We start from the raw sequence: 115,343 nt of genomic DNA, 5'->3' as shown, positions 1-115,343 counted from the left end.
GCTTTTTATCCAACAGCCTGAAACCTCTGAATATTTCCGTATTTTTGAATCGTTAAATGTGATTTGATGAATATTGAAGAGCTAAGAAATTACTGCATCTCCAAAAAAGGAGTGTCCGAAGGGTTTCCGTTTAATGAAACGACACTGGTTTTTAAAGTGATGGGGAAGATGTTTGCGTTAACCAACCTGGAAGGAGATTTGCGTATCAACCTAAAGTGTGATCCGGAAAAAGCGATTGAGCTTCGCGAACGCTATTCATGCGTGCTACCGGGTTACCACATGAATAAACAACAATGGAACACGATACTGATCGACGGATCTGTTTCCAATCAGCTTATTCTGGATTGGATTGATAATTCATACAAGTTGATTGTTGAAAAACTACCCAAAAAACAACAAGCTGAATTGAAAAAACTCTAACTCAAAATTTATGACCGAATTTGAATTGAAAACAGAATACATCGAACTAATCAAACTTCTAAAATTACTGCGGTTGGTTGAATCGGGCGGAATGGCAAAAATTGTGGTTGACGATGGCCTGGTTCTGCTAAACGGAGAAACAGAATATCGAAAACGAGCCAAACTTCGAAAAGGTGATGTTATCGAATTTGAAGGTGAAACAGTAAAAATAAAATAGAAAAAAGCCGGTGAAGGACTCACCGGCTTTTGATTGCTTGTGCGCTTAAGAGTGAATGAAAGAAAAAAAAAGCTTAACCTTGCTTAATCTCTATTTGCTCTTTCAAAAGTACTTCATATGCTACCAATAAATCAAGCTTTTTCTACTCCATTAGATGAACTGATCGTTTTGATGCAAAAACGATCCATTTTATCACATAAACGAATATTTATTGTTAATAAGGATAGCTAAATTTACAGGGAACTTAAACATATGTTAGAACTTAAAGCTTAGTCCAACGCCAAACAACTCTTTAAATTGTACGCGTGGACTTCTATCATCAGCATCATCAATCACTCCATTGTTATTCGAATCAACAGCGATGTCTACATCGTCATCGTAAATTAGATTTGTAATCAGGTTTGCCGAAAGATAGTCGTTGATTTTCATATTAATCAACACATCCCAGTGAACATCTATATTCTCAGGCTTATCCAGGTAATTCGAAAAAAGATCGAGTTTTGTTTCTAAACTCACGTTTTCAACCACGGTTGTTTTAAACTGAGTTTTTAGAAAAGCTCCTAATTCGGTACGGCTCTTTTTCCCCGGATCAACTCCAAATGCTCCTTGATCCGAAAGATCATCATCCGAGACCACAGTCATTTTACCTGTTAAAGGAGAAACAAAAAGTGAAAACTTATCGTTCGGCTTATAGTCAGCACCCAAGGCCAATGTCAAATATCCCGGAGCCATAAGCGTTGAAATGGCGTTATCCCGATCCGGATACTTGTATCCATCAGTCATTTGAGTACGAAAGTTAAACAGAAGCGTGTAATATATCTTACTCTTTCCTTTAAGTCCATACTTGGAGCTAAAGTCTATTTTGTCGTCAGTTTTCACCGATTGACTGTCTTCTTCCTTCATCAGACCATACCCCAAATTCAACGAATTTTCCCAACTGACTTTATCTTTCGAATAATTGGCAAAGGCATTAAAAAGGAATGTTCCTGAAGCTGAACTTTTACCTCCCGCAGACCAATTTGAAAGTGAAACTTGAGAAAAGTTGATTGATGCATCTCCTCCCAATGTCCATACTTTTGTTGTATCGTTGTTTGACTGAGAAAAACCGACAAGCGGCAAAAATAATAAGAGAATAAAAAAACGTTTCATAGATTAATTTTGATTCTAAAATTCTGATTACTTCTGAACGTGAACATCCAATTGTGGAAACGGAATATTCAGGTTTTCTTTTGGGAACTCCTTATAAACCCTTTCGGTCATATCAAACTTGAATCCCCAATAATCCGAAGCTTTTGTCCATACACGGACAGTGATATTAACCGAACTGTCAGCCAACTCGCCAAGAACAATAAAAGGAGCAGGATCTTTCAATGATCGAGAATCAGCCTCAATCAATTTTGTAATCACCGCTTTTGCCTTATCGTAATCGTCGCCATAGGCAATACCAAAAACAAAATCGACACGGCGTTGCTCCTCGGCTGAGTAATTTTTAATTGAACCTGTTGACAATCCCCCATTAGGGATCACAATTGTTACATTATCCGGCGTTTTCAAAACAGTATTGAAAATCTGAATTTCACGAACAGAACCGGCATACCCCTGAGCTTCAATATAATCGCCCACCTTAAAGGGTTTAATAATTAAAATAATAACACCTCCTGCGAAGTTTTGCAAGGTCCCGGACAAAGCCAAACCAACAGCCAAACCAGCAGCACCCAAAATGGCGATAAAGGAAGTCATCTCAATGCCCATCATCCCAATAACAGAAACAACCAGCAGAATTTTTAAAGTAATCCCAAGAACGCTTTTCAAAAATCCACGCAATGAAGGATCAACATTCTTTTTATCCATCATTTTCGAGATGGCATTGGTGATTAATTTAATAATCCAAAGACCAACGACTAATGTAATTAAGGCCGCAACCAATTTTATCCCATAGACAACAATCATTTCAGATATCCATTCTGAAGCTCCGTCTAAATATTCCATAATTATGATTTTAAGTTAATAAAGCATTTTAACATCCAATTTACTAATCTTGTTCGAAATATGACGAACTAAAAAAAGACGCTCTATGTAAGAACGTCTTCATTTCATAATTTAAAATTAACAGATCCGTTATGCCATGTGCTCCACCAAACTTAAGGTATCTTTTACCACATGCATTCTTGATATTTCTTCATCTTTCACGTCAATCTTAAAAAAGTCTTCCAGGTAAAAAAGGAATAAAGCCCAATCTACCTGATCAAAATTCAGATCGTCATTAAATGCAGCGTCCAACTCAATCTCTTTTCGAGGAACGCCTGTTTTCCTCAGAACTCTGTACAAAGTTCTTCTAATTGTCTTGTTTTCCATGCTTGTCTAGTTTGTTTCCTGTCCATATTGTTTTCTGGCTTTTTGGACACTAATTTGTTTTGACATATAAAAAAATCGAACAAATCATTAAACGATTCAAAGATTAAAAAAAATAAGGTTAAAAAAAAACATGATAAAAAATAGCTCAACACATTTGAATATCAATCCGATACCAAGAAATCACATTCTGCTTTTAATAGACTGTAAACTTCTAAATCGATGAATTTCCGTCGATGCTTCTCTCCTTCACGTTCAATTCCCTCAAACGTGAATCCCAATCGCTTAGGAATAGCAGCACTTTTTTGGTTTCCCACACCACATCTGATAACGATCCTATTCATTCCTGAACTTGAAAATACATACTCTATCAATCGCTTTGTTGACAAGGTCACAACGCCTTTTCCTTTCATTTGCTGTATAATCCAATAACCGATCTCGGTCTTCATATTAACCCGGTCCGTGTCCTTTAGCCCAATCAAACCGGCAAAGCGATTCTCAAACCAAATTACATAAACCTCATCCCGATCGCCCGAATTTGGAGAGGTAACAGATTGAATAAAGTTTTCGGTGTCTTCCTGTGTTTCGGTATCCTGCACAAATGGCAACCAGGGCTCCAAAAATTCGCGGTTGCGATCAATGGCGTGAAAAACCTGAAAAGCATGAGAAAATTTCAAAGGTTCCAGTTCTATTTTGGAGTTTACGATCAGCCTTTCCATAGTAACGTTTAAATACTTAATTTTTCAAATTTAAGTCTATTCGTTCAAAACATAACAATTTCGTGCCAGTGCCATTATTAATTATATTTGTGCAGAAGCAAAAAAAATAACAGAAAGCAATAAACAAACAACAATGAAACAGCTATTATTTGCCTTTTTAATTGCCACCGTTTTCATTCAAACCTCATGTGGTAATGCGACTAAAAAAACATCGAAGGAAACAAAGGTTAAAATTGAAACGGAATACGGAGATCTGATCGTAAAACTATATAATCAAACTCCTCAGCATCGTGATAACTTCATTAAACTAGCCAACGAAGGTTTTTACGATGACTTACTATTTCATCGGGTTATCAATGGTTTTATGATCCAGGGTGGTGATCCGGACTCAAAAAACGCAGAAGCAGGCAAACGCTTGGGTGGTGGAGATCCGGGCTACACACTTCCGGCGGAGATTGATTCGTCACTATTCCACAAAAAAGGCGTGTTGGCAGCAGCACGTCGGGGTGGCCCGAGCAATCCGGAAAAGCGATCATCCGGTTCGCAGTTTTACATTGTGCAAGGAACTGTTTTTACCGAAGGTGCCTTAGATACCATGGAAATGAAGATGAACATGCAGCGTCAGCGATCGGTCATGCAAAAGTATTTCCAGGGAGCCCAGCAAGAGTTAAACCAACTGAAGCAAGCGGGAGATCAGGATCAGCTAAATATTCGGGTTGCCGAAATACGCGAACAGGCCAATCAGGAAATCAGCAAACTACCACCACTGAAAATTTTACCCGGAAGACGTGAAATCTACACAACCATTGGGGGATATCCTTCGCTCGATAATGATTATACCGTTTTTGGAGAGGTTATTGAGGGCCTTGATGTATTGGACAAAATTGCGTCAGTGGAAACTGATCAGTTCGACCGCCCCAAAGAAGACATAAAAATGAAAGTGAAAGTTATAGATTGATGAAGCAATTAGCACTCCTGTTACTTCTATATTTAAGTCTGAATGCAGCCGGATTGGCTCAAAACAGAATTGTAGAAATAAAAACGAACCTGGGCACCATGAAGTTCAAGCTTTATGACGACACCCCAAAACATCGGAATGCCTTTATCAAATTAGCCAATGAGGGCTACTATGATGGCACCTTATTTTACCGGGTTATCCAGGATTTCCTGATTCAGGGAGGCTCCAAATCGTCGAGAAATGCACCTCCGGGGAAGCGCATTGGATACGGAGATCCGGACCATACGGTGGATGACGAAATCATCGATCATTATTTTCATAAGAAAGGAGCCCTGTGCGCTCCCCGCCAACCCGACGAAGTAAATCCTTATAAACAATCGGATATTTCACAATTTTACATTGTGAAAGGTCAAGTCTTCACCGAAGGTCAGTTAGACACCCTGGAAATGGCCGTGAATCGACCCATCCGAAAAAAAATTACGAAGCAAATTTATACGCCTGAAGTCCGGGAAAAGCTGAAGAAATTGAAGGAAGAAAATAAAGTCGATGAATTCAGGGAAATTGCCAGTCGGGTAAAAAAAGACATCGCCTCCCGCTTTGAGCTGAACTCAAATACCCTGGAGTTTTCAGAAGCACAGCGAAAAGCCTATACAACAGTTGGCGGTTATCCTGATTTAGATGGGAAGTATACGGTTTTTGGCGAATGCATTTCCGGCTTCGATGTGATTGATAAAATCGCGGCCTTAAAAGTGGATGAAAATAATCGTCCTGTAAAAGATGTTGTTATTGAAGTGAATGTAATCGAATGAAGCACCCAACCCAAATTTTATCAATTTTATTGATGGCGCTAGTGCTTGCCAGTTGCTCTTCGTCTGACAAAAAAGGCACAAAATCAAAAGGAGAGCAGGTAACCAAAGCCGAATCTCCATCCCCGAATGATGACCAGTCATTTGCTCAATTTGTCCCCTCCCTGGTAAAAATTGAAAGCTTTGACAAGGAACGCTTACTGGAAAGCGAAACTGCCTTTTTTGTTGATTCACAAACCATTGTATGCCGACTTTCGATACTGGAGAATGCCACTGCGGCAAAAATTACCCCTTTCGACGAAGAAAGGGCCTACCCGGTTATCGGCTACCTGGCGGTTGACCGTATCAATAACCTGGTTTTATTAAAGGTCGGAAACATACAACGTACGCCTATTTCCTTGTATCCCGGAATAGCGCCCGAAACAGCCAAAAGTATTTACTTAACCAAACCACAAAACAACACACTCCCACTCCACCGGGGAAAAGTTCTCGAATTTACAACCATTTCAGGAACGAAATTATACCGGGTTGACAATCAGTTCAGATCAAAATCGTATGGCACGCCTGTTTTTGTATCCAACTACCAGGCGATTGGATTAGGCTATTCCGAAGTGGTTACGTATGAAAATCAGAGCCTGGTTATTCCCTCAATTTACATTGCCAATTTATTGAAGAAAAAAACGCAAACACCAAAAAATCTGGTGAATCTTCAAACTAAAACCAGCCAGGTCATCAGCGAAGCAAATAGCAAAATCAGGGGGCTGCTGATTGAGACTGATTATGGCAATATTCAAATCCGTCTGTTCAATGAAACACCGGAATATCGCGATAATTTCATCCGGCTGGTGCGTGAAAATTATTACGATAGTTTATTGGTTCATCGGGTAATCAAAAGCTTCGGCATTCAAAGCGGAGCAGCTGATACCCGCTATGCCGGACCGGATGATATCGTTGGCTGGAAAGGCCCGGGATACTCTCTGCCTGCGCATATTGTTCCAAAATTGTTTCATAAGCGCGGCATGATTGGCTCACCACGAAAACCTGACCGAGGGAATAGTAAACGCCGTTCAGATGGTTCGCAATACTACATCGTCACCGGGCGGGTATATTCCGACTCGGAACTGGATGACATTGAAAAGGAAACCGGACATCATTTTACTGCCGGACAACGCCGGGCATACAAAATTGAAGGCGGTGCTCCTCATCTCGATGGAATGTACACAATTTTCGGACAAGTAATCAGTGGAATGGAAGTCGCCGACCAAATTGTGAAAGTAAAAACTGACGAAGATTTTCGCCCACTAAAAGATATACGCGTTAAAAAGATTACCATTCTTGAATAAGCACATGCATTTATTCGGATCAGGTTTACGATTTCATATCGTTTGATTATCTTTGTCGATCCATTTCAACAGCATAAGAAGATGTTAGACAAAATTAAGCAGTTACAGGAAGAGATTGAAGCACTGGAAGCTTCAGCGAAAGAAGAAGTAGAAGAACTTCGTATCAAATACATCAGTAAAAAAGGATTGGTGAGCCAATTGTTTGCTGACTTTAAAAACGTACCTGCAGATCAAAAGAAAGCTGTTGGACAAGCCATTAACGAACTAAAGAACAATGCTCTAAATAAAATCAATGAGCTGAAGGATAGCTTTGAAAATGCTGATCAGGGAGCTGGCGGTGCCGATTTAAGCATGCCGGGGGAACCCATGCGCTTGGGAACACGCCACCCACTGGCGATTGTTCGCAATGAGATCGTGGAGATCTTTGCTCGCCTTGGTTTTACAGTTGCCGAAGGGCCTGAGATTGAAGACGACTGGCACGTGTTTTCAGCTCTGAACTTCCCACCCGAGCATCCTGCACGTGATATGCAAGACACCTTTTTTATCCAGAAAGATCCGGATGTGCTGTTACGCACCCATACGTCAAGTGTGCAGGCTCGTGTGATGGAGAAGACACAACCACCAATCCGGGCGATTTTCCCGGGACGTGTGTTCCGTAACGAAGCCATTTCGGCTCGTGCTCACTGCATTTTCCATCAGGTTGAAGGTTTGTATGTTGATGAAAACGTTTCATTTGCCGACTTGAAACAAACGTTGCTTTATTTCTCGCGTGAACTGTTTGGCGAGCAAACCCAAATTCGCCTGCGCCCTTCTTACTTCCCATTCACCGAGCCATCAGCCGAAATGGACGTGAGCTGCTCAATTTGTGGAGGTAAAGGTTGCAATGTATGTAAGTACACCGGGTGGTTAGAGATTTTGGGCTGCGGAATGGTTGATCCAAACGTTTTGGATCTTTGTGGTATCGACTCAAAAAAATATACCGGCTTTGCTTTCGGAATGGGAATCGAACGCATGACCATGCTGAAATATGGTATCAAGGATATTCGCCATTTCTTTGAAAATGATGTGCGGTTCTTGCGCCAGTTTGACTCCGCGTATTAGTCGCAACACGCTGCTGAAAAGTCATCCCGAACTTGTTTCGGGATCGCCCTGCGATCTCTCACAGCCCCTAAAACAAATTGGGTTTATACTAACATCATTGTTATTCCAAAGATATTCCTGAACTATTTGTAAATTCCCGGATGACCTTTCCCATTTCAAAAAGCATTTCCCCTTTAACGTTTGCACTGAGCTGCCTCGTATGAATTACGAGTTTACTTCTATCACGATTGTGATGAATGTAGAACCAATTACCTTTTGAATACCAATACTTTCCTCTTTCATCCCCAGCGTAAGTTACCTCAAAAATTTCGTCAATTTCACGTATTTCATTGCCATTGTGGATATAGTCCCCACAAGCCAATACTACAACAGGAAACTGTTTAATAAATTCTGATTTGAAAAATGTTTCTTTTCTTTCTTGAAGTTTAATTTTGAATTCATCAAGTTTTTTGGCTTTACTAGTTGTTGGGAAAGGATTATCACTCATTTCAGTAATGAAAAATCGTTCTTGAAAGTCGTATGCTTTCTCGTTGTCTGAATCTATTTTAAATATTTGATCATGGAGTTTCTGGTATTTTCTCCAGGTTTGGCCGGCTTTGTGATCAGCGATTTTCACACCTTTGAATGCAAATAGTGGGTTATTCCTTGCACTTTCATCTTGCAAATAACGATCTATTTCCCAGTTTTCACTCACTTCAACGATATTCTTTTTAATATTGCTTTTCCAATCAATTGCGTTATTTAGATAATTTTTACGATTCTGAATCTCCAAGTCATTTGCATTACCAATCGCCACTTCTTTTCCAACAATTAAAATTCTAGAATCCGGTCTACCAGTTCCGAGATAGAAGTTTTCTTTCACTCCTTTTTCTACTAAGTCATTAAATTCCTTTGAATACATTTTGTTTAGTTATAGTTATATATCCTTATCTCCCTATCATCAAACTGAATTACCTCTTCTTGATGATTTTCATTTTTAAGGTTGTAGATTTCAATAAGATCCTTCAAAGGCTCACCAACTTCATCGTCAGTAAACCCCAACACCGATGGACGATAGAGCGCAATTATTTGTGCGCAATCATTAATGATTTTTCTCGACCAGTTGAAATCCCTGATCCTTGGAGTATGATTTTGATGAGATGAATGGATATCAATATTAAAGACAAGTCGAATTTTTAGTTGCGTGACTAGATAAAGTAAAGCATCAACAGCTGCATCTCTCCCATGGTCATCAAATTCATAAAATTGATCTCTGTTAAAACTAAATAGGTCATCTATTATCACCGTTCTAAAATCACCCGCTTCAACGTATTTGATAATTTCTAGAAAGCTACCAACTCCATAGTAGTCCATTGAAGTATTGACTTCCAGATTGTCGCTGATAAAACCATCCATTTCACGAATATCTGTGATCAGCTTTTCGCTGTAATCCTGATAACTTAAGAACAATACCTTTTCTGCTCGTGCAAGATGATTTCCCAGCTTAAGAGCGAAACGTGTTTTGCCAATGCCCTTTTCCCCTCCGAAAGCAATTAGTCCTGAAGATAACTTTAGTCGATCCATTTTACATAGTTTCTGATAAAAATAGGGATTCACTTTTACCTCTGAAAACTGAAAATGGACTTTTTTCAATTTATTTTATAGTAAACTGAAAATAACCATAATTACAACATTCAAAATAGAAAGTCATCCCAAACTCTTCTCGGGATCTTCATCTGCCAAGGAAAGGTACGTTCTACACTGAACCTGCAACAAGATCAGGGCGAGCAATTGCATTTCACACCAACAACTCAAACAATTCCTCTACCTCCTCAACAAAGAAAGTGGGGTTCAGCTCCTTCAGTTCTGCGCTGTTTCCAAAGCCATAGCCCACGGCAATCGTGCTGATTTCATTGGCCTGGCCACCAATAAGGTCGTATTTAGTATCTCCAATCATCACGACTTTTTCGGATGGCATGATTTGATTACGATCCATCAGCCTGGTGATTAATTCAGCTTTGGAGTGTTTGTCGCCATTGCCCGCCCCCTGCGCATCCACCAGGTAACGATCCAATTCAAAGCTCCGCAAAACTTCATGGGCAAACTCATCTCTTTTTGAAGTCGCCACATAAAGCTGCTTCCCTTGTTGGAACAATTCTTCCAGTAATTCCAGCACACCGGGATACAGCTCTCCTTCGTACAACCCTTGCTGACTGTAATACTCGCGAAAAAGTTTCACACCCAAATTAACTTGCCTGTCATCAAACCCGAGCACATTTTTTAAGCCATCCTGGATGGGGGGACCAATCAACTGATCAACGATGGCGGCTCCATCCACATCAACATTCATTTGCTCAAGCATATAGTCCAGTGAGTTGAGCAAGCCAATTTTTGAATTGATTAAAGTACCGTCGAGATCGAAAATAAGATGAGTGAAATTGGTCATGATATATGGATATGTTGATCACAAAATAACAACATTTTTCGTCAGCACTCGATTAAAAATAGTTACGAATAAATTAAGTTCGATGACCAATCCTTATATCAGTTTAGCAGAAGCTCACGTTTAACTATCTTCGCGACTCAATTGAAGTAATAAATTTACATGAACGATCAGTTCCTGAAAACAATAAAAACAGCTACCGGCTCGCGTGATTTTTTTGAATTAGAGCAAATACAAAGCTTGTGGAGTGGCTACGGCAGCATTGTTCGTTATGGCTTAACCGGATCGAACGATAAAACGGTTGTGGTTAAGCATGTCAGGCTTCCTGAAAACACGAAACACCCCAGAGGCTGGAACACCGACTTGTCTCATCAGCGAAAACTGCATTCCTATCAGGTTGAAACAGCATGGTATCAAAACTGGAATCAGTATTGTGATGAAGCATGTCGTGTTCCCAAATATTTGGCTATCGAGACGTTAGGTGATGAAGTGCTGATGGTCTTGGAAGATTTGGATGAAGCCGGTTTCCCGGAAAGAAAAACAGCTGTAAGCTGGGAGGAGATTGAAGCCTGCTTGCAATGGCTGGCAAATTTTCATGCCACCTTTATGGGAGAAAAACCAACCGGGTTGTGGCCTGTTGGCACTTACTGGCATTTAGATACGCGACCAGATGAGCTGGAAGTATTGACCGACTTACCGCTCAAACACGCAGCCAGAAAGATCGATCAGAAGCTACAGGAAAGTCCTTTTCAGACCTTTGTGCATGGCGATGCGAAGTTGGCTAATTTCTGTTTTTCACCAAAAGGAAATCAGGTTGCAGCCGTCGATTTTCAGTACGTTGGCGGTGGATGCGGCATGAAAGATGTTGCCTATTTTATTGGCAGTTGTTTGTATGAAGACGACTGCGAAAAAATGGAAGACCAATTGCTGAACGTATACTTCGAAGCACTCAAGCGGGCCTTGAACAAACACCAAAAAGAAATTGATTTCAATGCGTTGGAAGCCAATTGGCGGGAAATGTTTCCCATTGCCTGGACCGACTTCCACCGCTTTTTGAAAGGCTGGAGCCCTGGCCACTGGAAAATTAATAGTTACAGCGAACGTCTGGCTCGCAAAGTTGTTAATCAGTTACAGAACTAAAAGAAAACGCATGCAATTAACCGATCAGGATTTAGCAGCATTAGGTGAAGCAGCAACTTCGGCAGCCTTAAAAGCCGGAGAATTAATTTCGTCACACAGCTCGAAAAAGTTGAACGTTGAAAACAAAGGCGGTGCCGACAGTCTGGCATCGCAAGTGGTTACCGAAGTTGACCTCATGGCGCAGGAGCTTATTCTTGAAATGCTGGACAAATACTCAAAATTATTTGACTTGGGCACGCTGGGAGAAGAAAGCCCCGACAACCATGAACGGTTCGAAAAGGACTACTTTTGGTGTATCGACCCCATTGACGGAACACTGGCTTTTATCAATCAACAACATGGTTACGCGGTTTCCATTGGCTTGGTATCAAAAAGCGGAGAACCGGTAATTGGTGTTATTTTCGATCCGCTAAAAAAGATCCTTTACAAGGCCGTAAAAGGTCAGGGCGCTTTCCGCAATGGACGCAAATGGACTGTACAGTCAGCAAAGGATGCTCCGCTTTACCTGGTTAGTGATTCAAGCTTTCAGGATCACCCATTGTTTAATGAATCAATTTCGGAGCTTAAAGCAATTAGCGAAGATTTGGGCTATAACGGATTCGAAACACAATTTAAAGGAGGCGCAGCACTTAACGCATGTTGGGTGATCGAAAAAGCTCCCGCCTGCTACTTCAAATACCCCAAAAAGAAACAAGGTGGCGGCAGCCTGTGGGATTATGCAGCCAGTGCATGTATCTATTCTGAAGCCGGAGCTTGGGTCAGCAACATGCACGGCGAACCATTGGATTTAAATCGCAAGAATTCAACCTTTATGAACCATGAGGGGATTTTGTACGCTTCGACAAAGGAGATTGCGAATAAAATTACCCAAATAAATACCAAACTAAAGCGATAGTCATTCCGACCATTACCACCGCGCTCGCTACGTTCAAATAGGCCGTAAACCAAAAATCGCGGGTAGTAATTGTTTTCTGATGATGGCCGATGTAAGGTTTCTCCACCAGCTTGCCATGATACACATTTGGTCCGCCAAACCGGCATTTCAGGATACCGGCCAGCGCTGCTTCGGGATAGCCGGCATTGGGGCTGGCATGTTGATTCCCGTAGCGAAAGATGTGTTGTACTCCGCTCCAACTTAAGCTAACCATCACCATCAATAAAGCAGTTATGCGGGCAGGAATTAAGTTCAGCACATCATCGAGGCGGGCAGCAAACCAACCAAAGTACTTATAGCGGGCATCTTTGTAGGCAATCATCGAGTCGAGGGTGCTGGCCATTTTAAAGGCGAAAAGTGCCGGAATACCACCAACAGCATAGTAGAACAGCGGAGCAATCACGCCGTCGCTGAGGTTTTCGGCCATCGTTTCCAACACGGCGGTACGAATTTGCTGCCCATTCAGTTGCGAGGTATCACGACCAACAATAAAAGAGAGCTGTTTGCGTCCAGCTTCAACTCCCTCTTTTTCCAGTACCCGAATAACCAACCACGACTCGTAAATCAAGCTACGGTTGGCCAACCCAAAAAACACGCCGACACTTGCCCAAATGATATAGAAATAGGGATGATGTTCCAGTTGCTCAAACAACAAGTAGAAAAGAAACCAGGTAAAACCAACCAACGCCCCAGCAACCAGCACACCTTTTAACTTGCGACGTTTGCCCCGGTTAAAAGCATGATCAAGCTGGGCAATCATCAAACCAAATAAGCGGATTGGATGTGGCAGCCAACGGGGATCTCCCAAAACACAATCGAGTGCAAACCCAATTAAAAGTGGTAATATGATGAGGTTGAAATTATCCATAATACTGAGCGATCTTATCACCTCGAGTTTGTTTCAGAATCTGATTTAAATAGCTAACAGATTCCGAAACAAGTTCGGAATGACTTTCATCTTTCTTATTTATTTTTCTTTCAACACCGAATACACATAGTCCATATCAACATGGACCCGAACATGAGCAGCCAGTTTGTTATACTGTTCCTCCTTGAAAGCCTCGTAGTCAAAGGCTGCAACTTCGGCCTGCAGTTGATTCGCTTTCAGCATTTCCTCCACCACCGCTTTGTTGTCGAAAATGCCATGCAGGTATGTTCCCCACAGTTTGGGCGAAACCATGCAGCCATCCGCCGATCCGTCTTCCAATTGGCAGAGCGCTTTGTTATTCATTCGTTGGGTCTTTCCCATATGAATCTCATAGCCCGAGCAAGTCTCATTTCGACCTGCAAATTGAAATTTGGTTTGCACCGTACGTTTTTCTTTACTTAAAGTAGTTACAACAGGCAATAAGCCCAAACCCGGCATAACATCAATATCACCTTCAACACCGTCGGGATCTCGAATTTCTTCCCCCATAATTTGGTAGCCGCCACAAATGCCATACACGCCTTTCCCGGCCTCCGAAGCATGGATAACTGCCTTGGCCAGCCCCCGATCCCGCAGGTGAACCAGGTCGGAAATCGTGTTTTTTGAGCCAGGCACCAACACCACATCAGCTTTGGCAATCTCGGCCGGGTTGGCCGAATAATAGAGGTTGACGTCGGGCATACGCTCCAGCATATTGAAATCGGTAAAGTTGCTCATGTGCCGCAGCAAAACCACAGCGATGTTTATTTTCCCGGCTTCGGTGCTACCCCGTTTGTAGTCAATCACCACGCTGTCTTCCTGTTCGATATGAATATCGGTAAAATAAGGAACTACACCAATCACAGGGATTCCGGTTAACTCTTCCAGCGTTTTTCGTCCATCTTCAAACAAACTGATATCGCCCCGGAACTTATTAATCAGAATGCCTTTAATCAGCTTACGCTCCGCTTCGGGCAGTAATTTGATGGTGCCATACACGCTGCCAAACACCCCGCCCCGATCAATGTCGGCAATCAGAATGGTGGGCGAGCCGGTTTCCAGCGCCACCCGCATGTTGGTAATGTCTTTATCCCAGAGGTTCACTTCGGAAATACTTCCGGCTCCTTCCATCACGATGGGATTGTACCGGGCATCCAGTGACCGCCAGGCTTTCATCGCCTCGGCAAACAAAAAGTCGCGATCGGTTTTCAGGAAATACTCGCGGGCCGACTGGTCGCCCATGGGCTTGCCATTGAGCACAATTTGCGCACTTTTATGGCTTGTGGGCTTCAGCAAAATGGGATTCATAACGCTAAGGCACGGAATGCCACAAGCTTCGGCCTGCACAGCCTGCGCACGCCCTAATTCCAAACCCTCTTCGCTGGCAAACGAGTTCAACGACATGTTTTGTGCCTTAAAAGGTGCCGGGTGGTAGCCATCCTGCTTGAAGATGCGGCAAAAGGCAGCGTTGATGACCGATTTCCCGACATCGGAACCGGTGCCAACAAACAGAATGGGCTTAAGTTTCGTGTTATTTTCCATATCCTAAGTAATCGTTTGATGAAAAATGAAGTTAATTTTTATACTTTTGGTATATTTCCTAAAATCAACAGCTGTAGATTTTAATATCTTGATTACTTTCCTAAAATGCACACCGCTATTTTCAATAAATTCGCACAAATTCATAAAATCCAAAGGTACATTTTTTATGTCTTTGTATGATTTTCTTAAATGTAAGCACAAAGATTTTAGAAACTGGTTGATTTTCATTAAAAATTGCCCTAACTTGTCCTTAAAACAACCCAACGCAAGCCTATGATTCCTGTTGAATACCCTCCCATTACGCCACAGGTGGTTTACAGCGGCCTGGCAGACATCACTGCTCCGGAAGGCAACCGAGTATTGACCGTAACGCTCGAAAACAAGCCGAGCGGCAACAGTTACATGGACCTTTTTGCCAACCTGGTTCGCCAGCATGGTAAACACCCGGTATCGTTCTATGCCAGGACATTGGGCGTCAACACGCGCCATTTTGATGGGGCTATCCGCTGCATGTCGGGCATGAGTGCGCACGACTGGATTAATGAGTATTTGCGCCAGGTAGTCTGCGACTTGCTGGGAGATACCACCCTTTCGTTTAAAGAGATCGGGCGTATTCTCGGACTTTCGCAAAGCAGCTTTACGCAGTTTTTCCAGGCTCATCAAAAGATGCAGCCCTACCAGTTCCGCAGCATCAAGCAACATAACCGGAACCGGGGTTATCACTTTGCCTGAATAAAAGCTTACTTGATCAAATGGATCGCTGGAAGTCGGTATCATCAATCGGTGTATTAAAGGTTGAAATGAACCAGTTCCCCGTAATCGACCCGTTTTTGAAAGGCGTTTAGCGGCGCTGTTCCGCCCAGCAGGCAATCCAGCGCGCGGAGGATGCCCCCGTGAGTCACCAGTACCACATGCTCCAAAGCCTCTTGCCTCAACTCATCCAGGAAAGCGTTCGCGCGTTCAATCTGGTCGACAAAAGCCTCCCCCCGTGGACATTTCACCTGCACAAAATCGTTGAACCAGGCTTTCGCCTCAGCGGTTTGGCTGATAGCGTCCCAGCGTTGCAATTCCCAATCGCCAAAATGAAGCTCCTTCAACCGGTCATCATACCTGATTTCATCCCCGGGAAATAAATCCTGCGCCAGCGTCCGGCACCGTTGCAAAGGACTTGAAAAAATGGCATCGAAAGACTGCTTATCGACCAGACGTTTCACCAGAGCCAGCTCTTCCGGGTAACTCGAAGCCAGCCCCACATCGCTCTGCCCGTAACAAATTCCTTGCGGGACATCCACTTTGGTATGTCGAATGCCGTGGATATTCATACCAGGGCCAGTAAAGTCAGGTAAAACACCACTTCCACAATCTGCTGCAATGCGCCGAGGCAATCGCCGGTGTAGCCACCTATTTTCCGTTCGATGTATTTTTTGAACAGAAAGGTGATGAACAGCGAAAGCGGCAAAACGACGGCCATCAGCTGCCAGGGCAGGAAAGCTGCGGGCAACAGGCCAACGATCAGCGCGAGCAACAGGTCTGACCATTTGCCTTTTTTCCCGATGGGCTTGGTCTTGCTCAATTCATCTTCGCGGGAGTACCAGCTGGTAAAGATAACCACCACCGGCATGATCCGACTGAACGCGTGTGCAGCCACCAACACCAACGGAATCATCAACGGCGGCAGGGCCTGCAGGGCCAGGAACTTCGTCCCCAACATGCCGATTAATCCGACGGTTCCGTAGGTTCCAATCCGGCTGTCCTTCATGATGGTGAAGATCTTTTCGCGCGTGTAACCGCCGCCAAAGCCATCGCAGAAGTCGGCAAACCCATCTTCATGAAAAGCTCCGGTAACGAAAATAGTCGCCAACATGCTGATAAAAACCGCCACTTCAGCAGGTAGCAAAAGATTCAACCCATAAAAAACAGTTGCACCAATACCTCCCACAATCCACCCAATCAATGGGAAATAGCGGGTAGACCGGTTCAGCCGCTCATTGGAAAAACCCAACGCCCGGGGAACCGGAATGCGGGTGTAAAACATCACCGCGGTCAGGAATAAGTTGAGTTGCTGTTTCATTGAAGTTCCAAGTTTAACATTCCAAATTTCAAGTTGTTCTATGACTCGCGGACCTATGAGCTTTGTACGCTTGTGTCCTCTTCTTTATTGGAGACGCCCGCATCTTCAAAGCTAGCCATTTCATTGATAAACGTCGCAGCGGCCTGAATCACAGGATAGGCCACGGCTGCCCCTGACCCTTCTCCCAGGCGCATACCCAGGCTCAACACGGGTTTCGCATTTAGAAAATCCAGCATGAGTTGGTGCCCTTTTTCCTCCGAAGCGTGGCAAAATATGCAATTATCACGAACCGACTCATCAAACTGAATAGCGGTTAGGGTTGCTGCTGTCGCGATAAAGCCATCAATCAGGATGACCATATGCTGGCGCCTGGCTTCTAAGATCGCGCCAACCATCATGGCAATTTCCAGTCCCCCAAAGGTGGCGAGATTCTCCAGTGCGGTTTGCGGATTGTACTTCTCCGAAACGGCTTTCAGAACGGCAGTTTTATGATCCAGCGCTTCGCCTTCCACTCCGGCTCCTTTCCCGGTGCAAGCCTCAACAGGCAGCTCCATAAAGCGGTGCATCAACAAGGACGATGGCGAGGTGTTGCCAATGCCCATCTCACCAAATCCGATGGTATTGCATCCGGCTTCGGCCTCCTGCTTGACAAATTCAGCGCCACGCTGCATCGCCAGTTGACATTCGTCTACGGTCATCGCCGGCTCCATCATCATATTTTTGGAACCCCGGGCAATTTTCGCGTCAATGATTGGTCCATCGGCCGGAAAATCGTAATCCACGCCGGCATCAATCACCTTCAGCGTAATGCCGTTTTGCTTACAAAAAACGCTAATGGCCGCTCCCCCGGCACAGAAGTTCATGGCCATTTGCCAGGTGACGTCTTTCGGATAAGGGCTCACGCCTTCATCAGCTATTCCGTGGTCGGCCGCAAATACCAACAGGCTTGGCTTTTCCAGTTTTGGCGATAGCGTGTTTTGGATCATTCCCAATTGCAGGGCAATTTCTTCAAGCCGTCCGAGTGACCCGGTTGGCTTGGTTTTAAAATCAATTTTGTGTTGAAGTTGGTCTTTTAGTGTTGTCATTTGATTGGTTTTTATCGTAATTTATTGTTGTTCTTCTCCATTTGAAACATGGAATTTAAAACTTGGAATTAGAATCCGCTATCCTTTAATTTTTACCTCAATTCCCGATACCATCAGGTAAACCGTTTTGGCTTGCCGGGCAATGTGTTGATTCATCCAGCCTTGCAGGTCGGCAAACTTGCGAGCCATTTCATTTTCGGGGTGAACGCCCATCCCCAGCTCGTTGCTGACAACGATCAGGTTCATATCCTGCTCAATGAACTTCTGCCACTCTGCTTGGGCAGCTTCCAGGGCTACTTCGATTTGGTAATCGCTGTCGTGAAAAAAGTTGGTCAGCCACAAGGTCACACAATCCATCAGCACGGTTTGTCGGTGAAAATCATGTTTCGAGAGTTCCTTCTCCTCTTCAACCGTTTGCCAGCGATCATCGCGGTCATCCTGATGCCGTTTAACGCGCCGGGCAAAATCCTCGTCCCAAATACGGGCGGTAGCCAGGTAAACGGGCTGCTTCGATTGCTGCTCAGCCAATCGCTGTGCAAAGCTGCTCTTCCCTGACCGGGCTCCTCCGGTGATAAATGTGATGGTGGCCATAGTTTAAGAAATTCCAAGTTTCAAATTCCAAATTCTCCCGAACAATCGGGACTCCCTTCGATCGCAGTTTCGGGTTTTTACACGTCTTTTAAAACAAAGCAAGAGGCCAACTGACGTTTCAGTTGCCTCCTGCTGACTTGATTATCTGATTTGCTTAACAAGTTCCATAGAAAATTAGTCGAGGAAGAGGGTCATCGCGGGAGAAGCCCCCACTTCTTTAGTATCTTGTAATTCATGGTCGGCCGAGTAAATCTTCATTTCACCATTTACATTAGAACCATTATCGATTAAAACATAAATATCACCGTTCTCCGGATTAACAGAAATCCCTTTAATACCGGTAACATCACTAATTAAAGCCTCCTCTTCAAATTCTTTTGTTTGCGTATTGAAAACACGAACACCGCCTACCACAGGATAACCAGATGCACCAATCGCATACAACTTCGCCTTATCATTACTTAATGCCATAATAGTTGCATAAGAAGAACTCATTGTTAGCGGATAGATGGTTATCTCATCCGTAGCAGTATTAATGTAACCAAGACCAGCTCCCTCACTTGGATTACTGTAAGTTCCGACAAGAGAAACATATAGATTGCCGGAATTATCTTTCAGCAAGTAGGAACAAACTGCTGTCGTTTCAATGTATGAAACAGCTTCTGAGCTCAAATCTATTACTGCCACTGCATTCTCGTAGTTTAATGCCGCATATAATTTCCCGTTTGCAACTTCAAGACCTTCAGGCCCACCAGGCAGGGCAATCGTGCTTTCTACCGTTTTAGTGACGGTGTTATATTTTGCGATATAGGATATTGAATTATCATTCCACACTTCACCACCCCAACATGCAATATATAAGTAATCGCCATCAGCAATGCAATTACGAGGTTTCACAATATCTGTCGTAATCGTATCCTGTCCCACAAAAAGTGGATCATAGATAATAACCCGATCCGGTTCATTCCCCATTACATAAATATGGGCGTCATGCTCGTAAATCCATTGAGGAGCCGAAACCATAATTGCTCCATTATTTTGTTGTTGATCGTAGAAGGAGGTCAATTGATCTGCATCGTAATCATACTTAGTAACTGATGCTGCATCGTTCGAATAACCACCGTAGTTCAAGATATAGGCACCTTTCACCAACTCATCCGGATTCTGATCAATAATATCATCATCATCAGAACAAGAAGCGACCAAAGCCACCAACGCTAAGAAAAAGGGCAATAATTTTACAAGTTTTTTCATAATCGATATATTTAATTGTTTTTATAAAATTTCAAATCGGTTGACAAGCTTAATTGGAAACTACGCCCGGGCATAGCATAGTTCAACTGGTTTTGGTAATCGTTATCTAAAACATTACGAACATTAAAGCGCAGAGAAATAGGCTGCTCAAGAACAATGAGTTTCCTTGATATTCCACAATTCAACATGGCATATGCATCTAAAAGGTTACCCTCTGGATTGGCAATGCTTCCGCTATAATCAACCTGACGGTCTCCTGTAAATGATCCATCAACAGACAAGCTCCAATTGTTGTATTTGAATTGAATAAAGGTATTCGCAATGTGTTCAGGGGTGTAAATAAGTCGTTTACCGACTAAACGATTCAGCCCATCCTCTTTGATTTCGGTTGGGTTATAACTGTAGTTCAAGCTAATACTGATGTCATAGCCATCGAAGAACAAATCACTGTTTGATGTGAATTCTATTCCTTTACTAATCACCCGCGAACGGTTTTCCGGCACCCAATCGCCGTTTGTTCCCGTTGGCCGCCATTCAATCCAATCATCAACGTCCATGTAAAAACCATTAAGCTTTAAGTCAGTTTGAAAAACTTCGGAACAATACTGGTATTGAATTCCCATTTCGTAGTTCATCCCTTTTTCCGGGTTTAGGTCTGGATTGCCTTGCACTCCCCAGAACCGATCGTTAAAGGTTGGAACTCGGTAGCTCCGGGAAACATTACCATTTAGTTTGACTATCGATAATGCATTTGTGTAAAGTCGGTATTCAGCACCAACTGAAGGAGTAAACGGAACTTCAAAATCAGTGACAAATTGTTGTCGTAAGTTCAATGTCAGTTTCAATTTTCGCCAAGCGGTGTAAAATGCCGAAGCATAAAGATCTGCTCGCTGCTCATAGTCAATCACAGCCGCAGAATAGGAATATACATCTGGCTCAACATACATATACTTTAAACCAGCTTTATAACCAAAGTTTGTAGTGATATCCTGTTTACCTTCAAGTTCAGCAACCAAGCGATCAGTGCTTATTTTCTGTTCGTTATTCTCTCCGTCGATTTGTACATCACGGACATAACCTACACCTGCTTTATAATTGATCGCATGATTGCGGTTTTCATATTCAGACCAAAGGCGAATGTGTTCGTTATCCAGTCCGGAAATTACCAGATTATCACCAACGGACGAGGCCATCTCTGGCTGCTTTTCATGCCAATCGTCCTCCAGCCAAATAGATGTTTTCAGCCATTGCTGGCTATCGAACCGATAGTTTAACTCCTGAAGCAGACCCATATTCTCAATCCGGGCTCCTCGTTGAGTATACTCTTTTCCATCCTGAGGATAGCGAAATGTAAAATCATTTTCCCGTGTGAAATAGTAAAGTCGGGTTACTGATTCAAACTTCCCATTACCAACATATACTTTGGTTCCGTAGAGTTGTTCTCCAAATGAGGCAAATGATCCAGTCGCCTGCACGCGGAAACCATCCGTCCAATTATTCTTCAGTCCCAGATAGACTGCTCCTCCGATAGAGCCGGAGCCATTGACAGCTGATGAAGATCCGTATTGTAAATCTACATCATCAAATAAATACATAGGGACACTCGAAAAGTTGGACGACCCAAGTGTGAGCGAATTGATATTAATGCCTCCAAAATTAATTGAAGTATGGTCGGCCGAAGTACCACGAAAACGGATAGTTGCCAAACCGCCAGCATCTGCCTTTAAGTAAAGCGGGGTAAACCGTCCCAACAGGTCATTCAAACTACCCGCTTGGGCGATGTCCAATTGCTCAGCCGAAATGCTTTCCACTTTCGCCCCTGCCTGGTACTTCTTTACCGTCGCATAGGTACTCACTTCTTCCAACACAATGGTATCCGAAAGACTATGATGCTGCGCAAACAGACTAAACACACAAAGAGCCAATAGCCCTGATAAAATAAACCTTCTCATTTCTAATTCAGTAGAATGAGCTTAGGATAAGATTTGTGAAAAATACGCGATTACATTTCACTAGCTTTATTCCCGAAGCCTTTGTTCATATTCATAATGGATTGTGGCAGGTCTTCTGGCTCACCTTACTTTCTGACGCCTTCCCGTTTGGCAAAACCAAGCAGTGGCTGGGGTTTCAGAAAGCTTGTTTAAGGCTTACAGCTGCGGGTACAGCTCCGGATTCTAACCGGATTCCCTATTTATCCCATCCGGCAGTTGCCGGATTATTGGAACCAAATCCGTGACAAATGTAGGAATTATTTCGGTTGGAAAAAGGTCATTGGATAAAATCAATAACTAAAATTAATCCGTAACCCAACCAGGTAATGCTCATTCTGATCAGGGAATAAAGGATCAATCCACTGTAAATGAGGTGAAACAAAAACCCATTGATTGAACTGATTGCTGATGTATAGTTCAGCTATTTTTTCCCGTTCTTCCTGCTCAAATGGTTTGGTCTCACCAAAAGCTAATCCCAGTTTAAATTCGCGATTCAGAAACAGCTGCTGAAACCCAATTCCGGCACTCCAGGCTTGTTCAACACCAAACCACTCGGAAAGCTTCTTTTCGTTTCTCCCATAACGTCCAAAAACGGTAAACCGCCCGGCAATCAGCTCATCAAAAGAAAGCCCAAACCCTTGGCTATGGCCAGCCGCCGGATGCTCGAAACCATAAATCCTGAAGTTGGCTTCCCAGCCGGTTTGCGGAAAAAGCTTAAAGCCTGTTTCGGCAATTTTGAAGTGATCACGCATCAAATCGTTACCCGAATTATCCAGACTGCTCAAGGCCAATTGCAGATAAAACCGATTGACAAAAGACGTACGAAAGCGAATACCAGGAGCATTGACGGGAGCAGGCAACGCTGCGTTGTTGACAAATGCACCACTTATAAATTGTGAGGTTTCGTCGTTAGCATGCAGGTTATTATCGAAATAGTTCGTCACGTCAATTTTTCCGACATTGATTGTGAACAAATCTTGCAACGCCCGAAACTCAGCCCAGGCTTCCAGCACCACCAGCTGGTCAATTCCCTCTGCACTTTGTGTTGAACCGGCATCGGCATTCAATCCGCTCAAATTAGGAATTAACTGATCGGGACCATCACCTCCAATGGCTTCGAGGTCGAAAAACAAAATGGTGTGTTGTCCAAAGCTGGTGAAGGCGAATATGTCGAACGACCCCACCGCCTGGTAGTTCGCATTCGACTGAGGCTCTACCTGGAAACTCGCTGTAGCCACGCCATTGAACTGGAGTTGCCCATCCCGCTTGGTAAGCGCTTTTAGTAACTCATCTACCTGCTTGCGCTTCGATCGCTGAGCTTCGGGAATATCTGCTCCTTCTTCGGCATCAAACAACCCGAAAAACTGGTTAACCAGAGTGGTATCGCGTTGGTCTTGCTCCATCGTTTCATAAGTCACAGGATAAGCCCTAAGTGATGTCAGAAAAATCGCTATCATTGGGAAAGAAAGTAAAACTAGTCGCATGCATCTCCGTTTTTAGCTTAAAACAGTTAATGATACAATTTAGATCATTCATGGCTTAAGTTCACCTAGTCAAATCCTAATTTTTGAAAAAACAGCTCGTTTCCATCCTTCTTTAATTCCTATCTTTATTCAAAACTAGTTCTGTCAACCCTGATGATTAAAAATGAAAATAAGCCATTCCAATTTTAAACAAACCTATTATCGCTATTTCAAAAGGCTCTGTATAATCTCCTATCGATGTTTAAATGATATGGACAAAGCTCAAGACGTAGTTCAGCAAGTATTCCTTGATCTATACGAAAACCTTGACAGTAAGGAAATAAACGAAAATATTTACCCCTACCTGAGAAAGGCCGTCTTCTATAAAAGTTTAGACCTGATAAAAAAAGAAAGAACACAAAAGCAATACTTTGAATTACTTCGATCAAGGTGCCAACCGGTTGAAATGCAAAATTTCTATGATTTGGCAGAACTGGAAAACAAAGTTTATGAAATTGTGAGTTGCCTCCCGCAACAATGTCAAATCATTTTCATTAAAAGCCGAAATGAAGGAAAATCGAATAAGGAAATCGCATCGGAGTTAAACATTTCTGTCCGGACAGTTGAGTCTCACATTTTCAAGGCATTAAAAAAATTAAAAACAGGATTAAGAGAATATTTGGCCCAAATCATTTTCACATTTTTCTAAAAATCTAATCTTTTTAGTAAGTAGTTCCCATGGTTTAATCGACTAATAAATGAAGCATGAAGAAAAAATATGTAAGTGACAAGCAGCTGTTTCACTTTTTAAATAAGACGGCAACTGAAAACGAGATTCTGCAGGTAAAAAGCTGGCTTAAGGCAAGTCATGAACATAAAGTGTACTTCAAAAAGTTTAAACAAGCCTTTGATGCTGCCGACTCATATGACTTGTATAACTCAATAAATGTTGAAAACCAATGGAAATCTCTTAATCAAAATATCATGAAGGAAAATGAAAAACGTGGATTAATTCATTTGAACGCAAATTGGATCAAAATTGCGGCGGCTCTCTTAATTGTCTTCGGATTGGGCACTTTAGTCTATTACTTGTCATCACCCAAACTCGTCATCCACCAATTCTCAGAGGCAACCCCTTTTGTCCTTTTACCTGATTCCTCTGTCATCTATTTAAAATCGGGCGCAAAACTCACCACCTCTCAAAAATATGACCGTGAGGTTTCGTTAGATGGGGAAGCGTTCTTTTTCGTCAAATCCAATCCAGATAAAATGTTCACAGTCAACTTAAATGAATCAAAAATTCAGGTGCATGGAACAACATTCTACGTGAACGAGGGAATAAGAACAAAAGTAAAACTTTATGAAGGAAGTATCAGTTTTTTATGTCCTATCGACACCATCGACCTACAACCAGATACCGAATTGATTTACAACTCTGAAACAAAAGAAACCAGTATTCAACAAGCTGTAGATACGACTTCTTTTCTTCAATTTCGGGATGCCAAACTGGAAGAATTTTTTAAAGTATTGGAGCAACGATATCTTTATAAAATCACGATAGCTCCGGACCTTCGAAATTACAGAGTGTCTGTCTCCCTAAGCCCAACCGACTCAATTTCCGAAATTTTAAAATTGCTAAGCATGGTCATTCCGATGGATTATACCATTGTGGATCATCAAATTATCATAAAACTGAAAGATGAAGAAGATATTAAAACATTCGGGAAGTAATTTGCGCAGGCAAACTACTTGGACTTCTTCATCATCTTCTCACTCACCAAAAAGATGACAGGCTTATTGGAATAAGGATTGGTACGCGTGATTACCGGTGTTCGGTAGACTTTTTCGATGGTATCAAAGGTGAGCACCTCCTCGGGGGTTCCCTGGGTAAAGAGTTGCCCTTCGTTAAAAAGCATGAGTTGATCGCAATACTCTGATGCCAGGTTCAAGTCATGAATAACCATTAACACGGTCAGTCCCATTTCCTGGTTCAAGCGGTGTAATAAATCCAGGATGCGAACCTGGTGTGTGATATCCAGATGCGAGGTTGGTTCATCCAGCAAAAGTAGCTCGGGCTCCTGTGTTAACGCGCGGGCAATGGCCGCCCGTTGCTGCTCACCACCACTCAATTCGGTCATCAATTTATCCTTGTGCTTAAAAACATCGGTAAGCTGCATGTAGCGGTGGGCTTTTCCCAAATCATCTTTCGATTCAAAAAACTGGAAGCGATTGTGATAAGGCATTCGTCCCATCAACACGTAATCCTCCACACTCATTTGGTCGATATCCACAAACTGGCTGACAATCGCAATGTTTTGGGCCCGCTCCTTTAACGACAGTTTATGCAGGTTTTTTCCTTTCAGATAGATCGAGCCTTCCAAGGTAGCAATGGAACTGGTTATCCCCCTGAACAGGGTCGTTTTCCCCGATCCGTTTGGCCCGATGATTCCACTGAATGAACCTTTATTCAGGCTCAAGCTAATGCCACTCAATTTAAACGATGGGTAGCCGCATGAAAAATTATCGATATGAAAAAAAGCCTCACCCATACTAACTTTTCTTCCGGTTTTGACTCATCAACAATAAAAAAACCACTCCACCAATAATGCCCGTGATCACACCAATGGGCAGTTCGTTGGGAGAGATAATGGTTCGGGCAACAACATCGGATAATACCAAAAAAATTCCACCCAGCAGAAAAGAACCGACCAGTAGAAACCGGTAATCCGAACCAAATAACAAACGCAATACATGGGGAATAATCAAACCAACAAAGCCAATCACTCCCGATACCGAAACACAAATTCCGGCGAGTAGCGAAGCCATTACAAACAGTACCCGAATGACCACATTGGTGTTGAACCCCAAGTGCATGGCCTTTTCTTCGCCCAAACGAAGGGCATTCAATGGTTGCACAAACAAGTACGAAACAAACAGGACAATCAAACTCGCGATTAACGTCAGTTTAATGAGTCCGGTATCCGGTTCATCCAGCGAGCCCATGATCCAAAATACAATACCATGTAAGTTATCGGAACTGGTGGTAGCCATCAGGAACATCATCGCCGAAGAGGCAATAAAACTGACCATCACTCCGGTTAGCAACATGTTTTGAATGTTGATATTCCCGTTACGCGAACTCAGCGTGTACACCAGAAAAATAACGACAAATGCACCAACAAAACCCGACAACGGCAGCATGAATGACCCCAGTGTGATATGAAGTCCAAACACAATGGTAAAAGCCACACCCAACGATGCGCCACCCGAAATTCCCAAGGTAAAGGGTTCGACCAACGGATTGCGGTAAATCCCCTGCAAAATAACTCCCGCCAAGCCTAATGCACCACCAACGGCAATGCCCAGGATTACACGTGGCAATCTTATTTTGGAGATCAGCATGTATTCCATACTGCCATCATCCCCGCCATGAAAGAGCATTCGGAGTATATCGGTTAATCCCAGTTTAAGCTCTCCTACCGACAGGCCAATGCCTACCGAGACGAACAGAACTGCCAGCAATACAGCCAGTGCAATAATCCATTTGAAATATTTATTCTGAGTCAGCAATGTTTATTTTATTTCGTCCATTGATCCATAAGTTCCGGGTTCTTTGCTAATGAACTCATGTACTTTTTAAAACTCAATTCCCTTCCGGCTGGGAATTCCCTCGTCAAAGGGATGTTTCACTTTATTTATTTCGGATACGTAATTGGCCTTTTCAATCAGTCCGGGAGTTACACCTCGACCAGTCAATACCAGCTCCATTGTTTCTGGTTTCGAATCGATAAAGTTAATCAGATCCTGCTCATCCAGAAACCCATCGCGAACGCAAATAATGATTTCATCCAGAATCATCAGGTCGGGTGCTGACGACTGACAAAGCCCTGCTAAATACACTAAGGCCTCTGCAAGTTGCTCCCTCAGCTGTTCGGGAGTCACTTCTTTGTTGAAGTTCGGATGTCCATCGGTAAATCCCATGACAGTCGCCCCCAATTTTTTCAGGCTATCGATTTCATGGTAGCCATACAACTCAGGTCGTTTCATAAAATGGGCATATACCACTTTCAATCCCTGCCCCAGTGCTCGTGTCGCCAATCCTACCGAAGCCGTTGTTTTGCCCTTACCGGTGCCGGTGTAAATATGTACTAGTCCTTTTTTCATTTCTCGTAAATTAAGCTGATGATTTCGTCCAACGCCTCAACAAATGAAAGCGGGGTCGGACTGCAGGTTTTATCGGCATTCACAATAAACACCTGGTCTTTTTGCACGGCGCTCAGGGAGTCAAATTCCTCCCAGCGATCCTTTTCTTCTGCGCCAAGTGATCCCATCAACACCACGATAATCACATCAGGATTGCGAACCAAAATCGTCTCCCGATTAATACTCCCAACCGACAAATCAGAGGCGATATTTTCGGTTCCCGAAAAGCGCACAAAGTCATTCATAAAGGTATGCGGCACCACGGCAAAAAGTGGATTCGCGCCAATCTGCATAAAGATTTTCTGCCTGGGTTGATCTTCGGGAACTTTTTTCTTGATTGTTTCAATATGCGCTTTCGCCTCGGCAATGATTTCAGTGGCCAGGGCTTTTTTCCCAATCAACTCGCCCAAATCCACAAACTGACTACAGATTTCCTCAAACGATTGGGGCGTCGGGAATTCGTGCACTTGCACACCCAGTTTTCTGAATGTTTCAATCGTCTTGGGCTTGGTCAACGAGGTGGTGATCACCAAATCGGGTTTTAATATCACCGCCTTTTCATAATTCACCTGAACCGCTGAGGCGACCACATCAGCATCGGTTTCACTTTGCAACACACAATAGCTGGTGCACCCCACCAATAAATCTTCAGCTCCCAGCAAATACAGGTTTTTGGTGAGCGAGGGCGCCAATGAAATAATACGTTCTGGTGTTTGTGCCTGTGCAGTCACAACTATAACGAGAATAAACACCGACGTTAGAAAATAAGTCGCTTTCTTTTTCATTCTTTTTATTGGGCATTTTAGCCTCAGAGAAATTGAATTGGCAGGAACAGCGTTCCCGACGATCTTTTTTCCCGAAGATCCGGTTAAACAATCTGTTGCTGGCAGGTCTTCTGGCTCACCTTCCTTTTTGATGCCTTCCCGTCCGTCAATAGCAGACAGTGGCTGGGGTTTCAAAAAGATCTCTCAAGGCTTACAGCAGCGGGGACTGCTCCGGATTTACACCGGATTCCCTTATTAAGGCACTTTCCGATAAACGAAAAGCTGGCCACCACAACAACGCAAAAGTAAAAAATTATTTGGCAACAGTACAATTTGAATTAAAGCGCTTATTTGTGAATACACAATAAAAGACCGTTCTTTTGAATTTTACGTGCAAGATACAGGGATCGGGATTCCTCCTGAGAAAAATAAAACAGTCTTTGGACGGTTTGTACAAATAAACTCACCTAAAAAAAAAACTACGAAGGTGCTGGATTAGGGCTCTCCATTTCAAAAGCCTACGTGGAAATGCTCGTTGGCAAAATATGGATAGAAAGCGACTGAAAAAAAGTACCTGCTTTTACTTTACCCTTCCACAGTGTGATTAAAGACTCACCACCTTATCCGCAACTTTCTGAAGTTCAATAATATCTGCCATTGTTCCGGGAATACCGACTGCTGTTTTGTCTATAAGTCCAAAATGCTTCAAGCAGGTTTTACAAGCAACTAGTCGAACTCCTCTTTGCTCCAACAATTTCAGAACAGACACGACAGGCGATTCAGCTGCCAACAATTTTACTCCACCATTGTAAAAGGCAATTACCTGAGGTAAAACACTTTCCTCACTAACAAGTGTGAAATAGTTTTCGATAAGCTGAAGGCCCAACGCCGTATCTCCGCTTCCCATGCCATTTTGAGTAACTTGTACTAAAAGGTTTTTAAAGGTTTTCATGTGTTTATAATTGTTTATTTTTTGCAACACATGGAACTCGCTTAAAATAATCACGCTTCTGTGTGGGAATATTTTTACATGCTCGTTTCATTTGCTTTTTGAGCAAAGATAATCGCTCATCCAACGCGCTCCCTTACACTTACATAATCTTTTTGCGCTCAGGTTTTAAGTCTTTCACCCATTGATTGACGATGTATTCATTCTTGTGCATCCATTCGCGCACGCCATCTTCCGGATCTGCTTCACTATTCATATAATAGATGAGACTGTTGATTTGCTGTTCAGAAAGCTGCATACGTTCGAAGAAGCGTACCACATGAGGCAATCGCTCTTCGAGCCCGCTAGTACCGATCGCATAGATATTCTCCTGAATACCGAATACCGACCGCGGATCATTCAGAAAGCGCACCTCGAAACGATCAAACAGCCAATGAGGCTCCCACCCGGTAATGACTATCTCTTCGCGGCGCTTAAAAGCATCCGAAAATTGGTCAGTCATTTCCTGCTCCGACAAGTCTTTCAGCTGAATACCCTCCAACTCATATTGCTCAATCGCTTGGCGTGCCTGAGCCATGATACCAGCTCCGGCATCAATTCCAATAATCGGTACATCGGAACCTTTCAAATCATTAATCGATTGGTACTGGCTATAGTCTGGAACAACCAGACCTGTTCGGGCATGTGGATAAATAATTGAAAGCATTTCAATCTTTCCCGTATATGTTTCCAGATAGCTACGATGAGTTTCGGGTAACCAAGCATCGGCAAACACATCCGATTTTCCACTGGCAACTTCGGCATAGGCTTCTTCCACGTCTGTGAGTTTCGCTTGAACCTCGATATCCATCTGTTCTTCAAGTAAAATTTTCGCCAGGTTCGTTAAGGCCACCGCTTCCGACCAATCAGTATAAACCAGTTTTACTTTTCGGTCTTCACTCTTTTGATTACCTGATTGCGAAGTACAAGCAGCCAACATTAACAACACACAGCATGCGATAAGACTATTCTTTGTTTTACGGATCATACATTTGTTTTTTTTCGGTTAATCAAATAAAGCTTCCAGGAATCCAAGAGTTTGCTTACGATCCTTCACGATCAGTACAGGGATATTCTTTTCCACCTCTGCCAATTCTTCCGAGGTTCGGTCAAGAATCACGTTGGCCAGTTCCGACTTAATTTTGGATCCGATCATGATCAAGTCAACATGATTTTTCAAGCCATAGTGATAAAGCAATTGCGCCTCCTGGTAATTCCGGTCATACAGGAATGCACAGGGAATGGCTTTCGGATCGAGCTTCAGTTTCTTCATGAATTTTTCGTATTCCTTCTCACTATGTTTGGTCATTTTTTGCTGTAGGCGCTTTTCGTCATCGTGTGAATATTGTGGAAAATGGCTGATTGGAATTCTGTAGGCATGAAGCGCAATCAATTGAGCTCCCGTATATTCAGAAAGCTGAATAGCCGTCTTCATAGCAATTTCCGACATCTTGGAAAAATCGATCCGCACCATAATCTTCTCAATCTTGGGAAACACTGTTTCACTAACCAATATTACAGACGAAGGGGTTAAAGGCATCACCCGGCGAGGCAAAGCACCTGACCCCTGATAACCCACTTTTTTTCCAAACACCGTGAGGTTGATCTTGTGCTCGCGGGTAAATTGCAGCAAGGTGTCCGATTTGACGCCTTCTTCTACCACCACTTCTGTTTCAATACTTTCTTGATGCGAAAAATTCTTGGCTACGTTTTCCTCCAATTCTTCCTGTAACACCTTGCTGATTGGCCGTTTCAGATCAGGAAACTCACTCAAAATTTCTGCTGGTAAATCGTAATTTTGCAATAAGTGAAGGAAATATATCTTTTTTGCGTCGGTTTGTTCAACCAGGTAACTGGCATAGCTGATCAAGAAATCATCCATTTCTGTCAGGTCCATGCAAACCATAATATTATCTAATTTCTCCATTGTATTTTGTTTTATGTTGAACGTTATTTCGATTCTCTTTTTTTCAGAATGTCAGCAACAATCCGTTGATAGTCCTTATGCTCCCGCTCCCGCACTCGCTCCATCATTTCAAGATGCTCGCCGCGCAGCCCTTTTAGTAAACTCCAGGCAATAATAATGAGAATGATGGCAAAAGGCAAGCCTGTTGTAATAGCAGCTGTTTGCAGTGCTTGCAATCCTCCGCCCAACAACAATACAGCAGCAATCGCCCCTTCGGTTAGCGCCCAAAATATGCGTTGAGCTACCGGTGCATCCAACTTTCCTCCGGCCGTCAAGCTGTCGACAACCAGAGAACCGGAGTCGGAACTGGTAACAAAAAAGCTAGTCACCAGAATGACTCCCACAAATGAGGTCACCGATGAAATCGGAAATTGCTCCAAAAGCACGTACAGCGAAGTTGCCACATTTTCCTTTGCAGCTCCTGCAATGTCGGCAAGCCCGTTTAGTTCCAAAAACATGGCACTTCCACCAAAAGCCGACAACCATAAAAAGGTTAGTAAAGTGGGTACTATGAGAACCCCTAGTACAAATTCTTTTAAGCTACGACCACGCGAAATACGGGCAATAAACATCCCTACAAAGGGTGACCAGCTCACCCACCAAGCCCAGTAGAAAACCGTCCAACTATTTTGCCAATCCGACTGCTGATAGGTTTCCGTCCAAAAGCTTAGCTCAAAAAAGTTTTGCACGTAGCTTCCAAGGTTCTGGACAAACGAGTCGACGATGAATAAAGTTGGTCCGACAATAATGATGAATACCAGAAATAATCCTGCCAATACAATATTAATCTCACTCAGGCGCTTCACCCCAGAGCTCAAGCCTGCAACAACCGAACCTGTTGCAGCAAGCGTAATCAACGTAATTAAAATCACCTGGGTGTTGATGGTATCAGGCAGATTGAACAGATGAGCCAATCCGGCGCTCACTTGCTGAACTCCCATTCCGAGTGAGGTGGCTAATCCGAATAAGGTAGCAACTACTGCCATCACATTGATGATTTTACCAATCGGTCCGTTTACTCTTTTACCAAGCAGCGGATAAAAAACAGAACTAATTGTGAGTGGCAACCCGCGATTAAATGTAAAGAAAGCCAAGGCCATTCCTACTAAAGCATAAATACCCCAGGCATGCAGTCCCCAATGTAAAAAGGTCAACTCCATGGCCATCCGGGCAGCCTCAACGGTTTGGCCTTCTGAAGTAGGAGAATTGATAAAATGATTCATAGGTTCACCCACACTCCAGAACAAAATACCAATACCCATTCCGGCACTGAATAGCATAGCGAACCAGGCTCCTTTGGAAAACTCAGGCTTGGCTTGTCGACCACCCAATTTAATTTTACCGAACTTGCTAAAAGCGATGTAGAGCACAAATACCAGAAAGAAATTTACAGCCAACACAAAAAACCAACCACCGCCCTCGGAGATTGAATTTTGAATCGTACTAAAAATCTCTGCCATCGGTTCTCCTACAATTAGAGTAACAGCAATAAATAGAACAACTACAATAGCCGACGGCCAAAAAACAGGGCCGTCAACATCAAAATATTTTTTGGTGGATTTTAACTCAGGATTGATCTCGTACTCTTCTTCTTTTTCTGCCATATTGAAGTTTTTAAAATTTACATTATCAGAAGATCGCTTCTCTTTGGTTGTAGCGTGAATATAGGAAAATTGAAGGGCTATCACAAAAATGATTTAAACCCGACAACCTTAAACACTAGTTAACAAACAGTTGCCACGCAAATGGTAAAACTAACTTAAACTAAAAATCAATCTTTTCTGTACGTTTTAATCATGTCATTCACGTAACCGGTGACGATTTCCTGCAATTCCAAAGGAAATTCTACCTGCGCATGGCTCCCGGTATTCAGCATCCAAATAGCAAATCCACGCAAATCGCTGTTTGAAAATTGCATGCGAACCCGATCTCCTGCATCTTCTTCGGTAAGAAATCCATACCAGTATTTCGACTCATCAATCAATTTCTGTCTGGATTTGGGAACGAGCAGCGTAATATTGGCTTCGGATGCGATCATAGCATTTTGTGCCATGTACTCCCGAATGCTTATGTGTTGCTTGCCTTTGAAGTGTTCTGGAGTTAACTGCAAGTCTGCAATACGGTCGAGCCGGAAGTCGCGGTAGTCTTTTCGCAACTGGCACCAGGCCAGCAAATGCCAGCGCGAGCTGTAATTGCACAAACCAATGGGTTCTACCCGGCGCAAAACGGCTTCTTCGGCATGCTTCGATTCATACTTAATTTGAAGTACTTGTTTACTTACCAGAGCTTGTTGGATCTCGTTCAGATAAAGTAAACGAAAACGGTCGCCCATCGAATGGTAATTATAAACTTCCACGTGCTCGTGCAGTTTCTCCAGGTAATCCTTTTCCGAAGGCTTCAGAATAGCTTTTACCTTGTATAGCGCTGAGCAGAAATCTGACTTAATCTTTTCATCACTCATTTTCCCAACCAGCTTTTCGCCAAACAACAAGGCAGAAGCTTCATCGCTGGTAAACATGACCGGAGGCAAGTGATAACTCTCTTGTAAAAAGTACCCCACTCCGGCTTCTGCTCCAATAGGAACACCGGCTTCCTCCAACGCACGAATATCGCGATACACGGTTCGCAAGCTAATCTCAAAGCGGTCTGCTATTTCCCGCGCCTTTACAACACGCTTGCTTTGCAGCTGAATCAATATGGCATTGAGACGATTGGTGCGGTTCATGGTTCAATAAGTACAAAATTCATAAGTTCGAAGCACATGAGTGCAAAATAGTAAAAAGCTTCAAAATACAAGGAAATAGCAAAGACTACTTGCCCGCCTGAGGCTTGAAGCTTGCAACTTGTAGCTTCTATTTTTTTATGGACATCCTCTTCTCATCAATCATTAAATGGATGAACGATTCGCGGCTATTTTCGCGGATGAAATCGATGGAGGCCTTGCGGTCGGAGCGGAATAAAAGCTCGAAAAATGAGGAAATAAAATTGTTAAACTTCTTGCATTCGCGTGGATTGGTTGTGGTGCAATCGGCACAGGAATCATAGCCATTCTCCACACAGCAAGCGCGGACTTTACACCAACTTGCTTTTTCATTGGCTTCGCAACCGCTGCATTTGCTACTTATATACTTTTTGCAGTTTCCGCAATACAGCCCGCATTTGGAAACTAACTGAAGATTGGCTTGTGACAAGCGATTCATGGTTCGTGGTTTTAAACGTTTGTACTATTTACAAAATCCAAACCGTCATTGCGAGTGAAACGAAGCAATCTGTAGAAATGATTATCAACAGATTGCTTCGTCGTACCTTCTCGCAAAGACGGTTCATCAACTAAGGCGATTCTTATTGAATAATCACCTGAATTTCCGTTACATTATTGGCTTCATTTTCGAAATCGCAGGTATGATAAACCTCGCGACTTGCTCCGGCCGGAACAATTCCTTTGCGACTCATTTCACCAAAAACCTGATTATAAGTGTCGGCCAATTTGTACCAACTACCTTTATGGATTTCGGTAATGCAGTTGATTTCAGGAAGCTCTACAAAACGAAACTTGCCCGCATTTCCCTTCGCTCCATTTACCGGCAAACAGATATCCATGTTAAATCGGGTATCCGGTTTTCCGTCTACGCCAACATACTGCCAAACCGGGGGCGCAGTAATTTCAAGTCCCAATTCGCGAGCTTTTGATTCAATTTCCCTTGGAATCTCTCCCGCATCACTCATAAGTGTTGCAAGTGTTGTTGTCGTTGAGTACATCAGTACAGTTTGCTTTTCGATCGTTTTTTTCTCCATGGCATTTGAGGATTGATTAATTAATAAAAAGAAACGATAAGTAGAATACTTGAAAAGATACTTGCCGTTTCATGATTTCTGAAAATTATTCATGTTTACTTCCACAAAGAAAACGGCAACAAGTGACAACAGTATGTCAGTATGTTTTTACAAAATGAAGAAAACCCTGTATATCAATATTGGCCGAAAGGTTATTCCCATTAGTCGCAGCTACAAAAAGGAAGTACTGGAGAAGCTGGAAAATAGCTAGCCATGCATTCCATAATTCCTAAAGTGATGCTGAAACGCCTGCATCACTTTTTTAGTAAACTTACCCGGTTTTCCATCCGCAATTGTACGGTTATCAATCGTTGTAACAGGCATAATGTGCTTAGTGGTACTCGCCAGAAACACTTCATCCGCTGCAAACAGTGTCTCAATAGAGAGTTCTGTTTCCTGAAAAGGAATACCTTGTTCCTTCAGCAGTTCAATCACCACACGCCGGGTAACACCGTCCAATACATTTTTCGAGGGTGTCATGACGTTGCCATTTTGAACGGCAAACACATTGCCACGCGAAGTTTCCTGCACGGTTTCGCCATTGTGAAATAAGATATCGGTCACCCGTTGATCGGTTTGCTCATTCATCCAATACTGCCCGGCTAAATAGTTGGTCGATTTTGCTTCCGGTAGAAAACGGTGATATTGTTTCATCACCAAACGAACCCCATCGGTATAAAATGAAGGAGGATAATCCGGCATTTGAGTTGGGAAAACATAGAGTGCCGCCTGGTAAATTCCGTCGAACTTTGCTTCATGAGGTAAAACAAATAGCTTTACAAAACTACGAGTCAGCTTATTTCGTTCAATTAATTCATCTAGTATCCATTTCAATTGATTATCAAAATTGGTGGTCAACTTTAATATGGCCATTGTTTTTAAAAAACGCTTGAGATGTCGATCACCATAAAAAGGCTTCCCATTAATCACCTCTAAAAACTCAAAGGCACCATAGCTGCGATTAATCGAAAGACTTGTAATGGGAATACTGATTTCTGCCAACTCTCTAAAAGCACCGTTATCAAATCCAATCATAATTTTTAAAATTTACTGCACCCAAATTACAACGCTTTTTTGACGGTTACAACAGAAATGAAAATAGCAAACACTCTCTCGATCTATGTTTAACAATATCTTTCTGAACAATCGTTAAAAAGGGAACGGTTTTTGAAATGCTGAGTAATGACACTTTAAAGCCCCAGCCCTATGAAAAACTGGTTCTTCATACTATCCTTGCTTATCTGCTTTTTTACAGCCCAAAAGCACCCGGCTTTAGCAGCTAGACTAGATTCCATTCAACTAGTAATCGATCAAGATCAACTCATCCTTCCTGGCGAAACATTCAAAATAGGCATAATCGGCTATAAACGAAACGGAAAAATCCGGAAAACATTTGGCATGCCCGGAGGTCGCACACTCTGGTGGAAATATAACGTTGAGGTTGTTGGGGGAACTGATTTCGGAGGAAGAATAACAATTAACGAAAAGCTGATGCCATCCAAAGGAAAATACATCAGTATTGAAGCCTATCCTCGACGACAGCCCAAGCTAAAACGGAAAGTGTTCGTTCCGCTCAACTATGAAACAGCTATTGCTTTTCAACCTACAACTTCTTTTGACAAAGCACCCGGATGTCGATTTGATGGAGAAGTTGTTTCGCTATTCAACAACAAAGTGGTTCAAATTTATGACAAGCTGAAAAGAAAAAAGGAAGCCGAGAATTTCTTGTTTATCACCCAGGGTGGTGATTGGGATAATGGGAAATTCACAATCGATCCCGATTTTAGAAACATCGACAATCACCGGGTTGGTTTAATTGTGAATTCAAAAACGAACCAAGCCGTATCCGATACCTTTTCAATCTTGCTGGATTACAAACACGACTACAGATTAAATTTGTATGGACGATCTGGCTATTCCGGCCACAATGGAAGTGATGGATCCAACGGGTCAGCAGGTTATCATGGCGGTGATGGTGGAAATGGGGGGAATGGTGAGTACGGCGAAAACGGCCCCGATATTGGCGTTTGGGTCGACCTTTATCATGATTCAATCTTGAATGAACCGCTACTTTATGTGTATGCCGAAAACCTCTGGACCGGGAAGGATTATCGCTATTTGATTAATCCTGATGGTGGACGGATTTCCGTAAGCTCAACAGGCGGACGGGGAGGCGATGGTGGGGATGGCGGTGATGGTGGGGACGGTGGCGATGGCCGCGACGGAGAAATATGGTTTGAGAAACGCATAGAAAAAAGAACCGTTAGCAAGCCATTTACCGAAAAACGAACTGTAACCGAAACCAAAACAATTACCAATAGCGAAGGAGAACAAGAAGAAGTTGAAGTTGAAAAAGAAATTGAAGTGATCGTTTATAAAGACGTCGAAGAAGAATTTGAGATTAAAATCAGACATCAGGAGCCTGGTGAAGATGGTGGTGATGGCGGTTGGGGAGGTGCTGGTGGTTTTGCCGGTGGCGGTGGCAATGGTGGCCATATTTCCTTATTTTTTACTGACGATGCTCTCCCCTATCAAAACCTGATTAGTGCATCCAGCAACGGCGGATCGGGAGGAAAAAATGGTGATGGTGGCGATGGCGGCCGCCGAGGAGATGGTGGCGATGGTAATCCTGATGGCTCCGACGGCCGAAGCGGAGGAAGTGGTCCTTCACGATTTGGCTGGGCCGATGATGGCTGGGATGGAAGCATTGAAGTAGAATCAACCGAAGAGTTCTTCTTTTACACTGCTTCAGAATAGGTAAGCCCGAGTTGCTCTTTGGGTTCATCAAATTCATCTTTCGATGGTTTATATTACTTTTACCAATATAATTATTGAAAGTGAGCCAAAAAATACTTTTCATCACACCGCCTTTTACACAATTGAATACGCCGTATCCAGCGACAGCTTATTTAAAAGGATTTTTAAATGCACGTTCCATCGATTCCAATCAATGTGATTTAGGAATTGAAGTCATTTTAGCATTATTCTCCAGTTCGGGATTGATAGCTCTCTTTCAGAAAATTGAGGATGACAACCCGACTTTAACAGAAAATAGCCAGCGTATTTTTGACATGCGTGCTGAATATATCCGAACAATTGACCCGGTGATCGCTTTGCTTCAGAATAAAAACAGTGCCCTGGCTCATGTTATTTGCGATGGATGCTACCTCCCCGAGGCATCGCGCTTTGCAAATACCGAAGACCTTGACTGGGCTTTTGGAACCATGGGCTTACACGATAAAGCCAAGCATTTGGCAACCCTTTACCTCGAAGATCTTTCAGATTTAATTGTTGAAGCCGTTGACTCTCATTTTGGCTTTAGCCGCTATGCCGAACGACTGGGAAGATCGGCCAATACCTTTGACGAACTGCACGAATCACTTCAGGCTCCGGATAGTTTTATCGACCAGTTACTGGCCACTTTACTTCAGCAAAAAATAGAACAATATCTACCAACTGTTGTGGCGTTTTCGGTGCCTTTTCCCGGCAATTTATACAGTGCTCTGAAAAGCGGACAGTGGTTGAAAAAGCATTATCCGGAAATTAAAATTGTGATGGGCGGAGGTTTTCCAAATACCGAATTGCGCTCAATTTCCGATCCGCGCGTATTCGATTACCTCGATTTTATTACGCTTGACGATGGTGAAGCCCCCACCCTTTTGCTCCTCGAATATTTGGATGGAAAGCGAGAAGCCAATCAGTTAAAACGTACGTTCAGGTGTGAAAATGGCACGGTAGTTTATTGCGATGAAGCCACTGAAAAAGACATTTTTCAGGCCGATGTGGGTGCTCCCGACTATTCCGATCTGCCGCTTGACAACTATCTTTCGGTGATCGAAATTGTGAACCCTATGCACCGCCTGTGGAGCGATGGCCGCTGGAACAAGCTAACGCTGGCTCATGGTTGCTACTGGGGCCGATGTACTTTTTGCGACACCTCGCTCGACTACATCCGGCGCTACGAGCCCAGCAGCGTAAAATCACTGTGCGACCGCATTGAACAGCTCATTGAACAAACCGGGCAAATTGGCTTTCACTTTGTCGACGAAGCCGCTCCCCCCGCATTGATGCGCGCGCTGGCACTCGAAATTATTCGCAGAAAGCTAAGCGTGGTTTGGTGGACAAACATTCGGTTCGAAAAAAGTTTTACCTACGATGTGTGCTTGCTATTGAAAGAATCCGGTTGCATTGCCGTTTCCGGTGGGCTGGAAGTCGCTTCCGACCGACTACTGGGAATGATTAACAAAGGAGTAAGTCTGAGTAAAGTAGCCAAGGTTACTGACAATTTCACCCAGGCAGGAATAATGGTTCATGCCTACCTGATGTATGGTTTCCCAACTCAAACAGCGCAGGAAACGATCGATTCGCTCGATGTGGTTCGTCAGTTGTTCGAGGCAGGTGTCATTCAATCCGGCTTTTGGCACCAATTTGCCATGACAGCTCACAGTCCGGTTGGGCTTCATCCCGAAAAGTTCAAGGTGAAAATTAAAAATACAGCTGTTGGCACATTTGCCAATAACGACCTGATTCACGATGATCCGACAGGTTGCAAGCACGAACTTTTTAGTGAAGGCCTTAAAAAATCGCTGTTCAACTACATGCATGCGATTGGCTTTGAGATGCCGCTTCAAACTTGGTTCGACTTTAAAGTACCACGCACAACGGTCAGCCCAAATTTCATTCAACACGCCATCGAATCACAGGAGTATTTGCCGACAAGTTCGTCCGCTTCAGTGTTATGGTTGGGAGGAAAAGCTACAATAAACTACTTCAGCAAAAAGAAAAAAAGCCAGGTTTACCCCATGGCAGAGCTGACCTTTCAGAATAAAAAAGCAGCATTAACCATCCAGCTCAAAGAGCCGGAAGGGAAATGGCTTTTCGGTCAACTTCCAAAACTATCTGTTGAGAATGAAACGCTGCCAACATTCGACGAACTTCAGACAAGCTTTGAAGCCCAAACCAACGAAGATTTCATCTTATTCTGGAATAGCAAACCCATGATGCGATTGCGCAAAAATGGTTTGCTGATTCTTTAGCCTGTAAAGGATTGTACAGTAAAAATCAAAAAATAAACGGTAATCTGCTTGGTAATAAAATCATTATCCGCATATGTTTTTTGATTGAACGATAGTAAGAAATGCTTCAATGCAATAGGGCTTATCTTTCTATTCTTTTAGATATTCTAAAAAATCACTGCCCAAGCCAGAGACATAATACTTTGTATCGGACCATAGGTCACCATCATCTTTGATCTCAAAATCGTCATAATGAACGAGTAGTCCGATTGAAATGAAATAGTGAATCAAGAAGTTAACTCTCTCTTTTGTGAGTCCGGTCTCTTTGGGAATTATGGCATTGGCTATTGCAATGTCATTCCTCATCCCGTTCCATTTCTCATTTAAATAAGAAAGGAATTTTATATGCTCTATATCTACTTTGTCTAAAATTTCAAGAAAGATAAATTTATCAGACTTCTCAGTGTTTTTGATTAAGCAGCTTTGAGTCAAAAAGTCCGCGAATAGCTTTTTCTTAGATTCTCTTATTTCATTTTTTGCCTTATCAACCGTACGATGGAGAGTAAAAATATAATCCTCGGTTTCTAAGTAGTGTTTATCGATCAAATCTTCATGATTTTTTAGGGATTTCGCATGCTCCTGAATAAGTGCGCGAATGTTATTAAACTCCTGTTGATTTTTCCAATCAGCATATAAACTAGCAACACCAGAAACAATAGGAAATTGTGATGCAACAGCTTTTAGGCAGCTTTCAATTATTACTCCAGTATTTGGTTTATCGTTCATGTCGTTTTGTTCAATATTGCAAGTAGCATAATATTAATGCAGTACTATTAACCCCGGCAGACTTTTGTTTTTTGCCAAAGAACATCAGAACGTTTCGGAACGTTGTCATGTATTTGGGTTTTAACTATCCCAAGTTAGCAATTTTGGGAGGCAAGTAATACTAGTGACTATAATTTATTTTCATTCAAAACAACAATCGCCCGGATTAAAAGCAACCACCTCCCGGACTAAAGTCCGGACTCCTCCTTAAAAATGAGGAGAAATGGAGACAGATCAACGAAGCTTGCTTGACTATTCTATTGCCGATGATTAACCACAGGCCAATTTCCCCTCCTCGCCGAGGAGGGGTGGCAATCGCAAAGCGGTTGACGGGGTGGTTTTGTTTATTACTCTATACATTAATCCGAAAACGAAAGAATGTTTCTTTTAGAATGGGTAAGCGAACCAACAAAGCCCCCGGGTGGTTTCACCCAGAGGCTCAATATTACTTGTTTTCAACCAAGATCAGTACTTCTTAAAAGGACTGTTTTTACCTTTTTTAACCATTTTTGAGAATGATTTCTCTTGTTTCCTTTTTTCCTGCACTGAAGTGGTATAATGCCATGCTTCTCTTCGCAGTTTGAGGTAATTTTCATACACCCCATTGTCAATATCGCCATTTTCCAGAGCTTCGATCACAGCGCAACCTTTTTCATTGATATGCTGACAATCACGAAAACGACACTGCCCTTCAAAACGACCGATATCCAACACTTCCGACAAGGCATCGGCATTGTCGTTTGTAACTCCAAAGACTTTTACTCCGGGCGTGTCAATCAACACACCTGAGCCTTCCATTAGTATCATCTCGCGGCGCGTAGAAGTATGTTTTCCTTTTCCGGTTGAGCCACTAATAGCTGCTGTTTGCAGAATTTCCTGCCCGCATAATGCATTGATCAGTGTACTTTTCCCGACACCGGATGAACCGATAAATACAGCTGTTTCACCCGGCAACATCACTTCACGCAATTGTTCAATACTATCCGGTGAAGAAATGCTGGTAAAGAAAACAGGTGCTTTATCGGATAGGTGCTTTAGTGCATTTTTGATCTCATCCTTATTAAATGCTAAGTCAGACTTTGTCAGCACCAACACCGGTTGTATCTCTTCATCAGCAATTTGTAGCATAAAGCGTTCAGTACGTCGTGCATTGAAATTATCGTCAATACTTTGCACGATAAATGCCTTATCTACATACGAGGCAATCGCTTGTTTTTCAGATACCGATCCACTTTTTAAACGATAAAGCATTTTTTTTCTGGGTAACAATTCATGAATGATTCCTCTATTCGAATCAACCAACTGAAAAATGACCCAATCTCCAGTGCAGGGATATTCGACATGCTCCCTTCCATAAAGCATATTTCCGGTCAGCTCACAGATATAGAAACCTTCTTCCGAAACAACCTCGTAGCAGGTTTTATGAGTAACTGAAACCCGCCCATGCATATGATCCTTGAAAATTGATGCTTGCTTTTGTTGAAACAACGATTCGCTCCAACCATATAATGATAAATTATTCATCATGTTGAATTTAATATTGCTGAACGTATGGCATTAGCATGCAATGCTTCTTTCGCCATGGTTCAAACGACTAATTATGTATAGACATGAAAATAACTCCGGCAAGAATATGCCTGAGTTTAATTAAGGGATAACCTTAGGTGAATCCCAAAGGTTATTTACTTTACCAAATCCGTGTTAATTCTAAACATCAAACTTTTTTAGCTAAAACAAAGGTACAATTTTTTTTTGATCGCATTGGAAATCATCAGATCTGGAAATACTTTGAAAAGTGAATTCTTATGGAATTCCTACTTCAAAAAAACAACTATCTTTGTAGCCCTTAAACAGAATTGGTTTTCACCACAATAAAAAAATCACGTTGACATGACATCATACAAACGTACTTTAATTACTTCTGCCCTGCCTTATGCTAATGGGCCCGTACACATTGGTCACCTTGCAGGGGTTTACGTTCCCGCTGATATTTATGCGCGCTATCTCCGGCTGAAAAACGAAGAGGTCTTGCTCATTGGTGGATCGGATGAACACGGTGTTCCTATTACCCTGAAAGCAAAAAACGAAGGTGTTACTCCGCAAGATATCGTGGACAAATACCACGGAATGATTAAAGATTCGTTTGAGCGCTTCGGCATTTCATTTGATGTGTATTCACGCACCAGTTCCAAAATTCATCATGAAACAGCAGCTGGCTTTTTCAAGAAGTTATATGATGAAGGTAAGTTTGTAGAGCAAACCAGCGAGCAATATTACGACGAAGAAAACAAGCAGTTTTTGGCCGATCGCTACATCGTGGGAACCTGTCCAAAATGTTCGTTCGAAAAGGCCTATGGTGACCAATGCGAGAGCTGTGGAACATCGTTGAGCCCAACCGAATTGATCAACCCAAAGTCGATGATTAGCGGGAACACACCCGTTTTGAAAGAAACAAAGCACTGGTACCTGCCGCTTGACCAGTACGAACCCTGGTTGAAAGAATGGATCCTGGAAGGTCACAAAGAGTGGAAATCGAATGTATACGGGCAATGCAAAAGCTGGATCGACAGTGGACTGAACCCGCGTGCGGTAACCCGCGACCTGAATTGGGGCGTGCCTGTGCCTATTGACGAAGCCGAAGGAAAAGTGCTGTACGTGTGGTTTGATGCCCCGATTGGCTATATTTCGGCCACCAAAGAGCTGACACCCGATTGGGAAAAATGGTGGAAAGATGAAGAAACCAAAATGCTGCATTTCATCGGAAAAGACAACATTGTTTTCCACTGCATTATTTTCCCAACCATGTTGAAAGCCGAAGGAAGCTACAACTTACCCGAGAATGTGCCAGCCAACGAATTTCTGAACCTTGAAGGCGATAAAATTTCTACCTCACGCAACTGGGCCGTTTGGTTGCACGAGTATCTGGAAGAATTCCCCGGAAAAGAAGATGTATTGAAATACACCTTGACCGCAAACGCCCCGGAAACCAAAGACAATGACTTTACCTGGAAAGATTTTCAAGCCCGCAACAACAACGAACTGGTGGCTGTACTTGGTAACTTTGTAAACCGCGCACTGGTACTAACTCAAAAATATTACAATGGCGAAGTTCCTGCTTTGGGAGAGTTGAATGAAGTGGATCAAGCCACTTTAGCCGAAATTGGCAACCTTAAAACTGAAGTAGAAAAAAGCCTGGACAATTACCGTTTTCGCGAAGCGTTGAAATTAGCCATGGATTTGGCTCGATTGGGTAACAAATACCTCGCTGACGAAGAGCCCTGGAAAGTGATTAAAACCAACCCGGAGCGCGTAAAAACAGTGATGAACATCTGTTTGCAGATTACCGCCAACCTGACCATCATGCTAAAGCCGTTTCTACCTTTCAGCATGGATAAGCTTTGTGGCTTTATCAACTTTGATAAGCTGGATTGGAGCGAGCTGGGGCGAACAGATTTATTGCCTGCCGGGCACCAAACCAACAAGCCGGAGTTGTTGTTCGAGAAAATTGAAGATGCCACCATCGAAGCACAGGTTCAAAAATTGCTGGACACTAAAAAAGCAAACGAAGTAGCTGAAGCTGTGGCAAAACCGGCGAAAGAGAATTGCACGTTTGACGATTTTATGAAAATGGACATCCGCACAGCGACCATTTTAGAAGCTGAGCCGGTTGCCAAAACCAAGAAACTGATGAAGATTTTGGTGGATACCGGAATCGATAAACGTACTGTTGTTTCAGGAATTGCCGAATATTATAAAGCAGAAGAAATCATCGGCAAGCAAGTTTCGGTGTTGGTAAATCTGGAACCTCGCAAACTGCGTGGCATCGAATCGCAAGGTATGATTCTGATGGCCGAAGATGCCGATGGAACACTGAAGTTTGTCTCTCCGGAAAGTGCAGTTAAGAACGGTTCGGAGGTAAGATAACGAATTAAAGACAGTCGTTGCCAACTCTTGTTGGCGGCGCTTCCGTAAGTTGCCGTACTGCTCTGCAGATCGGTAACTTACTCTACATATACGAAACCGCTTTTGTACGCAAAGGCGGTTTTTTTTATTTCCCGGATGGGAAGTTTAAAATAAAGCTGGAACCTTTGCCCAATTCACTTTCAACACGAATGGTTCCTTTGTTTTTTTGGACCAGCTCTGCTACCAATTTCAATCCAAAGCCCGTTCCTGATTCGTTTTCGGTACCTGGTTGTTGAACTTTGGATGAGAGGTCAAATATTTTTTCAGCATCGGATTCACGCATTCCTAATCCAAAATCAATTACCTGCAGTTCGATTCGATCTACCAAATCCCTTGCCTCAATTCGGATAGAGCTCTCGCGATGTGAAAATTTAATGGCATTGTTAATCAGGTTTCTAAAAATTGTTTTAATCATCTCTTTATCACCATAGATCGTCAACTTCTCTTTCAGTTCAGCTTCAATTCTTAAACCCTTATTTTTCAGGGGAATTTCTACCAACTGCATTTGTTCCTCAATCAATTTATCAACCCATATCGTTTCAGGTTCTACGACTACCTTTCCCATTTGAATGCGCGCCCAATCGAGAATATCGTAAAGCAACTTATTGTGCTGTTTAGCGGCAAAACCAATATCTTTTAAATGCGATTTCCGCTCCTCTTCTGAAAAATCTGCATAAGCTTCTTGCATAAATTCCAGGTAGTTAGCAATAACACCCGAGGCATTTTTTAAATCGTGTGAAATAATCGAGAAAAACTGATTTTTGGATTGATTCGCTATTCTCAGATCTCGCTCTGAATCAATTAAGGCCAGCTGACTTTGATACTTACGAAAAGCGTTTTGGGCATAAAAATAGCCAAATAACATTCCTACTAAAACAACAACCGCATACAAGCCAAGTATTGAAGTTAAGGGTAGAAAACTCGATATACCTAAGTGAGAGGAATCGACAAATGAAATTACTTTCCAACTGTAACGGTCTTTTTGCCTTCCTTTAAAATCTCTGTTGCCCAACCGTATAAATGGGTCTATAATTGCTGACGTAAATAAGCCTTCCTCCCCTTCGAATTGCGCATATTCTGTATCAACTATTACTTCGGCATCTTCTTGAAAAACATCATCTATCGTTAAGTTATTTCTTTCGGGAAACATAAATCCCCACTCTAAAACAGAATCGTTAGCATTTAAAAAATACCCCTGCTCATTGATCAGAAAATTAATTCCATTTATACTATTTGATCCCTCATCAAGCTCTCGGATAATTCCGGTAGCATCAAAATTCAAAACATTTATCCCAATCTTTTTACCAGCCGGATCAAAAACCGGCACACATATCCTAATTAATGGCCGATATGGCTGTTCAATTTCTCCGTGCTCAACATTCAAATCTAAGGGAGATACATAAAACTCATCTGCTTCTAAATCCAACGAGTTCGTAAAATAATAGCGTTGGCTTTTATCCTGTAATTCATCCGGAGTACAAATATATGGCTTGCCATTTCTCCTTTCAATCCTAAACACCTCCATTCCATCAAGGTCAAGATGCCTTAGTTGGTAATAGTTCGATTTTAAGCCGAATAACTTTTCAACAAGGTCATTAAAATTATTTCTCTGGTTCGAATCATCAACTTTCGATATAAAAAAGCTTTGAAACAACCGGCTATCCGACATGATCATTAAATCTAATACGGCATCATCCAGTAAATGCTCCATCAAATTTTTCTCAGCCAGCACTTTTTGTTTTTGGCTGGCCTTCAGTTCCATTGTTCGCTCACTAAGCATAACTTGAAACCCCATCCAAAATAGAAGTGAAGAAATAGTAATGAATAGCAACGAAACAATCGCAAAGCGCTTAAAAAAATAGTTTCCCCTTTCTTTGATTAGCTTTTTAATTCTCAAAACACTACAAAATTAAAATTTGTTTTTTTTTAAAGATAGAAAAAAAGTGGTGTATCTAACAAAAAAAAAGGGCCGCAACCGCGTACCCTTTTCAAACTAATAAACCAACTAAACCTAAAACTAAATCTTTATTCGCTTAAATATTTTGCATTTCGATGTTTGAAGTTCGATGTTCTCTTCTTACCACTCAACATCAAACTTACTTCGTCCCAAATTTCTTCTTTCCCTTTTTGAACACCGAACTTGACATCAAAAACAACAGAGATATCAGAAAAGTTCATTATGACCAAAAGTTTGTAAGAAGTTAACAGATCGAATTCGGGTCTTAGCCAGCCTACAAGCGGTTAATTTATAATCAATCCATGGAGGGAAACGACAAGCAAGTCAGCAATTCAATGAATCAACTTATATACTAATACTTACAGCAAACATCTAAACACTAAAATCCAATTTTCACAATTAGGTTGAGCGAAAAAGACGAACGATTATAGTGGACATGTTTAAGATTATTTGATAGCCAAATCTATTTGACTAATTTTATTCCACAACAACACGAGGTTAAAAAGGATCGCTATGAAAAGAATTGCTGTATTGTGTCTTATTTTAGGTTCTATTCTTGCTCAAACGATAGCCGCAGAGCCATTGCGAGAACCATATATTCAACTGTTTATTGATGGAAAGCTTATGGAAAGCGGCTCCGATTTAGAAGTTAACAAAGGCGATCAATTCACACTTCTGGCACAACTAAAAGGCGGTCGCTCAGATTTTGTTTGGTATCCCGACACTTACTTTGATTTTAGTTCCGATGCAAAAATTATCAGCAGGGGTAACAAAAAAATAGTTTATCAAGAAAGCGACCAAGAAAAAACCTGGGAACTATTAAGTGAAAACATTGAATTCGAATCGGACAATAAAATCAAGCTGGACATGTTGCAGGAACTAGCGAATAGGCATATGGTTGAAGTAAACATACCGGCGGGCAACGTCGAAAAATCGTACATTAAAGTGACGATCGTTTCAACCTGGCAATTTACTGATGGAAACACGACACGATTAGAAGAAAACAAAGCCGATGCAATCATCCACCTGGATATCATTGGAAATGAAAATGAATGGTTTGCAACACCCAATATAAAGGCCTCCGGTTACAAAAGTAATTCGATAGAAGAAAAATTAAATGGGATTCAAAGCTCATACGATACAATTGAAGATTTGCTTACCAGCTTTGACTTTGCCTCAGTTCAGGGAGAAATACGGAATTTGCAAAACTTAATGCGTGAATTGGAAACTCAGGTAAGAAAGATAGAAGCTGAAACCCCAACAAACGCGACAGATCTGTACTTTAAAGGAACTCCCAGTGATGAAGTTATTAAGGATATCAGTAGCTTCAAGGAACTGGCAGAAGCCTGGAATGAACTGGAAACGATTGTTAAAGAACAAACTGATGAGCTCAACAAATTGGAGCAATCCGGTGATCGGATAAAACGCAAAGAGTTGTTTTCATTAATTAAACCAATAATCAAATGGCAAGAGTCGCTACCGACCAATGCTGAAGCGCTTTTAACTACTTACACCAAGGATATTGACTGGACAGATATCATTATCCAAAGTGCACTTTCTTTTAATCCGGAGAAAGACCGGATCAATAATCCGGACCTGGCAATAACTGATTTTAAAGAGTTTTTAAGCAGACGAACACAGCAGGTTCAAACTGAGAAGACGACAATTAACTATGCTTCAACACGTCTGCAAGCGGTAAAAATATTTGACGGAATGCTTCTAGGCTATTTCTCATCAATTAATTTTGCCAAGTGGGAAAACACAAGAGAATAGCATACGCAATAAACTAACAACCAGACTACAACCCATTTTTGTTTAAATATTAAACTGATTGCCTAAACAAAAGTGGAGTTTCTGTTGTTTTTGAAGCAATAGTATGTTAGAGATACTGACTCAATGCCATGAAAACAATTAAGAAACACGCTGGAATTTACACTTTACACGCTGAACAAAAACTCCCGATTAGCTTAAATGATGCTTGGGAGTTTTTTTCTAATCCGGAAAATCTTGAGAAGATTACGCCACCAAGTATGCATTTCAAAATTACCTCAGGAGAAATCGTTCCGATGTATCCCGGCCAAATAATTACTTATCGTGTTTCTCCGTTTCCGGGATACACAACCCACTGGGTTACCGAAATTACGCAGGTAAAGGAAAAGCATTTTTTTGTTGATGAACAACGTTTCGGGCCCTACAAAATGTGGCATCACGAACACCTATTTCAGAAAATAGCAGATGGAACATTAATGACTGATAAAGTGAGCTACAAGTTACCTTTTGGAGCACTTGGTCATCTGGCTCATCACTTGTTTATTCAAGGCCAACTTGAACATATTTTCGCATACCGGTACAATTATCTCATTAATTACTTAAAAAAATAGCAAGCTATGTTTGGATTATTTAAACGAAAATCACCAATAGAAAAGTTTCAGGCGAAATATAACAAACTGATGAAAGACTATCACGAGATCTCAAAAGTCAATCGGAAAGAAGCCGAAAAATACTATGTACAGGCTGAGGAGATTTTAACTGAAATCAAGACTATTCAGAGCAAGTGATTCACTTACTTTACCGCCATGTTGGGAAACCAAGAGAATAAAGTGTTAGGTATCGATGGTTGCAAAACCGGCTGGTGTGTGGCGGTTTACGATGGGATGAACTATTCCATTGAAATTCATTCAACGCTGAATCAATTTCTTCATGAGCATTCTGAGGCGATCTGCTGTCTGATTGATATGCCAATTGGCCTGCCCCGAAATGGTGAAAAGAGAGATTTGGAGACCATTGCCCGCAAGGAATTATCGCCTGGATTCTCGTACACTATTTTTACCCCTCCCTGCTACGAAGTTTTATCTGCAACAAACTATGATGAAGCAAAACGGATTAATCAGCAAATTACCGGAAAAAGTTTGTCTATTCAATCCTGGAACTTAGTCCCAAAAATAAAAGAACTGGATCAGTTTTTAGAGCAACATCCGGTTTGGAAACCTAAAACGATGGAGAGCCATCCGGAGATCAACTTTAAAAATCTCAACAACGGTAGGCTTTTAAAGCACAGGAAAGCAGCCAAAGAGCGTGTCGGTATTCAAGAACGTTTAGCAATCCTTTCCAAACACTACCAAGCGCTGCCATCCTTTTTCATTCAGTATCGCAATCGATTCAAGAAATCGCATGTAAAAGATGATGATTTGGTCGATGCGCTTTGTCTTTGTCTGACCGCCCAAATTGGAATCGATAAAGGTTTTCACTTAATTGGAGAAAGAGAACCAAATACAACAACCAACTCCAAAAATGCCATCGCAACAATCAAAAGCACCTAGTTTTGTGTTACTTATTTAGTTGTAAACTTTCAACTAAATAAATCAAATAGAGATGGCATACGACGAACTATTAGCCGACCGAATCAGGCAAGCATTAAAAGATAAGAAATCGCCTTTCAACGAAAAGAAAATGTTTGGTGGCATCTGCTTTATGGTGAATGAAAAAATGTGCCTTGGAGTAATCAAAAATGACTTGATGGCTCGCGTGAATCCTGAACAAGAAACAGAATTCTTGAACGATGAAGGTGCCCGCCCAATGGACTTTACTCGTCGCCCGATGAGAGGTTATGTTTATGTTGATGCCGATGGAACAGACATGGACGAGGATCTTGAAAAATGGGTTGATCGTTGTTTAGCATTTAATCCATTGGCTACATCAAGTAAAAAAACAAAAAAAAAGTAAGCAATTCTATTTTCAAATTAAATATTTATGGTTAAATTAGATGCACTCTAATTATTCAACGATGCTACTATCCAGTGCCGGACATGTTGCCGATATGATCTCAAGGATGAAGAACAATCGGTCGCTGAGAAAAAAGAAAGCTTATTTCAACACAGAAGACCCGATTGTGCTCAAAGAAAAACACCGGAATCTTCATTTTAAAAAGGTTTCACGTGAAACAAAAGGCCGATTTCTGAATAAAATAAGCCTGCAAACAACTAAACGAAAACGGTATGAACGAATCGTACTTGCAGCAATGGCCATTATAATGATCGGCTTTATTTGGTATTTGAAAAACCACACCTAAATCTAAAAAAACACCCATAAAATCACTGATAAACAAGACTCATTTAATTGATATTGTTTTGATATTCACGAACTCGCGAATACCCAAAAGAGACAACTCCCGACCGTAGCCACTTTCTTTTATTCCACCAAAAGGTAATCGAGGATCTGATTTTACAAAGTCGTTTACAAACACACATCCTGCTTCGAGTCCTTTCTCCGCTATTCTCTTTCCACGTTCCAAATCAGCGGTAAACACCCCGGCGCCCAATCCGAAAACCGTGTCGTTTGCAATTTTAATTCCCTCTTCTTCGGTTTTTACTTTGAATAAAGAAGCCACCGGACCAAAAAGCTCCTCTTCGTAAGCCGGCATTCCCGGTTCAATGTTCTCCAGAACTGTAGGCGGATAAAACGAATCATCGTCATTGGGGATAAAACCGCCACAAATTATGTTCGCTCCTTTAGCCACAGAAGCACTCACCTGCCCGTGTAATTCATCCCGTAAATCGTGCCGTGCCATCGGCCCAATCTTTGTCTCCGCATCTTCAGGGTTACCATATATTGCGGTTTGCATTTCTTCTACAAATGCCTCTTTAAACCGATCATAAACACTTTCAACAACAATAAACCGTTTGGCTCCAATACAACTTTGTCCGGCATTTAGCAAACGGGCTGAAGCACAGAGCTTAGCAGCCTCTTCAATATCGGCATCCTCCAAAATTAAATAAGGATCGCTTCCTCCCAGCTCAAGTACCGATTTTTTTAACACGGATCCGGCAATTGCCGCTACCGACTTCCCCGCCGGAGTACTTCCGGTTAAAGTAACTGCCTTTATTTTAGGGTTCTCTAGAACCTGCTTTACAGCGCTTCCGCGAATTAGCAAGCTGCGAAAAACATTTTCGGGCAGCCCGGCATCACGAACCAGCTTTTCGATGGCCAATGAGCATCCCTGAACATTACTGGCATGTTTTAATACACCGGTATTTCCAGCCATCAGTGCCGGTGCCAAAAACCGGAAAACCTGCCAAAAGGGAAAGTTCCAGGGCATCACAGCCAATACAGTTCCCAAGGGTTGAAAGCTAACAAATGACTCGGAAGCATCAGACTCAATAACTTCCCGATCGAGAAACTGAGCACCATTTTCGGCATAAAACCGGCAAACCCAAGCGCACTTTTCAATTTCGCTTACGGCTTCTTTTTTCACCTTCCCCATTTCATACATAATCAGGTTCGAAAGTGATTCTTTTTGCTCTGTGAGCTGATTGGCCAGTTCCAGCAAATAGTTTTTTCGTTCCTCAAATGTGGTCTTTCTCCACGATTGAAAGGCTACATCGACCTCTTTGATAATGTGTTTGGTTTCTGATCCGGTGTGTTCTTTATAGTTCTCAATTACTTTATTTGTGAATGGATTTATTGATTTCATAGCATTTCTGTTTTTTGAAAATCTGATAATCGCCGATAATTGAATGACTTAATCTTGAAAGACTAGTCGTTAAGTACTTTTTTATCTGGTCAACTTTTGTCCATTAAATTTAAGCATAAAAAAAAGGCTTTTCAAGAAAAGCCCTTTTCGTATTTGTTATCATTTTTAGCTTAGTCAACTAACTTAAACTGACTTTCTTTAACGTCTCTTGAGTTTGTTCCTACAAAAACTTTAAAATCTCCCGGTTCGGCCGTCCATTTTTTATCGATATTATAAAAAGCCAAATCCTGCGGTGTTAAACTGAATGTCACTTCTTTTGATTCTCCTGCCGGAATTGTTACCTTTTTAAAAGCTTTCAGTTCCTTAACAGGACGCGCTACCGATGCAAATAAATCATGAATGTAAAGTTGAACGACTTCTGTTCCCTCCCGTTTTCCTGTATTTTTTACATGAACAGTTACTTTTACAAACTCATCGAATGAAATCTGATCTTTGTCAAGTGAGATATCGGAGTATTCAAAATTGGTGTAGGTCAGTCCGTAACCAAAAGGATAAAGTGGCACTTTAGGCGCATCGGTATAATGTGACCAAAATACATTTCCCTCGCCATTATCGGGTCGACCAGTACTCAAATGATTGTAATAAATTGGAGCTTGCCCTGTTACTACCGGAAAAGAAACCGGCAATTTTCCTGATGGCGCAAAATCGCCAAACAAAACATCAGCTATGGCATTTCCTGACTCTAATCCCAAATGCCAAACTTCAAGTATCGCTTTGGCTTTTTCGGCAATTTCGCCTAGAACCACCGGACGACCATTCATCAACACAACAACTATATTTGGATTGACCGCATAAATCTCGTTGAAAAACTCCATTTGCAATCCTTTCAGCCTGATATCAGTCTGGCTTCTCCCCTCGCCTGTCTGAAAGCAATTCTCACCCAAAGCCATGACAACAACATCTGATTTTTGTGCCAACACCTTTGCCTCTTCGAAACCACTGCGATCGGTTGTATTAAAATTGAGCTCTTTCACAAAGCTTTTCTCACCATCGATTAATCGAACACCCTGAGTAAATTGAATATCATTTTTTTGCTCGTTATTGGCTTTGATTCCTTCAATAAGCGAAACCGCCGAATTTGGTATTGCACTGGCTCTCCAACTTCCAATCGGACTATCTTTATCTTCGGCCAACTCACCCATTACTGCAATGGATAAACCACTTTTAGCTAAAGGTAAAACCTCTTCTTCATTCTTCAATAACACAATTGACTTACGGGCAGCATCTCGCGCTACAGCCAAATTCTCAGCAGAAAGAATGACCTCCTTTTCACGTTCTGTATTGCTGTATTGATAAGGATCATCAAACAAACCCAATTCAAATTTCATCTTTAATACTCGTCCGGCAGCATCATTAATTAAGGCTTCATCAATAGTTCCTTCAGCAACCAATTCTTCCAAATGATCGACATAACAGCGACCTTCCATATCCATATCGCAACCACCAATAATGGCCAGTTTTGCTGCTTCCTTTTTATTTGGGGCAACTCCATGCTTGATAATCTCACCAACTGAGTTCCAATCAGAAACCACCATGCCATCATATTCCCACTCCCCTTTTAAAATATCGCGCAGCAGGTAGGTGTTCATGGTAGCAGGTATGCCACCAATCACATTGAAGGCATTCATAAACGAAGCCGCACCAGCATCGGCAGCAGCTTTAAATGGAGGTAGCACGGTATTGTGCAACGTATTGTCGCTGATATCAACAGTATTGTAATCACGTCCGGCTTCGATAAAACCATAGGCGGCAAAATGCTTGGCGCAAGCTGCAACAGTGCTTGTACTGGACAGATCATCACCTTGAAAGCCTTTTACACGAGCAGCAGCAAACAAGGATCCCAAGTAAGGATCTTCTCCTGCTCCTTCCATAACTCGCCCCCAACGGGCATCGCGAGAGATATCTACCATGGGTGCAAAGGTCCAGTGAATGCCTGCAGCAGAAGCCTCTTTAGCAGCAATTGAAGCTGATTTTTTTGCTAACGCCGGTTCCCAGCTTGCCGCTTCGGCCAATGGAATTGGAAAAAGGGTTCGGTAGCCATGAATGACATCGTAACCAAAAACCAAGGGAATACCAAGTCTACTGTTTTCAACGGCCAGCTTTTGGGCTTCTCTTGTGGCTTCGGCTCCGGTTACATTTAGCATTGATCCAACCAGACCGGTTTTAATTTGTTCCAACTGATTTTGCATATCCTCCGCTGCCGGAGCCGGACCTGTCATTTCCCACTGACTAGTATACTGATTTAACTGGCCAATTTTTTCCTGAAGCGTCATCAACTTTAATAGTGAATCAACTTTTACGTCAATCGGATCGGGTTTCATGGAATTATTCGTAGCGTTAACTTTTGCCATAAATAGAAAAAGTAATAGTGAAATGATTATTGATTTAGTGGTAAACATTGTAATAGTACTTTAAAATTTAGGAAGCTAAATTACAATAATCTGCAGAAATTGAGATATAAAAAGGGCTTTCTTAATAGAAAGCCCCAAATAAATCAATGCTAAAAATGTCAACTATCCGCGATTTGCACTAATCGGTATATCGGTTAGTTCTGAAATCTTGACAGGTCGTTGTTCCTCAATACTTTTTCGGGCTGCAATACCGATAAGAATTGACATCGCACCATCGCGAGTTCCAGCCGAGTGTTTATACGGATCGGCCATGTTTGGATCTTTAAAGATCTTATCTTGCAAGCGAACATCTCCTCCACCGTGTCCACCACGAATGCGAGGTACTTTCACCAAATCATATTCAGTTTCCCAGTTTTTCATCACCATTATTTCATCATAAGCTGAATTATTTTCCTCCGCATTTTGGTTCATTTCCTGAGCATGCAATTGGGCTTGATTTACGCGCTCATCAGCACGCCATGGAATACCTTCCCACGAATCGATGCGACCATCCATACCATTAAAAGCGATTCGCCATCCTTCGTAAGGAGAATAGGTTGTTAACGAGTAACTTACCTGCACATCGTTGGCATATTTTATCTGAACTGCCATTTTATCGTAAATATCTACATCGTGGCGCCACAAGCAATTGTCGCGGATATAACCATCATATTTTTCATTTTTCACATACAAATCCACGTAACGATCATTTTCCATGATATCCCAATAAAACTTACATTTATCGGTATACGCACAAGAACGGCAGTTCGCACCGCGAAATTCGTTGTTACTACCATAATGCTCCAACTCGCCATAAGCAGTCACTTCCAATGGGTCCGAATCAATCCACCAATTGAGCAAATCGAAATGATGAGTGGATTTGTGTACCAGCAAGGTTCCTCCTTTGTCTCGTTCGCCATGCCAACGACGGAAATAAGAAGCACCATGATAAGTATTTAGGTACCAGTGAAAATCGACCGAAGTAATTTTGCCAACTTCCTTCTTCGTCAACAATTCTTTCAGTTTTGAAAACTGATGTCCATACCGATAATTAAACCCAACGATTACCTTTCTGCCGGTTTTGCGTTCCGCATCCAAAATTGATTGACATTTAACTTCATCAGTTGTCATGGGTTTCTCCGTGATGACATCGCAACCCATTTCCAGGGCTTTTACGATGTATTTATCGTGCGTAGAATCCATTGTGGTAACAATCACTATTTCAGGCTTAGTTTTGTTTACCATTTCTTCAAAATCAGTAAAAACAGGACAATCTACTCCCATATAATCCAACGCAAATTGGAGCCTCCCTGGATTAATGTCACAAAGTCCAACAAACTCAGCTTCACTTGAATAATTGTCCACGATATTTTTTCCCCAGAAACTTGTTCCCCGAACTCCTGTTCCCACTAAAGCAAGTTTTGTTTTTGACGAGGCAGGCCGCGCCATTGATTGAGCTGGATTGGTCAAAAGGGCTCCGGCAGTTAAAGTTCCGGCAGCTCCCAAAAAATGTCGCCGATTTAAATTTTTTGACTTCATCATAAGTAGTAAGTTTTAGTTTTATTGTGATTATTATCGCATTTGGTTACGAATTATTTAGGATTTCTATACTGAATATATCTGGTTCTTGTTATTTTTGAAAAAGATAACCTATAAAAGCAGTAAAGTCTACGTTAAAAAAATGTTTTACAAAACTGAAAACTAACAACTTGACAAAATCAAAGAGCCATATCGATATTTACCTGGAAAAAATTATTGAAAGTCATGTTTTTTCAAAATCTCCGGTTAACAGAGAGCTCTTAAAATACTTGGTTCAGTCTTCATTCAAAGGTGAGAAACCGAAAGAATTCCAAATTGCAGCTGATGTATTTGGGAAAAAGTATAATCCTGAAAAGGAAGTCAACGTAAGGGTTTATGTCCATAATTTGAGAAAGAAACTGAAAGAATATTACGAACAAGAGGGCCAAGAAGATGATTTAATTTTTGAATTGCCAAAGGGGCAATATACCATCGATTTTAAGCATTTACCGATTAAAGCCATGAAAAAAAATGTCAATCGCTTTACGCCGGTATTATTTCTTTTTAGTGTCTTCATTCTTGCCGGAGTACTGCTTTTTCACGTTTTTCTTCCTTCGAAACCGGTGAAAATCGAATTTTGGAAACCGTTTTTTTCGACTGATTTTACAACCCGAATTGTGCTGGGTGATCATTATTTTTACCGAGGAACTGTTCCATCAGGACAGTATGGAAGTATGCGGGACAGCAGAATTAATTCCGATGCTGAGTTTGACAATTTTGTGAAACAACATCCTGAGTTAATCGATCAGGTGGAAAAAAACGACATCACCTATGTTAATAATCAAGCCCCTATGGGTTTATTTAATCTTCTGCAACTAGTTGGCGGTAAGCATCAAAACATCGAAATGGATTTTTCGTCCCGGGTAAAACTGGAAGATTTTAGAGATGAGAATCTGATTTTCATTGGTTCCTTTAAAACACTTCAGGATCTTAAAAAAACAGTTGAAAAATTGGGTTTAATCTACAATATTGAAGAGTCTGTTTTAAACTATCAGGTTGGTGACTCAACATTCGCGTTTAACAATCGGGCAACTTCATATTTAAGCTATGAATATGCAACCGTTTCCTATTTCGAGCTTCCGGATGGACGATGTGTATTATTTTTTCTGTGCGACAGAGATATCGGGAATATGGCTCTTACCAAATATTTTACCGATGAAACTAAAATGAAAGCGTTCGAAACAAAAATTCAGACCCTTGACAGCAAAAATTTCAAGGCCGTATTTGAAGTAAAAGGTGAAAACAGAACTGACTTTGATATCCACCTGATCAGGCTTGACGCTTTACCTGCAAATGTTTCAGAAATTTGGCCATAAAAAAGCCCGGGTATTTACCCAGGCTCAAGAATTTCTCTTTCACTAACAATTATCTTGTCATTGGAACTTCCAATAAAAGTAACTGGCTCTTCTTTTTGACACTGACACTGATTTTATCACCAACGTCGGTTAGCCCGGCTGCATCGCGACCTGATAAGGTATAATCGTCCACCTCCACCTTGCCGTCAATAACCATTAAAAACAGGCCATTTTCCGAATTATTCATGTGGTAATCAACCGATTTCCCCGCTTCAAAATCGCCTCTGTATATCCGGGCATCCTGATGAATCCAGAGTGACTTATTTTCGCCATCAGGAGAAACAACCATTTGCCACTTATTGGCCACATCGGCTTCATCAAAATAAGCCTGTCCATAACGAGGTTCAACATTTTCCTTATTCGGAAACAGCCAGATTTGAAAAAAACTAACCGGTTTATCTTCCGAAGGATTAAATTCGGAGTGTGTAACTCCAGAACCAGCTGACATCACCTGCACCTCGCCCTTTTTAATAATGGAACCTGTTCCCATGCTATCTTTATGTTCCAGCTCCCCATCAAGCACAATCGAAACAATTTCCATATTGTCGTGCGGATGGGTACCAAATCCCATTTTAGGCTCCACAAGGTCATCATTGAGTACCCGCAGTACACCAAAGTTTAACCTCGAAGGGCAGTAATAATTTGCAAAACTAAAGGTGTGTCTGCTTTTTAGCCAGCCATGATCAGCTGTTCCTCTACTATCTGATCGATATAGAACAACATTCATTGTTCTCTCCTTTCTTACTTTTTTGCTACTAATACATAATTTAATGTGAAATCGTCATAAATCATTTTATCGCCCAAATTATCGAAGAATGATGATGATCCGTATTTCACATCATAATCCGATCGGTCAATTATTATGGCACCTTCCACTTTTACATGGTCACCATCAGCTAAAGATTTTCCTTTAAACGAAACCGGTTTCGTAATTCCTTTGATTGTTAAGTCACCAGTGAATGAATATTCATCACCAGATTTTTCAACATCTGTTAAAACCAATTTTGCTGTCGGAAATTTTTCTACCGAGAAAAAATCCTCCGATTTCAGGTGGCCTTCCAGCTTTGCTTTATAATCTGCATCTTCAATATCTTCATTTATAATTGACTGCATATCAATGACTACAGTTCCACCTTTGATTGCTCCACTAGCTACTTCTAATGATCCTTCTTTAATATCAATTGAACCATTATGCTCGCCTGTAACTTTTTTACCTAACCAATCAACATTACTTGAACTGGTATCTATAACATAATTTCCAGCAATAACTGCTGAGCTAAAAATTAAAGCAATACCTAAAATGGTCCATTTCTTAAAATTCATTGTTTTCATATCTATCTGTTTTTTGTTTGTAATTATTCATTTACAAAAATACAGAGCTTTACAGGCATAGAAAATGGACTAAAACTAAATTTTATGGTACTTTTTTCGACTAGTATCTCTAAAATCCTTGATAGTAAACCCAGTATACTTTTTAAAGAAGCGGCTAAAATAGGAAGGATCATCGAATCCGAGCGAATAAGCAATCTCCTTTCCATTTAAATCAGTACCAAATAATTTCTGCTTCGCTTCTTCAATAATTCGGTTACGGATCATTTCACCGGCAGTAATTCCTGTTGTCTTTTTGGCAATTTCATTCAAACAAGTTGGATTCATACTCAACATATCAGCATAAGATGATACACTTTTTTCAGTTCTATAGTTATCCTCTATGAGCTTTTTAAACCGAATAATTGAGAAATTATCGGTATCCTCCTCTTTAGTATCGAGCGGATGATATTGGGTTTCGAATAATCGGATAGACTTCAATAAAAACAAATGTAGCAGGTTTAAAACGACATCCTGGCTATAATCATCCGTTCGCTGAAATTCTTCAAGCATAAGGTTTATAAGATTCGAAAGCTTTTCTTTATCCAAGCTCTCTTCAATCTTTACAATGCTTTTAAACTCGGGGTTATTGAATAAATCATATTCCTTGAGCGGAGTGTAGTCTTTTCGGTTATAACGCACGAATTCCTCATTAAAAAGAATGGAATAGCCACCCGCCATTTGATCTAAAACCAAGCGATGTTTTAATCCCGGAGGAACAAAAAGGATGGAGTCTTTTTCGAGCACATACTCAACAAAGTCGGTGGCATGAACCGCCTGACCATCTTGAATCCATATGATCGAATAAAAATCATGCAGATGAGGTAACTGATTTTCCTGCCGTTCCTCGTCTCCAAGCTCACAGATTTTCATGATGGTGAAAATCCGCTCTTCGCTGTCATCAAAAAGGTTACTACTCGTCATTCAACCACACGTATTTCGCTACTAATATTCATTGCTCTTTTGTAAACAGCACTTACACCGCAGTATTTTTCCTCTGACAGCTCTACTGCTTTCTGCAATTTCTCCAAGGGTAAATCTTTTCCCTTAAACTCGTAAACTACCTTGATTTCCTGATACCTTTTGGGGTGATCATCAGTCACATCTCCCTCTACAACAACGCGAAAACTTTCAGGCACAATTTTCATCTTCTTTAAAATTGAAATGACATCAATTCCGGAGCAACCTGCTAAAGCTGTTAGCATCAACTTCTTGGGTCGTGGTCCTAAATCATCACCCCCACTCTCTTTTCCAGCGTCAATCATTACTTGGTGTCCATCCATATCGGTTTCGAAGGCCATATTTCCTTTCCAGGCCAGATCAATAAAATGTTTCATAAAGATGTAATTTTAAACAATTATAGATACAAATTGTGTTATTATCAACACTAGATTAAAACATGAAACTATCTAAATAAATAGTTTTACAAATATAAATGTTCATTGTATATTTAAATTTAATTTAGGATTTATTAATCAATTCATTATAAATTAAGGTTCATGAGAAGTTCAATTAACCGACCAACTGAAGAAGAGTGTGAACTTTCAGGATTTCAGTTGTTTAAAAAGCTTACAGAACAAGAATTTGCTCAACTTAATTATGATAAGACTTGCTCTTTGTATAAAAAAGGAAGTATTATTTATAGAGAAGGTAGCCGATTAACCGGTTTTTATTGCGTTACAAAGGGCATTATAAAGATATTCAAAACAGGAATTGACGGGAAAGAGCAAATCATTCGCTTTGCAAAAAGGGGGGAAATTATTGCCTATCGATCTTTACTGAGTGAAGAGGCGGCCTGTACAACTGCTAAAGTGATTGACGAAGCCGTATTGTGCCATATTCCTTATCAAACCTTACAGTTTCTGATTAAAAGCAACTGGCAGTTTTCACATCATATGTTGCAAATCATATGTAAAGAATTACGCGAAGCAAACGACTATATCACTGATATAGCTCAAAAAACTGTACGCGAACGTTTGGCCGAAGTATTGCTGTTGCTGAAAGAAAGTTTTGATTTGGATAATACCAATACCTTGCAGATTTCACTTACGCGCGAAGAACTAGCCAATATTGTGGGTACGGCGACTGAAAGTGTGATTCGTTTACTGTCGGAATTTAAGCACGACAATTTAATTGACTTACAAGGTAGAAAGATAAAATTATTGGATATTAAGGCGTTAACTCGGGTAGCTGGTTTATAATACCGGCCTTAAAATTCTTCTCACCGTCATATTTCGACCCGGATTTAGAAGTTGGCATTTATTTGCTTATCCAATCTTCCGGATTCATTTTTTGGTTTTCCTGCCAAACCTGAAATTTGAGTATCGTTTTGTCGCCATCGGCCGAATCGGAGTAAATTGTTCCTACTTTTTGCCTGGTTTCAACCTGCTGACCAGCTTTTACAACTACTTCTTTCAGGTTGGAATAAACACTTAAAAAACTTCCGTGGCGAATAATGACAGCCATATTACCACCCGAAATAGCAAATACCTTACTTACAATGCCATTAAATACAGCACGCGCCTCTGAACCGGGAGTTGTGCTTATTTCGATGCCATTGCTTTTAACCTGAATATTTTTTAACACCGCATGGGTATGCACCCCAAAATGTTCGGTGATTATTCCCCGTTCAACCGGCCAGGGAATACGTCCTTTGTTTTCCTGAAAATTAGCTGCCAATAGCTTTTGATCAGGTGTCATTTCAAACTGACCTTTTTCACGGGCTTTACGAGCTTCTTCTTCAATCAAACGCTCTATTTCCCGGTTTAACTCTTCTTGCTCCTTTTGTTGTTCACGAAGCTTTTTCCGGAGCTGCCGTTGCTGCCTTTGTAGATTTTGAACCTGCTGATTTTGCTGATTTTTTTCACTCAGTAGCTGGTCTGCTTCAGTTTGCTGGCTGGCTAGCAACTCCGCTTTTTGTTGTTTTTGTGTTTTAAGCTTTGCAACTTTCTCCTCCAGAATTTGCTGGAGAGCCTGAATAACTTCAACCTGTGATTTCCGGTATCTGGCGTACTGTTTCAAATAAAGCATGCGCTTGTATGCCTGGTTTAAATTCTCTGCTGATAACAGAAAGATAAGCATGTCGTAGCTGTTTTTATTCTTCTGGGCAAACCGGATCATCGCAGCATACTCTTTTTTCAAATCTTTCAAATCAGTTTGAAGCATCTCCGATACTTCCGAATTTTCAGCAATGTAATTATTGAGCGCATCAACCTCAGAGCCTATCGCACGAATCAGTTGATTTCGATTTTCAATCTGAGAATTGAGCAATTTCAACTTATTCAAGCTAACTTTTTCGTTTTTCTGGGCTTCCTGAAGCAGTGAAGATGTATATTTTATCACCTGCTCCGTATTTTCCTTTTTAGTGCGCAAATCGGTAAGCGACTGCCCGATTGAGGTCAATCCACTATAAAGGAGTAACAAGCTTAAAAAAACACCTTTCATAGGCTTATAGCGCTTTTTGTAGTTGTAGTGTCATCCGTCATTTAATCTTGCGGTATTTACAGATGACTATTTCACCAGTTCAAATTGAATCCAACAAATCAAGGCCGCTTTACCCGGTCGTATCTATCGGGAATATTAAAATTAAATGACTGGTCTTTATCGGTCGAGAATTTACTGAGTTTAATTTTGATCGACAACTCTTTTTCGGGACTTGCAAAATAAATATCAATATCGCCGGGATATAGTTGCCGGTTTACCTTTTCAAACTCAGAAAAATCTACCGTTACCTTACGATTGTTCGATTGATCATCCAATTCAATCTTTTCAATTTTAAACGTTTTCGGATCAACAAATAATCGTTGGATTACAAAATCATCTTCATCCAACTTTTTAAGATATCGATCTATTTTATCTTCATTCCCTTTACGGAGAATCTTGTTGAGCTTCCGGTTTTTTAACGATTGTAGAACGTATCTACCTGAATCGATGTACGAAACAAAATCCTTTAAATCATTATCCCGTTCGCCATCATTATACGAAAATGCTTCGTTACTGATAATCGATTGTATCATTTTAAAATCCAGGTCAGCATTCACAAAATCACTTAAATAATCGTAATCTTCTGTCAAATAACTTTTATCCAGGTAGTTGACCATCTTTACACTATCGGGAGTCAAATACAGACGAGCAATCGGAACGTTGATTTTACTCAAGGTGAGCAGCATTCGTTTATCCTTTTCCGACTTCAGGTTTGCCCTGAATGATCTTTTATCATTTGGCCCCTCATATTGGCAGGCTATTCGTTTAATAGCCATCACATCATAGTCAAAGGAATTATCTTCAATCTTTTTTATCAGCCGATTGGTACTGATTGGCTTTACTTTTTCAATGGTTACCAGTTTAGTTGTTTTACAAGAAGTAAAAGCAAAAACCAGTAAAACGATGATTGTTGCGTATTGTTTTAAGGGTTGTGTTTTCAAGGGACTAAACTTTCAATAAATCGTGATTCTTTAATTTTTTGTTCCAGAACGTCTGTTCCTTCTCCAAATGATTTGGCCTTTTTCCATTGCTCCATTGCCCTGTCTTTCTCCCCAAGTTTAAACAAAATATCGCCATAATGCTCCAATAAAACCGGGTTTTCACCTCCGCCATTATTTATGGCTGATTCGATATAAAATTTGGCTAATTGGTAATCTTTTCGCTTAAATAACACCCACGCATAAGTATCGAGAAAAGTAGGATTTTCAGGATTTTCTTGTACAACCCGTCCACTCATTCGCTCCGCTTTTTCGAGTTGTTCTCCCCGTTCCGAAAGATAATAAGCGTAATTATTGATCGCCATGTAATTATCGGGATCCATTTTCAGCACTTTATCGAACGCTTCAAATGCATCTTCAACATGATTGAGGTTGTAACTGGCTTCGGCTCGGTAAAGCTCAAATTGCACTTTGAGCGATTGATTATCCAACACGTAAATCTGGCCTTCATCCAAAACCTGCAACGCTTCTTCATACTTTTTCAATTGCAGCGAGGCCACCGCGTTTAAAGCATACAAAACAGCTTGATTTGGAAATAATTCGATCGCTTGTTTGCTTTCACTATACAGGCTTTCAAAGTCCATCAAATCGTTATCCATAAACAGCAGTTGTTGCCAGATCACGAAATTGTCTTTGTCGGTTTCAAGGTATTGCCTTAGGTAGCTTCGAGATTCATCAATTTTGCCTTGTCTCATTAGATGCTCAGCATAAATGGTATACAGCCGGTTATCATCCGGGTGTGTTTCTTGCAAAATATCCAGCAACTCGCCAATTTGTTCATTGCTCCAATCCGAGCTATCTGCATCATTTGTTTGCAGCATGTAATACTGCATTTTTGTTTCAGCATCCAGCTCTTCGCTGGCAAAGGCTTTTTTGATATGATTAAAGGCCTCTTCTTTACTATTTTGTTCGATGTAATAACTGGCCAACGAAAAATGAACGAAGCCATTTTCCGGATCCATTTCCAATATTTTATTGAAATATTTGAGGGCATTTGTCGAATCGCCTTGTTGCTGATACAATTCTGCCAGCAAGCCATAATATTGCGTTTCTTCCGGATCGGATTGAATGAGTTTATTAATCTCTTCAAACGCTTTATCCGGTTTTTCCCACGCGACATAAAGTTGCTGTTTTGCTACTGATATCTGCTCATTTAAACCTGTTTCCTTCTCCAATTTATCGTAGGCCGCAATTGCTTCAGCATAGTTCTCAGCCATTGCTAACAATACTGCTTTGGAGTATAAATATTCCAGGTTATCAGGTTCCTTATTACTAAGCTCCGTATAAAGTTTAGCCGCTTCACTAAATTGCTGACGCTGACGATAAATTTCGGCCAGCAACAATTTGTACCACTTATTTTTCGAATTTAAGCTGATCGCCTTTTGAAGCAGGAGCGAAGCACTTGTTAAGTCTTTATTTGCAAAATGAATATTGGCCATTTCGTACATGGCCACATCTGAATTTGGGTCGATTTCGAGGCAGCGTGAAAAAATGGAAACCGCATTTTGAACATTCCCGAGCTTTTTCTGCTTTAATCCTTCAATAAATAAATACTCAAATTCATTTTGCTGATCTTCCGATAGGGTGTCTTCTTCTCTCTTCTCTTCAATGGTTTCTGCCTTTGTGCTGTTAACCAGTTGTTTTTGAGTAGTAGAACAAGAAACCAAAACGATGCCCGACAACAAAAAATATGTCAGTTTTCTTAATGTCATTTCAATCTTTAATTTTTTCCTGTATGCCCAAAACCTCCTGCTCCACGTTCTGTTTCTTCCAACAGTTCAACAGGTTTCCAGGCTACAGTTTCGTGTTTTGCAATCACCATTTGGCAAATGCGCTCTCCATGATTAATTACAAATTCTTCGTTTGATAAATTAACCAGAATGATCTTAATTTCGCCACGATAATCAGCATCAATTGTTCCAGGAGTATTTAAAACGGTAACCCCTTTTTTAATTGCCAAACCACTGCGGGGTCTGATTTGCGCTTCGTGTCCAACCGGCAACTCAATAAACAAACCAGTAGGCACCAACGTACGTTCCAGCGGTTTTAAAACGATTGGTTCATCTAAATTTGCTCTCAAATCCATCCCTGCTGACAATGCTGTGCTGTAAGCCGGCAATTCATTTTTTGATTGATTAACTATTTTTACTTCCATAAGTTGCTTTTTTACAATCTGCAAAGATAGCTAAATATCGTAAGCTACATTGAGACTTTCCGCCATTAACAAATTTTAAAGCTATTCGACAAAAAACAGTTCTTCCATTATTCGGTCTGAAATAAACAGCCCTTCGGTTGACAAGGTATAACAGCTATTATCCAAACGAAGATGTTTACTATCCAGGTATTTTTCCGCTTCATTTTTAAAATACTCAACAAATTTTTCGCCAAAGTTCTCCTTCAGGTAGATACTTGAAATGCCCCATTTGGTTCGAAGTGAAGTAATCATGTAGTCGTTGTACTGATCTTGCTCCGAAAGCACTTCCTGTTCGAAAAAATTGCTATTCGTTTCAATTGCTTGAAGATATTTTTTTAAACTCAACACATTCCATCGCCGTGTTTGATGATCGTATGAATGAGCTGATGGCCCAAAACCCAGGTATTTTTTTCGTTCCCAGTAGGCTTTGTTGTGCTTTGAGTACAGCCGATTACGCGCAAAATTTGATATTTCATATTGCTCGAAACCAGCTTGTTGTAGCCGGCTTAATAACAGTTTAAACTGCTGGAGACTCAACTCGTCAGGTAACTCTTTTATTTTGCCTGTTTTCAGGTAATCATAGAAAACCGTTCCTTCATGATAGGTGAGGTGATAAGCCGAGATATGCTGCACATTTAACGAAAGTGCCTTTTCAATATTGTCTGTCCAATCTTCAAGTGTTTGATTGGGTAAGCCGTAAATTAAATCGATGCTGATGTTGGTAATTCCAGCTTCTTGAGCTGCTCGAATGGATGTTAATGCTTGCTGACTGTTGTGCCTTCGATTCATGCTTTTGAGATCATGATCATTAAATGACTGTGTCCCAATACTCAGTCTATTAATACACGTTGTTTTCAGTCCGCTTAAAAACTCAGGAGTTAAGTCATCGGGGTTGGCTTCTAAGGTAATCTCTACGTCAGTTGATAGCTTATAAAGCTGATCAATTAAAGCTAAAATGTCATTAATCTCAGCAATTTTCAAAACTGATGGCGTTCCTCCTCCAAAATATATGCTGGCTATTTCTTCCTGTTCAAGCTCACTTTTACGCCATTCTATTTCCTTTTTCAGTGCGGATAAAAAATCAACTTTCGCTCCAAAATCAGTTGTTTTGTAGAAATCACAATAATGACACTTGGTCTTGCAAAATGGAATATGAATGTAAATTCCGGCCATAAAGCAGTCTTTCTTTCCCTTTCATTCTCCGACGGCCTGCCGGAAGTTTGGCTTACATTTTAATGAGATCTTCGTGACCAGCCATATCATCAATAATCCTTTCGAGCGTTGTTTCGCTATAAAAAATTGACAGCTTTTCACGAACCTCCGAAAAACTCTTATGAACAGGACAAGGTTGACCTTGCTCATGATGTGTTGAGCATGGTTCCATACTGATTAAACAATTTTTGAAAAAGTCCTCTCCATCAATGATACTCACAATTTCATACAATGAAATTTCGCTTTTTTCTTTTCCCAAACCAAAACCACCGTTTGGACCTTTGGTAGAAACCAACACTTTCTGTTTGACGAGATTTTGTAGAATTTTTCCTAGAAAAGGAGTCGGAATACTCAAATCATTTGAAATCTTTTTAATTCCAATTTTTGTTCCTTCACCATCACTAAATTTTCCGAGATAGATTAATGCGCGGATCGCATATTTACAAGTATTAGACAGCATAATATTATCGTTTGTTTTTCCATTGTTGACTAAAAGACTCTCTGGCAAATGTTGGCAGAGATTTTTTATCCCCCATTGCATCTTTATTTAAGTTGCCAAGTTTATTTTTTGTAGTTCCGTTTACCAGATCTAGTCGTTTCCGCTTCATAAAAGCATATTCAAAAGCTTTCATGCCAATATTCCAGGATAGGGGAGAATCGCCATTTTTTACTGCATCGCGCCGATTGTATAGCAACATATTGTGAAGTGGTATTTTTACCGGGCAAACTTCGGTACATTTACCACAAACCGAGCAAGCTGAACTTAAATGATTATACTCGGAAAAACCTTTTAAAAAGGGCGTAATGATTGAGCCGATCGGACCACTATAAGTAGCATCATAAGTGTATCCACCAACATTTCGATAGATTGGGCAGGCATTTAAACATGCTCCACAGCGAATACATTTCAACGCTTCAAACTGGTCATCTTGCTGGTACAATTCCGTTCGTTTATTATCCAGCAAAATCACGTACATTTTTTCTGGCCCATCTTGCTCTTCCTGCCTTTTTGGTCCTGACACAATCGAATTATACACGGTTATCTGCTGACCAGTACCATGTGCTGCCAACAAAGGCCACATCAATCCTAAATCCTTCATACTCGGCACCACTTTTTCAATTCCGGCAATTACAATATGAATTTTGGGAAATGAAAAGGTCATCATTGCATTTCCTTCATTCTCGGTTAATGCAATTGCTCCTTTATCGGCAATTAAAAAATTGGCTCCTGTAACACCAATATCGGCTTTGGTAAACTTATTTCGAAGCAAACCACGCACAAAACCAGTCAAATATTCGGGAGTGCTTTTTTCCGGCGTATCAAACTTTTCATGAAAAAGATCAGCGATATCTTCTTTTGACTTGTGCATGGCCGGAGTTACAATGTGATAAGGTTTTTCGCCGGCTATTTGTACAATGTATTCGCCCAAATCCGTTTCCAACGACTCCACACCAACAGCTTCAACATGCTCATTTAAATCAATTTCCTCGGTGGTCATCGATTTACTTTTCACCAATAATTTCGCTTCATTATCTTTTAAAATTCGCTGAACCGACAAAATAGCTTCATTGGCATCTTCAGCCCAAATCACTTCTGTTCCGTTGGCCTGACTATTTTTTTCAAATTCAATTAAATAATCAGCTAAATTATTGACGACCTTCGACTTTATATAGGATGCCCGTTCTTTGGCAAGATCTAAGTTGCTGTATCGCTTTTTACCACGATCAACTGCAGCATCATATTTCGACATATTAAATTTAATTGTCGCCCGATGTCGCTTATCGAAAGCAATATTTTCAGAATCTTTTATGAAATGTCCTTTTTCCTTTGACATACTTAGCTCAGTGGCATTTTATTAATTCGTCGTAAATGGCGTCCGCCTTCAAAATCAGTTGAAAGAAAAGTTTTAACAATCATAATTGCTTCGTCGTCAGTGATAAAACGAGCTGGTAAAGCACACACATTGGCATTGTTATGAAGCCGCGCCAAAGCTGCAATTTCAGGTTTCCAACAAATGGCCGACCGAATATCCTGATGCTTATTGGCTGTCATGTTTATGCCATTTCCACTTCCACAAAGCGAAATTCCAAGATCAAACTCCTTATTTTCAATGGCTTCTGCCATGGGATGTGCCCAATCCGGATAGTCAGAACTTTCAGCCGAAAAAGCACCAAAATCCTGATAAATTACCCCTTGTTCTTTCAAAAAATTCAACACCACCTGTTTTCTTTCATAGCCAGCATGGTCTGACGATAACGCAATCTTTAATTTATTCATTTTCACTAAAAATAATCAAAAATAATACTTAAAAGTATTTATTTGGAATTCTTATTTAAGAAACTTTAAAATTTCTTTTTTTTCGATGCTAAAAATCAAACCTACAAAACTAAGCATGAGTCCTGTATGAACTGCATACATTGAGAAGGACGGAGAAATATTTAATATTTTGGCAGACGTATAAATAGCTAATGCAACTAAAAAATAAAGTCCAATTCGTTTAAGCGGGTAGTTGACCGGAAAATACTTTTGCCCAAAAAAGTAAGAAAGTCCAGTCATAACGATAAAGCAAATTAACACGGCCCAAGCTGAAGCCACATAACCATATTTTGGTATAAAAACAAAATTTAAAACTAGTGTAATTACGGCACCAACACCAGCAAAATAGGCCCCAAATCGTGTTTTATCAGTTAACTTATACCATAACGATAACGTATAGTAAATACCCAAAAACAAATTCGCCATCAAAACAATGGGAACAACATTTAACCCTGAATGATATTCCTTGTCAATAATTAGTTTTACAACGTCAATATACAAGCAAACGCCAAGGAAAATCAACAAACCAAAAATTACAAAATACTTCATTACAATGGCATAACCTCGCTTATTATCTTCGGATTTCACCTGCGAAAAAAAGAAGGGTTCAAAAGCATATCGAAACGCCTGGATAAACATATTCATCAAAACAGCCATTTTGTAGTTGGCACCATAAATTCCTAGTTGAGACATCGGATCTTGTTCCGGAGATAGCAGTTTAGGAATCAAAATTTTATCAATATTCTGATTGATCATTCCGGCAACACCAACAAGTAAAATAGGGAACGAGTACCAAATCATTTCCTTCAGTAACTTAGCATCAAGCCGGAGTTTGATCCACATTTCAGGAATTAGCAACACGAAGTTTAATGCTGAAGCTATCAGGTTGGAAATAATCACATAACCAACACCAATTTCAGGAGAATAAACCAAATTTACCCAACTATCTGGATTGCTTTTCAGTAAACTGGGGCAAATACTTAAAAAGAAGATATTGAAGAAGACATTGAAGAAAATATTAATCAACTTCAACGTGGCAAACTTAATTGCTTTCGATTCAATTCGAAGTTTGGCAAACGGGATGGATGTAAAGGCATCCAAGGCTAAAATAATGGCAATCCACTGAATGTATTCGGGATGATTTTGATAATCCATCCACAACGCAATCGTATCAGAAAAGGTTAGAACAACCAATACAAAAGATGCTGAAGTAAGGAAAAGTGAAACCAATGTATTGGAATAAACTTGCTCTTTGTTCTTTTTGTCGGAAGCATATCGGAAAAAACCGGTTTCCATTCCGTAGGTTAAAATAACCAGCAAAAAAGCCATGTATGCATACAAGTTGGTCACAACACCAAATTGATCGGTCAGGAAAACATGCGAATAATAAGGAACCAGCCACCAATTAATAAAGCGGCCAACAATACTGCTCATTCCATAAATAGCAGTCTCTCCGGCAAGTTTCTTGAATGAATTCAAATCTTTGAAATTTTTTCAAAGATAGAGATTCATAAATGTTTTTTTTCATTCAAAAAGATTTTGTTTGATCTGAGTTCTTTCAAACTTTATGTATTTTTAAAAACTCAAAATAAAGCTCATATAAAATGAAGTTGAAATTTTTTCTTTTAACACTAATAACGACACTTTTTATCGGTTGTATTTCGTGCTCCAATACACCAAAAAGGTCGCGGAAACCAGTAGCTAAAATTACCATTCAACCCCGAGCCAATAAGCATGTTTATGGTGACTCTATTACAATTTCAATCAGTATTAAAAACAAAGATGGCGAGCTGAAAGATTCAAAGTTATACATTGACAATGAACTGATTACAACCAGTAAAAAACTGGATTTTTCATATTCAATTACTGAGCTGAATGAGCTTGGAAAACATAACATTAAAGTGTTGGCTACCAAAAGCGATGGGGTAGAAGGTGTTACCTTTAAAACCTTTGAAGTGGTTTCCGATATTATTCCTGAAAATTACGGTTACGAAGTAGTAAAAACCTATCCTCATAGCACCGAACATTTTACGCAGGGACTCGAAATTCACGACAACAAATTTTATGAGAGTACAGGAGAAAATGGGAAATCAGGTATTTTTCAGTTTGACTTAAAAACCGGAAATGTGTTAAAATCATTTTACCTGGAAGATCAATACTTCGGTGAAGGAATTACCATTTTTAATGATAAAATTTACCAGCTCACTTATAAAGCTCAAAAGGGATTCGTTTACGATTTAAATTCTTTTGCGCGCGTTGATTCCTTTATTTATAACACTTCGGAAGGTTGGGGCTTAACCCATGACAATACCTATTTGATTAAAACAGATGGCTCTGAATTTCTTCATTTTATGAATCCTGAGACTTTTGAAGTTGTAAAAAAGATTCAGGTTTTCGATAACAAAGGACCTGTGAAATATTTAAATGAATTGGAGTTTCATAACGGTGAACTTTATGCAAATATTTGGACAACTAACAAAGCGGTAAAAATCGATCCTAAAACAGGTAAAGTACTGGCTAATATTAATTTTGAAGGATTATTATCAGTCCTTGTTAATTCAGATGTTGATGTATTGAACGGCATAGCCATTCATCCTGATAACGGAAAAATGTATATTACCGGCAAGCTTTGGCCAAAGCTTTTCGAAGTCAAACTTGTTAAAAAAGACTAGGCGAATCGCTATTTCCGTAATTGACTTTTCCTAAATGCTTGTAGGCACGTTCGGTTACTTCACGCCCACGAGGTGTTCGTTTGATAAAGCCTTCCTTAATTAAAAAAGGTTCGTAAACCTCCTCAATCGTTCCCGAATCTTCACCCACAGCTGTCGATATCGTGGAAATACCAACCGGTCCACCTTTAAATTTATCGATAATAGTTGTCAAAATTCTATTATCCATTTCATCCAATCCATGCTTATCGATATTTAAAGCTTCGAGCGAGAAACGTGTAATTTCCAAATCAATTTTACCATTGCCTTTCACCTGAGCAAAATCTCGCACACGACGAAGCAAAGCATTAACAATACGGGGAGTACCACGACTTCTGCCTGCTATTTCGAGTGCTGCTTTTTCATTGATTTCAACATTCAATATTTTGGCCGATCGTTTTACAATCCCCGTTAAAATACTCAAATCGTAATATTCAAAATGCGAGTTAATTCCAAACCGTGCTCGTAGCGGACTTGTCAATAATCCGGATCGGGTAGTAGCTCCAATAAGTGTAAATGGGTTTAGCTCCAATTGAATTGAGCGCGCGCTAGGGCCTTTATCAATGAGTATATCAATTTTGTAGTCCTCCATAGCCGAATACAAATATTCTTCAACTATGGGGCTTAAACGGTGTATTTCGTCGATGAATAGAACATCGCTCTCCTCCAAATTAGTTAAAAGCCCGGCCAAATCGCCTGGTTTATCTAAAACTGGTCCCGAAGTTAGCTTTAAACCGACTCCTAACTCATTGGAAATAATATTCGATAAAGTCGTTTTTCCCAATCCGGGAGGTCCGTGAAGTAAGACATGATCCAAAGCTTCACCACGCATTTTTGCAGCTTGTACAAAAACCTTCAGATTTTCTACAATTTTCTTTTGACCTTTAAAATCATCAAAAGTTAATGGACGCAAACGCTTATCTAAATCGAAATCTTTCTCTGGAAAAGATTCGTCGTGAAGATCAATGGGATCGGACATAAAACTATGATTTTATAAACGAACAAATATAGCTTTATTTCATGAAGAGTAGGAAGATCAAGCTTATTTTACAATCTCGAGTTCTTGAAAAATTTGATTCAGTTTTTCAATGTCAAACGGCTTTGCCATAAAATCATCCATACCATAGGAAATACATTTTTCACGATCATTATCCATGGTATTCGCAGTCAGCGCAATAATAGGTGTTCGCGAATCTACCTTCATCTCATTTTCCAGTTCCCTTATTTTAACCGTGGCTTCTAATCCATCCATTACTGGCATCATAATATCCATTAAAACAACGTCGTACTTGCCTTCTCTGAATTTATCAATAGCTTCCAATCCATTATTAGCGATTGTAACATCGTGTTTGTATTTCTTCAAACTAAAAGTTACAATCCTCTGATTAAGCACATTATCCTCTACAAGCAATATAGAAAGTTTCTCCTCCATCAAAATTTATTTAAGCTCTGTAAAGTTAATCCTTAATTTAGACAAAAGGAAACCCACTTTTTCTGAAGAATTGCTTAACCCTTCTATTAATATTAAATATTTAAAGTTTAAAAAGAAGATGATTATAATAATAGGCTGTTGATTACATGTATAATTTTTGACGTGAATGCTTGTTTCATATCGAAAGCGATTGTTGTTGTTGAGTTATCCACCATCTTTACACATAAATTAACTTTGATAGTCAAGTTTATATAGATTTAATTAACAATTGTTAATAGCAGTTTATATTGAATTCTTATTCGGTTAACATGGACTTAAACTTGTTTATAATTTGAGCATCGAATCTCAAAAAGAAATCTTGTATGGGAAGTAAAAAATGATAAGCGAAATTAGATTCCTGATTTAAAAATATAATTTTGCTTTTTTGTTTGTTATCAATTAACAAGAACTGAAAAGTAATTAACAATCTTTGGTAAAATTAATAGACTTAAGATTAACGCTTTAATATTTATGGCCGAAAGCTACAAACAGCTTGTTGATAAGCTCAATTCGTACATTAGAAAGTATAACTTTTATCAATTTTTAAAAGGATTTATTTACTTTATAGTATTGATAATCAGTTATTATACTGTTATTTCACTGTTGGAGTATTTTAGCTATTTGTCGTCATCAGTACGCACATTCATCTTCTTTTTTACTTGTTTGTTGGTGGTGGGAATCGCCGTTTCATTTTTTATTATCCCTTTATTTCGGTTGATTGGCTTATTAAAAGGAATTAATCACAAGCAAGCTTCAGTTTATATTTCACAGTATTTTCCGGAAATAGAAGATCGTCTATTAAATATTATAGAACTGGAAGAAATAGGAGAGGAGACGGATCAAAAATTGGTTTGGGCGAGTATTGATGAAAAAATAGGTAAAATTAATTCAGTTCGTTTTTCTGATGCTGTTTCTTATAAAGGGCTCCGTAAAATTATTGCGGTGTTTGTTTCAGCGCTCACAATAGCTTTTTTATTGGCAAGCGTATTTCCAGGATTATATATTGAAAGCTCAGAGCGTTTAATTGCCTATAATCGAGAATTTGTAAAACCATCACCTTTTGAATTTGAATTACTTAACGATAGTCTTCAGGTTAAAAAGGGAGATCGGTTAACTATTAAGGTGGAGTGCAAAGGGAGGGAGTTGCCTGAAGTGATGTACGTAAATATAGCGGGTTCTAATTTTATGATGAGTAAGAATGAACAAGTGTTTTCTTATGAATTAGAACATGTCAACAATAGTTTTACAATTTATTTTACTGATTTGAATTTTCGCTCTGGCGCCTATTCAATAGAAGTGTTGCCTGCTCCTTTAATTTCAAATTATACGGTTCAGATTGAACCTCCGGCATATACCGGATATGAAATTACCAAAGAAAGTATGCTGGGAGATCTGGAGGTGCCTTATGGTTCAACTATATCTTGGAAGTTTACTACTGCTGACACTGACTCCTTATTTTTTACGGTGAATGGTGAATCTTATAAAGCTCAGTTGGTAGGTGATAATTATAAGTTTGAATACCAGGTTCGAAATAAAGCAAATTATTCCATATCGCTTAAAAACGAGTATTTTAATTATCAGGATATGCTGAGCTTCTCAATAGAGGTGATCCCTGATTTATATCCCGAAATTAAAGTTGTTCAATTAAGAGATTCAACTGATTTTACTCGTTTTTATTTTAAAGGAAATATTGGCGATGATTATGGCTTTCATGCGTTGAATTATCATTTGGTGATTCATGAAAATGACAGCATTATTGAGCTACCAATTGTAAAAAATTTAAGCAAACAAGATTTTTATTATACATACGATTTTAGTGATTTAGCTCAACAGGCCGATCACGTAGATTATTATTTTTCGGTTTCGGATAACGACTACTTTCATAATTACAAAGAAACGAGTTCTGAAATTTTTCAATTTGTTTTCCCTTCTGAGAATGAATTGGACAAGATGGATGATCAGAATTTTGAGGACTTGGAAACCCTAATGGAAGAGAGCTTTAAATTGAGTAATGAAATTCAGCAGTCAATTCAGGAATTGAAGTTTAAAAGCTTAAGCGAGAAATCTTCCAATTGGGAAAAGCAGCAATTGGTATCCGAAATTTTAAATAAGAAAAAGCGATTGGAAGATGTTTTGAATCAGGTTCAGCAAAAGAATAAAGAGATGAATAATATGAAAAATTCATTCTCGGATGAGAAAGCTGAAATGGTTGAGAAGCAAAAGCAAATAGAAGAACTTCTGGAAGACGTTTTCAATGATGAGCTAAAAGAACTATTTGAAGAATTTAATAAGTTAGCTGAGGAGTTTGACCAATCGAAGTTTGATGAGCTTTCTAATAAATCTGAGATGTCGATGGATGATCTTTCGAAGCAGTTGGAAAGAAACTTGCAGATGCTGAAACGCATGAAAATTGAGCAGAAAGTTGAAGATGTGATAGAAACATTGACAGAGCTGGGGCAAAAGGAGAAAGAAAATGCTCAGCAATTGGACGAGCAACGGAATTTTGAAGAAATTTTGTCAAAAGAGAATGATAACCAAGAACAGTTAGAGCGGATTAGTGAGGATTTAGAGCAGGCGCTCGAGCTGAATGAAACATTGGATAAGCCGATGAATTTACACTCGATGGACCGGGAGTTTAACGATATTAATACGAATTATGATGAAATAGGAGAGAACTTGGATCGTAAGCGAAAAAACAAGGCTGTGGAAGAAATAGAAAACAATTCTCGAAGTTTTGAGAGCACTTCGTTTATGCTCAATCAGATGTTGGCGGCGAATCAGCAGAAACAAAGTATGGAAAATATACGCGATCTTCAACAAATTCTCGATAATCTGATCTATTTATCGTTACATCAGGAGCAGTTACATGATGAAATTCGTGTGATTGATGAAAGCGATCCGCGTCTCTCAATAGTAAGAATAGAACAAGATCGGTTGATTGGCCAGAGCAAGGTTGTTAAAGACTCTTTGTACGCATTAGCTGCGCGAACACCTGAAATAAGTAGTGTTGTAAGCAAGGAATTGGTGAGCCTGGAACTGGCCATGAATAAGGCCGTAGACGAGCTTGAAGAAAGTCGATTGAGTACTGCTCTCCGGAATCAGCAAATGGCAATTACAGCAGCTAACAACATGGCGTTGTTCTTAAACGAGGCACTTGATAATCTTCAAAAGCAAATGGCTAATTCAATGCCCGGAGATCAACAGTGTGATAAACCAGGTTCCGGAAAAGGTGAAAATTTGAATATGCTCAAGCAATCGCAACAAAACTTGAAACAGCAATTGCAGCAAATGATTGAGCAGATGAAAAGCGGTCAGTCTGGAAATATGAGCAAAGAAATGGGGCAAACCTTGGCTCAGCAGGAGATGATGCAGCAAATGATTCGCGATTTGATGATGAACTCTGATGTAGGGAGCGCAGCCAAAGAACAGTTAAAGCAAATTAACCAGTTATTGGAGATGAATAATATTGATTTGGCGAATAAAAATATAACGACTTCGATGATCAACAGGCAGAATATGATTTTAAATAAGTTGTTGAAAGCTGAAAAGGCTGAAATGGAGAGAGATGTAGATGATGAAAGGGAATCGAAGACGGTTGATGAGAGTTTTTATAGTAACCCAATTGAGTTTTTTGAGTATAAAAAACAGGATAAGGAGTTTATTGATGATATTCAGCGTAATAATTTCCAGTTGCGAATTTTTTACGACAAAAAATATAAGGACTATCTAAACAAACTAATCGAGGAAAATTGAAGCGAGCGCATAGTATACCATCTCATTTAACCTATTTGTATGATGTGGAGACTTTTCTGCAAACTTTCATGAAAGAAGCAGGTCTGTCTGATGTACAATATGGTTCAATCGTTTTGAGTGTTTGCGAATCAGTGAATAATGCAATTACTCACGGAAATCGGCATGATATTAATAAAAAAGTTGATATTAGATTAGAGTGTTGTCAAAAGGAATTGAAGATTGAAATAGAAGATCAGGGAGATGGGTTTGACGTGGATAGTGTTCAGGATCCGACAGAAGTGAAAAATTTAAAAAATGAACGGGGAAGGGGAATCTTCATTATTCGTAATTTAGCCGACGAAGTTAGATTCGAGAATAATGGATCGTTAGTGAAAATTAAATTTAAACTGAGCAGTGAGCATCAACTTTTACTTTGAGGATGTTGAAGAGTTTCAACTAGACCTACCAAAATCTGAGGATTGGATTAAAAATACCATTTTAAATGAAGGAAAACAAAGCGGAGAAATCAGCTTTGTGTTTTGTAGTGATGACTATTTATTGGATATTAATCGTCAGTATCTGGATCACGATTATTATACCGATATCATAACCTTCGATTACGTAGAAGGCAGTTTGATATCCGGCGATATTTTTATCAGTATAGATCGCGTTAAAGAGAACGCCGATGTTTTTAAGGTCAGCTTTGAAAATGAGCTAAACAGAATCATCATTCACGGTGTTTTACACTTACTTGGATACAAAGACAAAGATTTGAAGCAAAAAGAGGTAATGACCGGTAAAGAGGATTATTATCTTCAGAAGTTTTAGTCTTTTCATATTCAAGCTTTTCTATTAATTTTGCCGTCTAAATTTTTTTTATGATGTTACCATTTTATGACGTAATAGTAGTGGGAGGTGGGCATGCCGGTTGCGAAGCCGCAACGGCAGCAGCGAATCTGGGATCGAAAACATTGCTCATAACAATGGACATGGGTAAATATGCTCAAATGTCCTGTAATCCTGCAATTGGTGGAATTGCCAAAGGCCAAATCGTTCGCGAAATTGATGCGTTGGGAGGACAAACCGGAATTGTAGCTGATATGTCATCCATTCAGTTTCGAATGTTGAATCGCTCAAAGGGGCCCGCGATGTGGAGTCCTCGCGTACAAAGCGATCGGTTTCGCTTTTCCGAATACTGGAGAAATATATTGGAGAATACTGATAATTTAGATTTGTGGCAGGATGCTGTCATTCATCTTGTAATTGAGGATGGCGTCGTAAAAGGTGTCCAGACTAAAATTGGTGTTGAGTTTCAATCCAAGACAGTGATTTTGACTAACGGAACCTTCTTAAATGGTTTGATGCATATTGGCCAAGCGAAGATGGAAGGTGGTCGGATAGGAGAGTCAGCAGCTTATTTTATTAGTGATCAGCTGCGGGAAGCCGGCTTTAAAACCGGACGATTGAAAACCGGAACACCAGTTCGAATTGATGGACGCTCTATTGATTTTTCAAAGCTTACCGAGCAGGAAGGAGATGAAGGACATTATAAATTTTCCTATTTTCCAGAAGTAAGATCTAAATTGAAGAAGCGTAGTTGCTGGATTACTTATACCTCTCCGGATGTGCATAAGGCATTGGAAGAAGGATTTGAAGATTCTCCGATGTATGACGGTACGATTCAAAGTACAGGTCCTCGTTATTGTCCGAGTATTGAATCAAAATTGGTAACTTTTGCAGCAAAGCAACAACATCAATTGTTTCTCGAGCCGGAAGGTGAAACGACACATGAGTTCTATTTAAATGGGTTTTCGTCGTCGTTGCCATGGCAAGTACAGTATAAAGCGTTACGGTTGATTGAAGGCTTTGAGAATGCGAAAATTTATCGCCCGGGATACGCTATCGAATATGACTACTTTGATCCAACACAGTTGTACCATACCTTGGAAACAAAGTATATCAAGAATTTGTATTTTGGTGGTCAGATTAATGGAACGACAGGATATGAAGAGGCAGCGGCGCAAGGAATTATGTCTGGGATTAATGCTCATTTAAAGGCGCATAATAAGCCCGAGTTTACATTAGGTAGAAACGAGGCTTACATTGGTGTTTTAATCGATGATTTGGTGACAAAGGGAGTGGATGAGCCTTATCGTATGTTTACTTCTAGAGCTGAATATCGGATCTTATTGCGACAAGATGATGCCGACGTGCGGTTAACACCAAAAGCATTTCAACTCGGACTGGCTTCAAAAGAGCGCTTGGACTTGCTGACTGAAAAAATCAAATTGCGCGATGAGATTATAGAATTTGTTTCTAATTTTTCGATTAAACCACAATTCATAAATGAGGTTTTGGAGGCGAAAAACACCTCACCTTTGAAACAGGGAGTGAAACTAAAAGATATAATTTCGCGGCCTCAGATTTCTATTTTTGACGTGATCGAACCGGTCACACCTTTCAAAAAAATGCTTCAAGTAATTCCCGAAAATCGATACGAGGAAATCGTGGAATCAGCTGAGATTTTGATTAAATATTCAGGTTATATTGAACGTGAAAAATTAATGGCTGAGAAGTTCAAACGGCTCGAAAATATCAACATTGAGGATAAATTTGACTACGAAAGTATACACACAATATCAACAGAGGCACGGCAAAAACTGACTCGAATCAAGCCGCAAACTATTGGACAGGCCAGTCGGATATCCGGGGTAAATCCGTCGGATATCAACGTGCTTTTGGTGATGCTAGGACGCTAATGTTCCACGTGGAACAAAAAGATAAAATCAACTTATGAATTTAAAAGAAACCATCAGGAATATTCCTGATTATCCGGAAAAGGGGATTAATTTTAAGGATATTACGACCATGTTGAAAGAGCCAGAAGCTTTTAATTATGTCGTTGATCAAGTGCATGAGAACTTCAAAAATAAAGGAATTACCAAGATTGTTTCATTGGAATCTCGCGGATTTATCGTAGGTGGGGCAGTAGCTTATTTGCTGAATGCCGGCTTTGTTCCGGTGCGTAAAAAGGGAAAATTGCCAGCCGAAACAATACAGGAATCCTATGAGCTTGAATATGGATCTGATGTGATTGAGATGCATGCTGATGCCCTGAATGAAGATGATGTTGTTTTAATTCATGATGATCTTTTGGCTACAGGAGGAACAGCTTTGGCTGCTTTAAACCTGGTGCAAAAAATGAATGTGAAAAAGGTGTATTTTTCCTTCATTTGTGATTTGAAATTTATAGCCAATGGAAAGAAAAAGGCACTATCAAATTACGAAACTCATACCTTGGTTGAGTATTAAAATTTCTTTGTGAAGTGAAATATTCATCCGTAAATAGAAATATTGAAGAGCTGAAAAAGCAAGTTTCTGTGCTTCCGGATAAGCCGGGAATTTACCAATATTTCGACAATACGGGGAAGATTATTTATGTAGGTAAAGCGAAAAATCTCAAGAAAAGAGTCTCGTCTTATTTTTCAAAAAATCATGAAAATAGAAAAACAGCATTGCTTGTTCGCGCCATTGCTGACATTAAACATTTGGTTGTTGAGACCGAACAGGATGCTCTTTTATTAGAAAATAACCTGATAAAAAAATACCAACCCCGGTATAATATTCGGCTAAAAGATGACAAAACCTACCCATGGATTGTAATCAAAAATGAACCTTTTCCAAGGGTATTTCAAACCAGGAATGTTATTCGTGACGGCTCTCAATATTTTGGTCCTTATACATCGGTAATGACCGTTCGAACATTACTTGAATTATTCCGAAAACTGTATAAATTACGAACGTGTAAGTACAATTTATCGAAAGATAATATTGCCAGTGGAAAGCTAAAAGTATGTTTGGAGTATCACATTGGAAACTGTTTGGGACCTTGTGAAGGATATCAAGCGGAAGAAGATTACAAAAAATATATCGACGAAATTCGTGATATTTTGAAAGGAAATATTGCGATTGTGATTAACTATTTGCGAGAGTTGATGCAGCGATATGCTGAAAATTTTAAGTTTGAAGAGGCCAATGAGGTTAAAGAGAAGCTCCAGATTCTGGAAAAATTTCAAAATCGATCAACCGTTGTCAGTTCAACAATTACCGATGTGGATGTATTTACGATAGATGTTGTGGAAAAGGCAGCTTTTGTAAATTACTTGAAAGTAATAAACGGAGCCATTGTGCAAACGTATACCACGGAAATTAGAAAAGCACTGGATGAATCGAAGGAAGAGCTGCTGGAATATGCGATTGTTGATATCAGGCAAAAGATATTCTCGAATGCCAGGGAATTGTTGGTTCCCTTTCATCCTGAGTTTGAAATGGAGAATGTCAATTTTAGAGTTCCGGTAAGAGGCGATAAGAAGAAATTGCTGGATTTATCACTTCGAAATGCGAAGTATTTTAGACTGGAAAAAGAGAAGCAGCAAATTTTAGCCAAGCCGAAAGATAACACCAAGCGTATTCTGGAAACCATAAAAAAGGATTTGCAATTGAAAGAATTGCCGGTTCATATTGAGTGTTTCGATAATTCCAATTTGCAAGGATCGAATCCGGTTGCTGCTTGCGTGGTTTTTAAAAATGGCAAGCCTGCAAAAAGGGAGTATCGCCATTTTCATATAAAGACGGTGGAAGGGCCAGACGATTTCGCATCAATGCAGGAAATTGTTTACCGGCGCTACAAGCGATTGATTGACGAGGAAAAATCGCTACCGCAACTAATCATTATTGACGGTGGAAAAGGTCAATTGGGAATGGCGCTGAATGCACTTGAACAATTAAATTTGAGAGGAAAGATTTCAATTATTGGAATTGCGAAGAAATTGGAGGAAATATTTTTCCCGGGCGATTCCGTTCCGCTGTATTTAGATAAAAGTTCGGAAAGTTTAAAAGTGATTCAATTTGCCCGGGATGAAGCTCACCGTTTTGGAATTACTTTTCATCGTCAACTGCGTTCGAAGAATTTCATTAAATCGGAACTGGAAGAAATACCAGGAATCGGAGAGAAGACTGTTCAGTCACTTTTGAAGCAATTTAAAAGCCTTGAGAATTTAAAAAATCAGCCCTACGATACTGTTGCCAAGGAAATAGGCGATTCTAAGGCCGTTAAAATATTCGATTATTTTAAGCTAAAGCGCTGATATATAATTTTGTATTCATTAAATATCCCCAAAAAATCGATATCCGTTTTGAAATCAATCTAGATCAATTTCTGTACTTTTCGTCTTCATTTAATAGTCCGAGGTAAGAATAGTACCGACTTTCGGCAATTTCACCTTCCTGAACATATTTTTTGACTTCGCACCCTGGTTCGTGAGTATGGGTACAATTGTAGTACTGGCATTTTTCGAGCAGTTTGAAAATTTCAGGGAAATAATGAGAAATTTCTTCTTTTTCCATTTCGAGCAAACCAAAACCTTTTATTCCTGGTGTGTCGATAATGTAACCTCCAAAACTCAATTCAAACATTTCAGAAAAAGTAGTTGTGTGTTTTCCTGTTTGATGATAGTCTGAGATTTCGCGGGTTTTTAAATTTAGTTTGGGTTCAACGGTATTAATCAAGGTTGATTTACCAACACCGGAATGACCGGCAAAAACGTTGGTTTTATTTTCCATCCAACTTTTTAGCGTATCCATACCAATATTCTTTTTGGTTGACGTTTTTAAACAACGGTAACCAATATTTTGGTACAACTCGATCAATTCATCCAAATGTTTGGTCTGATCAAGGTGGTAACGGTCAATTTTGTTAAAAATCAAAGTGCAGGGAATACGGTAAGCTTCGGCCGAGGCTAAAAATCGATCGATAAACGTAGTGGTTGTAACCGGATAGTTAATGGTAACCACCAAAAAAGCCTGATCAATATTAGCCGCAATGATATGAGACTGTTTTGACAGGTTGGGTGATTTACGAATAATGTAGTTTTTACGTTCTACTATTTTAGTAATCAGACCATTGATTATGTTTTTGTTGCCTTCGGTTTCTTCTTCCACCATTTTATATTCAACATGGTCGCCCACAGCAATCGGGTTAGTACTTTTAATTCCTTTCAACCGGAAATTCCCTTTGATTTTGCATTCAACTTTCTCACCGTTTTCTGATTGTACGGTGTACCAGCTGCCTGTGGATTTTATGATAATTCCTTTATTCAATTTCTGCGATTTTTATAGTGAAGAATGTTTATCTTTCGATCTGTAAGATAATTCAAAATTAAGAAAAATAGTGAAACGTATTTTAAGCTACAATGTGAATGGTATTCGTGCTGCCATTAAAAAGAATTTTATAACGTGGTTAAAAAGTGAGAATCCGGCTATTATTTGTTTGCAGGAAACGAAAGCGCAGCCTGGTCAAATGAGTGAGGAGGCATTCGAAGAAATGGGTTATCAGATTTACGCTCATTCAGCTGTAAAGAAGGGATACAGTGGAGTTGCTATTCTTTGTAAGGAAAAACCCGATCATGTGGAGTACGGGATGGGAAACGATAAATACGATGTTGAAGGAAGGGTAATTAGAGCTGATTTTGGCGATTTAAGTGTGATAAGCGTCTATTTCCCTTCCGGGACCACCGGAGGCCCCAGACAGGCTTATAAGATGGATTTTTTAGCCGACTTTCATGCTTACCTGAACGAATTGCGGAAAACACGTCCGAATTTGGTTGTTTCAGGCGATTACAATATTTGTCGTTTGTGGATTGACATTCATAATCCGGAAAAGCAACAAAATACTTCAGGGTTTTTGCCCGAGGAAAGAGAATGGTTTCAACAGTTTGTTGATGATGGTTATTTCGATAGTTTTCGGGAGGTTGTTCAGGAGCCGGATCATTATTCGTGGTGGAGTTACCGTGCTGGTTCGAGAGCACGAAATAAGGGATGGAGAATTGACTATCATATGTTGACAAAACCCTTGAAAAATCGCATTTCAAATGCGGGAATACTGGCCGATGTTGTTCATTCGGACCACTGCCCGGTTTGGGTGGAACTGGATGTTTAAATCAAGAAATGTTTCACGTGGAAACGAATGTAAGTCAGGCAATATGACGCTGACTTGCTTCTATTTTATCAATTTGTTAAAAAAAAACTTACTCCCAATCCAGAATGATTTTTCCACAGTTTCCTTCTTCCATAATGTCAAAAGCTTCCTGAAATTTTTCAGCTTTTATGCGATGGGTGATAACAGGCATGATATTTAAACCGGAAGTCAACATCATTTCCATGTGGTACCAGGTTTCGTACATTTCGCGTCCGTAAATACCTTTCAGTGTCAGACCTTTAAAAATAAGTTTACTCCAGTTTATTTGCGTGTTTTCAGGAAGTAGTCCGAGTAAGGAAATTTTACCACCGTTGTACATGTTTTCTACCATGTCTTTAAAAGCGACGGGAGAACCACTGCATTCTAACCCAATGTCGAAACCGGCTACCATGCCTAAGCTTCCCATGGCGTTGTGGATGCTTTCTTTGGTTGGATCAATAACTTTTGTAGCGCCCATTTTCCGGGCTAAATCACGTCGATAACTGCTTAAATCGGTGCCAACAACATTCCGAGCTCCGGCAAATTTGCTTACGGCCGTAGCCATCGCTCCAATGGGGCCTCCAATGCCGGTGATCAGCACATCTTCGCCCAAGAGGGGGAAGGAGAGTGCCGTATGTGTCGCATTACCCAGCGGGTCCATAATAGCCATAATTTCATCCGGAATGGAAGGGTCTACTTTCAACACGTTTTTATCTGGAACGGCAATGTATTCAGCAAAACCGCCATCGCGTTGAACGCCGATGCCAAGGGTATGATCGCAAATATGCTGGCGACCCCGACGACAATTACGGCAAAATCCGCAGGAAATATGACCTTCAACCGTTACTCGTTCACCCACGTGAACCCGATCCACTTCCGATCCGGTTTCAACCACTTCGCCCATGTATTCGTGGCCAATAACGACAGGCGTTTTAATTGTGTTTTGTGCCCATTTATCCCATTTGTAGATGTGAAGGTCGGTGCCACAAACTGCAGCCTTCTTTATTTTGATTAAAACGTCGTTGTGACCAACCTTAGGTATCGGAACTTCTTCCATCCAAAGACCACGTTCAGGTTTACTCTTTACAATTGCTTTCATAAATAATCCCTTGAGTTTGCTTAGCAAGTTAGGGCAATTTGAAAGGAAAATATAGAATGAATGTCATGTTCCTGAGCCGTATAAATAAAAAAAAGCCTCCCAAAAGCTGAGAGGCTGAATGTATAATGATTACGCTAAAAATTAATGCGAGTGTCCGTGAAAATAGCTATGCGCAAACTTATCCAACGTGGTGCGTAATTTTTCAATCACTTCCAGATCGGTGCTTTGTTTGGCTTTCATTGAAAATACAAGCAGATGATGCAATAAAGCCAGCTGATTGGTGTATTTGGCGTACGCTTCAACATTAGTAGGATCGACCGGCTTAATTCTTTGGTGCAAAAAGTATTGACTTACAATGTCCTGAATTTTCGTAGCATGCTCTTCTTTATTCACCACCCAACGCACCAGCTGGTTGTAATTTTTGTCGCCGGCTTTCGATAGTTCGTTAATCTGGTTCATCGATTTCTCGAGGGTTGTGATGTGCTCTGAAATTTGTTCTATACGAAGAGAATCACCATAGATTCCACAAGGAATTTCGCAGTGGGCAAAGCTCTTTTGACTAATTGTTAATCCGGTAATTAATAATGTAATTGCCAATAATTTTTTCATGATATATTCAATTTTAGTATTATACCTAATAGAACATCATGAACAAGAATTAGTTTGATGGAAAAGCGGGAGCAAAAAAAATTCCTTACACAGACGCAATAGATTTTCTTTACAGTGCAATTATTTCTTTATTTCAATTCCCAGCTAAATCCGTCTTTGGTGTCTTTTACTTCAAAGCCTAATTTAGCCAGTTCATCGCGGATTTTGTCTGCTGTTGCCCAGTCCTTATTGGCTTTGGCATCAACTCGCAATTGCAGTAGTAAATCGATCGCGTGTTCGTAAGCCTCGGTGTTGGCTCCACCTTGTTGCTCTGCCTTTTTTAAGCCAAACAGATCAAAAACAAAGGTGCTGTATAAGCTTTTAAGTTGTTCCAAATCGTCAGCAGAAATGCTGGCTTTGTCATCTGCAATGGAGTTGATCATTTTCACCCCATCAAACAAATGGGCAATGGCAATCGGACTGTTTAGATCATCATTCATCGCCTCGTAGCATTTTCCGCTCAAGCTTTTTACGTCAACCGTCGATTCAGCTTTTGCTTCCAGCTTATCCAAAGTTTCAACCGCTTTTAGCAGGCGTTCCATACCTTTCTCGGCAGCTTGCAAGGCTTCGTTCGAAAAATCCAAGGTGCTGCGATAATGCGCCATTAGCATAAAAAAGCGGATGGTCATGGGGTTATAAGCTTTTTCCAATAAGTCATGTTCACCCGTAAAAAATTCTTCCAGAGAAATGGCATTGCCCAACGATTTGCCCATTTTCTGCCCATTCAGTGTAATCATGTTGTTGTGCATCCAGTAACGGACGGCATCTTTTCCATGAGCGGCTTTTGCTTGGGCTATTTCAGCTTCGTGGTGGGGAAACGTCAAATCCATTCCACCACCGTGAATATCAAAAGTGTCCCCCAAATATTTGCAGCTCATGGCTGTACATTCAAGGTGCCATCCCGGAAAACCATCACTCCACTTGGAGGGCCAGCGCATGATGTGCTCCGGCGAAGCTTTTTTCCAAATGGCAAAGTCCAGTGGCGAGCGCTTTTCATCTTGCCCATCTAACACCCGCGTGTTGGTTTGCAGATCTTCAATTTTGCGACCCGAAAGTTCTCCATAAGGATAGTCGTTGGCGTATTTTTCAACATCAAAATAAACCGACCCGTTGCTTTCGTATGCATAGCCGGCAGCGAGAATTTGCTCAACGGTTTGAATTTGTTCTATAATATGCCCGGTTGCACGTGGCTCAATACTTGGTGGCAATACGTTTAGCTGTTGCATGTTTTTATGGTAGTCGTTCGTGTAAATCTGAACTACCTCCATAGGCTCCAACTCATCCAGCCGAGCTTTTTTTGCAATTTTATCTTCGCCCTCATCAGCATCGTTGGCCAAATGTCCTACATCCGTAATATTTCTGACGTAGCGAACCTTATAGCCAATATGTTTCAAGTAGCGAAACAATAAATCGTAAGTAACGGCCGGACGTGCATGCCCTAAATGGGCTTTGCCATAAACGGTTGGTCCGCAAACATACAAACCTACTTTGCCCGAACGAAGCGGGATGAAAACTTCCTTTTTGCGTGATAATGTATTGTAAATCTGTAGCTGATTTTCCATTGGTTCCAGAAATTTGTGCAAAGGTAGAAAATTTCTGCGCAACTGGAGAGGCTCATTTACGTTTGAATATCGTCCGCCTTGCTGAGAATGAGATTTATATTACCGGAAGATGAATAGAAAAAACAGACCCTTTTCCAACTTCACTTTTTACTTCAAGATTTCCTTTATTTCTTTTGACAAAATCGTTACAAAGAACTAAGCCTAAGCCGGTTCCTTTTTCCTTGTTTGTTCCTTCCGATGAGTAGTTTGTTTCTAACTTAAAAAGGTCATCAATATTTTCAGGACTGATACCAATTCCTGTATCTTGTACTTCAATACGTATTTTTTCATGATTTTTAGAGGCGTCCAGTGTAATCGTACCCTTCGAACTTGTGAATTTTATAGCATTTGAAATCAAGTTCCGGAGTACAGTCTCAAGCATTAATTGATCGGTGGAGAGACTAAAGTCTGAAGGAATCTTATTAATAAATTGAAGATCTTTTTCCTGCAATCTAAGCTGAAACAGAAGAAAAATATGATTGACTAATTCCTGCAAATTGATCGGTTGAGTTTCAACTTTATTTTCACCAGATTCAAGATATGACCAGTTTAGGAGGTTGTCAACCAGAGCAAAACTTTGTTTTGCAGATTGAGAAACTAACGAGTTGTAATAGCCAATTTTGCTGAAGTCTTGGTTTTTGATCTCTTCATCAATTAAATCAAGAAAACTAATCATGGATGATATTGGTGCCCGTAAATCATGAGAGATGATTCGAAAAAATCGGTCTTTTGCGACATTCAATTTCTTTAATTGCTTATTTTTTCTTTTGATCTGATCATCCTTCTTCAAAATTTCGAGCTCATCTTGTTCTTTATGCAATAAGATAAAAATCAATGGCCATGCAATCGAGACGATAAAAAGCCCCAATCCTGGTAACACATTATAATATTCTGGGCTATGGAGAATTAGATCTATCTTGAGTAGAAAGGTATGAATTGCTCTGTTTAAAAAGAGGATTGATAGAATAAAACCAAGCCAACCTGCTGCTTTTTGTAATTTTGAACGAGGATTTCGTAATGAGAAGTCGATCCATACATAGGCGTAGAATAAGAACCAAAAGAAAGAAGCTACAATAACTCGTTGATTAATATTATTGGATGCTATTGCGTATAAAATACTAAAAATGAGTCCGATAATGAGTAGAGTAGTGAATTTCTTTTTGACAAACGTTTGCGTTGCTGTAAGCAAAGTATAGATTTCCAACGCTACACCAACAGCCAAAAAAGTGTTTCCTATAGACATGGCGGCCGGCTCCAGATTTCTAACTTGGAGAAAATAGATCAGCCAGGCAACTGTTTGCAAAGATCGGGCTAAAACATACTTGTTAAGTTTACGAATTCTGGAATGGTACAATCGAATGTAGATCAGGAAAAAAGTAATAATGAATAGATTTCCAAGGATCAGAAAAAGGAACAATGTTTTTACATTAACGTCTAACATCAGCTTGCCATCGGTTAGTTGGAAGATAATATTACGAACATTTTTGTCTTTTAGCTATCGTTTGCAACAGATAGTTTTATTAAAAATGTTCAGCAACATTAATATTCCAGTTAATTAACTGCTTTTTCCAGCTGTGAATGATCATTTTAATAATATCCCAACCATTTTCCCCGGATCCACCCATTCGTCAAACTGTTCGGATGTCAGTAGTCTTAAATCAAGGGCAGCCTGCTTTAGAGTCAAGTTTTCAGCATGAGCTTTTTTCGCAATCTTGGCGGCGTTCTCATAGCCAATGTGTGTGTTCAGCGCGGTCACCAACATCAGGGAATTTTTCAGATGCTCATCAATCCTGGTGTGGTTAGGTTCGATACCACCAGCACAATGGTCATTAAAAGCCTGGCAAGCATCGCCCAGCAAGGTTGCCGACTGCAAAAAAGCGTTGATCATGACGGGCTTAAACACATTCAATTCAAACTGTCCGTTTGATCCGGCAATGGAAATGGTGGTATCGTTGCCCATAATTTGAGCGCAAACCATGGTCAGCGCTTCCACCTGCGTGGGATTAACCTTGCCGGGCATGATGGAAGAGCCGGGCTCGTTGGCGGGAATCGTGATTTCGCCAATTCCTGAACGCGGTCCGGAAGCCAGCAACCGAATGTCGTTGGCTATTTTCATCAGGCTGACAGCCAACTGTTTTAAGGCGCCATGCGATTCGACAATCGCGTCGTGTGCAGCCAGTGATTCGAACTTGTTTTCAGCCGTTACAAAGGGTAAGCCGGTTAATTTGGCAATGGATTTTGCCACTTCTTCAGGATAACCATCAGGCGTATTGAGGCCGGTTCCGACAGCCGTTCCTCCCAATGCCAATTCTGAAAGGTGAGGAAGCGTATTTTTTAAGGCTTTTAATCCGTGATTCAATTGCGAAACGTAGCCCGAGAATTCTTGTCCCAGGGTGAGGGGAGTAGCATCCATCCAGTGGGTACGGCCAATTTTGACGACGTTCATCATTTCCTTAGATTTCATTTGCAAGGTATCACGCAGCAGTTCAACCTTTGGGATGGTGTGCCCGATCAGTTTTTTATAGGCTGCAATGTGCATGGCCGTGGGAAACGTGTCATTCGACGACTGCGACTTATTGACGTCGTCATTCGGATGAATAAACAGCTCGCCTTCACCCAACTTATTACCGGCCAAAACGTATGACCGGTTCGCCACAACTTCATTTACATTCATATTGGACTGTGTTCCTGAGCCGGTTTGCCATACCACCAGCGGAAACTCATCATCCAATTCGCCTGCGATAATTTCATCGCATACTTGTTGAATTAGCTCACTTTTTTCGTTGGGTAAAACGCCTAATTTTTCGTTAGTGATGGCTGCCGCTTTTTTCAGAAAACCGAACGCATGGATAATTTCAACAGGCATACTGGCTGCGGGTCCAATTGGGAAATTCTGAACAGAGCGTTGGGTTTGCGCTCCCCAGTATTTATCTGCAGGAACTTTCACTTCGCCAAGTGTGTCTTTTTCAATTCGATATTTCATAGCAATTGTATTCATTAGTTTCAACTACTACGACACGCGAACCGTTAAGTTTGTTTGATTCTATAGAATCCGGATTTGTTTGAGTGATGGGTTTGCTGATTTTCAGGGAAATGAAAAAATGAATGGCTTTGTTTTTTCATTCAAAATTGCACCTATATTTGCGGCTAGTTATTTGATGTTTTGAATGAATAGGTTAACGCCTTTAAAAGAGCGGCTTCTGCTGAAAAATCAGGAGGAGTACCAGGTGAAATACAACTATTTGAAATTCCCTTCACCGGAAGAAGCAGCGACTGCGACGCAAGAACGACAAGCGATTTTGTCGGCTATTGAAAGCAGGGTCAAGTGGGGATTTCATAACAGCAAAGTGGATGTTTCGAAACTGTCCAAAGGTTGTCAGCTTTGTGGAGAAGGGCAATGGTCTTGTCTCTTCATCAACAATTTGTGTAACGGGAAATGTTTCTATTGTCCTACGCAACAGTCTGACATGGGCCAGCCGGAGACCAACACGCTACTATTTGTTGATCCAAAAACCTATGTCGACTACGTCCGTCAATTTGGGTTTAAAGGAGTGAGTATTTCAGGAGGCGAACCACTGATTTCATTTGAGAAAAGCTTGTCGTTTGTCAAAGCGGTGAAAGAGGCCTTTGCTGATGAAGTTTACGTTTGGCTATACACTAACGGCATTTTATTGACGCCAGAGAAAGTCGAAGCGCTAAAGAACGCCGGACTAAATGAAATACGCTTCGATATTGGTGCTACCGATTACAAAACCGACCAACTGAAGTTAGCTGTTGGGCAAATTCCAGTTGTAACAGTTGAAATACCCGCTGTTCCGCAGGAAGAAGAATTGCTGAAGGAGAAAATAAGGGAGTTGAAAGATTTGGGAGTGAATCACCTGAATTTCCACCAGATGCGGTTGACCCCTTACAATTTCAACAAGTTGATTGAACATGATTACACCTACAACCATGGCGAAAAAGTTACCGTGATGGATTCGGAATTGACGGCTTTGCGACTCATTCAATTTGCGTTAGACCAGAGCATTGATTTACCCATCAACTACTGTTCGTTTGTTTATAAAAACAGGCATCAAAAGTCGGCCAATCGTCAAAAACATGCTTCGATCGTAAAATATTCATGGGAAGAAATTACCGAGAATGGGTTCATCCGAAATCTCTTTGTTAAAGTGAAAGCTGATGATCATCATTCAATTCAGAGGCAATTTGAGCGGGAATTGGCTGAAGGGAAAATGGCTTTTAGCGCAGCAATCAACCGGCTCGATTTTCACGTGGAACAGCTGCCTGAAATCAAACGACTGAACTTGCCATTGTTTGTGGAATACCATGTCAGCCAGATTTTTCCACAGGCCACCGGATTAAATGATTTTGAAACGATTTATTTGAATGAAGAACAGGAAGTGGTGGTTGAACGCCGACCGGCAGCTTTGCCTGTTGAATTGACTGCTGAAAGGCTGGAGGTAGTTGAACAACTACTGAATGGCAAGATCGGATATGATGAGCCTGATGATGCTTCAGTACAACAAATCATGACTTTCGAATTGATCCCGGAAGGCTTGGCGGAATATTATTAGCAATCCCAATCGATCGAGCGGTTTAAAACCGTCCGATCGACTTTAAACAGCTCGCTTAGTTTTGTTGCAATTTGTGCAGAATTTCCAGCATTTCAGGGGCAAGATCGGTGTGGTGATGTACAATTTTCCAGCTTCCGTTTTCTTTCCGGTAGATATTGGTCACTCGAACCTGACCGTGAACCTTGTTTCCTGCAATCTTAAACTCGGCATCCTCCGTTCCTGTTTCATAAGCGAGGTCGGCGGATGCGACGATGAGTTGATCCTTAAGCTCAACTTTTCCGTCGCTGGACACTTGTGCTACTTGATCCCAGCTGTTCCAAACGTCGTCCCATCCGATCTGGCACCCTCCAACCGGATGCATGGTAGAAACTTGTTGTCCGTGCGACCAGATTTCTTTTAGCGATTGCGCATTGCCATTCACCATCTTATTTAAAGCGGTATAAAACTGACTTGATGCTTTGCGAACTTCATCTTCATTTGCCATAAGTTGTATTCCTTTCGTTTTGGTAACAGATTAGCTTACTGCTTTTTTGTGAAGGAGTTACAAAAATGGCCATAAAAAATACCAACAAGTCTTTATTTGTGGCATGCCGGGGGATGATTTTTCTTTAGAGGTCTGGAAAATATTTCAGTTTGAAAAAATGGAAGTTAGTATTTCAGGTGCTAATTTAATCCCACGAAATTGGAAATAGCGGCCAGTAAGCTATAAATCGGAGAATCTGCTAAGCAGCTCTGGCAGTGGCTGAAGGTAAACAGGCAGTCAATCAGGTCGGTGAACATGTGAAACAGCAGCCCGATGCCGATGATGTTGAATGGCCTGCGGAAGAACAGCAAAACAACATAGCCGGCCATGGCATAATAGGAGTGCAGTGGGTGAAAGCCAATACTGCAGCGGTCGGCCTGAAATATCGGTGTCGCCAGCAGATGATCCAGGTCAACCAGTATGGTTAACAGCAGAATGAGGTATGCTTTTTTCCATTCGCTCCGGAAGAAAATCCAGGCAATGGCCAGCGGGAAAACCAAGTGTAAGAAGTAATGCGTAAAAACTTGCATAGGCGCTTTAAGCTAATCTCTTTACCGAACTACTCAAGAGGAAGTAAAACAGTGCTGCAAGATATTCAATTTAACCCGGATTATGTATTAGAACTTCGTTATGAGTATTTTCAATACGTAATAGATATTCTAGTGCATATTGCGGGTTTAATCAATCGGAGTTTAAGCGTTGTTGCTTTTTCCGGTTAAATGCTTTTCCTTATCTTCCCGGTCCTAAATTCAAAACAATGCAACAAAAAGTTTATTTCTTATCGACTTGCGACACTTGTCGGCGGATCATGAAGGAAGTAGGTGTTGACGATAGCTTTGAGCAGCAAGACATTAAGTCTAGCCCCGTAACCGAAGAGCAAGTGGTGGAGTTCTACCAGCACACTGGCAGTTACGAAGCGCTGATTAATAAACGGGCCCGTAAGTTGAAAGAAGTGTTGACTGAAAACCCGGTAAAGGATGATGCCGATTACAAGAAACTTTTGCTGAAGGATTACACGTTCCTGAAGCGTCCGGTTTTTGAAATTGATGGTCAGCTATTCGTTGGAAATGCCCCCAAAGTTGTAGAAGCAATCAAAAGAAAGCTCAAACGCTGATTTGTTGATGACCAGCAGTGACAGAGCTGGTCATTCAGTCGCCGGGGAGTCTTTTGCTGATTACTCAGTCTTACACAACATTGATCAAGTCCTCTTTCGGTTTTGTCAGTTGTCCAAAAACAGAAGCATTGAGATCGTATTTTTCCAGGATGGCTTTCACTTCATCTAATGAACTTTCCTCTACGGCAAGCAGCAGCCCGCCAGAAGTTTGAGGATCGCAAAGTAGCAACTTGTCATCTTCCGACTTTAATTTTACGCGGCAACCATAACTGTCCCAATTGCGATGAGTACCACCGGGAATACAGCCTTGCACAATGTATTCGGCCACTTCAGCAAAGCGTGGAATTTTGTCCATCTCAATTTCTGCTGACAATTTGCTTCCCTCACACAACTCCGTTAAGTGCCCCAACAGTCCAAATCCCGTCACATCGGTCATTGCTTTTAAACTGGGTATTTGGGCCAGTTCGGCTCCAACTTTATTTAGCTTCATCATCGAATCGGGAGCAATCTGGCTGTGCTCAGGCTTTAGTTTTCCATTTTTCTGAGCGGTAGTTAAAATTCCAACGCCCAAAGGTTTGGTTAAAAGCAAGTGGCAACCTTCAGTGGCAGTGTCATTTTGCTTGAGCTGATCGATTGCAACCTGCCCGGTAACCGCCAGCCCAAAGATTGGCTCAGGACTATCAATACTATGACCGCCAGCCAGCGGAATGCCCGCTTCAATACATGATTGACGACCTCCATCCAATACCTGTTGAGCAATTTCGGGAGCCAGTTCATTCACCGGCCAACCCAAAATAGCAATGGCCAGCAACGGCTTTCCGCCCATGGCATACACATCGCTGATGGCATTGGCAGCCGCGATTTTTCCAAAGGTGAACGGATCGTCAACAATGGGCATAAAAAAGTCGGTGGTGCTGATAATCGCTGTACCATTCTGCATATCGTAAACAGCTGCATCATCGCGGCTATCATTCCCAACAAGTAGGTGGGGATGGTCAACCGCAGCCAGCTGGCTTTGCAATATGGTGCTTAATACTTTAGGTGATATTTTACAGCCACAACCGGCGCCATGACTATATTGCGTGAGCTTGACTTCGTTCATATTCTTCTACAAATTTTATAAGGATTTGAGCATTTATCCGGGCATCGATTTTCGAAAGCTTTAATCGATGCACCCTTGTTGGATCGCGATGTTCAACACCACGGTTGTAAGCTTTATCGTAGTATCGAAGGGCAATCATTGCGACTTCAAAATAGTTGTTCTCAACCAGGTAATCGTTCGCCAGCTTTACATTTTGTCCGCCTAACCGTTTGCTGATACCATTAATCGCCGATGCCAGCAAATCATTTCCAAATGAGGCGTAATCGCTAACCAAAAACTTTGCGCGTTCAGCTTTCGGGATGTCAATAAAATAAACCGGTTGCTGGCGTATCTGGCGGAAAAAGTTGATTGGAATTTTTACATGTCCAATACTGTGACTTTCATCTTCCACCCAGATTGGTTTGTTTAATTGAAATTGACGTAGTTGCAGATGGAGCTCATTTTCAAATTGCTCCACCGTTGGCTGGGCGCTTTCACCAATCGCTCCAAAAGCGGATCCTTTGTGATGGGCCAAGCCCTCCAGATCAATGACCTGCTGCCCCAATTCCCTGATTTTTTCAAGCAATTGTGTTTTTCCGCTACCGGTGTAACCTCCCAGTACCCGAAGTTGAAAGGGCTGGTCAAAAAAGTTTAGCACATAATTACGATAGGCTTTATAGCCCCCGGTAATTACGTACACTTCATCAAAACCATTGCTGTGCAAGTGTTCGGCAAATGCCTGGCTACGCATGCCGCCCCGCCAGCAATGTACGGCAACAGCCTGTTTCCCGGCTACATTGCGACTTTCGCGGATAAACCAATCCAGTTTTGGTGTGACGTATTGATAACCCAGTTCAATGGCTTTTTCGCGCGACTGTTGTACGTAAACCGTACCTACATCTGCTCGTTCTTCATTCGAAAATAGTGCAATGTTGGTCGCTCCCGGAATATGGCCTTTTTCAAATTCTCCGGGCGAACGAACATCAATCAGAGGCAGTGGGTGCTCCTGAGAAAAATAGTCACCGATGCTGATTTTGGTTATCATGAGTGCAAAAGTAGCTGATTTTTTCGTACTACCCTGTCGGGCTATTTATCCATTTTGCAACTTGATGTGTTGCCAATTTCAATCTTAAGCCTACTTATTCCTTGATAATTATCACTTTTGACATTACATTTGCATCAATTTATTGAATGTTCCCTGTGATTGGGAATTTGTGGTTATAAAGAAGAGTGGAGAGAACGGGCTCTGTTAAACTCTGGCAACCCTCTGTTAAACAACGGGAACGGTGCCAAAACCCGGCCGGTAACGGAATTATAATTGAAACTAAAATTTGAAAGAGTGAAAATACAATCAAACTTCCATTTCCTGTTAAGCTTCATGCATTTTTCGAACCGATGTATGCGCTGATCGGCGCCATATATTTCTGTTTTCCACAAAATAGTTTAGCAGATTGATTCCAAATCATCAGGGCTAAGCTTAAATAGAGACAAGACTAACACAAAGAGAGAAATGATTTTTGAACCCAGGACATATCGCAACAGTTTTTCGAAAGAACGCTTTCAGTCGTTTGTAATTACCTGCAATGATTCCGATTTATGGATTGGAGTTGATCCTGCTTCATATAAAGATGAGATGAGTGCAGTGGCGTTGAAAAAACTCACAGCCATGCAGAGCGAACTGGAAGTTTACATTGCAGGTGACAGTTTTTTTAAGAAAAGCCTGAAACCTTGTGATGTACAGGAAAATGCGCCAGATTTTGTCAGGTCGATGGCCGAGGCTGCTGAAAAAGCAGGCGTTGGTCCAATGGCCGCAGTGTCTGGCATGTTTAGTGAGTTAATTGGTAGGGAGCTTTTGGAAAACTTCTCAATCGATGAATTGGTTGTTGTCAACGGTGGCGACATCTACATGAAACTGCAAAAATCGCAGGTAATGACTGTTTTTGCAGGCGAATCGCCCCTGTCGGGAATGGTAGGATTAGAAATTGATGCTGAACAAACACCACTGGGTATTTGTACTTTTGCTCAGACAGAGCAAACCCCGATGAACTTTGGAAAGGCTGATGCCGTAATTATAGTCTGTAAAGACGCCGCTTTGGCTGATGCATTTACAACAGGGTTTGGCAATTTGATTAAAAAGCCAGCCGATGTGGAGAAAGTATTAAAACGCACGGAACGCTTTGAGGAAGTTATTTCGGCTGTGCTGATCTGCGATGATCAGATCGGCATCCGAGGTGAATTTGAAATAAAACTTTTAAGTTGAAAAATGAGGCAAAAGTGAGCGGGTGACTCTGAGTCACCCGCTCACTAAAACCCGCCCAAACAAAATAAGATGACAGATAAAAACGACATACGCGAAGAACTAAAAACCAGGGTTCTGGTGCTGGATGGTGCCATGGGAACCATGATTCAGAAATACAAATTGGAGGAGCAGGATTTCCGAACCGACGAAATGGCTGAACTGACCAATGAAATGTTCGGAAATAACGATATGCTTTCCTTGACACGTCCGGAGATTATTCGTGGGATTCATGCTGAGTTTTTGGATGCCGGATCCGACATTTTGGAAACCAATACTTTTAATGCCAACCGCATTTCTCAGGCTGATTATCACACCGAGAATTGGGTGTATAAAATGAATAAAGCTTCTGCTGAGTTGGCTCGCGATGTCGCAGATCAGTTTACCCAAAAAGACCCCTCAAAACCACGTTATGTCGCTGGTGCGCTGGGGCCAACCAACAAGACCTTATCGCTTTCACCTGATGTGAATGATCCCGGCTATCGGGCAGCTTCGTTTGATAGTGTGAAAGAAGCTTACCGTGAGCAACTGGAAGGTTTGCTGGATGGTGGTGTTGACCTGTTGCTGGTGGAAACCATTTTTGATACGCTGAATGCCAAGGCGGCGTTGTTTGCTGTTGAAGAAGAGTTGGAAAAACGAGGAATTCGCCTTCCGGTGATGGTTTCCGGAACAATTACCGATGCCAGTGGACGGACACTTTCCGGACAAACGGTGGAAGCTTTCCTGAACTCCATGCGCCATATCGACCTGTTGAGTATTGGATTGAACTGCTCGCTGGGAGCCAAAGATATGCGCCCCTATTTGGAGGAAATGGCTAAAAAAGCGCCATTCTACATCAGTGCTTATCCGAATGCCGGGTTGCCAAACCAGTTTGGTGAATACGATGAAACACCGGAAGAAATGGCGGGGCAGGTGAAAGACTTTTTGGACAATCATTTTGTCAATATTATTGGTGGCTGTTGTGGCACAACGCCGGATCATATTCGCAAATTTGCCGGTATTGCTGCAGCTGCCGAACCACATATCAAACAAAAAAATGATGAACTGACTCGCTTCAGTGGACTGGAGCCGGTGACCATCACTGCTGATACCAACTTTGTGAATATCGGTGAGCGTTGTAATGTATCGGGTTCACGTAAGTTCGCGCGGTTGATTCGCGATGAAAAATATGAAGAGGCGCTGGCTGTAGCTCGCGCCCAGGTGGAAGATGGTGCCCAGGTGATTGATGTGAACCTGGATGACGCCATGCTGGATGCCAAGAAGGAAATGGTCACCTTCCTGAACCTGTTGATGGCCGAACCCGACATCGCCAAACTACCGGTGATGGTCGATTCGTCGAAATGGGAAGTGATTGAAGCCGGATTGAAATGCTTGCAGGGTAAGGCGATTGTGAACTCCATCAGTATGAAAGAAGGAGAGGAGCAGTTTCTTGAACAAGCCCGAAAAGTAAAACGCTATGGTGCGGCAGTGGTTGTGATGGCTTTTGATGAAAAAGGACAGGCTGACAACTTTGAGCGACGCATTGAAATTTGTGAACGCGCCTACAAGTTGCTCACTGAGAAGATCAACTTCCCCGCTGAAGATATCATCTTCGACCCCAATATTCTGACGATTGGGACGGGAATGGAAGAGCACAACAACTATGCGGTGGACTTTATCAAGGCCATAAGCTGGATTAAAAATAACCTGCCACATGCCAAAACCAGCGGGGGTGTGAGTAACGTGTCATTCTCCTTCCGCGGAAATAATTTGGTGCGTGAAGCCATCCACTCGGTGTTCCTGTTTCATGCTATTAAAGCCGGACTGGATATGGGAATTGTGAATCCGGGTATGCTACAGATTTACGATGAAATTCCGAAGGATTTACTCGAATATGTAGAAGACCTGGTGATGAACCGCCGTCCGGATGCGACCGAACGATTGTTGGAATTTGCCCAGGATTTGAAGGCAGATCCCAATAAAGTAGTGCGTAAAGATGAATGGCGCGAACTGCCGCTCGAAAAGCGACTGGAGCACTCCCTGGTAAAAGGATTGCCCGATTTTATTGAACAGGACCTGGCCGAAGCATTGCCTAAATATCAGCCAACACTAAATATCATTGAAGGGCCGCTGATGGACGGCATGAACGTGGTTGGCGACTTGTTTGGATCGGGAAAAATGTTCCTGCCCCAGGTGATCAAATCAGCCCGGGTGATGAAAAAAGCGGTGGCCTTTTTGTTGCCGTATATCGAGGCTGATAAAGCCAAATACAAGAATCAGCAAAGCAGTCAGAAAAAAGTACTGATGGCCACTGTAAAAGGTGATGTGCATGATATTGGTAAAAATATTGTGGGCGTGGTGCTGGCTTGCAACAACTACGAAGTCATTGATTTAGGAGTGATGGTTCCAACCCAAAAGATATTGGAAACCGCCAAGAAGGAAAAGGTCGATATCATTGGGCTGAGTGGCTTGATTACGCCCTCATTGGAGATCATGGCCAGTGTAGCGACTGAAATGGAACGCCAGAATTTTGACCTTCCGCTGCTGATTGGTGGCGCTACAACTTCAAAAATTCATACGGCGGTAAAAATTGAACCCAATTATTCGCATCCGGTTATTCACGTGAAAGACGCCAGTCGCACAGTGAATGTGGTGGCGAACTTATTGGCAAACAATAAGGAATATATCCAGTCGGTAAAAGACGATTACGCCAAAGTACGCGAGTTTCATGGTCAAAAGAAGAAAAGAGAATACCTGACCCTGGAGGAAGCCCGTGCCAATAAGTTTCAAATTGACTGGAGCAGAGATGAAATATATAAACCCAAACAAACGGGTATTTTTGAGTTGATTGATTTCCCGATTGCAGAATTGCGGAAGTACATCGACTGGAATTTCTTCTTCTTTGTATGGGAATTGCGAGGCAAATTTCCGGATATACTGGAAGATGAACGCCAGGGCGAGCAGGCCCGCAAAGTGTATGAAGATGCTCAGAAGATGTTGGATGAGATCATCGAAAAGAAAATGATTCAGGCCAACGGAATTTATGGTATCTGGCCGGCACATTCCGAAGGAGATGACATTGTTCTGTTTGATGATGAAGGCCGGGAAAAAGAACTGGGTCGTTTTTATCATTTGCGTCAGCAGGAAAAGAAACGCGAAGGCTCCCCCAATTTCTGTTTGTCAGATTTTGTGGCTCCCAAGGAAATTGATAAAACCGATTATTGCGGCGCATTTGCCGTAACTGCCGGTGTTGGTATCGAAAAGTGGATGGCTGAGTTTAAAGCAGATCATGACGACTATAACGCAATTATGCTCGAAGCGCTGGCCGATCGGCTGGCCGAGGCTTTTGCTGAGCTGTTGCACGAGAAAGTGCGCCGCGAATACTGGGGGTATGCTCCGGATGAAAACTTAAGCTGGGATGACATCCTGAAAGTGAAATACCAGGGAATTCGCCCGGCAATGGGTTATCCGGCTTGCCCGGAACACCACGAAAAGGAGAACCTCTTTAGTGTGTTGGGCGCTGAAAAGATTGGTATTACACTATCCGAACATTATGCCATGTACCCAACCGCAGCGGTGTGCGGACAGTTTTTTGCCCATCCCGAATCACGTTATTTCAGCTTGGAGAAAATTGGTAAAGATCAGGTGGAAGATTATGCACGCCGCAAAGGAGTTTCAGTAGATTTGGTGGAACAGTTCCTGCCGGTTAACTTGAACTATAAAGGCGTATAAAAATTAAATGATAATAAAGAATACGATGAAAAAAGTAATAATCGCATTTCTTTTAGGAATGGTTCTTATGTTTGTGCTCGATATGGTTTTTCACTTCAATAATTCAGTTGAAAAACAACTGGAAAGAGAAACAAATAAGGCTGGAAAGAAAATAGAAAATCTGTTTAAAAAGTAGGCAAAATGAAGGTTATCGACATCATCAACAAAAGCGACAAAACGGTTTTTTCGTTTGAGTTGCTCCCTCCCCTTAAGGGAAATGATGCAAGTAATATATACAGGACTATTGAGAGCCTGATCGATTACGATCCCAAGTATATTAACATCACAACTCACCGCGATGAGATGGTTTTCAAGGAATTACCCGATGGAACCATCGAAAAGCGAACCGTGCGTAAACGCCCGGGAACAGTGGCTATTGCTGCCGCTATTCAACACAAATACGGCATTCCGGTGGTGCCTCATATTTTGTGTGGTGGTTTTTCGAAAAGCGAAACTGAACACGTATTGATTGACCTGAACTTTATGGGAATTAATAACGTGTTAGCTTTGCGTGGCGATGGACTGAAAACAGACCATATTTTTCGGCCAAATCCTGATGGTAATGGAAATGCCAACGAGCTGGTGGAGCAGATTGTAAACCTCCGGGAAGGTAAATATTTAGAGCCGGATTTAAAGAATAATTCACCACTCGATTTTTGCATTGGAGTTGCTGGCTACCCCGAAAAGCATTTTGAATCACCCAACTTTGATACAGACATGGATCGCCTGAAACAAAAAGTTGAGGCTGGTGCTGATTACATTGTTACTCAAATGTTTTTCGACAACCAGGTGTACTACAACTTTGTAGAAAAATGCCGGGCAAATGGAATTACAGTGCCAATTATTCCCGGAGTTAAGCCCATCAACATGAAAAGCCAGTTGACGGTATTGCCAAAAATATTTGCAATCGATCTTCCACAAGAGTTGTCAACCGAGCTTGCAAAGTGTAAGAATAACGACGATGCCAAAATTGTAGGTACTGAATGGGCCATTTACCAATCCAAAGATTTGGTCGCGAACAATGTACCCAGTTTGCATATGTACACTTACGGTGTTTCCGACAATGCACGAAAAATTGTTGAGGCGGTTTTCTAAAAGCATGCAATCGTTTCAATCCAAGAATAATAAAATCCGACCTTTTAAAAGTCGGATTTTTTTGTTTATCAGTGCTTTTATTTCCTAAATGCCCGAATTCTTCTCAGCAGCAACTTAGGGAATGTAAATATCAGCGATGAATACGAGCAATCCGGATTTCGTCGGAGGTCATGCCCATGACCCCACTCTTATTTTTGAAAGTTGTTTTTCGAGTTTTCTTTCTGAATAAGAAAATAGTGATTCAAATCCTGTCGGTAGAACTGAACGTGGATCACTATCTGACAGAATCGATGCTCTTAACAGATAGTTATAGTTTTTCGCACTTATTTTGCTTGCTAGAACATAATATAGCTAAATTGAAAACCAAGAGTAGGAGACAAATCACCAGCATTTTCTTGAAAATCTTGCAGGTAGCCCAAGCCAATGTGCATGTTGAACAGAAAATTACCACCTAAATCTCGTTGAATTCCCCAGTGAACTTCGGTTAATAAAGCCCGATTTAATTGGTAGGTTTTTATGTTTCCAAAGCTATATTTTACTTGAGCGGCAATGTAGTTCCCTGAATTATGTTTTGTGTTCTTATTCTTTTTTACTCGTTTTTCGATGTTGTAGATGTATTTTAGTCTCGACCTCATATATGGCGTGGGGCGTGCAACGTCGAGCAAATATTCAGCTCCAGCTCCATAGTCTGTCATTCCCATTCCTGCTCCCAAGGAATTATCAATGCTAAATTTTTCAGAAAGGGGAAACTCATAACTAAGCTCAAGTCCGTGGAGTCCGATACCAATCTTAGCCATTTCTTGCAAGTTGTTTTTTTCAAAATTTTGTGCCGAAACAAGATTGGTAAAAAGAACTAACCCGATAACAACTAGTTTTCTCATAAATGTAGTTTGTAAATATATTTATTATGCCAGTAATGAGTGCGAAGATATTGTTTTTTATATTTATGTTTATCATCTGGGCGGTTTTTTTTCAGTCTATTTTTGTTTTTTTTAATGATATAAAAATCGGGTTTTAAAATTGACAAGGAAGACAAATGTGAAATGAACAGGCTTTCCCATTGATGGAGTGTATATTCCTCGACAATTCGATCTGTTTTGCGTCGGCTTCATTCTAACAAGAGGCAAAAATCGGGTGACTTGGTTTTCTTCTTTGAAAATTCCTACCTTTCCTCGCTCAAAATCAAACAAAAATGAATCTGCCGAATATCACCCATACCAATGTTGATGTTTTTCTAAACCGGGAAGATATTATTCTCGACACGATTGCCCAAATCATGAAAGATTTTGGTTTGTTCGGTGTTGAAATCCGGTTTTCGGGTCATGTTGATGATGCTTACCATGAACTCCACCAGCAATTGGTTGAACAGATCGATACCTTGTTGATCAACAAATCGGATTTGTTGCTGTCTATTTTGTACCAGGTTGACATTACCGATCGCGATATTTCCCGCACACAGGCCGATTTTCCGCGCTACAATCAAGTAGAAGTCATTGCTCATCAAATTATCTTCCGCGATCTGAAAAAGGTCTTATTTCGTCGCTATTTTAGTGCAAAGGGTTAACTACCCGGGAAATGGAGTTGTAGTCGTTTTCTTTCTGGAGAAAAGGTGGCTCTTGTGAAAACGTTTTCAGTTGAGTATTTTTACCTTTTGCTTACACTACTAGCATATAATTCACTTTTAAAATTGAAAAAATGAGGTACTCATACACCTGGCTGGTCTTAATTATTATTGGTTTATATCTGACTTCTTGTCACACATCGGTAAAAGAAGAGAATTGGCAACTCGCTGAAATACCCACCATTGAAGAAGTCGGTCAGGATAATATGCCAGCTGAAATCGCTCCGGTTAAAGCGCCTTTTGAAACGATTGTTTTTACAAAGCCTGTTTTTCCTGATGATACCATTCGTGTTGATCTTTCGGAAGATAAAATCAATACAAGCACCATTCAGGATGCTATTAATCAACTCAGCTTAAACGGAGGAGGAACGCTGATTCTTCCTGTAGGGGAGTGGCTAAGCGGACGATTGGAGCTTAAAAGCAACGTGAATCTGCACATTCCCGAGGGCTGCACCTTAAAGTTCAGTGCATGGGTGAAAGATTTTCAGCCCGGCGTTTTTACCCGCATCGAAGGCGTGGAAGTCATGTCGCTGGGAGCTTGTATTTATGCGAATAATCAGCAAAACATCGCGATTACCGGAGGTGGACAGCTGGTTGGTCCGTCGGCCTCAAAGGGAGATATTCGTGAGCGTATTGAGCGGTCTGATGTAATTGAAAATGTAGTAGCTTCGGGCTTAGCCGTTGAGCAGCGAATTTACGATGGAACACAAGAGTCAGGGAGTATTTTTCCTCCCATGTTTATTTCTCCCATCAATTGTAAAAAGGTCTATATCGAAGGTATTTCACTCGATCAAACGGCTTTCTGGAATATTGTACCGATTTACTGCAACGATGTCATTATTCGCGGTGTGAAGGTCAACTCGGTTGGAATAAAAAGGGGAGACGGCATCGACATTGAATCGAGCAGTGATGTATTGATTGAATACAGTACCTTGAATTGTGGCGATGATTGTTTTACCATGAAATCGGGCAGAGGTCATGATGGACTTCGAATTAATAAACCTACGGAAAATATAGTTGTTCGGTATTGCTTGGCACAGGAGGGGCATGGCGGAATTACCTGTGGAAGTGAAACGGCTGGTATGATTCGGAACTTGTATGTTCACGATTGCGTTTTTCAGGACACCGGAGTTGGAATACGTTTTAAAACCAGACGACCACGTGGTGGCGGTGGCGAGAACCTCATTTACGAGCGAATTCGGATGAATTTGAAGCATACCGCTTTTAAATGGGATATGCTTGGAGGGGAGTTGTACGTTGGCGAGTTGGCCCGGAGGCTCCCAGCGCTTGACATTAACGAGTTAACCCCTAAATACAGCACTATTTTTGCACGCGATATTCTGATCGAAAAAGCAACTCATTTTGTTAAAGTTTATGGGATTCCGGAATCACCACTCGAAAATTTGCAAATCGAAAACGTAGAAGCGAATTGTACCAATTTCTTCTATGCGCACGATATCGTTAACTCATCGTTTAAAAACATGAATTTAACGGCAAACGACAGTATCATTGAGTTGGTTGATGCCAGAAACTTATCGTTTGAAAACATTCATTTCAATACTACTAATGCACCGATACAGCTATCGGTAACCGGAGAATTATCGGATTCAATTTCGATCGATAATTGTACGAATATAATGGATCAAAATTGGGTTGCTGATAAAATGAATTAATAGAATCAAATACAAAGCAAAACAGCCGGAATCGAATTGATCCGGCTGTTTTGTTTTATTCTATTTTGTGGTGTTTAATTGCTCAAATCTACAAAATCACGTTGTGACTTAATCAGGTTAACTGAGTGTAGCACCAGGTTTTTAGTTTCTTTGATAACGTTGAAGAATAACAGGGAGTTACGTGTGCTCACGTCTTTTGCTTTTATTCGCTTGATTTGTTTTTTCTCCAACTGAGTCAACCTACCGGATAGCGACTCTTTCATTGACAAGATATCATCAAACTTCTCGTACTGATCTTCTTTAACAATGTGCAAGGCAAGGTTGAAAAATTCATCAACGAGACCTATCAATTCGGTTAATTCTTCTAATTGAACTTCGATGAATGGCTTGTGATTGTTATCCAGATGTTTGAAAAGTGGTTCGACCATGAAATTCAAGGAATGCGAAATTTCACGTTGGTAGTCGACAATCTGGACAAAACAATGTCCGCTGTCCATTGATTCTTGATGTAAGGTTTGAATCATTGGGAATACTTTGTCCTTCGCCTTTTTCACTTTTTTCTGAAATTTCTTATTCAGTTCTAATGATTCCTTCAGGTGCGACCGGTCTTCTTTTATAAAACTATCGATGCAAACAGAGAAAATCTGATTCGCATTAATAACCGTATTTAGGACTTGCTTTTTAGTTTTCTCCTTAATCATTTCTGAAACGTCAAGTTCTTCTTCTTCCTCTTCTTTTTCTTGCGCTTTTTTCTTGAAAAAGAAATAGGTTCTTCCAACCATTAGTATAGCCACTAAAATAAAGACGAAGATCATAAAGTTTCCACTGATTGAGATGATCCATGCAATGAATCCGGCAACACTAAAGGCAACTAAGGCTGTCATAAACCAACCGCCAATGACGGTAAATACTCCGGAAATCCGGTAAACGGCACTCTCTCGATCCCATGCCCTGTCAGCTAATGAAGTACCCATAGCCACCATAAAGGTTACATAGGTTGTTGACAGTGGTAATTTTAGTGAAGTACCAATCGAAATTAGGATACTGGCAACAACCAGATTAACCGATGCCCTGATTTTATCGAAAGCAGGTTTATCCTTTTCTTTTATTGCATTGTTTTCGTTCTCGGTATTTGGAACAAAACGATTGTCTAATCCTCTTATCACAGAGGCTGGAAGAACTTTTCGAATGCCTTTGTTAATCGTGATTGTTGTTCTTACCGCGGCTCTAGAAAAAGCCGATGAACCAAACCGCTCTTCGCCTTCACTCTGTCGCGATAAGTCAACAGTTGTGGCTACAACCGAACGTGCTTTGCGAGATGTAATCAGAGTGATAATCATGATCAGACCTGCAATAAGTAGCATGTAAGTGGGGGTGGGAACTTTTCCGGTTAGCATTCCCATTTCAAAGCTGTCTGGCGCAAGTGCACCATTAGCGATCCAAGCTTTGTACGATGAAAATCCAGCCAACGGAACTCCAATGAAGTTCACCAGGTCGTTTCCGGCAAAGGCCATGGCTAATCCGAAAGTACCAACCAATACTATAACTTTCGGGATATCAATTTTGAAAATAAGATAAAGTAATTGCAGAATAATAGTCCAGCCCACAAAGCTAACAAGTAGGATCTTAACCATGTTGTTTTTTAGAAAATCTACCGTGTCAGCCGACATGAAAACAGCTCCTTTGGCTCCCTTAATAACCATGAAATAGGTCATTGCAGCAATGGCAAGTCCACCAAATGCCGAGCCGTAATATTTTAATGTTTTGTTTTGTTTAAAACTGAAGATAACCCGGGCAATATATTGGACAATGGCACCGACTATAAAAGCGATAAATACCGAGAGTAAAATCCCGGTAATAATAGCAAGGGCTTTCTCCGAGTTAATGTATTTATGTAACTCACTAATTGACTGGCCTGCTCCACTAATTTTTACGAGAGACACCGCGACAGCGGAACCCAAAAGTTCGAAAACAATTGATACTGTGGTCGATGTTGGAAGGCCGAAGGTGTTAAACAAATCCAGCAAAATCACATCAGTGATCATCACGGCCATAAAAATAACCATGATCTCCGCAAAGAAGAACATGTCCGGATGGAAAATTCCTTTCCTCGCAACTTCCATCATACCGCTCGAAAAGGTCGATCCAACAAGTACGCCAAGACTGGCAACAGAAAAAATAATCCATTTGGGGGCGGCTTTTGATCCAATCGCTGAATTCAGGAAATTAACAGCATCATTGCTGACTCCAACAACCAAATCCGAAATTGCTAGTGCAAAAAGCACGATAACAAGAATTAAATAGAATTGTTCCATCATATTAGATATAAGATTGACGGAGGCAAAAATAGTGCTATCAATTAACCTACCACCTCTTTTGTGTTAATTTAATGTTAACGAACGGTCAAATTACTATTAATGAGCAAATGAGCAAAATTTTATTCTAATTTAGTCGCCAAACAAAAACGTTTATGAAGACTTATTCTCCTAGAAAGTTAGCGCTGTATTTGGCACAAGCTCTTACATTATTGACCATTGTGTTTGTTGTAGCAATTTCATTTACAGCTTTTTCACTCTGGTTGTACCTTATATTAGTCATACTTTATTTCGCCATCGTGTATTCTCTTATTCTTTTTATTATGCGAAAGTACGTTGATAACAGAATTGAGCCAATTTATAAGATTATTCGCAAAATTCCGGTAACAGGAAAGAAAATCAAGAAGCGTGAAGATAAAATTGACATGGTTTCTACGGCGCGACAAGAAGTAGAGGAGTGGGCCAAAAACCAGACGCAGGAAATTACTCGCTTGAAAGATCTGGAGAGATACCGGAAAGAATTTGTTGGTAATGTATCGCACGAATTAAAAACTCCTATTTTTAATATTCAAGGTTATATTTTGACTTTGCTCGAAGGAGGGATCGATGATCCGAAAGTGAATAAACTTTACCTAAAAAGAACAGAGAAAAGTATTGATCGGATGATTTCCATTGTGGAGGATTTAGAGTCAATTACAAAACTGGAATCCGGAGAGCTGAAGCTTAAGCTGGAAAGTTTTGACCTGGTTCGCCTGGTGGATGATGTGATTGAATTGGAGCAGATGATGGCTGTGGAGCGAAAAATACAACTGAATTTTAAACGGCCAGAAAAGCCGGTAAATGTTTTAGCCGACAAAAAGCGGATTATGGAAGTGATGACTAATCTGGTTTTAAATGGCATTAAATACGGCAAAAGAAAAGGATTCGTTAATATTTCATTTTACGACTTGAAAGAAAACCTCATGGTGGAAGTTGCCGACGATGGTTTGGGAATAGATAGCAAACATTTACCCCGTATTTTTGAGCGTTTTTACCGGGCTGATAAGTCACGTTCCCGGGAACAAGGAGGAACCGGGCTTGGTTTATCAATTGTAAAGCATATTATCGAGGCACACGAACAAACAATAAATGTTAAGTCTTCGGTGGACGAAGGAACAACTTTTACTTTCACGCTTGAAAAAGCCAAATGAAAGTAGTAATTTGCCTGTGATTTGAGATTTTAATCGTTTATTAACACATTTTCTAAGCTCTAATTCTACTTTTAGCAGCAGATAAGTTTTACCATTATGAGTGATACGAAGTACAAAATTTTACTGGTCGACGACGAAGTCGATATTTTAGAATTTATTAGCTATAACCTTGAAAAAGAAGGTTACAAAGTTTATACGGCTCAAAATGGGTTGGAAGCTATCAAAGTGGCTGAGAAGAAAACTCCGGATTTAATTATTCTGGATGTGATGATGCCGGAAATGGATGGAATTGCAGCCTGCGAAGAAATTCGTAAAATACCGTCGTTAAATAGTGTCGTCATTGCCTTTTTAACCGCACGTGGCGAAGATTATTCGCAAATTGCAGGATTCGAGGCAGGAGCAGACGATTATATCACCAAGCCGATTCGTCCAAAAGTGTTGGTTAGCCGTGTAAAAGCACTTTTAAAACGCACAGGAGGTGTTGCACCTGACCAAGTTGTTGAAAATTCGACTACCATAACTATTGGTGATTTGGTTATTGATAAAGAGCGTTACCTGATTAATACCAGAGGTCAGGAAATGATTCTTCCTCGAAAAGAATTTGAATTGCTTTCATTACTGGTCTCGAAACCGGGGAAAGTGTTTACCCGCGAAGAAATCTACTATTCGGTTTGGGGTGAAAACGTTGTGGTGGGAGACCGCACGATTGACGTTCATATTCGTAAATTGAGAGAAAAAATCGGGAACGATCATATAAAAACATTGAAAGGTATTGGCTATAAGTTTGTCGAATAGCACGAACAGAATCCCTTAGAAATAAGGGATTTTTTTATTTCTTTCCGTAACTTTGTTTAAAAGCCCGTTGAATATGAAACTACAATACCTGTTCGTATTATTGCTTGTAATAGCTGTTGCATGCAAAACCAAAGAAAAGAAGCAAGATTTGCAAGTTGAAGTTAATCCTCAGGATACCGTGCAAGTTGTGGAAGCTCCTGAGCCACCACCACCACCTCCGGTTGAAGAAATTGATATGGGAGTCAACCTGGACGACAAATACTTTTTGGTTGTTGATGTGTACACCGTAAAGGAATTTGCTGAAAGTTGGAACAAAGAATACCAGAAGCAAGGTTTTAAATCGGCTGTTATTATGCGTAATGAAGATGGCTACTACCGTTTAGCTGTTCAATCTTTTAATGATTTTGATTTAGCTCAAAACGCACTTGAGGTGCTTCGTCAGGAAGAGGATTTTAAGGATGCCTGGATTATGATTATAGATAAATAATGATCAGGTAATTCACCATGAACCCGAGAAAAAAGCCGGCATAAATTTGTAGTTGGCTGTGTTTTTTCAAGATTAAACGGGCGGTTCCAAGTATTCCGGCCAAAATAATTAAGCCGCACAATAGCATAGAACTATTGATTCCCATGCGAAATGATAAGGCAATTACAGCCCCAATAAGCCCTCCGATACCAGCCATATGATTGCTAATTTTCCATTTCATGGATATCAGTAGCAGCATAATGATGATGAGGATTGTGGCGAGCAAAAAGACACGATAGATTGGGTAAACATCCAGCCGCCCTAAATAGTAATAGCCCAGATAGTAATAAATAGCACTCATAAAAAGCGGGAGAACCCGGTCGGTGCTCTTGCTCATTGTTGCATCAAAATGCTTGTTAAATGATAGCAGTCCTAAGCTTAATACAGGAAGTAGGAAAGTGCTTAAAAAGATAATAATAAGCAGGAATTTTTTACCCTCAAAGCTCATCATCGAAAAATAGAAACCGGAATTCATGAGCAACAGAAAGCCCAGTGTAGGAATTATCAATGGATGAAGAACCACGGAAAAGAACTGTGCGATGGCTGGCTTTGCATTCATAGTGTAGTCGTTATAATTTCTACAATTCCTTCCTTAAACGCGCAACCGGAATTCCCAGTTGCTCACGATACTTAGCAACGGTACGCCGTGCAATCGGATACGATTTTTCTTTCAGTATTTTGGCCAGCCGATCGTCCGTTAATGGCTTTCGCTTGTCTTCTTTCGAAATACATTCTCCCAAAATGTTTTTAATCTCCCGGGTCGAAACTTCTTCTCCGGTATCTTTTTGCATACCCTCTGAAAAGAAATATTTCAATGCATAAATGCCAAAGTGTGTTTGAATGTATTTGCTATTCGAAACTCTGGAAATCGTAGAGATATCCAGGCCTGTTCGGTCGGCAATATCTTTCAGAATCATCGGACGCAGCTTGGTCTCTTCTCCTTCTTTAAAGTATTCTTTTTGGAAGTCAATAATTTCCGACATGGTTAAAATCAAGGTCTGCTGGCGCTGTTTGATAGCATCGATAAACCATTTGGCCGAGTCCAGCTTTTGTTTGACGAACTGAACGGCGTCTTTTTGGTTTTTCGAAGCGTTCTTTTTGTTGTCGGTATAGCCTCTAAGCATGTCCATGTAAGTGTTATTCATTCTCAGATCAGGAACATTGCGCTGATTCAGTGTCAGGATCAGTTCTCCGTCTACATTGTCGAGAATAAAGTCGGGTACAATGACTTGGTTCGACTGGTTGTTCGGATTATTAATTGAGCCACCGGGTTTCGGATTTAGCTTCAGAATCTCATTCAACGCTTCTTTTAGCTGGTCTTCCGAAATTTCATACTTATGAATGATTTTATCATAGTGTTTTTTGGTAAACTCTTCAAAGTTTTCTTTCAATATCCGGGAGGCGAGCAAGGTCGGTTCGTTCCCCTTTTTACGTTGAATTTGAAGCAACAAACACTCTTGCAACGAACGTGCTCCAACTCCTGCTGGATCGAAGTCCTGAATCGTTTCCAGTATCTCTTCCAGATCCTCTTCTGAAACGTTCATATTCATCGTAAAGGCCAGGTCGTCGCTAATCGACATCAAATCTCTTCGCAAATAACCATCTTCATCAATATTTCCGATAATGTATTCCGCCAGCTTCTTTTGCTCACCATCCAGGTCGGTAAGGCCGAGCTGCTCAGTAAGCGACTCATAAAAGCTTATTCCGGTACTAAAAGGAACATCAGGTTGTTTATCGTCTTTCGAGTAGTTACTGGTGTTTAGTTTATATGTTGGGATTTCATCATCTTCAATGTAGTCTTCAAGTGAAAATTCATCACCTTCGGCATCACTGCTTTCCGACTCTTCGCTTTGATCAATCGGCTCATCATCAAGCATTTCAAGAACCGGATTTTCTTCCAGTTCTTTCTTTATGCGTTGTTCCAGCTGCATGGTAGGTATCTCCAGAAGCTTGATCACCTGAATTTGTTGAGGTGAAAGTTTCTGCAGTAGCTTTTGCTGTAAACTTAGTTTCTGAGATGGCATATTGTAATTATTTTCTTCTTATTTCTATAACAAATATAACCTTTGTTACCTAAAAGAGGTTGACTATTGCAGTCAACCTCTTTATATTTTTTAGTTTTTAATGTTTTTTTAGAACTCTGCATTCTTCGGCGTTCTTGGAAACGCGATTACGTCGCGAATATTACCCATGCCAGTTGCAAATAAAATGAAACGTTCAAATCCTAACCCAAATCCGGCGTGAGGCACCGTTCCGTAACGCCGGGTATCCAGGTACCACCACATTTCGTCGGCAGGAACATCCATTTCTTCCATTCGCTTTACCAATTTATCGTAATCAGACTCCCGTTCCGATCCACCAATGATTTCGCCAATTTGAGGGAAGAGTACATCCATGGCAGCTACTGTTTTGCCATCTTCATTTTGCTTCATGTAGAAGGCTTTAATGTCTTTTGGATAATCAATCAGAATAACTGGCTTTTTGAAATGCTTTTCAACCAAATAACGTTCGTGCTCACTTTGCAGGTCGATTCCCCATTCAACGGGGAACTGAAACTTTCCTTTTTTGAAGGGCTTCGAGTTTCTCAAAATATCAATAGCTTCAGTATACGTACAACGAATAAAGTCGTTTTCCAACACAAACTGAAGTTTTTCAATTAGCTCCATCGAACGTTGATCCTGTGGCTTATTTTTTTCTTCTTGCTGCAGACGATTGCTCAGGAATTTAAGATCATCCATGCAATTGTCCAGCGCATATTTGATGAGGTATTTCAAGAACTCCTCAGCCAAATCCATATTGTCTTTCAGTTCATAAAATGCCATTTCGGGCTCAATCATCCAAAATTCAGCCAAATGGCGGGTTGTGTTTGAGTTTTCGGCACGAAATGTTGGGCCAAACGTATAAACTTCACCCAAGGCAGTCGCTCCCAATTCACCTTCCAACTGACCAGAAACCGTCAAATTGGTTGGACGACCAAAAAAATCTTGTGCATAGTCAATTTCACCGTCTTCAGTCGTTGGCGGGTTTACCGGTGGAAGCGTTGACACGCGGAACATTTGTCCGGCACCCTCTGCATCCGAAGCTGTTACGATTGGCGTGTGCAAATAATAGAAACCTTTATCGTTGAAATATTTGTGGATGGCAAAAGCCATGGCATGACGAATGCGGAACACGGCACTAAAAGTAGCCGTACGAAAACGCAGGTGCGCATTTTCGCGCAAAAATTCCAAGCTGTGTTTCTTCGGTTGGATCGGGTATTTTTCGGGATCAGCTTTTCCATAAACCGTAATTTCTGATGCGACCAACTCAACAGCTTGTCCGCTACCCTGCGATTCAACCAATTCGCCGTTAACTCCAATTGATGCGCTCGTGTTAATGTCGCGAAGTAATGCTTCACCAAACTTTTCAACATCCGCAACAATCTGCAAATTATTGATAGTCGATCCATCATTCAGCGCAATGAAATTAACATTTTTACTCCCGCGCTTGGTTCGAACCCATCCTTTAACTAACACTTGCTGGCCTACTTGTCCTCCAGCGAGTACTTCTTTAATTTTCAGTCGTTTCATGTTGTCCTCTAATTTTGCAGATTTTTTATTCCCCTGTTTTGCAGGTTTAAAATGTGAATCACAAAAGTACATTTTTCTGTTGAAAAACATGAATTGGCCGATGAAAAGTTAAGTGACTTGAATCTACGAAGCTAGGCTCATTCGAAAGCAGCTTCTGCGCAGATTAATTTTTCTAACTTTATTGACAACTTTGAACAGTTAATTGTAATGCTTGAATGACAACCGAAAAGGCATGAGGAGAGGAATAATTTTTAGTATGTTTTTGCTTTTGTTTACGGGCTCCGTAAGAAGTCAGGTTCGGCTTCCCGAGTGCATCGAACATAAGGACGTTTGGACAAGGACGCAGAAAGAACAGATTTTTGAGCATGTTCGTGCTTTTCCGGTGCAAACCCAATTGGCCTTTGCATTCATCGAAAACGGAGCCGTTTCTTTTTCGGGTGTCATTTTGGAGAATGATACGATTAGCTTGGTTGACAATCGGCATAAAGTCTTTGAAATCGGGTCAATTTCGAAAGTATTTACGGCAAGTTTACTGACTGCCTTGGTTGTTGAGGGCAAGCTGAACCTCGACGATCCGGTGAACGACCGCCTGCCTTTTGCGTTGAAAGATTCCATTCGGCCCACGTTTAGGCAGTTAGCCAATCATACTTCGGGTTTGCCGCGCATGCCGTCGAACTTCGATGTCGGTGTTCCTTTCGATCCGGCCAATCCGTATCTGAATTATGGCGAAGATCTGTTGAAAGATTACTTGACGAGGGAGATGGAGCTGCTTTACCAGCCGGGCGAGCGGAGCGAATACTCCAATCTGGGTGCAGGACTTCTGGCTTATACATTAGCAAAAGTAACTGGTTTGGATTATCAGCAATTGTTGGAAAAATACCTGTTTTCAAAATATGGAATGAGCACTTCAACCACCCGGCGCGAAAAGGTCTTATCGTGCTTGGTGAGCGGGCTTGATGCACAAGGCCGGGAAACGTCGAGCTGGGATTTTTCGGTGATGGTTGGGGCTGGCGGCATTTTATCAAGCACGGAAGATATGGCTCAGTTTGCCCTCGCCCAGTTTGATGAGTTGAACCGGGAACTGGAACTAACGCGAATACCGACGTTTGGAGTGAATGAACGGTTAGCTGTTGGGCTGGGCTGGGCTGGCATATTGTGAAAACCTTTGCTGAAACGGAACTGTATTGCCACAATGGAGGAACCGGAGGCTACAGCTCATCAATTGCACTCGATACCAACCGGGCGAACGGCGTGATTATTCTTTCCAACGTCTCGGCCTTTCATCCCGAATCGCCGAAGATTGAACAGCTTTGTTTTTCCTTGCTTCAGACGCTTGGCGATTCGTCCGAATGATATAGGCCCGACTTAAATTCTGGGCATCATGCGCTGAACATTCCATTCTGCGGGTTTTATACTCCTCCGGTTCTTCCGCAGAACACTGAGGGAGTGAAACCTACAGCACCCTGTGCGGAGCTCGGGGATTAGCGGATAAGCCGATGGAGTCTGTTTTCGAGTAGTTAAAAATGAAAAAGGCCCAGTCCGAATTGGGCTGAACCTTTTTACTGGTTTATTAACCCGAATTATTCATCTCGAGTACAATAAAATGGGTGCAAAGTGTTATCTTTAAGTATATTAAGCAAAACAACAACACTTTCTAACGCACCCATTTATGAGCAATAAAGATACCGTTT

The 115,343-nt window shown here is 40.9% G+C and carries 108 protein-coding genes and 3 riboswitches (1 of these 111 running past the window's edge); of the genes, 43 read left to right on the top strand and 65 right to left on the bottom strand.

The annotated features are described in order from the left end of the window. The 3 genes in view from GR929_RS15405 to GR929_RS15395 are tightly spaced (at most 45 nt apart) and all read left to right on the top strand, a layout consistent with a single transcriptional unit that may run on beyond the window. On the top strand, positions 1 to 21 hold the end of the coding sequence (locus tag GR929_RS15405; protein ID WP_159521367.1) for a YraN family protein. 342 nt of this gene lie to the left of the window's left edge; the window shows 21 of its 363 coding nt (coding positions 343-363); its start codon lies beyond the left edge, outside the window; the stop codon is at positions 19 to 21. Between the two features lie 45 nt (positions 22 to 66). Continuing rightward, positions 67 to 420 carry an MmcQ/YjbR family DNA-binding protein gene (locus tag GR929_RS15400; protein ID WP_159521365.1) on the top strand — a complete coding sequence of 118 codons (354 nt, stop codon included), beginning with the start codon at positions 67 to 69 and terminating at the stop codon, positions 418 to 420. Positions 421 to 430: 10 nt separating this feature from the next. After that, a complete protein-coding gene (locus GR929_RS15395; RefSeq protein ID WP_159521363.1) occupies positions 431 to 637 on the top strand; it encodes an RNA-binding S4 domain-containing protein in 207 nt (68 codons plus the stop codon). A gap of 255 nt (positions 638 to 892) precedes the next feature. Here the strand turns inward: GR929_RS15395 and GR929_RS15390 are convergent, their stop codons facing one another. The 4 genes from GR929_RS15390 to GR929_RS15375 all read right to left on the bottom strand — a co-directional run bounded on the left by GR929_RS15390 (position 893) and on the right by GR929_RS15375 (position 3,708). After that, positions 893 to 1,786, bottom strand: coding sequence for a DUF3078 domain-containing protein (locus GR929_RS15390; protein ID WP_159521361.1), 894 nt, complete (start codon positions 1,784 to 1,786; stop codon positions 893 to 895). A 27-nt stretch (positions 1,787 to 1,813) separates the two neighbouring features. After that, positions 1,814 to 2,626, bottom strand: coding sequence for a mechanosensitive ion channel family protein (locus GR929_RS15385; protein WP_159521359.1), 813 nt, complete (start codon positions 2,624 to 2,626; stop codon positions 1,814 to 1,816). A 129-nt stretch (positions 2,627 to 2,755) separates the two neighbouring features. After that, on the bottom strand, positions 2,756 to 2,992 hold the full coding sequence (locus GR929_RS15380; protein WP_159521358.1) for an acyl carrier protein: 237 nt from the start codon (positions 2,990 to 2,992) through the stop codon (positions 2,756 to 2,758). A gap of 161 nt (positions 2,993 to 3,153) precedes the next feature. After that, positions 3,154 to 3,708: a GNAT family N-acetyltransferase gene (locus GR929_RS15375; RefSeq protein ID WP_159521357.1), complete on the bottom strand. Its 555-nt coding sequence runs from the start codon at positions 3,706 to 3,708 to the stop codon at positions 3,154 to 3,156. A gap of 133 nt (positions 3,709 to 3,841) precedes the next feature. Between GR929_RS15375 and GR929_RS15370 the strand changes: the two genes are divergently transcribed. The 4 genes from GR929_RS15370 to pheS all read left to right on the top strand — a co-directional run bounded on the left by GR929_RS15370 (position 3,842) and on the right by pheS (position 7,916). After that, the gene (locus tag GR929_RS15370) at positions 3,842 to 4,666 is read left to right on the top strand and encodes a peptidylprolyl isomerase (protein WP_159521356.1); all 825 of its coding nucleotides are present in this window, start codon (positions 3,842 to 3,844) and stop codon (positions 4,664 to 4,666) included. Then, positions 4,666 to 5,475: a peptidylprolyl isomerase gene (locus GR929_RS15365; RefSeq protein ID WP_159521355.1), complete on the top strand. Its 810-nt coding sequence runs from the start codon at positions 4,666 to 4,668 to the stop codon at positions 5,473 to 5,475. The genes GR929_RS15370 and GR929_RS15365 overlap by 1 nt, the downstream gene beginning before the upstream one ends. Next, positions 5,472 to 6,815 (top strand): peptidylprolyl isomerase, encoded by a 1,344-nt coding sequence (locus GR929_RS15360; protein WP_159521354.1) that lies wholly within the window; start codon positions 5,472 to 5,474, stop codon positions 6,813 to 6,815. Before GR929_RS15365 ends, GR929_RS15360 begins: the two co-directional genes overlap by 4 nt. Positions 6,816 to 6,896: 81 nt before the next feature. Further along, positions 6,897 to 7,916 carry a phenylalanine--tRNA ligase subunit alpha gene (gene pheS, locus GR929_RS15355; RefSeq protein ID WP_159521353.1) on the top strand — a complete coding sequence of 340 codons (1,020 nt, stop codon included), beginning with the start codon at positions 6,897 to 6,899 and terminating at the stop codon, positions 7,914 to 7,916. Between the two features lie 100 nt (positions 7,917 to 8,016). Here the strand turns inward: pheS and GR929_RS15350 are convergent, their stop codons facing one another. The 3 genes from GR929_RS15350 to GR929_RS15340 all read right to left on the bottom strand — a co-directional run bounded on the left by GR929_RS15350 (position 8,017) and on the right by GR929_RS15340 (position 10,341). Next, positions 8,017 to 8,817, bottom strand: coding sequence for a hypothetical protein (locus GR929_RS15350; protein WP_159521352.1), 801 nt, complete (start codon positions 8,815 to 8,817; stop codon positions 8,017 to 8,019). 5 nt (positions 8,818 to 8,822) lie between these two features. Then, entirely contained in the window at positions 8,823 to 9,479 is a 657-nt protein-coding gene (locus GR929_RS15345; protein ID WP_159521351.1) for an AAA family ATPase, read from the bottom strand. A gap of 214 nt (positions 9,480 to 9,693) precedes the next feature. After that, positions 9,694 to 10,341, bottom strand: coding sequence for an HAD hydrolase-like protein (locus GR929_RS15340; RefSeq protein WP_159521349.1), 648 nt, complete (start codon positions 10,339 to 10,341; stop codon positions 9,694 to 9,696). A 159-nt stretch (positions 10,342 to 10,500) separates the two neighbouring features. On the opposite strand from GR929_RS15340, the gene GR929_RS15335 reads away from it, so the two are divergent. Both GR929_RS15335 and GR929_RS15330 read left to right on the top strand, forming a co-directional pair. Beyond that, entirely contained in the window at positions 10,501 to 11,478 is a 978-nt protein-coding gene (locus tag GR929_RS15335) for an oxidoreductase family protein (protein WP_159521347.1), read from the top strand. 10 nt (positions 11,479 to 11,488) lie between these two features. Beyond that, on the top strand, positions 11,489 to 12,373 hold the full coding sequence (locus tag GR929_RS15330) for a 3'(2'),5'-bisphosphate nucleotidase CysQ family protein (protein WP_159521345.1): 885 nt from the start codon (positions 11,489 to 11,491) through the stop codon (positions 12,371 to 12,373). On the opposite strand, the gene cbiB is transcribed toward GR929_RS15330, so the two are convergent. After that, on the bottom strand, positions 12,342 to 13,280 hold the full coding sequence (gene cbiB / locus GR929_RS15325) for an adenosylcobinamide-phosphate synthase CbiB (RefSeq protein ID WP_159521343.1): 939 nt from the start codon (positions 13,278 to 13,280) through the stop codon (positions 12,342 to 12,344). The genes GR929_RS15330 and cbiB overlap by 32 nt on opposite strands. Before the next feature lie 99 nt (positions 13,281 to 13,379). Beyond that, the gene (locus GR929_RS15320) at positions 13,380 to 14,861 is read right to left on the bottom strand and encodes a cobyric acid synthase (RefSeq protein WP_159521341.1); all 1,482 of its coding nucleotides are present in this window, start codon (positions 14,859 to 14,861) and stop codon (positions 13,380 to 13,382) included. A gap of 273 nt (positions 14,862 to 15,134) precedes the next feature. Between GR929_RS15320 and GR929_RS15315 the strand changes: the two genes are divergently transcribed. Then, positions 15,135 to 15,593: a helix-turn-helix domain-containing protein gene (locus tag GR929_RS15315; RefSeq protein ID WP_159521339.1), complete on the top strand. Its 459-nt coding sequence runs from the start codon at positions 15,135 to 15,137 to the stop codon at positions 15,591 to 15,593. A gap of 56 nt (positions 15,594 to 15,649) precedes the next feature. Here GR929_RS15315 and cobC read toward each other — a convergent pair whose 3' ends face one another. The 7 genes from cobC to GR929_RS15280 all read right to left on the bottom strand — a co-directional run bounded on the left by cobC (position 15,650) and on the right by GR929_RS15280 (position 23,337). Then, positions 15,650 to 16,183 (bottom strand): alpha-ribazole phosphatase, encoded by a 534-nt coding sequence (cobC, locus tag GR929_RS15310; protein WP_159521337.1) that lies wholly within the window; start codon positions 16,181 to 16,183, stop codon positions 15,650 to 15,652. Continuing rightward, the gene (locus GR929_RS15305) at positions 16,180 to 16,932 is read right to left on the bottom strand and encodes an adenosylcobinamide-GDP ribazoletransferase (protein WP_159521335.1); all 753 of its coding nucleotides are present in this window, start codon (positions 16,930 to 16,932) and stop codon (positions 16,180 to 16,182) included. The genes cobC and GR929_RS15305 overlap by 4 nt, the downstream gene beginning before the upstream one ends. A gap of 53 nt (positions 16,933 to 16,985) precedes the next feature. Continuing rightward, positions 16,986 to 18,017, bottom strand: coding sequence for a nicotinate-nucleotide--dimethylbenzimidazole phosphoribosyltransferase (cobT, locus tag GR929_RS15300; protein WP_159521333.1), 1,032 nt, complete (start codon positions 18,015 to 18,017; stop codon positions 16,986 to 16,988). A gap of 78 nt (positions 18,018 to 18,095) precedes the next feature. Next, the gene (cobU, locus tag GR929_RS15295; protein ID WP_159521331.1) at positions 18,096 to 18,608 is read right to left on the bottom strand and encodes a bifunctional adenosylcobinamide kinase/adenosylcobinamide-phosphate guanylyltransferase; all 513 of its coding nucleotides are present in this window, start codon (positions 18,606 to 18,608) and stop codon (positions 18,096 to 18,098) included. Between the two features lie 174 nt (positions 18,609 to 18,782). After that, a complete protein-coding gene (locus tag GR929_RS15290) occupies positions 18,783 to 19,862 on the bottom strand; it encodes an NHL repeat-containing protein (protein WP_159521329.1) in 1,080 nt (359 codons plus the stop codon). 11 nt (positions 19,863 to 19,873) lie between these two features. Continuing rightward, a complete protein-coding gene (locus tag GR929_RS22235; protein ID WP_159521327.1) occupies positions 19,874 to 21,814 on the bottom strand; it encodes a TonB-dependent receptor in 1,941 nt (646 codons plus the stop codon). An 87-nt stretch (positions 21,815 to 21,901) separates the two neighbouring features. Continuing rightward, a riboswitch (cobalamin riboswitch) is annotated at positions 21,902 to 22,106 on the bottom strand. Positions 22,107 to 22,143: 37 nt separating this feature from the next. After that, a complete protein-coding gene (locus tag GR929_RS15280; protein ID WP_159521325.1) occupies positions 22,144 to 23,337 on the bottom strand; it encodes a hypothetical protein in 1,194 nt (397 codons plus the stop codon). Positions 23,338 to 23,500: 163 nt separating this feature from the next. On the opposite strand from GR929_RS15280, the gene GR929_RS15275 reads away from it, so the two are divergent. Together GR929_RS15275 and GR929_RS15270 are read left to right on the top strand one after the other, a co-directional pair. Continuing rightward, a complete protein-coding gene (locus tag GR929_RS15275; protein WP_159521323.1) occupies positions 23,501 to 24,025 on the top strand; it encodes an RNA polymerase sigma-70 factor in 525 nt (174 codons plus the stop codon). Positions 24,026 to 24,081: 56 nt separating this feature from the next. Next, on the top strand, positions 24,082 to 25,047 hold the full coding sequence (locus GR929_RS15270) for a FecR family protein (RefSeq protein ID WP_159521321.1): 966 nt from the start codon (positions 24,082 to 24,084) through the stop codon (positions 25,045 to 25,047). Positions 25,048 to 25,061: 14 nt separating this feature from the next. On the opposite strand, the gene GR929_RS15265 is transcribed toward GR929_RS15270, so the two are convergent. The 12 genes from GR929_RS15265 to GR929_RS15210 all read right to left on the bottom strand — a co-directional run bounded on the left by GR929_RS15265 (position 25,062) and on the right by GR929_RS15210 (position 36,106). Then, entirely contained in the window at positions 25,062 to 25,865 is an 804-nt protein-coding gene (locus GR929_RS15265) for an ABC transporter ATP-binding protein (RefSeq protein WP_159521319.1), read from the bottom strand. A 1-nt stretch (position 25,866) separates the two neighbouring features. After that, complete coding sequence (locus GR929_RS15260) at positions 25,867 to 26,886, bottom strand: FecCD family ABC transporter permease (RefSeq protein ID WP_201301033.1); 1,020 nt, start codon at positions 26,884 to 26,886, stop codon at positions 25,867 to 25,869. Positions 26,887 to 26,952: 66 nt separating this feature from the next. Then, on the bottom strand, positions 26,953 to 27,480 hold the full coding sequence (locus GR929_RS15255; protein WP_159521317.1) for a cob(I)yrinic acid a,c-diamide adenosyltransferase: 528 nt from the start codon (positions 27,478 to 27,480) through the stop codon (positions 26,953 to 26,955). Next, complete coding sequence (locus GR929_RS15250; RefSeq protein WP_159521316.1) at positions 27,477 to 28,304, bottom strand: ABC transporter substrate-binding protein; 828 nt, start codon at positions 28,302 to 28,304, stop codon at positions 27,477 to 27,479. Before GR929_RS15250 ends, GR929_RS15255 begins: the two co-directional genes overlap by 4 nt. An 83-nt stretch (positions 28,305 to 28,387) precedes the next feature. After that, a riboswitch (cobalamin riboswitch) is annotated at positions 28,388 to 28,589 on the bottom strand. 298 nt (positions 28,590 to 28,887) lie between these two features. Then, a complete protein-coding gene (locus tag GR929_RS15245; protein ID WP_159521314.1) occupies positions 28,888 to 29,235 on the bottom strand; it encodes a DsrE family protein in 348 nt (115 codons plus the stop codon). Positions 29,236 to 29,374: 139 nt separating this feature from the next. Further along, on the bottom strand, positions 29,375 to 30,259 hold the full coding sequence (locus GR929_RS15240; protein ID WP_159521312.1) for a glycine betaine ABC transporter substrate-binding protein: 885 nt from the start codon (positions 30,257 to 30,259) through the stop codon (positions 29,375 to 29,377). Positions 30,260 to 30,277: 18 nt separating this feature from the next. Further along, positions 30,278 to 31,198, bottom strand: a complete 921-nt coding sequence (locus GR929_RS15235; protein ID WP_159521310.1) for a universal stress protein — start codon at positions 31,196 to 31,198, stop codon at positions 30,278 to 30,280. 23 nt (positions 31,199 to 31,221) lie between these two features. Beyond that, positions 31,222 to 32,841, bottom strand: a complete 1,620-nt coding sequence (locus tag GR929_RS15230; protein ID WP_159521308.1) for a BCCT family transporter — start codon at positions 32,839 to 32,841, stop codon at positions 31,222 to 31,224. A 167-nt stretch (positions 32,842 to 33,008) separates the two neighbouring features. Beyond that, positions 33,009 to 33,962 (bottom strand): helix-turn-helix transcriptional regulator, encoded by a 954-nt coding sequence (locus tag GR929_RS15225; protein ID WP_159521306.1) that lies wholly within the window; start codon positions 33,960 to 33,962, stop codon positions 33,009 to 33,011. A 127-nt stretch (positions 33,963 to 34,089) separates the two neighbouring features. After that, complete coding sequence (locus tag GR929_RS15220; RefSeq protein ID WP_159521304.1) at positions 34,090 to 34,437, bottom strand: DUF3795 domain-containing protein; 348 nt, start codon at positions 34,435 to 34,437, stop codon at positions 34,090 to 34,092. Between the two features lie 142 nt (positions 34,438 to 34,579). Then, positions 34,580 to 35,032, bottom strand: coding sequence for a GyrI-like domain-containing protein (locus GR929_RS15215; RefSeq protein WP_159521302.1), 453 nt, complete (start codon positions 35,030 to 35,032; stop codon positions 34,580 to 34,582). A gap of 246 nt (positions 35,033 to 35,278) precedes the next feature. Then, positions 35,279 to 36,106 (bottom strand): aminotransferase class IV, encoded by an 828-nt coding sequence (locus GR929_RS15210; RefSeq protein ID WP_159521300.1) that lies wholly within the window; start codon positions 36,104 to 36,106, stop codon positions 35,279 to 35,281. A 171-nt stretch (positions 36,107 to 36,277) separates the two neighbouring features. Between GR929_RS15210 and GR929_RS22040 the strand changes: the two genes are divergently transcribed. Together GR929_RS22040 and GR929_RS15200 are read left to right on the top strand one after the other, a co-directional pair. After that, positions 36,278 to 37,828: a hypothetical protein gene (locus tag GR929_RS22040; protein WP_159521298.1), complete on the top strand. Its 1,551-nt coding sequence runs from the start codon at positions 36,278 to 36,280 to the stop codon at positions 37,826 to 37,828. A gap of 80 nt (positions 37,829 to 37,908) precedes the next feature. Continuing rightward, complete coding sequence (locus GR929_RS15200) at positions 37,909 to 40,107, top strand: B12-binding domain-containing radical SAM protein (RefSeq protein WP_159521296.1); 2,199 nt, start codon at positions 37,909 to 37,911, stop codon at positions 40,105 to 40,107. A 129-nt stretch (positions 40,108 to 40,236) separates the two neighbouring features. Here the strand turns inward: GR929_RS15200 and GR929_RS15195 are convergent, their stop codons facing one another. Together GR929_RS15195 and rsgA (GR929_RS15190) are read right to left on the bottom strand one after the other, a co-directional pair. Next, on the bottom strand, positions 40,237 to 40,872 hold the full coding sequence (locus GR929_RS15195) for a hypothetical protein (RefSeq protein WP_159521294.1): 636 nt from the start codon (positions 40,870 to 40,872) through the stop codon (positions 40,237 to 40,239). Between the two features lie 504 nt (positions 40,873 to 41,376). Continuing rightward, complete coding sequence (gene rsgA / locus GR929_RS15190) at positions 41,377 to 42,438, bottom strand: ribosome small subunit-dependent GTPase A (protein WP_235934399.1); 1,062 nt, start codon at positions 42,436 to 42,438, stop codon at positions 41,377 to 41,379. A gap of 363 nt (positions 42,439 to 42,801) precedes the next feature. On the opposite strand from rsgA (GR929_RS15190), the gene metG reads away from it, so the two are divergent. Then, positions 42,802 to 44,835, top strand: a complete 2,034-nt coding sequence (gene metG, locus GR929_RS15185; protein ID WP_159521292.1) for a methionine--tRNA ligase — start codon at positions 42,802 to 42,804, stop codon at positions 44,833 to 44,835. A gap of 124 nt (positions 44,836 to 44,959) precedes the next feature. On the opposite strand, the gene GR929_RS15180 is transcribed toward metG, so the two are convergent. Both GR929_RS15180 and GR929_RS15175 read right to left on the bottom strand, forming a co-directional pair. After that, a complete protein-coding gene (locus GR929_RS15180; RefSeq protein WP_159521283.1) occupies positions 44,960 to 46,669 on the bottom strand; it encodes a sensor histidine kinase in 1,710 nt (569 codons plus the stop codon). A 230-nt stretch (positions 46,670 to 46,899) separates the two neighbouring features. Then, complete coding sequence (locus GR929_RS15175; protein WP_159521282.1) at positions 46,900 to 47,052, bottom strand: hypothetical protein; 153 nt, start codon at positions 47,050 to 47,052, stop codon at positions 46,900 to 46,902. Positions 47,053 to 47,344: 292 nt separating this feature from the next. Between GR929_RS15175 and GR929_RS15170 the strand changes: the two genes are divergently transcribed. The 6 genes from GR929_RS15170 to GR929_RS15145 all read left to right on the top strand — a co-directional run bounded on the left by GR929_RS15170 (position 47,345) and on the right by GR929_RS15145 (position 50,900). After that, positions 47,345 to 48,604 carry a coiled-coil domain-containing protein gene (locus tag GR929_RS15170; protein WP_159521281.1) on the top strand — a complete coding sequence of 420 codons (1,260 nt, stop codon included), beginning with the start codon at positions 47,345 to 47,347 and terminating at the stop codon, positions 48,602 to 48,604. Positions 48,605 to 48,732: 128 nt separating this feature from the next. Further along, positions 48,733 to 49,212, top strand: coding sequence for an SRPBCC family protein (locus GR929_RS15165; protein WP_159521280.1), 480 nt, complete (start codon positions 48,733 to 48,735; stop codon positions 49,210 to 49,212). Between the two features lie 6 nt (positions 49,213 to 49,218). Continuing rightward, positions 49,219 to 49,389, top strand: coding sequence for a Lacal_2735 family protein (locus tag GR929_RS15160; protein ID WP_159521279.1), 171 nt, complete (start codon positions 49,219 to 49,221; stop codon positions 49,387 to 49,389). 18 nt (positions 49,390 to 49,407) lie between these two features. Then, positions 49,408 to 50,151: a DUF429 domain-containing protein gene (locus GR929_RS15155; RefSeq protein WP_159521278.1), complete on the top strand. Its 744-nt coding sequence runs from the start codon at positions 49,408 to 49,410 to the stop codon at positions 50,149 to 50,151. A 52-nt stretch (positions 50,152 to 50,203) separates the two neighbouring features. Continuing rightward, positions 50,204 to 50,554 carry a TfoX/Sxy family protein gene (locus GR929_RS15150; RefSeq protein ID WP_159521277.1) on the top strand — a complete coding sequence of 117 codons (351 nt, stop codon included), beginning with the start codon at positions 50,204 to 50,206 and terminating at the stop codon, positions 50,552 to 50,554. Between the two features lie 61 nt (positions 50,555 to 50,615). Further along, positions 50,616 to 50,900 (top strand): hypothetical protein, encoded by a 285-nt coding sequence (locus GR929_RS15145; RefSeq protein ID WP_159521275.1) that lies wholly within the window; start codon positions 50,616 to 50,618, stop codon positions 50,898 to 50,900. Positions 50,901 to 50,939: 39 nt separating this feature from the next. Here GR929_RS15145 and GR929_RS15140 read toward each other — a convergent pair whose 3' ends face one another. The 3 genes from GR929_RS15140 to GR929_RS15130 form a co-directional block, all read right to left on the bottom strand. After that, complete coding sequence (locus tag GR929_RS15140; RefSeq protein WP_159521273.1) at positions 50,940 to 52,301, bottom strand: NAD-dependent succinate-semialdehyde dehydrogenase; 1,362 nt, start codon at positions 52,299 to 52,301, stop codon at positions 50,940 to 50,942. Positions 52,302 to 52,471: 170 nt separating this feature from the next. Then, complete coding sequence (gene bglX / locus GR929_RS15135) at positions 52,472 to 54,760, bottom strand: beta-glucosidase BglX (protein ID WP_159521271.1); 2,289 nt, start codon at positions 54,758 to 54,760, stop codon at positions 52,472 to 52,474. Positions 54,761 to 54,874: 114 nt separating this feature from the next. Next, on the bottom strand, positions 54,875 to 56,293 hold the full coding sequence (locus tag GR929_RS15130) for a Gfo/Idh/MocA family protein (protein ID WP_201301032.1): 1,419 nt from the start codon (positions 56,291 to 56,293) through the stop codon (positions 54,875 to 54,877). Between the two features lie 167 nt (positions 56,294 to 56,460). Between GR929_RS15130 and GR929_RS15125 the strand changes: the two genes are divergently transcribed. Further along, positions 56,461 to 57,645 (top strand): helix-turn-helix domain-containing protein, encoded by a 1,185-nt coding sequence (locus GR929_RS15125; protein ID WP_159521269.1) that lies wholly within the window; start codon positions 56,461 to 56,463, stop codon positions 57,643 to 57,645. Positions 57,646 to 57,694: 49 nt separating this feature from the next. Here GR929_RS15125 and GR929_RS15120 read toward each other — a convergent pair whose 3' ends face one another. From GR929_RS15120 to GR929_RS15105, 4 genes are all read right to left on the bottom strand, one after another. Continuing rightward, positions 57,695 to 58,411: a pirin family protein gene (locus GR929_RS15120; RefSeq protein ID WP_159521267.1), complete on the bottom strand. Its 717-nt coding sequence runs from the start codon at positions 58,409 to 58,411 to the stop codon at positions 57,695 to 57,697. A 14-nt stretch (positions 58,412 to 58,425) separates the two neighbouring features. After that, on the bottom strand, positions 58,426 to 59,016 hold the full coding sequence (locus GR929_RS15115; protein WP_159521265.1) for a YceI family protein: 591 nt from the start codon (positions 59,014 to 59,016) through the stop codon (positions 58,426 to 58,428). A gap of 75 nt (positions 59,017 to 59,091) precedes the next feature. Then, complete coding sequence (locus GR929_RS15110) at positions 59,092 to 59,976, bottom strand: helix-turn-helix domain-containing protein (RefSeq protein WP_159521263.1); 885 nt, start codon at positions 59,974 to 59,976, stop codon at positions 59,092 to 59,094. Next, the gene (locus GR929_RS15105; protein ID WP_159521261.1) at positions 59,973 to 60,389 is read right to left on the bottom strand and encodes an OsmC family protein; all 417 of its coding nucleotides are present in this window, start codon (positions 60,387 to 60,389) and stop codon (positions 59,973 to 59,975) included. Before GR929_RS15105 ends, GR929_RS15110 begins: the two co-directional genes overlap by 4 nt. Positions 60,390 to 60,551: 162 nt before the next feature. On the opposite strand from GR929_RS15105, the gene GR929_RS15100 reads away from it, so the two are divergent. Continuing rightward, positions 60,552 to 61,253, top strand: a complete 702-nt coding sequence (locus tag GR929_RS15100) for a Crp/Fnr family transcriptional regulator (protein WP_159521259.1) — start codon at positions 60,552 to 60,554, stop codon at positions 61,251 to 61,253. Positions 61,254 to 61,311: 58 nt separating this feature from the next. On the opposite strand, the gene GR929_RS15095 is transcribed toward GR929_RS15100, so the two are convergent. The 9 genes from GR929_RS15095 to GR929_RS15055 all read right to left on the bottom strand — a co-directional run bounded on the left by GR929_RS15095 (position 61,312) and on the right by GR929_RS15055 (position 70,735). Next, positions 61,312 to 62,496 (bottom strand): murein hydrolase activator EnvC family protein, encoded by a 1,185-nt coding sequence (locus GR929_RS15095; RefSeq protein WP_159521257.1) that lies wholly within the window; start codon positions 62,494 to 62,496, stop codon positions 61,312 to 61,314. Between the two features lie 98 nt (positions 62,497 to 62,594). Next, entirely contained in the window at positions 62,595 to 63,476 is an 882-nt protein-coding gene (locus tag GR929_RS15090) for a DUF4292 domain-containing protein (RefSeq protein ID WP_159521255.1), read from the bottom strand. Then, positions 63,473 to 65,245: a tetratricopeptide repeat protein gene (locus tag GR929_RS15085; RefSeq protein WP_159521253.1), complete on the bottom strand. Its 1,773-nt coding sequence runs from the start codon at positions 65,243 to 65,245 to the stop codon at positions 63,473 to 63,475. The genes GR929_RS15090 and GR929_RS15085 overlap by 4 nt, the downstream gene beginning before the upstream one ends. A gap of 8 nt (positions 65,246 to 65,253) precedes the next feature. Continuing rightward, positions 65,254 to 65,688: a dUTP diphosphatase gene (gene dut / locus GR929_RS15080; protein WP_159521251.1), complete on the bottom strand. Its 435-nt coding sequence runs from the start codon at positions 65,686 to 65,688 to the stop codon at positions 65,254 to 65,256. A gap of 81 nt (positions 65,689 to 65,769) precedes the next feature. After that, entirely contained in the window at positions 65,770 to 66,900 is a 1,131-nt protein-coding gene (hemW, locus tag GR929_RS15075) for a radical SAM family heme chaperone HemW (protein WP_159521249.1), read from the bottom strand. Between the two features lie 52 nt (positions 66,901 to 66,952). Continuing rightward, positions 66,953 to 67,399: an RrF2 family transcriptional regulator gene (locus GR929_RS15070; protein ID WP_159521247.1), complete on the bottom strand. Its 447-nt coding sequence runs from the start codon at positions 67,397 to 67,399 to the stop codon at positions 66,953 to 66,955. A gap of 4 nt (positions 67,400 to 67,403) precedes the next feature. After that, positions 67,404 to 68,774 (bottom strand): lactate utilization protein B, encoded by a 1,371-nt coding sequence (locus GR929_RS15065; RefSeq protein ID WP_159521245.1) that lies wholly within the window; start codon positions 68,772 to 68,774, stop codon positions 67,404 to 67,406. A gap of 2 nt (positions 68,775 to 68,776) precedes the next feature. Beyond that, complete coding sequence (gene rpiB, locus GR929_RS15060; RefSeq protein WP_159521243.1) at positions 68,777 to 69,217, bottom strand: ribose 5-phosphate isomerase B; 441 nt, start codon at positions 69,215 to 69,217, stop codon at positions 68,777 to 68,779. A 51-nt stretch (positions 69,218 to 69,268) separates the two neighbouring features. Next, positions 69,269 to 70,735, bottom strand: a complete 1,467-nt coding sequence (locus GR929_RS15055; RefSeq protein WP_159521241.1) for a lipopolysaccharide biosynthesis protein — start codon at positions 70,733 to 70,735, stop codon at positions 69,269 to 69,271. Between the two features lie 125 nt (positions 70,736 to 70,860). Between GR929_RS15055 and GR929_RS15050 the strand changes: the two genes are divergently transcribed. Then, positions 70,861 to 71,928 (top strand): glutaminyl-peptide cyclotransferase, encoded by a 1,068-nt coding sequence (locus GR929_RS15050; protein ID WP_159521239.1) that lies wholly within the window; start codon positions 70,861 to 70,863, stop codon positions 71,926 to 71,928. On the opposite strand, the gene ruvB is transcribed toward GR929_RS15050, so the two are convergent. Then, entirely contained in the window at positions 71,915 to 72,943 is a 1,029-nt protein-coding gene (ruvB, locus tag GR929_RS15045) for a Holliday junction branch migration DNA helicase RuvB (protein WP_159521237.1), read from the bottom strand. The two genes, GR929_RS15050 and ruvB, sit on opposite strands and share 14 nt — an antisense overlap. A 63-nt stretch (positions 72,944 to 73,006) precedes the next feature. Further along, the gene (locus GR929_RS15040; protein WP_159521235.1) at positions 73,007 to 73,396 is read right to left on the bottom strand and encodes a response regulator; all 390 of its coding nucleotides are present in this window, start codon (positions 73,394 to 73,396) and stop codon (positions 73,007 to 73,009) included. A gap of 510 nt (positions 73,397 to 73,906) precedes the next feature. Here GR929_RS15040 and GR929_RS15035 point away from each other — a divergent pair. Genes GR929_RS15035 through uvrC form a run of 6 tightly spaced genes read left to right on the top strand, consistent with a single transcriptional unit; the run spans position 73,907 to position 82,314 of the window. Beyond that, complete coding sequence (locus GR929_RS15035; RefSeq protein WP_159521233.1) at positions 73,907 to 77,188, top strand: DUF4175 family protein; 3,282 nt, start codon at positions 73,907 to 73,909, stop codon at positions 77,186 to 77,188. Then, positions 77,185 to 77,604, top strand: coding sequence for an ATP-binding protein (locus GR929_RS15030; protein ID WP_159521231.1), 420 nt, complete (start codon positions 77,185 to 77,187; stop codon positions 77,602 to 77,604). Before GR929_RS15035 ends, GR929_RS15030 begins: the two co-directional genes overlap by 4 nt. Beyond that, on the top strand, positions 77,582 to 77,995 hold the full coding sequence (ybeY, locus tag GR929_RS15025) for an rRNA maturation RNase YbeY (protein ID WP_159521229.1): 414 nt from the start codon (positions 77,582 to 77,584) through the stop codon (positions 77,993 to 77,995). Before GR929_RS15030 ends, ybeY begins: the two co-directional genes overlap by 23 nt. A 50-nt stretch (positions 77,996 to 78,045) precedes the next feature. Further along, complete coding sequence (gene mnmG / locus GR929_RS15020) at positions 78,046 to 79,926, top strand: tRNA uridine-5-carboxymethylaminomethyl(34) synthesis enzyme MnmG (RefSeq protein ID WP_235934388.1); 1,881 nt, start codon at positions 78,046 to 78,048, stop codon at positions 79,924 to 79,926. Between the two features lie 34 nt (positions 79,927 to 79,960). Beyond that, positions 79,961 to 80,479, top strand: coding sequence for an adenine phosphoribosyltransferase (locus GR929_RS15015; protein ID WP_159521219.1), 519 nt, complete (start codon positions 79,961 to 79,963; stop codon positions 80,477 to 80,479). A gap of 14 nt (positions 80,480 to 80,493) precedes the next feature. Then, positions 80,494 to 82,314, top strand: a complete 1,821-nt coding sequence (gene uvrC / locus GR929_RS15010) for an excinuclease ABC subunit UvrC (protein WP_159521217.1) — start codon at positions 80,494 to 80,496, stop codon at positions 82,312 to 82,314. Between the two features lie 64 nt (positions 82,315 to 82,378). On the opposite strand, the gene rsgA (GR929_RS15005) is transcribed toward uvrC, so the two are convergent. Beyond that, the gene (gene rsgA, locus GR929_RS15005; RefSeq protein ID WP_159521215.1) at positions 82,379 to 83,326 is read right to left on the bottom strand and encodes a ribosome small subunit-dependent GTPase A; all 948 of its coding nucleotides are present in this window, start codon (positions 83,324 to 83,326) and stop codon (positions 82,379 to 82,381) included. Between the two features lie 70 nt (positions 83,327 to 83,396). Between rsgA (GR929_RS15005) and GR929_RS15000 the strand changes: the two genes are divergently transcribed. Beyond that, a complete protein-coding gene (locus GR929_RS15000) occupies positions 83,397 to 84,164 on the top strand; it encodes an exodeoxyribonuclease III (RefSeq protein ID WP_159521213.1) in 768 nt (255 codons plus the stop codon). A gap of 88 nt (positions 84,165 to 84,252) precedes the next feature. On the opposite strand, the gene tdh is transcribed toward GR929_RS15000, so the two are convergent. The 5 genes from tdh to fumC form a co-directional block, all read right to left on the bottom strand. Beyond that, positions 84,253 to 85,281, bottom strand: a complete 1,029-nt coding sequence (gene tdh / locus GR929_RS14995) for an L-threonine 3-dehydrogenase (RefSeq protein WP_159521211.1) — start codon at positions 85,279 to 85,281, stop codon at positions 84,253 to 84,255. A 141-nt stretch (positions 85,282 to 85,422) separates the two neighbouring features. Next, positions 85,423 to 85,890: a superoxide dismutase [Ni] gene (locus tag GR929_RS14990; protein ID WP_159521209.1), complete on the bottom strand. Its 468-nt coding sequence runs from the start codon at positions 85,888 to 85,890 to the stop codon at positions 85,423 to 85,425. Positions 85,891 to 86,018: 128 nt separating this feature from the next. Further along, complete coding sequence (cysS, locus tag GR929_RS14985; RefSeq protein ID WP_159521207.1) at positions 86,019 to 87,491, bottom strand: cysteine--tRNA ligase; 1,473 nt, start codon at positions 87,489 to 87,491, stop codon at positions 86,019 to 86,021. Positions 87,492 to 87,585: 94 nt separating this feature from the next. Further along, positions 87,586 to 88,971: a sensor histidine kinase gene (locus GR929_RS14980; RefSeq protein WP_159521205.1), complete on the bottom strand. Its 1,386-nt coding sequence runs from the start codon at positions 88,969 to 88,971 to the stop codon at positions 87,586 to 87,588. A gap of 141 nt (positions 88,972 to 89,112) precedes the next feature. Continuing rightward, positions 89,113 to 90,513: a class II fumarate hydratase gene (gene fumC / locus GR929_RS14975; protein ID WP_159521203.1), complete on the bottom strand. Its 1,401-nt coding sequence runs from the start codon at positions 90,511 to 90,513 to the stop codon at positions 89,113 to 89,115. A gap of 184 nt (positions 90,514 to 90,697) precedes the next feature. On the opposite strand from fumC, the gene GR929_RS14970 reads away from it, so the two are divergent. Continuing rightward, complete coding sequence (locus GR929_RS14970; protein WP_159521201.1) at positions 90,698 to 92,104, top strand: radical SAM protein; 1,407 nt, start codon at positions 90,698 to 90,700, stop codon at positions 92,102 to 92,104. Between the two features lie 55 nt (positions 92,105 to 92,159). On the opposite strand, the gene GR929_RS14965 is transcribed toward GR929_RS14970, so the two are convergent. Further along, positions 92,160 to 92,588 (bottom strand): YybH family protein, encoded by a 429-nt coding sequence (locus GR929_RS14965; RefSeq protein WP_159521199.1) that lies wholly within the window; start codon positions 92,586 to 92,588, stop codon positions 92,160 to 92,162. 179 nt (positions 92,589 to 92,767) lie between these two features. After that, positions 92,768 to 93,157, bottom strand: a complete 390-nt coding sequence (locus GR929_RS14960) for a DUF6122 family protein (protein ID WP_159521197.1) — start codon at positions 93,155 to 93,157, stop codon at positions 92,768 to 92,770. 227 nt (positions 93,158 to 93,384) lie between these two features. Between GR929_RS14960 and GR929_RS14955 the strand changes: the two genes are divergently transcribed. Continuing rightward, the gene (locus GR929_RS14955) at positions 93,385 to 93,741 is read left to right on the top strand and encodes an arsenate reductase family protein (RefSeq protein WP_159521195.1); all 357 of its coding nucleotides are present in this window, start codon (positions 93,385 to 93,387) and stop codon (positions 93,739 to 93,741) included. Positions 93,742 to 93,811: 70 nt separating this feature from the next. On the opposite strand, the gene selD is transcribed toward GR929_RS14955, so the two are convergent. Both selD and mnmH read right to left on the bottom strand, forming a co-directional pair. Further along, positions 93,812 to 94,843 carry a selenide, water dikinase SelD gene (gene selD / locus GR929_RS14950; protein WP_159521193.1) on the bottom strand — a complete coding sequence of 344 codons (1,032 nt, stop codon included), beginning with the start codon at positions 94,841 to 94,843 and terminating at the stop codon, positions 93,812 to 93,814. Further along, positions 94,815 to 95,867: a tRNA 2-selenouridine(34) synthase MnmH gene (gene mnmH / locus GR929_RS14945; protein WP_159521191.1), complete on the bottom strand. Its 1,053-nt coding sequence runs from the start codon at positions 95,865 to 95,867 to the stop codon at positions 94,815 to 94,817. The genes selD and mnmH overlap by 29 nt, the downstream gene beginning before the upstream one ends. A gap of 170 nt (positions 95,868 to 96,037) precedes the next feature. Beyond that, positions 96,038 to 96,143, top strand: a riboswitch (SAM riboswitch). Between the two features lie 189 nt (positions 96,144 to 96,332). On the opposite strand from mnmH, the gene GR929_RS14940 reads away from it, so the two are divergent. The 4 genes from GR929_RS14940 to metF all read left to right on the top strand — a co-directional run bounded on the left by GR929_RS14940 (position 96,333) and on the right by metF (position 101,963). Then, complete coding sequence (locus tag GR929_RS14940) at positions 96,333 to 97,082, top strand: UPF0280 family protein (RefSeq protein WP_159521189.1); 750 nt, start codon at positions 96,333 to 96,335, stop codon at positions 97,080 to 97,082. Between the two features lie 69 nt (positions 97,083 to 97,151). After that, entirely contained in the window at positions 97,152 to 100,829 is a 3,678-nt protein-coding gene (gene metH, locus GR929_RS14935; protein ID WP_159521187.1) for a methionine synthase, read from the top strand. Positions 100,830 to 100,854: 25 nt separating this feature from the next. Continuing rightward, a complete protein-coding gene (locus tag GR929_RS14930) occupies positions 100,855 to 101,004 on the top strand; it encodes a hypothetical protein (protein WP_159521185.1) in 150 nt (49 codons plus the stop codon). A 5-nt stretch (positions 101,005 to 101,009) separates the two neighbouring features. Then, the gene (gene metF / locus GR929_RS14925) at positions 101,010 to 101,963 is read left to right on the top strand and encodes a methylenetetrahydrofolate reductase [NAD(P)H] (RefSeq protein WP_159521183.1); all 954 of its coding nucleotides are present in this window, start codon (positions 101,010 to 101,012) and stop codon (positions 101,961 to 101,963) included. Positions 101,964 to 102,298: 335 nt separating this feature from the next. Here the strand turns inward: metF and GR929_RS14920 are convergent, their stop codons facing one another. Continuing rightward, complete coding sequence (locus GR929_RS14920) at positions 102,299 to 102,844, bottom strand: hypothetical protein (RefSeq protein WP_159521181.1); 546 nt, start codon at positions 102,842 to 102,844, stop codon at positions 102,299 to 102,301. A 311-nt stretch (positions 102,845 to 103,155) separates the two neighbouring features. Between GR929_RS14920 and GR929_RS14915 the strand changes: the two genes are divergently transcribed. Beyond that, positions 103,156 to 103,527, top strand: a complete 372-nt coding sequence (locus GR929_RS14915) for a hypothetical protein (RefSeq protein WP_159521179.1) — start codon at positions 103,156 to 103,158, stop codon at positions 103,525 to 103,527. Positions 103,528 to 103,658: 131 nt separating this feature from the next. Further along, complete coding sequence (locus tag GR929_RS14910; RefSeq protein ID WP_159521177.1) at positions 103,659 to 105,257, top strand: glycoside hydrolase family 28 protein; 1,599 nt, start codon at positions 103,659 to 103,661, stop codon at positions 105,255 to 105,257. A gap of 74 nt (positions 105,258 to 105,331) precedes the next feature. On the opposite strand, the gene GR929_RS14905 is transcribed toward GR929_RS14910, so the two are convergent. Further along, positions 105,332 to 107,575 carry an inorganic phosphate transporter gene (locus GR929_RS14905; protein ID WP_235934380.1) on the bottom strand — a complete coding sequence of 748 codons (2,244 nt, stop codon included), beginning with the start codon at positions 107,573 to 107,575 and terminating at the stop codon, positions 105,332 to 105,334. A gap of 152 nt (positions 107,576 to 107,727) precedes the next feature. Between GR929_RS14905 and GR929_RS14900 the strand changes: the two genes are divergently transcribed. The 3 genes from GR929_RS14900 to GR929_RS14890 all read left to right on the top strand — a co-directional run bounded on the left by GR929_RS14900 (position 107,728) and on the right by GR929_RS14890 (position 110,044). Further along, positions 107,728 to 108,762, top strand: a complete 1,035-nt coding sequence (locus tag GR929_RS14900) for a sensor histidine kinase (RefSeq protein WP_159521175.1) — start codon at positions 107,728 to 107,730, stop codon at positions 108,760 to 108,762. A 96-nt stretch (positions 108,763 to 108,858) separates the two neighbouring features. Beyond that, the gene (locus GR929_RS14895; protein ID WP_159521173.1) at positions 108,859 to 109,557 is read left to right on the top strand and encodes a response regulator transcription factor; all 699 of its coding nucleotides are present in this window, start codon (positions 108,859 to 108,861) and stop codon (positions 109,555 to 109,557) included. Between the two features lie 73 nt (positions 109,558 to 109,630). Then, positions 109,631 to 110,044 carry an SPOR domain-containing protein gene (locus tag GR929_RS14890; protein WP_159521172.1) on the top strand — a complete coding sequence of 138 codons (414 nt, stop codon included), beginning with the start codon at positions 109,631 to 109,633 and terminating at the stop codon, positions 110,042 to 110,044. Here GR929_RS14890 and GR929_RS14885 read toward each other — a convergent pair. From GR929_RS14885 to asnS, 3 genes are all read right to left on the bottom strand, one after another. Next, the gene (locus GR929_RS14885) at positions 110,031 to 110,642 is read right to left on the bottom strand and encodes a hypothetical protein (protein ID WP_159521170.1); all 612 of its coding nucleotides are present in this window, start codon (positions 110,640 to 110,642) and stop codon (positions 110,031 to 110,033) included. The genes GR929_RS14890 and GR929_RS14885 overlap by 14 nt on opposite strands. A gap of 19 nt (positions 110,643 to 110,661) precedes the next feature. Beyond that, positions 110,662 to 112,107 carry an RNA polymerase factor sigma-54 gene (gene rpoN, locus GR929_RS14880; RefSeq protein WP_159521168.1) on the bottom strand — a complete coding sequence of 482 codons (1,446 nt, stop codon included), beginning with the start codon at positions 112,105 to 112,107 and terminating at the stop codon, positions 110,662 to 110,664. A gap of 108 nt (positions 112,108 to 112,215) precedes the next feature. Then, positions 112,216 to 113,652, bottom strand: coding sequence for an asparagine--tRNA ligase (gene asnS, locus GR929_RS14875; protein WP_159521166.1), 1,437 nt, complete (start codon positions 113,650 to 113,652; stop codon positions 112,216 to 112,218). Between the two features lie 232 nt (positions 113,653 to 113,884). Between asnS and GR929_RS14870 the strand changes: the two genes are divergently transcribed. Further along, on the top strand, positions 113,885 to 114,811 hold the full coding sequence (locus GR929_RS14870; RefSeq protein ID WP_159521164.1) for a serine hydrolase domain-containing protein: 927 nt from the start codon (positions 113,885 to 113,887) through the stop codon (positions 114,809 to 114,811). Positions 114,812 to 115,343: the final 532 nt, after the last annotated feature.

Source organism: Sunxiuqinia indica, assembly GCF_009847015.1.
Lineage (GTDB): Bacteria > Bacteroidota > Bacteroidia > Bacteroidales > Prolixibacteraceae > Sunxiuqinia > Sunxiuqinia indica.
Note: the sequence above shows the minus strand (reverse complement) of the source record. Positions and strands in the feature narration are given on the sequence as shown.

Coding starts and splice junctions, on each gene's coding strand:
- GR929_RS15400 (WP_159521365.1), top strand. CDS start 67: ATGAATATTGAAGAGCTAAGAAATTACTGCATCTCCAAAAAAGGAGTG.
- GR929_RS15395 (WP_159521363.1), top strand. CDS start 431: ATGACCGAATTTGAATTGAAAACAGAATACATCGAACTAATCAAACTT.
- GR929_RS15390 (WP_159521361.1), bottom strand. CDS start 1,786: ATGAAACGTTTTTTTATTCTCTTATTATTTTTGCCGCTTGTCGGTTTT.
- GR929_RS15385 (WP_159521359.1), bottom strand. CDS start 2,626: ATGGAATATTTAGACGGAGCTTCAGAATGGATATCTGAAATGATTGTT.
- GR929_RS15380 (WP_159521358.1), bottom strand. CDS start 2,992: ATGGAAAACAAGACAATTAGAAGAACTTTGTACAGAGTTCTGAGGAAA.
- GR929_RS15375 (WP_159521357.1), bottom strand. CDS start 3,708: ATGGAAAGGCTGATCGTAAACTCCAAAATAGAACTGGAACCTTTGAAA.
- GR929_RS15370 (WP_159521356.1), top strand. CDS start 3,842: ATGAAACAGCTATTATTTGCCTTTTTAATTGCCACCGTTTTCATTCAA.
- GR929_RS15365 (WP_159521355.1), top strand. CDS start 4,666: ATGAAGCAATTAGCACTCCTGTTACTTCTATATTTAAGTCTGAATGCA.
- GR929_RS15360 (WP_159521354.1), top strand. CDS start 5,472: ATGAAGCACCCAACCCAAATTTTATCAATTTTATTGATGGCGCTAGTG.
- pheS (WP_159521353.1), top strand. CDS start 6,897: ATGTTAGACAAAATTAAGCAGTTACAGGAAGAGATTGAAGCACTGGAA.
- GR929_RS15350 (WP_159521352.1), bottom strand. CDS start 8,817: ATGTATTCAAAGGAATTTAATGACTTAGTAGAAAAAGGAGTGAAAGAA.
- GR929_RS15345 (WP_159521351.1), bottom strand. CDS start 9,479: ATGGATCGACTAAAGTTATCTTCAGGACTAATTGCTTTCGGAGGGGAA.
- GR929_RS15340 (WP_159521349.1), bottom strand. CDS start 10,341: ATGACCAATTTCACTCATCTTATTTTCGATCTCGACGGTACTTTAATC.
- GR929_RS15335 (WP_159521347.1), top strand. CDS start 10,501: ATGAACGATCAGTTCCTGAAAACAATAAAAACAGCTACCGGCTCGCGT.
- GR929_RS15330 (WP_159521345.1), top strand. CDS start 11,489: ATGCAATTAACCGATCAGGATTTAGCAGCATTAGGTGAAGCAGCAACT.
- cbiB (WP_159521343.1), bottom strand. CDS start 13,280: ATGGATAATTTCAACCTCATCATATTACCACTTTTAATTGGGTTTGCA.
- GR929_RS15320 (WP_159521341.1), bottom strand. CDS start 14,861: ATGGAAAATAACACGAAACTTAAGCCCATTCTGTTTGTTGGCACCGGT.
- GR929_RS15315 (WP_159521339.1), top strand. CDS start 15,135: ATGATTCCTGTTGAATACCCTCCCATTACGCCACAGGTGGTTTACAGC.
- cobC (WP_159521337.1), bottom strand. CDS start 16,183: ATGAATATCCACGGCATTCGACATACCAAAGTGGATGTCCCGCAAGGA.
- GR929_RS15305 (WP_159521335.1), bottom strand. CDS start 16,932: ATGAAACAGCAACTCAACTTATTCCTGACCGCGGTGATGTTTTACACC.
- cobT (WP_159521333.1), bottom strand. CDS start 18,017: ATGACAACACTAAAAGACCAACTTCAACACAAAATTGATTTTAAAACC.
- cobU (WP_159521331.1), bottom strand. CDS start 18,608: ATGGCCACCATCACATTTATCACCGGAGGAGCCCGGTCAGGGAAGAGC.
- GR929_RS15290 (WP_159521329.1), bottom strand. CDS start 19,862: ATGAAAAAACTTGTAAAATTATTGCCCTTTTTCTTAGCGTTGGTGGCT.
- GR929_RS22235 (WP_159521327.1), bottom strand. CDS start 21,814: ATGAGAAGGTTTATTTTATCAGGGCTATTGGCTCTTTGTGTGTTTAGT.
- GR929_RS15280 (WP_159521325.1), bottom strand. CDS start 23,337: ATGCGACTAGTTTTACTTTCTTTCCCAATGATAGCGATTTTTCTGACA.
- GR929_RS15275 (WP_159521323.1), top strand. CDS start 23,501: ATGAAAATAAGCCATTCCAATTTTAAACAAACCTATTATCGCTATTTC.
- GR929_RS15270 (WP_159521321.1), top strand. CDS start 24,082: ATGAAGAAAAAATATGTAAGTGACAAGCAGCTGTTTCACTTTTTAAAT.
- GR929_RS15265 (WP_159521319.1), bottom strand. CDS start 25,865: ATGGGTGAGGCTTTTTTTCATATCGATAATTTTTCATGCGGCTACCCA.
- GR929_RS15255 (WP_159521317.1), bottom strand. CDS start 27,480: ATGAAAAAAGGACTAGTACATATTTACACCGGCACCGGTAAGGGCAAA.
- GR929_RS15250 (WP_159521316.1), bottom strand. CDS start 28,304: ATGAAAAAGAAAGCGACTTATTTTCTAACGTCGGTGTTTATTCTCGTT.
- GR929_RS15245 (WP_159521314.1), bottom strand. CDS start 29,235: ATGAAAACCTTTAAAAACCTTTTAGTACAAGTTACTCAAAATGGCATG.
- GR929_RS15240 (WP_159521312.1), bottom strand. CDS start 30,259: ATGATCCGTAAAACAAAGAATAGTCTTATCGCATGCTGTGTGTTGTTA.
- GR929_RS15235 (WP_159521310.1), bottom strand. CDS start 31,198: ATGGAGAAATTAGATAATATTATGGTTTGCATGGACCTGACAGAAATG.
- GR929_RS15230 (WP_159521308.1), bottom strand. CDS start 32,841: ATGGCAGAAAAAGAAGAAGAGTACGAGATCAATCCTGAGTTAAAATCC.
- GR929_RS15225 (WP_159521306.1), bottom strand. CDS start 33,962: ATGAACCGCACCAATCGTCTCAATGCCATATTGATTCAGCTGCAAAGC.
- GR929_RS15220 (WP_159521304.1), bottom strand. CDS start 34,437: ATGAATCGCTTGTCACAAGCCAATCTTCAGTTAGTTTCCAAATGCGGG.
- GR929_RS15215 (WP_159521302.1), bottom strand. CDS start 35,032: ATGGAGAAAAAAACGATCGAAAAGCAAACTGTACTGATGTACTCAACG.
- GR929_RS15210 (WP_159521300.1), bottom strand. CDS start 36,106: ATGATTGGATTTGATAACGGTGCTTTTAGAGAGTTGGCAGAAATCAGT.
- GR929_RS22040 (WP_159521298.1), top strand. CDS start 36,278: ATGAAAAACTGGTTCTTCATACTATCCTTGCTTATCTGCTTTTTTACA.
- GR929_RS15195 (WP_159521294.1), bottom strand. CDS start 40,872: ATGAACGATAAACCAAATACTGGAGTAATAATTGAAAGCTGCCTAAAA.
- rsgA (WP_235934399.1), bottom strand. CDS start 42,438: ATGATGAATAATTTATCATTATATGGTTGGAGCGAATCGTTGTTTCAA.
- metG (WP_159521292.1), top strand. CDS start 42,802: ATGACATCATACAAACGTACTTTAATTACTTCTGCCCTGCCTTATGCT.
- GR929_RS15180 (WP_159521283.1), bottom strand. CDS start 46,669: ATGGGGTTTCAAGTTATGCTTAGTGAGCGAACAATGGAACTGAAGGCC.
- GR929_RS15175 (WP_159521282.1), bottom strand. CDS start 47,052: ATGAACTTTTCTGATATCTCTGTTGTTTTTGATGTCAAGTTCGGTGTT.
- GR929_RS15170 (WP_159521281.1), top strand. CDS start 47,345: ATGAAAAGAATTGCTGTATTGTGTCTTATTTTAGGTTCTATTCTTGCT.
- GR929_RS15165 (WP_159521280.1), top strand. CDS start 48,733: ATGAAAACAATTAAGAAACACGCTGGAATTTACACTTTACACGCTGAA.
- GR929_RS15160 (WP_159521279.1), top strand. CDS start 49,219: ATGTTTGGATTATTTAAACGAAAATCACCAATAGAAAAGTTTCAGGCG.
- GR929_RS15155 (WP_159521278.1), top strand. CDS start 49,408: ATGTTGGGAAACCAAGAGAATAAAGTGTTAGGTATCGATGGTTGCAAA.
- GR929_RS15150 (WP_159521277.1), top strand. CDS start 50,204: ATGGCATACGACGAACTATTAGCCGACCGAATCAGGCAAGCATTAAAA.
- GR929_RS15145 (WP_159521275.1), top strand. CDS start 50,616: ATGCTACTATCCAGTGCCGGACATGTTGCCGATATGATCTCAAGGATG.
- GR929_RS15140 (WP_159521273.1), bottom strand. CDS start 52,301: ATGAAATCAATAAATCCATTCACAAATAAAGTAATTGAGAACTATAAA.
- bglX (WP_159521271.1), bottom strand. CDS start 54,760: ATGTTTACCACTAAATCAATAATCATTTCACTATTACTTTTTCTATTT.
- GR929_RS15130 (WP_201301032.1), bottom strand. CDS start 56,293: ATGATGAAGTCAAAAAATTTAAATCGGCGACATTTTTTGGGAGCTGCC.
- GR929_RS15120 (WP_159521267.1), bottom strand. CDS start 58,411: ATGAATGTTGTTCTATATCGATCAGATAGTAGAGGAACAGCTGATCAT.
- GR929_RS15115 (WP_159521265.1), bottom strand. CDS start 59,016: ATGAAAACAATGAATTTTAAGAAATGGACCATTTTAGGTATTGCTTTA.
- GR929_RS15110 (WP_159521263.1), bottom strand. CDS start 59,976: ATGACGAGTAGTAACCTTTTTGATGACAGCGAAGAGCGGATTTTCACC.
- GR929_RS15105 (WP_159521261.1), bottom strand. CDS start 60,389: ATGAAACATTTTATTGATCTGGCCTGGAAAGGAAATATGGCCTTCGAA.
- GR929_RS15100 (WP_159521259.1), top strand. CDS start 60,552: ATGAGAAGTTCAATTAACCGACCAACTGAAGAAGAGTGTGAACTTTCA.
- GR929_RS15095 (WP_159521257.1), bottom strand. CDS start 62,496: ATGAAAGGTGTTTTTTTAAGCTTGTTACTCCTTTATAGTGGATTGACC.
- GR929_RS15085 (WP_159521253.1), bottom strand. CDS start 65,245: ATGACATTAAGAAAACTGACATATTTTTTGTTGTCGGGCATCGTTTTG.
- dut (WP_159521251.1), bottom strand. CDS start 65,688: ATGGAAGTAAAAATAGTTAATCAATCAAAAAATGAATTGCCGGCTTAC.
- hemW (WP_159521249.1), bottom strand. CDS start 66,900: ATGGCCGGAATTTACATTCATATTCCATTTTGCAAGACCAAGTGTCAT.
- GR929_RS15070 (WP_159521247.1), bottom strand. CDS start 67,399: ATGCTGTCTAATACTTGTAAATATGCGATCCGCGCATTAATCTATCTC.
- GR929_RS15065 (WP_159521245.1), bottom strand. CDS start 68,774: ATGTCAAAGGAAAAAGGACATTTCATAAAAGATTCTGAAAATATTGCT.
- rpiB (WP_159521243.1), bottom strand. CDS start 69,217: ATGAATAAATTAAAGATTGCGTTATCGTCAGACCATGCTGGCTATGAA.
- GR929_RS15050 (WP_159521239.1), top strand. CDS start 70,861: ATGAAGTTGAAATTTTTTCTTTTAACACTAATAACGACACTTTTTATC.
- ruvB (WP_159521237.1), bottom strand. CDS start 72,943: ATGTCCGATCCCATTGATCTTCACGACGAATCTTTTCCAGAGAAAGAT.
- GR929_RS15040 (WP_159521235.1), bottom strand. CDS start 73,396: ATGGAGGAGAAACTTTCTATATTGCTTGTAGAGGATAATGTGCTTAAT.
- GR929_RS15035 (WP_159521233.1), top strand. CDS start 73,907: ATGGCCGAAAGCTACAAACAGCTTGTTGATAAGCTCAATTCGTACATT.
- mnmG (WP_235934388.1), top strand. CDS start 78,046: ATGATGTTACCATTTTATGACGTAATAGTAGTGGGAGGTGGGCATGCC.
- GR929_RS15015 (WP_159521219.1), top strand. CDS start 79,961: ATGAATTTAAAAGAAACCATCAGGAATATTCCTGATTATCCGGAAAAG.
- tdh (WP_159521211.1), bottom strand. CDS start 85,281: ATGAAAGCAATTGTAAAGAGTAAACCTGAACGTGGTCTTTGGATGGAA.
- GR929_RS14990 (WP_159521209.1), bottom strand. CDS start 85,890: ATGAAAAAATTATTGGCAATTACATTATTAATTACCGGATTAACAATT.
- cysS (WP_159521207.1), bottom strand. CDS start 87,491: ATGGAAAATCAGCTACAGATTTACAATACATTATCACGCAAAAAGGAA.
- GR929_RS14980 (WP_159521205.1), bottom strand. CDS start 88,971: ATGTTAGACGTTAATGTAAAAACATTGTTCCTTTTTCTGATCCTTGGA.
- fumC (WP_159521203.1), bottom strand. CDS start 90,513: ATGAAATATCGAATTGAAAAAGACACACTTGGCGAAGTGAAAGTTCCT.
- GR929_RS14970 (WP_159521201.1), top strand. CDS start 90,698: ATGAATAGGTTAACGCCTTTAAAAGAGCGGCTTCTGCTGAAAAATCAG.
- GR929_RS14965 (WP_159521199.1), bottom strand. CDS start 92,588: ATGGCAAATGAAGATGAAGTTCGCAAAGCATCAAGTCAGTTTTATACC.
- GR929_RS14960 (WP_159521197.1), bottom strand. CDS start 93,157: ATGCAAGTTTTTACGCATTACTTCTTACACTTGGTTTTCCCGCTGGCC.
- GR929_RS14955 (WP_159521195.1), top strand. CDS start 93,385: ATGCAACAAAAAGTTTATTTCTTATCGACTTGCGACACTTGTCGGCGG.
- selD (WP_159521193.1), bottom strand. CDS start 94,843: ATGAACGAAGTCAAGCTCACGCAATATAGTCATGGCGCCGGTTGTGGC.
- mnmH (WP_159521191.1), bottom strand. CDS start 95,867: ATGATAACCAAAATCAGCATCGGTGACTATTTTTCTCAGGAGCACCCA.
- GR929_RS14940 (WP_159521189.1), top strand. CDS start 96,333: ATGATTTTTGAACCCAGGACATATCGCAACAGTTTTTCGAAAGAACGC.
- metH (WP_159521187.1), top strand. CDS start 97,152: ATGACAGATAAAAACGACATACGCGAAGAACTAAAAACCAGGGTTCTG.
- GR929_RS14930 (WP_159521185.1), top strand. CDS start 100,855: ATGAAAAAAGTAATAATCGCATTTCTTTTAGGAATGGTTCTTATGTTT.
- metF (WP_159521183.1), top strand. CDS start 101,010: ATGAAGGTTATCGACATCATCAACAAAAGCGACAAAACGGTTTTTTCG.
- GR929_RS14920 (WP_159521181.1), bottom strand. CDS start 102,844: ATGAGAAAACTAGTTGTTATCGGGTTAGTTCTTTTTACCAATCTTGTT.
- GR929_RS14915 (WP_159521179.1), top strand. CDS start 103,156: ATGAATCTGCCGAATATCACCCATACCAATGTTGATGTTTTTCTAAAC.
- GR929_RS14910 (WP_159521177.1), top strand. CDS start 103,659: ATGAGGTACTCATACACCTGGCTGGTCTTAATTATTATTGGTTTATAT.
- GR929_RS14905 (WP_235934380.1), bottom strand. CDS start 107,575: ATGATGGAACAATTCTATTTAATTCTTGTTATCGTGCTTTTTGCACTA.
- GR929_RS14900 (WP_159521175.1), top strand. CDS start 107,728: ATGAAGACTTATTCTCCTAGAAAGTTAGCGCTGTATTTGGCACAAGCT.
- GR929_RS14895 (WP_159521173.1), top strand. CDS start 108,859: ATGAGTGATACGAAGTACAAAATTTTACTGGTCGACGACGAAGTCGAT.
- GR929_RS14890 (WP_159521172.1), top strand. CDS start 109,631: ATGAAACTACAATACCTGTTCGTATTATTGCTTGTAATAGCTGTTGCA.
- GR929_RS14885 (WP_159521170.1), bottom strand. CDS start 110,642: ATGAATGCAAAGCCAGCCATCGCACAGTTCTTTTCCGTGGTTCTTCAT.
- rpoN (WP_159521168.1), bottom strand. CDS start 112,107: ATGCCATCTCAGAAACTAAGTTTACAGCAAAAGCTACTGCAGAAACTT.
- asnS (WP_159521166.1), bottom strand. CDS start 113,652: ATGAAACGACTGAAAATTAAAGAAGTACTCGCTGGAGGACAAGTAGGC.
- GR929_RS14870 (WP_159521164.1), top strand. CDS start 113,885: ATGAGGAGAGGAATAATTTTTAGTATGTTTTTGCTTTTGTTTACGGGC.